Source organism: Acinetobacter sp. 161(2023) (assembly GCF_037027805.1).
In the GTDB taxonomy this organism is placed as follows: domain Bacteria; phylum Pseudomonadota; class Gammaproteobacteria; order Pseudomonadales; family Moraxellaceae; genus Acinetobacter.
In genome coordinates this window covers 230,686-346,028 of record NZ_JAZEYD010000001.1, presented here as the reverse complement: position 1 = coordinate 346,028, position 115,343 = coordinate 230,686, and the positions used below count along the sequence as shown (strand labels likewise).

The following is a 115,343-nucleotide window of genomic DNA, read 5'->3' as shown; positions in this document are numbered from 1 at the left end:
AAGAACTGAAAGTTGAGGATGAGTCTTTTTGATCCAGAAAGTTAATACCGCATAAGTACCAGCCAAAACAGCAGCACCAATCGTTAACGCTTGAGTAGACTCATGTACTAAATAGGCGTGAAGTGTAAAACCTAATACAGGCACACTAAAAATAAGGCCAACATCTAAGAGTGGAGGCAAACGAATGCCTTCTTGTTGTTCACGTGCTGAAACTCGAGATATATTTTGGCTATAACGGACACTAAGCCAAATAAACAGGGCTATATGTAGCCATAAAATCCAGTCTAATGTGTCAAATTTTGCAGGTTCTGCATAAAAACCTATCGCGCTACCGCCAATAAACATCGTGGCAAAGAAAGCAATCTGATTTAAGATTTTCCAAGGCTGAATAAAATTAACAGCAGCAACAGCAAGATTAATGACTAAGTAGTAGCTAAATAGAAAGACTACATCTGGACGATATTGCGGAATAACTAAAGGTGCTGCGTAAGCCATCCCCAGTGCTAAAATAGCTAAATAAATTGCCTGTTGTTTTAAACTTAAAAATACGGTGATTGCTAATAAAACAGTAAACAGAATACTTGCTGTCGTGAGGTTGGCGATTACACCAAAATGATGTGAGAACACGAGTGTTAGGAATACAACAGCTAGTCCTACACCCTGCAATGCCACAGCAAAAAGCTGATTTTTCTTTTGCAAGCTATAACCAAATGCTGTTAATACGCCTCCGGCAATCGCAATGAAACCAAGTTTTATGCCTAAACTGAGCTGCCAGTGCTCACTTGCGAAACGCAATAACAACACTACCCCAACCATCAACACAGCGACGGCAACTCTTAAAATTGGATTGCCATGGACCATCCAGTCGACTGCTGGTTGCCACCATGCAGTCTTTACCTGAGCTGTTTGTTCTGTTTGATTTAAAGGTATCTTTTCAGCTGGGACTAACACATCTGTATTATGGAAGTTAGCTTGCTCTAGTACGGGAGGTATAGTTTCTGTTTGTATAGTCTCATTTACATGAACAGTTTGTTTTGCTGACTCGAGATACAACAATCGAGTATGAAACGCACTAATCGTTTGGACTAAACATAACAATAAAACCAGTAATGCACCGCCAGCAATCCCCATCCAGTGATTCATATAAGCAACTAATGCAACCAATGCGGCTGCATAAATCACTATTGTTTGCATATGAATAGAATAAAGTGGCTTTTTCTGCTGAGAAAACTGTTGTTCTAAATGAGTCAGACGCTGATGCAGATTTGATAATAACTGAACCAGTACTACCACGAGTGCAATAGATAAAGCAGCAACAGCACTCTGGAATTTAAAACCAATCGAAATGGCTAAAAACAAAGTCAAAGCGATCAAAACAATGATCATTCCCTGTTTGTCTTTTTTATACATGGGCTTAGCAATATGACACCTTCATTACATGTCATCTTACTTTAAGCCAATACAAGCGTATATTTATACATACAAAATACTGCAAAAATCATAATCCTGCATTCATAGCCGTTTTCACGTAAAATACCCGTAATTCAAATTAAGGAATTGTTCAATGCCACCATTTGTCTTGGTTGATGGGTCCTATTTTTTATTTCGTGCATATCATGCATTACCACCATTGACGACCTCTACAGGGTTACATACCAATGCAATACGTGGAGCAATTTCTGCGATTCAAAAACTTATGCGTCGTATGCAACCGACGCATATGGCCGTAATTTTTGACACTCCCGAACCAACCTTCCGTCATAAGCTTTCACCAATCTATAAAGGTGACCGCCCTAGTATGCCAGAAGAGTTAGCTCAACAAATTCCATATTTACATGCATTGATTAAAGCTCAAGGGATTCCTTTATATAGTCTTCCGGGTGCAGAAGCAGATGACATTATCGGTACACTTGCTAAACGTGCTGTGCTCGAAGGCCATCATGTGCTTATCTCAACAGGAGATAAAGACATGGCTCAGTTAGTGAATGATCATGTAAAACTAGAAGATAGCTTTAAAGATCGCGTAATGGACACCGACGGTGTATTTGAAAAATTTGGCGTTTGGCCAAATCAGATTATCGATTACTTAACCCTGATGGGCGATGCATCTGACGGTATTATGGGTGTTCCAGGTATAGGTGCAAAAACAGCAGCTAAGTTACTGACTGAATATGGCACTTTAGACAATATCATTGCCAATGCAGACCAACTTAAAGGCAAAATTAGTCAAAATATCAAAGATAATTTAGAGAATATTAAGCTTGATCACCAGTTAGCTAGCATTGTATGTGATCTTCCTTTAGAGCTCGACTGGCACGAATTAAAGCTTATCGACCCAAATGTTGACGCTTTACGCAACTTATATACTGAGCTTGAGTTTAGAAATCAGTTGCAGTCGCTTGATCATCCAAATAATCCAAACAGCTCTGCTTATAAACAACAAGTTTCACAAGTAGTCGTTCAAGATGAAGTTAAACCGGCTGACGCTATAGAAACCGAAGATCAGGCAAGCCTAACTAGTCAAGATGACCAGCTTGGAACTGCAAATTATCATACTGTTTTAACTCAAGAAGCATGGGATCAACTCTTGCAACGCATGCAAAATGCTGATCATTTTGCCATTGATACAGAAACTACAAGTCTTGATTACCGTATTGCCGAGATGGTCGGTTTTTCAATCGCATTTGATGCACAAGATGCATACTATGTGCCTTTAGCGCATAACTATGAAAATGCTCCAGACCAACTGGACCGTGAACAAATTCTGGCTCAAATTAAGCCCGTACTAGAAAATGAAGCGGTTAAAAAAATTGGTCATCACCTTAAATATGATGCCCACATTTTTGCAAACCACGGAATTGAGTTAAAAGGCTGGTATTTCGATAGCATGCTGGCATCTTATGTACTGAATGCAGCAGCTACTCGTCATGGAATGGATGATGTTGCCCGCGTCTACCTAAGCCACTTAACCACCACTTTTGAACAAATTGCGGGTAAGGGTGTAAAGCAGAAAACCTTTAATCAAATTGAGATTGAAGTGGCTGCCCACTATGCAGCAGAAGATGCACATGTGACCTATCGTTTATATGAAGTTCTTTCAAATAAACTTAAGCCATTTCCTGAGCTAGAAAATATTTTATATAACATCGAAATGCCAGTTGCCCGAATTTTGTCAGGCATGGAAGAAAATGGCATTCGTTTAGATCATGCATTCTTAGATAAATTAAGTGTTGAATTTGCAAAAACCATGGAAGGTCTTGAAAATCAGGCCATGGAAATTGCAGATGAAACTTTTAATATTGCTTCACCTAAACAAGTAGGCGAAATTCTATTTGATAAATTAGGAATCAAAGGCGGCAAAAAAACTGCAACTGGGCAATACAGCACCAGTGAAAGTGTTTTAGAAAAAATTGAACATCCTTTAGCAGAAATTATTCTAGAGCATCGCGGATTAGCAAAGCTAAAAAGTACCTATACAGATCGTCTAGTTGAGCAATCTCATAACGATACGCATCGTGTGCATACCAGCTATCACCAAGCACTCACAGCGACAGGCCGCCTCTCCTCATCCGATCCTAACTTACAAAATATTCCAATTCGTAGACAAATTGGCCGTCAGATTCGTAAAGCATTCATAGCTCCAGAAGGCCGAGTTCTATTGGCTGCCGATTACTCGCAAATTGAACTACGTCTAATGGCACATTTTTCTCAAGATGATGCTTTAGTACATGCATTCCAGCACGGACAAGACGTTCACCGCCGTACTGCAGCAGAAGTATTGGGTATTGCAATTGAAGATGTGACCAATGATCAACGTCGTCAAGCTAAAGCAGTAAACTTTGGTCTACTGTATGGTATGTCTGAGTTTGGTTTGATTCGTCAATTAGGTTTCACACGTCAAGAGTCGCAGAACTATATCAAACAGTACTTCCAGCGCTATCCTGGCATTTATGAGTATATGCAACGTACGCGTCAAGTTGCATCAGAGCAAGGCTTTGTTGAAACTATTTTAGGCCGTCGTCTATATACACCAGATATTGATGCACGAAATGTGATGGTGCGTAAGGCTGCCGAACGTGCTGCGATCAATGCACCTTTACAAGGTAGTGCGGCTGATATTATTAAAATTGCGATGATTGAAGTCGATAAAATCTTGCCAAAAGATCAAGCCAAGTTACTACTTCAAGTACACGATGAATTAGTTTTTGAAGTAGACCAAAACATTGCTGAAGAACTTTCCAAACAAATCGCAAAAGTCATGGAATCTGTTGTAGAAATTTCCGTGCCTTTAGTGGTTGAGGTAGGACAAGGTCTAAATTGGGATGATGCCCATTAATTAACAGAAATAAAAAAGGGCTGTAAAATACAGCCCTTTTTTATTGAGTCAGCTTAAAGTCCTGTTAATAGAACTTTTGCTACTTCATTCATTAAGATCTCGGCAATATAGAGTGCCAAAAATGCCAAAATTGGAGATAAATCAATCATTCCCATATTAGGCAATAAACGACGGAATGGCGCGAGTAATGGTTCAGCCAAATCTTGAATCACCTCAATATAAGGTGAACGCGATTGAGTAAACATGACCACCCAACTCAAAATGATTGTTGCGAAAATTAAATAACGGCAGAAACGAATCAAATCCTGAATCATGGTTACAAATGTCAGAATCAGTAAATGAATCGGACTATTTGGCATAGAGCCAGAAAGATACATCACACCGAAAATTTTCAGTAAATACAAAGTAATTAAAAGAACCAACGCAGCCAAATTAAATCGGCCTTTTGCGACCGTCGGAAAAATTCGGCCAAAAATATCAACAATCTTAGTCGCTTTTACGGTCGATAAAACCACAGGATTATAAGGACTTACTGCCGCTAATTGCATTAAAAAACGGAAAAAGACCAATAAAATCGCGACATTAATTAAAATTCCAAAAATTAGCGCAGAATTTGCACCCATAGTTGTCTTATCCTATTTAAGCTATTTCGCACTGTCACTCAATTCTTGAGCCAATTCTTGGCTACGCTTCTGAGCAGCAGCCAATGCAGATTGAATATTTTGGGAGATTTGTGCACGGTCAAAAACTTCAAGTGCAGCTTGTGTTGTACCATTCGGCGATGTCACATTCTTACGAAGTTCAGATGGAGTATTTGAACTGGTAATTGCCATTTGAGCCGCACCTAACGCCGTTTGAAGAGTCAACGCGGTTGCAACTTTTTCATCCAGTCCTAAATTCTTACCCGCACGGATCATACTTTCCATCAGATAGAAAAAATATGCAGGGCCTGAACCAGAAACTGCTGTTACCGCATCAATTTGAGCTTCGGAGTTTACCCAAATTGTTAAGCCTGTGGCTGCTAAAATCTGACTTGTTAATTCACGATCCGAAGCACCTACCACATCATTTGCATAGATACCATGCGCGCCTGTTTGAACTAGAGCTGGTGTATTCGGCATAACTCGAACAATTCGATCGCTATCAATTAAGTTTGATATTGTTTGAATTTCAGCACCAGCAATAATTGAAATGACCAATTTATCTGATAACAGACCTTTTAACGGACGTAAAACAGTCGCCAAAACTTGGGGTTTTACCGCCAATACGACAACATCAGCATTTTGAATTGCAGCCACGTTATCTTGTGCTACGTGGACTTCTTTCTCTTGTAATAATTGACGGATCTGCTCAACAGGATCTGAAACAGTAATACGTGTCGGTGGTAAACCTCTTGAAACCAGCCCGCCAATTAAAGCTTGGGCCATATTACCGCCACCAATAAAACAGATATTACAATTTACTGCACTTGCCATAACCATATTCGCCATTTACCAGATTACAAGAATGAGAAATTAAATCTGGTTGCCATCCTCCTTGCTCACAATACGGAGACTGAGCCAACCAAAATCCTTTCGGTGTAAAAACCCCAAGCATAACATTATCTATGACTAATATTTGAATTGTATGACGAAGCCAAGGCAAAATATGTGCTTCTTGAATTGCTTTTTTTAATGGCCATTGACCAACACGACCATATAAATGGACTTTTTCTCCACCTTGACGTCGAATTATTGTTAATTTTTTATTTAATAAAGATGGAGCCAAACCGATATTTTTTTGTGTAATCTGAAAGTTTGCTGAAGCGTAATGCACTATTTCCCCCATTTGGAAATGATGCTCTGATTCAGCTTCAACCGGACTTAATGTTTCAGCAAAAAAAACCTGCTTACTCAATCTATAAAGATGATGTTGATAACGGGCATAGTAAAACTGGTTCCAGTGTAACGCGGCTTGTGCATCAGACTTTGAATCAATCACTTCATTTTTCAAGCGCTCGACCATTTCAAATGCAGGTCGATATTGCCCATCACCTTTCATCCAAACCGAAAGTAATTGACGTTGACGAGCAGCCGATAAATCTAAAAGTTTAGTTAAGTCTAAACACTCAGCTGTACCACAATATTTTAAATCGACTTTCAAAACTTCTTCTAAAATTTCAGAAGCATCTTGCATCAAATAGCTGGTTCGGCTCAGTGCTTGCTGCATTTTAGGAAATCGGTTTTGTAAAAATGGCCAAAGTTCCTCACGTGACCACGCCCTATCATAATGAATATCATAATTTGTCGGGTCATTTATATACTCAATTTCAAGTTGAGTAGTCCAATCAGCAATTTGCTCACGAGATAAGTCTAAAAAAGGACGCCAAATCGTCATATCTACACGGTAATCCACAGACTGCATAGCAGCTAATCCATCAACACCTGCACCCGATAATAAACGGAGTATGACAGTTTCAGCCTGATCTTGCTGATGATGAGCGAGTACTAAAGTTTCATTTGTTTGCAAATACTGCCGATAAGCTTGATAACGTGCCTGACGTGCTTGAGCTTCCAAATTACCATCGGTAACCTGAACTTTTTGAATAATATAAGGAATATCTAAGCGAGTAGCTTGTTCAGCAACAAGCTTCCCCCATTCTGCACTTTGTGATTGCAGTTGATGGTCGATATAAATTACTCGGATCTTTTGAGGGAAAATTTGAGACATCAAATGTAGTAGCAGCATTGAATCCATGCCGCCACTACATCCAATAAGGAAAGAACTATTTTCTGAAAATAGTTGAGCCTGCTTTAAGACATTATGCCTAAATTTGCGCTGCCAAACTTCATTAAACGTTGATAACGTGCTTCGCATCGTTCATTTGCATCCAGTGGTAGCAATTCATCCAAAGCTTGCTTCAGAACTACTTTTAGGTTTTGCATGACTTGCTCAGGGTCTAAATGTGCCCCCTCGCCTTCATCTACTACATATTCAACAATACCTAGAGATTGTAATTTGTCTGCTGTCAAACCTAAAGCTTCGCTCGCTTGAGCCGCTTTTTCAGCAGTTTTCCATAAAATAGATGCGCAGCCTTCTGGCGAAATCACAGAATAAATACTGTGCGACAACATAATGACTCTGTCAGCCACACCAATACCTAAAGCACCACCAGAACCACCTTCACCCAGTACTGTTGCAACAACAGGAACTTTCAAACGTGAAAGTTGAGCAAGACTCGTTGCAATTGCTTCGGCTTGTCCACGCTCTTCAGCACCAACACCTGGGTAAGCACCCATAGTATCAATAAACGTGAAGACCGGAAGATTAAAACGCTCAGCCATATCTAATAGGCGTTGAGATTTACGGTAACCTTCAGGATTAGCCATACCGAAGTTATGCTTTAATTTTTCACGGGTACTACGACCACGGTGTTGTCCAATGACCATCACAGGTTGACCGTCAAAACGAGCAAGACCACCTACCATCGCACCATCGTCACCAAACAAACGATCACCATGCAAGGCGTCAAACTCTGTAAAGATTTCACCGACATAATCTAGAAACTGCGGACGTTCAGGATGACGTGCAATTTGAACCGTTGTCCAAGCTTTGGACTGAGTAGATTTTTTCATAGGTCGAATATTATCCCTTTAATCGATAAATTTTTCCGACTGAATATTCAATTCAATGTCCCAATGCTTAAACTGCTCTTGCTCATCGTGCAAGTCGGCAACTAACAATGGCCATTGTTTGGCATCACCAGAAACACTAAGCTGCCATTGTTGATCATTTATGATGGTCAGTTCAATGGCAGGAAGCATCTGATCACTTCGACTATGGTTGAGTAAAACTGCTAGGCGAAGCAATAAACTTAAGTAAAGTAATTTATGACCACCAGCCTTCAAAATTTCGTTTTTTACATCATTTCGCAATTTACGACGATGATGAGCAACTAAATGTGAAAGATGATTTTGATCAATTTGTGAGAAACCCGGAATATCTGAATGCTGTAATAAATAAGCACCATGGCGATGATATCCACCATGACTAATTGCTAAACCAATTTCATGCAAATAAGCTGATCGACGCAGTAAGTCACTGTCTTCACTCGTTAAATTAAGAGATTTCGCCACACCATCAAATAAGTGTTGTGCTGTCTTGACCACACGTTCTGCTTGTTTAGGGTCAGCATTATAACGGCCCATTAGGGCTTGTACACTGCGGTCGCGGATATCTTCATGTTTAAATCGACCTAAAAGGTCATACATGACACCTTCACGTAATGCACCATCAGAATATGCCAAACGATCAATTTCTAGAACTTCAAAAACTGCGTACAAAATTGCCAATCCGGCTGGCAAAACTGCTCGTCGATCTTCTCTTAACCCTTCAAAATCAATTTCAGAAACATTTTTAAACTTAAGTAGTTTATCTTTAAGTTTATATAACCCTTCCCGAGTAACATTTTCTTGTTCATCACTTAAGCCCATATTAACCATAATTTGGCGGCAGGCTTTAATCGTTCCACTCGAACCAACGACAGTATCCCATCCTTCCATTTTATAAGTCGTTGCAATAGCAGAAAGTTCTTTACGGGCAGCAACTACTGCTTTATCAAATGATTTCTGGGTAATTTCCCCATCAGAAAAGTAGGCTGTTGTATAGGCCACACAACCCATTTGTAATGACTCTGTGTAAATAGGTTCAAACTCTTCACCGATAATAAATTCGGTAGAACCACCACCAATATCGACGACTAAGCGACGTCCGCCATTGGCCATCGTATGCGATACGCCCAAATAGATCAGACGGGCTTCTTCTCGTCCTGCAATAATTTCAATAGGTTTAGGTAAAATTTCTGCAGCTTTTTGAATAAATTCATGACCATTTTTTGCCTGGCGCAAGGCATTTGTCGCCACAATTCGTAAACGATTAGCTTGAACTGAACTCAATCTTCCAACAAAACGGGCCAGACATGCCAAACCACGTTGCTGAGCGGCTTCCGTTAAATTTTTATTTTCATCTAAACCAGCTGCAAGCTGTACTTTTTCTGACATCGAAGCAACTTTTTTAACTTCGCCATGATCTACCCGTGCAATTGCAAGGTGAAAGCTGTTCGACCCCATATCTATGGCGGCAAGTAATTCTTCATCAATCAGAAAGTCAGACATTATTGAACTAAACCCATAACAATTCACGCCTAGAGTAATTCACACGAATGCAATTGAAAAGCCATTTTCATCAACAATTAACTGTCATTTATATTTTTCTATTTATAAGTTGATTGTATAAGTCGATGATGAATATCGTGAGCATCCATTAGACAAATTTAGTGAAGCCTTGAATAATAGCATCAAACCCTTACATTGGACTAAGTAGCTATGTAATACTGATAGAGATAATTTTCTCCTGTAGTAATAGCACTTTTTTCTAAAAATTGGAGCCGTACCATGTCTGCGACTATTGTAAATACAACTGATGATAACTTCCAAGCAGATGTTCTAGACGCTGAAACACCTGTACTTGTTGACTTCTGGGCAGGTTGGTGTGCACCTTGTAAAGCAATTGCACCTGTTCTTGAAGACTTATCAAGTGAATATGCTGGTAAAGTAAAAATTGTTAAAGTTGACGTGACTTCTTGCGAAGATATTGCGGTGAAATACAATATCCGTAATATTCCTGCTTTATTGCTTTTCAAAAATGGTGAAGTCGTAGCTCAACAAATTGGCGCTGTACCTCGCTCTAAACTTGTTAGCTTTATTGATGAAAATGTTTAAGTCAAAATGCTAAGAATGAAAATACGCTATACTTTTTTATAGCGTATTTTTTTCGGCTATAAATTGACAAATTAACTCAGCTGGCTTATATTACATGCTCAAGAGGCACTGAAGGGAATCATCTTCGTCCGGCTTCTTACAAGACACAAACATAAAGATCGCCACTCGGCAACAGAAATTGTTTTTTCACATTTTTCTTCGAAACAATCAATCAGACTTCTGAATTGTTATTGTGTAAATACAATTGCGATAATCTTTTTTGTATGCGAGCGATTTTTCTTCTTTTTAAACCACACTCTACTCTTTCCTAATTCTGACCCTTATGAATTTAACTGAACTCAAGAAAAAACCAATTGGTGAATTAATTAAAATTGCTGAATTTATGGGCCTGGAAGGTATGGCTCGTAACCGAAAGCAAGATATTATCTTTGCCATTTTGAAACGCCATGCAATGAATGGCGAAGAAATTTTTGGTGATGGCGTTCTTGAAATTCTCTCTGATGGTTTTGGTTTTTTGCGCTCTGCCGCAGGTTCGTATTTAGCAGGTCCGGATGATATTTATGTGAGTCCCTCACAAATCCGACGCTTTAACTTGCGTACAGGCGATACCATCACAGGTACTATTCGCCCTCCAAAAGAAGGTGAGCGTTATTTTGCGTTGCTCAAGGTTAACCAGATTAACTATGACACGCCAGAAAATTCTCGAAATAAAATTCTATTTGAAAACTTAACCCCCCTTTTCCCAACCGAACAATTGGTTATGGAACTCGGTAATGGTACGACAGAAGACTTAACTGCTCGTGTTGTTGACTTAGTTGCGCCAATTGGTAAAGGTCAACGCTCTATTATTGTTGCACCGCCCAAAGCGGGTAAAACAATGTTACTTCAAAATATTGCTCAATCTATTGTTAGAAATAATCCTGAAGTATTCCTGATGGTTTTATTAATTGACGAGCGTCCAGAAGAAGTAACCGAAATGGAACGTACTGTTCGCGGTGAAGTGATTGCTTCAACATTCGATGAAGCTCCTGCTCGCCACGTACAAGTTGCAGAAATGGTTATTGAAAAAGCAAAACGTCTTGTTGAACATAAAAAAGACGTTGTGATTCTGCTTGACTCGATTACCCGTTTAGCACGTGCATATAACACCGTCATTCCTTCATCAGGTAAAGTCTTAACTGGTGGTATAGATGCTCACGCATTAGAGCGCCCTAAACGCTTTTTCGGTGCTGCACGTAATATTGAAGAAGGTGGATCTCTTACGATCATCTCAACTGCTTTGATTGAAACAGGCAGTAAAATGGATGACGTCATTTATGAAGAATTCAAAGGTACAGGTAACCAAGAGATTACGCTTGATCGCCGTATCGCTGAAAAACGCGTCTTCCCTGCCATGAATATTAAGAAATCTGGCACCCGTCGTGAAGAGCGTTTAATGGATGATGACAACTTACGTAAAGTATGGATCCTCCGTAAACTTCTTCATCCGATGGATGAATTGGCAGCAATGGAATTCTTACTTGACCGTATGAAAGAAACGAAAACAAATGATGATTTCTTCGATCAAATGAAACGTAAAGCTTCAACTTAATCGATTAAGCTTCAATAAAAAGCCACTCTTTTGAGTGGCTTTTTATTTGGTTGACAAGCTTTACACAAAAATACATTTTGTGGTTTTTTATGTAAAATTATTTATAAGCTTTTGATAATAATTATTTTTGAATTAAAAAAAATAAGTTTTTTAGTAGCTTACCTCTACCTTTTCCAATACACTCGGGCTAATTGATTGTTTTTTTCTGTTAAAAAACAGACTGTTTTTCTCTTTTTCATACGTTTTTTTGACAGACGACAGTAGTATTTCAGCATTTGCAGTGATAGCATAGCGGCAGACCAGTTAGACTGCTCCATGCGTTGTTACCTAGCTACGTTTTAGGAATAATAAAAGCAAAACAGTCCAGCTTAGGTTTTTTTAATCTCAAATCTTTTTTGTGAGAGTGATGCCATGTTATTCAAAAAATTTGCTGTTGCTGCTGCTGTAGCTGCTACTTTAGCTTTCGTTGGTTGTTCTAAGAAAGAAGAAGCTCCTGCTGCTGCTTCTGAAGCTGTAGCTGCTGCTTCTGAAGCTACTGCTGCTGCTTCTGAAGCTGCTGTAGCTGTTGACGCTGCTGCTTCTGACGTTGCTGCTGCTGCTTCTGACGTTGCTGCTTCTGCTTCTGACGCTGCTGCTTCTGCTGACGCTGCTGCTTCTGCTGCACACTAATCTATAATCTAGATTAGATAAAAAGAGGACATTTTGTCCTCTTTTTTTACGCCCAAATTTTCAATTATTAATGCCAGCCTCTTCAATTTAGCCATCAAAAAAGACATAGCATCACTACTAAAATAGAATTAGATAAAAAACCATTTCAATAAAAGTAAAAAAAGCAGATCAATCGATCTGCTCATTCCCAACGCGTTGTCTAAACTTTTGACCTGCTCTAAAGGTCACTACCCTACGTGCTGAAATTGGAATTTCTTCACCTGTTTTAGGATTACGTCCCGGACGTTCGCGTTTATCCCTTAACTCGAAATTACCAAAACCAGAAAGCTTAACCTGCTCTCCTGCAATAAGTGCTTGACTAATTTCGTCGAAGAACAACTCGACCATTTGTTTTGCTTCACGGCGATTTAAGCTGGTTAACTCACTTAAATGATCAGCCATGTCTGCTTTAGTTAATGCTGTCATGAGGCCCTCAATGTCGCTTGATAAGTGTTTTCTAACACTTTGATAATATTGTCCATACCAGATTTAATTTCAGCATCTTCAAGCGTACGTGAAGGATGTTGCCATAACAATGCAAACGCTAATGAGCGCTTACCTTCTTCGACACCCTGCCCCGTATACACATCGAATAACCATGTAGAGTCTAAAAGCTCTCCACCAGTTTGTTCGATTAACTGCTGAATATCTCTAACATTTATATTATCAGAGATTAAAAGCGCAATATCACGTCTAACCGAAGGAAAACGTGATAATTCTGTAAAATTAGATACATAAGATTGCAAAACCGCAGCTTGATCAAGCTCAGCAACCCAAGTTGTGCTCAAATCTAGCTCATTCTCCAAAGATGGGTGCAAGCGGCCTAAGTAACCAATTGATTTACCATCAACTAAAATCTCAGCTGATTGTCCTGGATGTAACCAAGCACGCTCTGAACGAACATATTCAACTTTAACACGGCCAGCAGCTAAAACTTCTTCTACTTCACCTTTGAAGTCAAAGAAATCCATTGGTTGAGGCTTAATATGCCATGATTCTGGTTCTTGCGAGCCTACTGCAACTAGAGCCAAAGTAGGAGTCTGTTGTAAGTCTTCAATGTTCTTCGCATTTTGATAATCAAAACGCAGGCCAAACTCGAAGAAGCGCACACGACTTTGCTGACGGTTAAGATTATATTGTACGCAAGGAATTAAACTAGAAAGTAAAGTACTACGCATTGCAGCCAAATCACTTGAAATTGGATTTGCTAGCATCAGTGGCTTAACTTCTGGATTTAATTGCTTTTCAAGTTTCGCATCAGCAAAGCTAAAGCTAATTGCTTCTTGATAGCCTAAAGTCACAATCGTTTGACGTAACTCAGCGAGTTCAAAACGATCTTGATATTTAGCAAATTTAACATCCATGCTTGGTAAGCTAATCTGGATATTGTCATAGCCATCAATACGCGCAACTTCTTCAATTAAGTCTTGATAAATAGCCATATCGTAACGATGTGAGGGTGGTACTACACTCCATTCACCTTCAGCCTTAACTGTTACTTTACAGCCTAGTCGAGTTAAAGCATCTGCAATAAACTCACCCGCAACTTGATATCCCAATAATTGGTCTACCTGAGCTTGTTTAAGTTCAATGGCTTCACGCTTATTAGGCAGTAGATCAGTTTTTTCAGCTACAGTAATTGGACCAAATTCGCCGCCTGCTAACTGTTGAATAAGCTGAGAAGCACGATTCATCGCAATTAAAGGTAATTCGAAATCTACACCACGTTCATAACGCTGCGAAGAGTCTGTATGTAAACCAAAACGACGAGCACGACCAGCAATCGCGAGTGGCGCGAAGAAAGCACTTTCTAGGAAAATATCAGTTGTATCATCGGTTACACTTGATGCTAAACCACCCATAATTCCAGCAATTGCTAGAGCTTTTTGGTCATCAGCAATCACCATTATATCTTCTTGCAACTCAACTTCTTGATCATTTAAAAGTTGTAGCTTTTCTTGCTGTGTTGCTTGACGAACATGTACAGTCCCTTCGATTTTAGATAAATCGAATGCATGCATTGGTTGACCCAATTCCATTAAGACATAGTTGGTCACATCAACCAAAATACTATGAGTACGGATTCCTGAACGCGATAAAGCCTGTTCCATCCACTCAGGAGTAGCAGCTTTTACATTAACGTTTTTAACGACACGCCCTAAATAACGCGGAGCACCTTCCGTACTGATAACTACTTTTTTCTCATCAGCAACGGTGGCATCAACCGTGTTAATTACGGGCTCATTCATTTGCAGCTTATTAATAACTGCAATTTCACGAGCAATACCACGAATACTAAAACAGTCACCACGGTTTGGCGTAATACTGATATCAATGACATTGTCATCAAGTTTGAGGTATTCACGGATATTCACTCCTACCGGAGCATCAGCTGGTAGTTCAAGTAAACCATCGATTTTATCTTCAAGATCAATCTCAGAAGCACCACAAAGCATTCCTTGTGATTCAATTCCACGAAGCTTACCTTTTTTGATTTTAAAATCGCCAGGTAATACAGCCCCAATGGTTGCAACAGGAGCTTTCATTCCAGCGCGAACGTTCGGTGCACCACATACAATTTGTAAAGGCTCACCTGAACCAATATTCACTGTTGTAACACGTAGACGATCTGCATCAGGGTGCTGCTCAACAGTGAGCACTTCACCGATTACAACGCCGGTAAATGGTTTAGCAACAGGTGCCAATTCATCAACTTCAAGACCAAGCATCGTCAACTGATCAGATAATGTATCACTATCAATTGCCGGATTAACCCATGTACGTAGCCAATTTTCGCTAATCTTCATCTTTATAAACCTTTTTTAATCCTGAAAAACTGTTAGGCAAATTGGCGTAAGAAACGCACATCATTTTGATAGAACATACGCAAGTCATTAATGCCATAACGCAACATCGCAAAGCGCTCTACCCCTAAACCAAAAGCAAAGCCTTTGTATTTATCAGGATCAATACCCGCGGCACTTAATACATTTGGATGCACCATGCCACAGCCTAAAACTTCTAACCAACGGCCACGTTCATCCATAATATCTACTTCTGCACTTGGCTCAGTAAACGGGAAATATGATGGACGGAAACGTACCTTTAAATCTTTTTCAAAAAATTCATTCAACAGGTTAATTAGTAAACCTTTTAACTCAGCAAAGCTGGTGTTCTCAGCAACGTATAACCCTTCGATCTGATGGAACATTGGAGAATGCGTTTGATCCGAGTCACAACGATAAACACGCCCAGGACATACGATACGAATTGGTGGCTCACTTGTTTCCATTGTACGAATCTGTACACCAGATGTGTGCGTACGCAGTAAATGAGTGGCATCAAAATAGAAAGTATCGTGCATAGCACGCGCTGGATGGTGACCAGGAATATTTAATGCTTCAAAATTATGATAGTCATCTTCAACTTCTGGACCAGTCGCAACTGTAAAACCAGCTTTAGTGAAGAACTGACAAATTCTTTCTTGTACTTGAGTAACAGGGTGAACTGTACCAACGCGTTGACCGCGGCCCGGCAAAGTAACATCAATCGTTTCACTTGCTAGCTTTTGCTCAAGTGCTGCCTGCTGTAATCCCGCTTGACGTTCTGTTAAAGCAGTATTAATTGTTTCTCGAACAGCATGAATCGCAGCACCTTGTACTTTGCGTTCTTCAGGGTCCATTTTCCCTAATGCTTTCGATTGTTCTGCAAGCTGGCTTTTTTTCCCTGTAAATTGCACACGCACCTGATCAAGTGCAACAAGGTCTTGAGCTGCTGCAATGGCAGCAAGCGCTTCTGTGGTCAGGGCTTCCAGTGACATATTAACTCTCAAAGCAACAAATTAAAAAAAATATAATAAAACACTGCATTCTAACAGTTTTTCATCAGATTGATGAAGTTTATCCATCATGAAAAATGTATTAGGCAACAAAAAGATAAAACGTATAAGATAATAGCATCGTCAATGAGATCAACTATTATGGCGCTCAATCAAATTTGGAAACAACAACTTACGCTTGTGACGTATGGTAATGAATACCTCCGTCAGAATTTAAGCTTTACCCAATGGCGACAACATCATATTTTTGACCACCATAGTTTTCAGTTTCGTGACTTAGCTTCTCAGCATTTACTCGCTCAACATTTTCAAGTTTGGCTAGAAGCGCTAAAAAAACAAGGTACCACTCAACTCAGTTTACATTTATCAAGCCTTCTAAATGAAGAGCAAAATCCAAACAACAATGTTGAGCTTTTACCTTATACCCATTTTATCGTTAGCCATCAAAATGATAAGAAATTTGCATGGATTTTCGGCCATGAACTTGCTGAATGGTATAACAATGATAATGAGTTTGAAGCCCCTGCTTCACAAACCTGTGAGCTTCATTTAGAAACTTTCTGGCGTTTTGAACTCAATGAAAAATTATCAAAAAAAATTGAAGCTGATTTAAAAAATCCGCCATGGCAAGAAATAGCTGACTTTATGGATAGCGAATTATTTCGTAGTAAATATGCAGCAGGTTTTGAGGAACCAGAATTTCAAAAAGCTCATTTTGATGGTACAAGTATTACGAGCCGAGAACCAAGACTTGCTTTAATGCCAGAGAATTATCCTGCTGATTATGCTCATCAACTTTTATCTCGCACTCAAGCATTGGCCAATTATTTAGAGCAAAAAAAACGCCTTGCAAATGATCCGTTAGGAGAAGAGCTAGACCAAGAACAACTTATTAATTTAAGAAATTTTACGCAAAAAACTGATGATTTGTTTGCCAAACTTATTGTTAAAGCTGCTAATCACTACCAAACAGCTCAGATCGTACCTGTAGTTAAAGCCTCCCCATTCGAGCAATCAAATGAAAATCCACAACATTTGAAATCTCACCACCATAAAGGCACTGGTTCAGGCGTTATTAAGCTGATTATCCTAACGATTATTATTTGTGCTCTGGCTTATTATTTTGGGCTTTAATCAAAATTACAGTTCCCATTGATAAAGTAACTCTGTTATTTCGAAGCCGAACTCAGGTAGTTCGGTTTCGCCAATTATTTTGGCTCCCATTTTTTCATAGAAGAGCCGACTTGGATTTTTATTAAAAACCTCTAAACGAATAAAAGCATAACCTTGATTTAAAGCACATTGATGAAACTTTTGAAACAACTCTTGTCCTATACCTTGCCTTTGGATTTCTTCCAAAAGATAAAAAGCAAGAATTTCAGCAATATTATTCTCTGGATTTAAGTAACCATCGAGAAAGCCTTTCACTATTCCATTTTCAGTATAGATAAATAACTGATGATCAGGGCTTTTGGCGATTTCTTTCCATAACTGTTCTTTATCTAGTACTTTAAGCTCATCCAATATTTCCTGCTTAAGCATACCTGTATAGGTTTCTTTCCAACACTGCACATGTACTTCTGCAATAAATAATGCATCCTTAAAAGTAGCAATACGAATTTCTCTTTCATTTAGTGATTGCAATTCGTTTCCCTCATGTCACTACTTTTAAAGTAAAGCACCAATTTGTTGCATACAAACTTATTCAGCTAAAAGCCGCTCTCGAACATGCATTAAAGCAAAACCCAACAAATTTAAGCCTTGCCATTGAGATGGATCTTGAATATGTGGATGGTCTTGTGCCATACCAATTCCCCAAATTTTATCGACTGGAGAGGCTTCAACCAAAATACGATCTTTTGTGGCTAATAAGAATTCTTTCAATTTATGATGCTGAGAGAATTTAGCAAAGTTCGCCTGTACGACAATGTCAAACCGATTTTCTTGCCATACCTGTTCATCATAATTACGCACTTTACGACCTAGCTGTTTGGCTTCATTCGGATGTTTAACCTGCAAGATCTGTGCAAAGATCTCTTCATCATTAAATAATTTTGCTTTTTGCGCCATCATATAGTGCTCAGCAGTAAAGTATTCATCACCTTCCACTTTAAATTGCGCAGGAAACCACTGGCTAAAACAGCTTTTATCAACAAGATCAGCTTGTTTAGGAGTATGCCCCCAGAAACATAAGTATTTAAACTGGTGACCTTGCTGTACTTTTTGAATTAAGTCATTTAGAAGTTTTTCGTCTTTCATTATTTATCTCTGATTATTTTCTCTTTTTAAAATAGAACCACTAAAAATAAAAAAGACCGCTAAAAAGCGGCCTCTTTTTGAATCTCTAAGCTTATGCAGCTAATGCGCCTTTAGCTTTTTCAGCTAAAGCAGCAAATGCTACTGCATCATGCATAGCGATGTCAGCTAATACGCGACGGTCGATGATCACTTGAGCTTTTTTCAAGCCATCGATCATACGGCTGTAAGACAAACCGTTTTGACGAGCACCGGCATTGATACGCGCAATCCATAGAGCACGGAATTGACGTTTCTTTTGACGGCGGTCACGATAAGCGTATTGACCAGCTTTGATTACCGCTTGGAACGCTACGCGGTAAACGCGTGAACGAGCACCATAGTAACCTTTAGCGCGAGCAAGAATTTTTTTGTGACGACGATGAGCCACTACACCACGTTTTACACGAGCCATTTATAATCTCCTTAGATGTATGGGCACATACGACGAACTGAGTTCACGTCAGAAACATGAACCATTACACAGCCGCGTAATTGACGGATACGTTTAGCAGATTTTTTGGTCAGAATGTGGCGCTTAAATGCTTGTTTGCGCTTGAAACCGTGTGCAGTCGCTTTGAAGCGTTTAGCAGCACCGCGGCGAGTTTTCATCTTAGGCATAACAACCTCTTTTGAACACCTGTTCGGAACGCTTGCACCATTGCAAAAACGACCTGCAGGTAAGGGAGCTGATATTCTAAAGCATCCCAACCTAAAACAAAAGTAAAATGCTCATTTTTTGATAGTAAATTGTCTATTTTATATAAACGATATTTTCTATAATCAATTATCAAATTACGAGAAAATCCATAAAATCATCGCCTATAATGAGTGCAATCTCTTAAATTCAAAAGAATATGAATATACAAAATGATGCTTTCGCTGCATTGCGGTATCGAGATTTCTCTATCGTTACGATCAATCAGTTTTGCTTAACGCTCGCAATTTTGATTCAAGAAATTATTGTTGCCTATTCATTATATCAAATCACCAAAGACCCACTGACTTTAGGTTTAATCGGACTCGCAGAAGCAATTCCTTTTATTGCCCTTTCTCTTTGGGGAGGCTATTTTGCAGATAGGTTTAATAAACAGATTATTATGAAAATCTGTTTATTTTTCTCAGTTCCCCTTCCCTTGGTTTTATGGTTACTTTTCCACTTACATGGTTTAGGGCATATCAGTGTTAGTTTCCTTTCTTGGGGTATTTATGCTGTTATTTTTGGTTTAGGAACAATTCGCGGTTTCTACAATCCTTCTGCAACTTCGTTAAAACCTTTTTTAATTCCGCGTGAATTCTATGCAAATGGTGCGACATGGACAACCATCGGCTGGCAAAGTGGTGTAATTATTGGACCAATGCTGGGTGGTTTTATGCTTGCTTATTTAGGCAGGGAAACCAGTCTATTTAGTGTTGCTGCTTTACTCGCTATTTGCTTTAATTTAATTAATTTATTGCATAAACGTAATTTCCCTAAAATTGAAACTGACAATATTTTAGAAAGCTTAGGAGAAGGTTTCCGTTTTATCTGGAAAACCAAAATTGTTCTTTGGGCGATTTCTCTTGATTTAGCTTCTGTTTTATTTGGCGGCGTTATCGCCTTATTACCAATTTTCGCAGAAGATATATTAAAAGTCGGCCCAGAAGGGCTTGGATATTTACGAGCAGCTCCGTCTATTGGCGCACTAATCACTATGATTGCTTTGACTCGCTTTCCACCAACTCAGCATGCATGGCGTAACATGTTGCTTGCTGTAGCAGGTTTTGGAATATTTACTATTCTATTCGCCTTCTCAAACAATATGTGGTTATCTCTTTTTGCTCTTGCTATGACAGGCGCATGTGACAGTATTTCTGTTGTTGTAAGACAAACCATTTTACAAATTTTCCCACCAGAAAATATGCGAGGCCGCGTTGCTGCCGTAAACGGTATGTTTGTATCTTCGAGCAATGAATTAGGTGCTTTTGAATCAGGTTTAGCGGCTAAATATCTAGGCACAATTACGGCTACAATTTTTGGAGGCTGTATGACTCTGGTGGTTGTGACTTTCTGTTGGCTCAAAACGAACGATCTATTTAAGGTAGACATTACCAAAAGCTCAGAAGATTAATTTAAATAGTTATAAATCAAAGCATCTCCGGATGCTTTTTTATTTTAAATAAAGCCCATTACTACCCAGTAAATAAACAAATAGCGCCCTGCTTTGGCAATAAGGACTATACCAAGGAAGCGCCAAAAATTTTCTTTGAATAGCCCAGCAACCAAAGTAATAGGATCACCAATGATAGGCATCCAACTTAACAGTAAGGAGTAAAAGCCATATTTATGGTAAAAGTTCTGCGCTTGTTCTAAACGCTTTTCAGAAACTGGAAACCACTTACGATGTTTAAATTGTTCTATCTTTAGGCCTAGCCACCAATTAACGCAAGAACCCAATACATTACCCAAAGTAGCGATGCCAATTAAAAGCAAAGCTGAATATTGCCCCTTCCACAATAAGGTTACCAATACCGCTTCAGACTGTAGAGGTAGTAATGTCGCAGCGCCAAAAGCACTAATAAAAAGCAAAAAGTAACTCAGCATAATTAATTACACCAAATGACTTTTTGCTTTAAGCATTTACTAAATCTAGGCAAGAAATTAAGCCACTTTAATTGATAGTGCTTTCTGAACTGCTGGGCGCGCTGTTAAGCGGACAATATATTCTTGTACATATGGATAATCTTCAAGCTGAATACCTTGCCATTCATAACGCAATATCCAAGGTAAAATTGCCATGTCAGCAATCGAGTACTCACCAGCAACAAACTTCTGACCAATGAGTTGTTTATTAAGTACACCATATAAGCGTTTAGTTTCATTTACATAGCGCTCTATCGCATAGGGGATTTTTTCTGGGGCAAAACGATTAAAATGATGATTTTGCCCAAGCATCGGTCCTAAACCACCCATTTGCCACATGAGCCATTGCTCAACCTCAACTCGCTCTTGTTCATCATCTGGATAAAACAATCCAGTTTTTCTACCTAAATATTGCAAGATAGCGCCTGACTCAAATATAGAAATTGGCTCACCACGGGGTCCATCTTGATCAACAATCGCAGGAATTTTATTATTCGGAGAAATTCTCAGGAAGTCTGGTTGAAATTGATCATTTTCTAAAATATTGATTGGATAAAGAGTGTAATCAAGTCCCATTTCTTCTAAGGCAATTGTGATTTTATGTCCATTGGGAGTTCCCCAATAATATAGATCAATCATTCTATTTTCCTACTCATCGTTATCATGACTGCGTCTTGGTTTATATCATGTTTTAAGAGAGACGATTAGATTTGCAACACCAAAAAACACATAAAATTCGTGAATTGAATTTCTTAAAAAAATATACCAATTGTCTTAAATAAAACTGAATAGAGAAAAGTTAAATGATCTTTTTTTATTATTATGAGGATATAAAAAAGCACTGCTTTTGCAGTGCTTTTTTTGAGTATTACTTTTTCTTTTTCGGTCCAAGTAACATACCCATTTGACGGCCTTCCATTTTTGGTGCTTGTTCCACAACCCCAAACTCAGCCACATCTGCTTCAATTTTTTGCAATTGAGCTAAGCCAAGCTGTTGGTGAGCCATTTCACGACCACGGAAACGTAAAGTGATCTTCACTTTGTTTCCTTCTTCAAGGAATTTCAAAATAGCACGAAGCTTAACTTGATAATCACCAACATCAGTTGCAGGGCGCAGTTTGATTTCCTTCACTTGCACTTGATGCTGTTTTTTCTTCGCATCTTTTTGCTTCTGCTTCAGGTCAAACAAGTGCTTGTTGTAATCCATAATTTTACAAACAGGCGGCTCGGCGTTTGCAACGATCTCAACAAGATCAAGTTCAACCTCTTCAGCAGCACGCAGTGCTTCACTTAATGAAACAATTCCTTTTTGCTCACCCTCAGCACCGACGAGGCGTACTTCTTTTGCACGGATCTCATCATTAATTGCTGGACGGTTGCTTTTTGCACCTTGTTGTTGGTTACGGTCAGGCTGTTTAATCTTTCTTACTCCACAATATACCGGCCGCGATCGGCGACGGCAGACTTCACTAAGTCAATGAATGCATCTACTGACATAGTACCTAAATTTTTTCCTGAGCGCGTACGTACATTCACAGTACCTTCTTCAACTTCTCGATCACCAAGAACTAACAAGTAAGGAATACGCTCTAGAGTACGCTCACGAATCTTAAATCCGATTTTTTCGTTTCTCAAGTCAGAAATAGCACGAAGACCATTTTCTTTGAGTTTTGCTACGACTTTCTCACAAGCTTCAGCTTGAGAGTCAGTAATATTCATAACACATGCTTGTAACGGCGACAACCAAGGTGGCATGAAACCAGCGTAGTGTTCAATTAGTATACCAATAAAACGTTCAAAACTGCCAAGAATTGCACGATGCAACATAACAGGTTGATCACGATCATTGTCTTCAGTTACGTAAGACGCATCTAAACGCTCTGGTAAGTTGAAGTCACACTGAATAGTACCACATTGCCATACACGTCCGAGACAGTCTTTCAATGAGAATTCAATTTTCGGACCGTAGAACGCGCCTTCACCTGGTTGTAATTCCCACTCAAGACCCGCTGCATCTAAAGCATCTGCTAAAGATTTCTCAGCCATATCCCAAAGTGCGTCATCACCCACACGTTTTTCTGGACGTGTAGAAAGTTTCATTTGCACTTCTTCAAAGCCAAAATCTTTATAAACATCTAAAGTGAGTTTAATAAAGTCTGCAACTTCTTGACCAATTTGTTCTTTAGTACAGAAGATATGAGCATCATCTTGTGTAAAGCCGCGTACACGCATAATGCCGTGTAAAGAACCAGATGGTTCGTTACGATGGCAAGAACCGAACTCAGCTAAACGAATTGGCAAATCACGGTATGATTTCAAACCTTGGTTGAAAACTTGCACGTGACATGGGCAGTTCATCGGCTTAACCGCATAATTACGACTTTCAGAATGAGTCGTAAACATGTTGTCAGCATAGTTCGCCGCATGACCAGATTTTTCCCAAAGCGTAAAGTCTACGATTTGTGGTGTTTTAATCTCGAGGTAACCATTGTCTTGCTGAACTTTACGCATGTATTGTTCAAGAACTTGGTAAATCGTCCAACCGTTTGGATGCCAGAACACCATACCCGGTGCTTCTTCTTGCATATGGAACAAGTCTAAGGCTTTACCAATTTTACGGTGGTCGCGCTTTTCAGCTTCTTCAATACGCTTAATGTATGCAGCAAGCTGTTTCTTATCAGCCCATGCTGTACCATAAATACGTTGAAGCTGTTCATTCTTCGCATCGCCACGCCAATAAGCGCCAGAGATTTTTGTCAGTTTAAACGATTTTAAGAATTTGGTGTTTGGCACGTGTGGACCACGACACATGTCCAAATAGTCTTGATGGTAATACAAGCCCATTTGTGTTTCTTCAGGCATGTCTGCAATCAAGCGCAATTTGTATTCTTCGCCACGTGCAGTAAATTCAGCAATTACTTCATCACGCGGTGTCATTTTTTTAACGACATCATAATCTTGGTCGATGAGCTTTTTCATGCGCTCTTCGACAGCTGCCATATCGTCTAATGTAAAAGGACGAGGCATCCAGATGTCGTAGTAAAAACCTTCCTCAATGACTGGACCAATCACCATCTTAGCTTCAGGGAATAGCTGTTTAACAGCATGTCCTACAAGGTGTGCACAAGAATGGCGAATGATTTCAAGACCTTCTTCATCTTTTGGAGTGATGATTTGTAAGGTCGAATCTTCGGTAATTAAGTCACATGCATCAACTAAGCGATCATTTACTCGTCCGGCAACAGTATTTTTTGCTAGACCAGGCCCAATACTTTGGGCAACTTCCATAACAGATACGGCGTGATCAAAACTCTTTTGATCGCCATTTGGCAATGTGATAATTGGCATAAAAAAATCCTTAAGGAGTGATGCCCTATACGAAGGAGCATTTCACCGCGAGATTATGATCGAGGCGAACCTCAAAATATAAAAACGGTGTAAAGCAAAATTAAAAATCCTGAAAGATTTTACACTTGTTCAAGCAAAGTGAAAACCTTTGAGCCCACAAAATCATAAATACATTTTGCTTATCAGGTAAACAGCAATAAATGACTTAAAAAATATATGGGGAAGATTTTTTAAACACACTGAGCACAAGTGGTTTAAGATGAAGAAAATAGCATTTTTGCTCATTTTCTGACTGAAGGGTATTTCTCTTTAAGACTAAAGCATAGATGCGTTGATGAGTGTTAAGTCATATTTTCAAAGAATGAATTAAAAATAGAACACGGAGTTGTTTACCATGGTTAGTGCTTATGATGAATTACCACGCACACCCGCAAACTTTGTTGCATTATCACCTCTACGCTACTTAGAACGTGCAGCTTATATTTATCCAAATCAGGCTTCGATTATTCATGGTAAGCGCCAAATTTCATGGAAAGAAACTTACCAACGTTGTTGCCAATTTGCTTCTCAGCTCAAACAACTGGGAATTAAAAAAAATGATACGGTGTCCGTGTTATTGCCAAATATTCCAGCCATGGTTGAAGCACATTTTGCCGTTCCAATGGCTGGCGCTGTACTCAATACGCTCAATACACGTTTAGATGCAAAAACAATAGCTTTCATGTTGGAACATGCTGAAAGCAAAGTGCTTTTGGTTGATCCTGAGTTTGTTAACTTGGCAAGAGAAGCCCTCTCTCTTATTCCTGACCAACACATTATTGTGATTGATGTAGCTGATGATGAGTATGAAGGTGAAAATCAGTTTATCGGCTCTTTTGAATATGAAGAGTGGATAGCCCAAGGCGATATTAACTTTGTATGGCATTTACCAGAAGATGAGTGGGATGCGATTAGCTTAAGTTACACATCTGGAACGACGGGCAATCCTAAAGGTGTTGTTTATCATCATCGTGGTGCTTATCTCAATGCTGCAAGTAATATCTTAGCTTGCGGAATGAAACCACGTGCTGTGTATTTATGGACATTACCCCTTTTCCATTGTAATGGTTGGTGTTTTGCATGGAGTATCGCAGCCAGCGGTGGAACCAATATTTGTTTGCGGAAAGTCGACCCAGAATTAGTCATGCAACTCATTGCAAAACATAAAGTTGATTATTTCTGTGGTGCACCTATTGTTCTTTCAATGATTATTAACTTACCTAAAGAAAAACAAACTAACTTTGATCACCATGTTGAAGTGATGGTTGCTGGCGCAGCTCCCCCAGTTGCTATTATTGAAGGTATGCGGAACATGGGGATTAACGTCAACCATGTTTATGGCTTAACAGAAACGTACGGTCCTTCTGCCTTATGTGCTTCGCAATCTGGATGGAATGAACTTTCAATTGCTGAACAAGCTCAACTTCATTCTCGTCAAGGTGTTCCCTATCCATTACAGGACAGTATGCGTGTGCTAGACCCCGAAACCATGCAGCCTGTACCGAATGATGGACAAACCATGGGAGAAATTATGTTTCGTGGCAATATTGTCATGAAAGGCTATTTAAAGAATCCCCAAGCAACCCAAGAAGCTTTCGCTGGTGGATGGTTCCACACGGGGGACTTAGCCGTTTGCCATCCAGATGGCTATGCAAAGATTACTGATCGCTCGAAAGACATTATTATTTCAGGTGGAGAAAATATTTCATCTCTAGAGGTAGAAGATGTGTTGTATAGGCATCCAGCTGTTTTAACTGCTGCGGTCGTCGCTAAACCCGATGCTCGTTGGCAAGAAGTACCCTGCGCATTTATTGAGTTAAAAATGGGCGCTACAGCAACACCTGAAGAAATTATTGAACATTGCCAAAAAGAGTTAGCACGCTTTAAAGTTCCTAAAGATGTGGTCATTACAGAAATTCCAAAAACATCGACCGGCAAATTACAGAAGTTTATTTTGCGTGAATGGGCAAAAGAACGTGCTGAGAATATATAAATAAAAAAGCGACACCTTGAGCGTCGCTTTTTTATTTAAGCACATTTAGCCTTGATCGGACAATAATGCGATTTGCTGTACATAGTTAACAAATTTAACTTTTGATGCCTCGATTTCCGCTTCACTCAACTGTTGAGTTTTATCACGATTGATTCTCAACACATGTTGACGCAAGGTATGACGTTCCGATGCATTATAAATTTTACTAAATTCATTAATTGCAGGATCACCCTGTTCAATCATGCGGTCAACCCAACGCATTAATTGAGCCTGTCTTTTTGCGCCTTGCTGCGGGGTTAAATAAGACAAAATAACGGTCTCATCTTCATTGCGCAACAATTTACCAATACGTTGAAATTGGCGACGACGTGCTTCAAAAGAACTAATATTCTGCACTTCCATTAAAGCATCAATTAAACGCTCATCAACTGGAAGTTTCTGAATTTGTTTAATAGAAAGTTGTGCGAGTTGCTCACCTAAAGCAGCCATGCGTTGCACTGCTTTTTTCTGTTCGGTTTTACTTGCACGTCCTTCTAAAGAACCAAAATCTTCTTCACTATAACGTTGGGAACCACGTGCCACGATTAATCTGCCTCATAAAATTTTGCTGCGAATAACGCCAGTACTTCATTTAATGCCTGTTCTTCGTCGGTACCATCAATGACCAATCGCAAAGTGGTCCCTTTACCTGCACCTAACATCAGCAAAGACATAATATTTTTTGCATCTACCAAATGATCGCCTTTTCCAATCTGGATCGACGAACGAAACTTTGTAGTGACCTCTATCAGTTTCCCTGATGCACGAGCATGTAAACCGAGTTTATTAATTACATCAACAGTTGTGTCTATCATGACCAGTGCTTCATTTCTCTGTGTAAGACCTGAACAGACCATTCTGCCTCAAGTGCTTGTTTTAGTCTATCTACGATATAAACCGAACGATGTTGACCTCCAGTGCAACCAATAGAAATCGTCATATAGTGACGATGCCCTTCAGCAAATGCGGGAAGCCATTTTTTTAAGAAGTGAAGAATATCATCAAACATTTCGTTTGCTTGTGGACTCGCTTCTAAAAATTGTCTTACTGGCTCATCCAAACCAGAAAAACGTCTTAATTCTAAATCCCAATGCGGATTTGGTAAATGCCGTACATCAAAAACATAATCGGCATCTAAAGGAATGCCATGTTTATATCCAAAGGACTGCAATATGACAATAAGCTTATCTGACTGCCCCAGTTTAGACAGTAAAATATGCTTTAAGTCATGAACACTTTTATCCGTTGTATCAATATGAACCGTAGCGCGGAACTGAATTGGAAGCAGTAACTGCTTTTCTTCATGAATACATTGCAACAGACTTTTGAAACGGTTAGCTAATGGATGTGGACGACGGGATGCACTAAAACGCGCAATCAAATCCTGATCTTGCGTAGTCAGATAAATAACGTCAACAGTTCCATGTCGTTGTAATTGCTCAAAAACCTGATCGAACTCTTGCATATCTGCCCGAGTACTTCTTACATCTACACCTAAAGCTAATTGCTCCAGATTATTTTCATGATCTAGCTTTGCCACAATTTCAGGCAGCAATGCCAAAGGCAAATTATCAATACAGTAATAGCCCAAATCTTCTAATACTTGAAGGGCGGAAGATTTTCCTGAACCAGACTGTCCTGTCACGATAAGTATACGCTTCATGGCATGGCTGTCCTTTGATCTCTTTTATTGGGGTGTAAAGGCGACTTCTAAATTATCAATCAAACGGGTTGCACCCAGTTTTGCCGCGACAAATAACACAATATCGCGATCAAATTGAGTAACAGGTAACAGATTTGTCTGACGAGCTTCGACATAATCCACAACAAAACCATTATCTGTCAACTGAGTTTTGATATCTTCTATAACTTGTTGCAAACCTTTGCCTTGATGTAACTGTTGCTCGGCCTGCTTCAAACTTTGATAAATAACTGGAGCAATCTGACGGTGCTCAGCGCTTAAATAACCATTTCTTGAGCTAAGCGCTAAACCATCTGCTGCACGAACAATCGGCACACCAATCACTTCTAAAGGAATATTTAAATCTTGTACAAACTGGCGAATCACTGCTAACTGTTGGTAATCCTTTTGTCCAAAGAAAGCGTAGTTCGGTTGTACAATATTAAAGAGCTTCGTTACAACCAAAGCGACACCATCAAAGTGTCCTGGACGTGAACTACCGCATAAAGCATCTGTAATCTGATTTACACTGATGTTCGTTAAACGCGGTTGTGTACCGTACATTTGCTCAACTGATGGCGCAAAAATAATGTCACAGCCAACATCAGCAAGTAAGCGACTATCTTGCTCTAAAGTACGCGGGTAGTTATCAAAATCTTCACCCGGACCAAATTGAGTTGGATTTACGAAGATGCTTACAACCACAACATCACATAACTTTTTCGCTTCACGAACAAGTGTGAGATGTCCTTCATGTAAATTTCCCATTGTTGGGACAAAACCAATAATTTTACGTGCAGCTCTAGCAGGATTTAAAGAAGCTGCAAGACCTTGTATGGTGGTTTCTGTTTTCATGAATTACAGCTCAACGTGGAAAGTATGTTCTTTGGCTGGAAACGACTGATCTTGCACAGCAGCATGAAAAGCTTTAAAAGCATCTAAAATGGCAGTTTCACCTGATTGTTCTTTCATAAAGTTACGAACAAAACGCGCAACTCGACCAAAAGTTAAACCCAACATATCTTGCACAACCAATACTTGACCATCGGTTGCATTACCCGCACCAATACCAATTACAGGTGTATTCGGGAATAATTCAGCAATTTCTTGCCCCAACTGAGCAGGAACACATTCAAGTAATAACACTGACGCGCCCGCCTCAACCACTGCTGTACAATCAGCAATGAGCTGATCTGCCGCTTCACGCGTTCTAGCTTGTAATTTATAGCCACCGAATACATGTACAGATTGAGGTGTTAAACCTAAATGTACACAAACAGGCACACCATTACGGGTTAAAACCTGCACGATTTCACTTAACCATGCGCCGCCTTCGATTTTCACCATTTGAGCGCCAGCTTGCATGACTGTTCTTGCATTTTGCAAAGCATCATTCAAGGTCGCATAACTCATAAATGGCAAGTCTGTCATAATCAAGGCATGCTGGTTACCACGACGAACCGCTGCCGTATGGTAAGCCATATCTTCAACGGTTACTGGCAAAGTTGAATCTCGCCCTTGAATTGCCATTCCAAGAGAATCACCAATTAAGATTGTATCAATTTCAGCAAGTTCCATTGCTTTTGCCATGCTTGCATCGTAACAAGTTAGACAAGAGAACTTACGTCCTTCGGCTTTAAATTTTCTTAAGTCACTTAGACTAATCATGATGATATCCTCTACAGGAGTTTGCAGAACATAATGAATCGAGAGCTTAAGCCCAAGACTCATCCGCAAGTACAGTCAGTGTCGGCTGCTGTATCAGTTCTAAATTTTTAAGTGGTTGATCATTAATCTGTAAATCAGCATCTAAATCTAATAAAGGAATCACAACGAAATCTCGCTCTAGAATTCCTATGTGCGGCACAGTTAAGCGCTCATTGTGAATTTTTTCATTGCCATATATAAGCAAATCTAGATCTAAGGTTCGCTCACCCCAACGACGAAGTCGTACACGACCAGCTTCTTGCTCAAAACGTTGTAAATGATCCAGCAAATCTAAAGGTGCAAGATCCGTATTTAATTCTGCAACTGCATTTAAATAATTTGGCTGATCTTGAGGGCCCATAGGTGGACTTTGATAAAGTCTAGAAACTTTAACCATTCCTAACGTCTTAAGCTTAGCAATGGCTTCAGATAAAATTTGACGTGAATCGCCTAAATTACTTCCTAAACCAATATAAGTGGTTATTGTCATTGCGTTGGCCCAAAAACAACTTGGCTTAAATCGCGTTGTACCCGCTTACGTTTTAAAATTGGATGATCGCCCGTCACGCCTGCTTGTGAGGCAGTCGCTTTTTCAACAAACCGGCCTACAGCCTGATCTTGTCTGGTACGTTCTTTTTTCCCACGACGAGTGCGTGGTTCCGGAATATCAACCAAAGGTTCAATTTCCGTCTCAACTTTATTATTTTCAATAGGCTCAGCAGCAGCTTTACGACGGTTTCTAGCTTTCTGGCGATTATATTGGCTAATAGCAGCTTCTTTTTCGTCATTTGACATTTCTTGGTAAGCATCCCACCAGCTTCCCATTCCTTGTGTTGTGTCATCACCTGACTTTTCACGAAGTAAAAGGAAGTCAAAACCTGCGCGGAAGCGAGCATGCCCTGCCAATGCTTCTATTTGCTGGGGTTTTGGATTGAGCAAACGGGTTTGCATTTCCCAAACTTCACGAATAAAAGTTTCTGCAAAACGAGGAATAACTGTGCGTGTTGCTTGGCGTTTTAAGACGTCTAAACCAGCCTGTGCACGAGCTTCAGCTGGCACAATACCTTTAGATAAATAAAATTCACAACGCTCTAAAAACGGCTGCCACAATAAAACTGCATAGAAAAATGCAGGGTTAATGGTTTTACCCACTTGTATACGTTGATCTGTATTCTTTGCTGCTCTTTGAATAAATGGAGTGATATTAGGCTGAACATCGGCAAAAAGCTGCTTCCAAACACCAAACTCAATCAACATTGGCAAAACACGCGCCAAATGTCCCATTGTGAAAAGCTTCTGAGATTCATCATATAAACGATGCGGAGAGACATCACGCAATAATTGCGTCATTTCAGCATTAAAGATATCGAGAATATTTGAATCAATTTTGAAATTTAACTTGGCTGCAAAACGTAGAGTTCGCAGCATACGCACTGGGTCTTCTTCAAAACGCTGTGCTGGATCACCCAATAAACGCAAAGTTTTATTTTTAACATCATCAATCGCTTTGCAGAAATCGAGCACAATACTCTTGCGCGGTTGGTAATATAGCGTATTGATAGAAAAGTCACGTCGAGCAAAGTCTTGTTCGATGGTACCCCAGTTATTGTCACGTAAAATCATGCCCGAGGCACTCGTAACAGCTTTTTTAGGCGGGGCACGGAATGTTGCAACTTCAATAAGCTCACGCCCTGAATAGACATGTGCTAATTCAAATCGACGACCAATAATTCGGCAACGTCGGCCAAAAACTTCTTTAATTTGAGCAGGTGTCGCATTGGTGACTGCATCGAAATCTTTAGGATTAAGCCCTAGCATTAAATCACGGACACCACCCCCAACAATATAAGCTTCATAGCCAGCTTTATTTAGGCTATCGATCACATCTAAAATCGAAGAAGGAAGTTGGGCTGTGGACAAACCACATTTTGACGCTCGCAAGGTTTGCAAAAGACGCTGTCTCCTACGTCAGTACGTAAATAACAAGTTGTCGCTAATCATAGCTCTAACGCACACAAAGGGCAATTTGATTCTCTGTAGTTTGCACATGAAATGACAATTGACAAACACATGATTTATAAACTCAACCGCGTTTTATTCTTTTCAAAAATGGCTGGACCTATGCCCTTTACGTTTTTAAATTCATCAATATTTTTAAAGCCACCATTCTTTTGACGGTATTCTACAATCGCCTGAGCCTTTTTCTCACCAATCCCTTTTAGCTTTTGAAGCTCCTCAATATTGGCTTGATTCAAATGAACTTGTCCTGAAGAATCAATCATGGCTGGGCTTTTTGGAACATTAGAATGAGAGGCATTTTTCATACTCAACTTCTGATCATACATCTGCTGCTTAGCCTTCCACTCCTTAAAATTTTGATCGAAAGATTGAGCCTGAATGAAGGTTGATGAAATCAGGCTCCAAAATAAAACAATAAAAATATAAGACTTACTCTTCCAAAGACTCATGTTGAGCTGCATGTGTTTTTTCCCCTACCCTTAACTGCCGCTTTGCCTGATTCCACAATTCATCCATTTCAGACAAGGTCATATCCTCTAATGTTCTTTGCTGTTTTTGAGCTTGATCTTCAATAAAAGCAAAACGGCTTCTAAATTTATGTATTGTTGATAAAAGTGATGTTTCACTTGAAATCGCGAGTTTACGTCCTACATTGACTAATGAAAACAGACAATCTCCAAATTCATCTTGAATTTCATCCATATTCTGATTTTTTAGGGCCTGCTTGAACTCATCCAATTCTTCTTCTAGTTTTCCATAAGCATCCTCTACGGTTTCAAAGTCGAACCCAACTTTTGCGACATTTTCTTGAATTTCTTGTGCCTGTAATAGGGCTGGCCCATGCTTTATTTCATCTAATCTTGATTGCGGCTTACCTTGTTTTTCTTGTTGTTTAATTTGTTTCCATAACTCACTTACTTGTTCTGGCGTTAAGTTATTAAATTGATCTGCCTGAAAAACATGTGGATGACGGCGGATTAACTTTTCACTTATTGCCTCAACAACATCTTGAAAGTTAAAAGCACCTTGCTCACTAAACATTTGTGATTGAAACACGACTTGTAATAACAAATCGCCTAGCTCATTTTTGATTTCATCGATATTACCCTGACGAACAGCAGCCTCGGCTTCATATGCTTCTTCAATCGCATATTTAGTCAGTGACATTGGGGTTTGTTCTTGATCCCACGGACATTTTTCTCGTAACTCTTGCATGATTTTAAGCAATTTATCCATGGTAACCCTCAAGTTTAAAAAGTCGGTCAGTCAAACTAAGATTTTAATTTGTTATGATCAAAATCAAAGCGATTAAATCAGTCGCACTATTGTACTGACAAAGAGAAAAAAGATGAGATACAGTATTCTGATTAGTGGTGCCGCTCAAGGTATTGGGGCTGAAATTGCACGCGTATTCTACAAACAAGGATATAAAGTAGGCATTTATGATATTAATGAATCGCTTGCTCAAGAATTGGCAAACGACTTAGGGCCAAATGCCCGTGCTGGCTATCTAGATGTAAGTGATTACAATCAGTGGCAACTTATATTAAAAGAATTTACCGACTGGGCTGGGGAACTCAACATCTTAGTAAATAACGCTGGCATTTTATATTCTGGTGCATTTGAAACGACTGATATTAAAGCTCACCAAAGAACAATAAATATTAATGTAAACGGTGTCATCAATGGCTGTCATGCTGCTCTACCCTATTTAAAGCAAGCTACTTTTGCACGTGTCATCAATCTTTCATCAGCTTCTGCAATTTATGGGCAAGCTGATTTAATTTCTTATTCAGCCAGTAAATTTGCTGTTCGCGGAATTACCGAAGGTTTAGATGTGGAATGGAAGAAATATGATATTCGTGTTTTAGATGTGATGCCGCTATTTGTACAAACTGCAATGGTTAAGGACATGGATGCAGCTACTATTCAGAATATGGGGGTAGATTTAACACCAAATGATATTGCTCAACAGGTACTTACACTTGTAGAGAAAAAAGCTCATTTCTGGACACCTACTCATACACCTATTGGCATAAAAACCAAACTACTTTATCAACTCTCGACTTTAAGTCCTCAGTTTCTAAATCGGCTCACTAACATTTATTTATCAAGAAAATAATCCATAATAAAAAAGGCTGTCATTTGACAGCCTTTTTACTCAATTTAGTTAAACACCTTGAATCATGCGTCTTGCGCTAATGATTCCAGGTTGCTGCTCTAAGCGAGCCAATAAACGAGATAGCTGCGCTAATCCTTTCACTTCAATTAACAACTTCATATTGGCAATACCATCTGCCTCAGAAATCGTATTGACCTGACGAATATTGATTTGGTCAGAGAAAATCACTTGAGTTAAGTCTTTAAGCAGACCACGACGATCATATGCTTCAACCACAATTTGAACACTTTGACCACGTGTTGGCTGCATTTCCCAATCGGCTTCAACAGCACGCTCTGGTTCTTGCTTAATCATACGCTGATAGTCTGAACAAATGACTTTGTGGATACTGACACCACGATTCAAAGTAATATATCCAGCGATTGACTCACCATGTACGGGCTGACAGCACTGCGCGATATGCAGCTCTACATTGTCTAAACCATCAATTAAAATTCCATGAGCCGACAACGTATGGCTAGCACGTGGATTTAATGCGGGTTTAAGCACTAGTTCAGGTTCATCCTGATCTAGATGCATTTGACGGTTCACCTGATTAATCAAGGCATGTAAGCTAATATCACCACTTACTAGACTCACCAAAATGTCATCACCCGTTTTCACGTTAAAATGTGATGAATAATCATTTAGGTCGATACTTTTTGGGTGAATCGCTAGACGAGCTAACTCTTTATTAAGAAGTTCACGGCCAACTTCAAGATTTTTACTACGATCTTGCTGTCTAAACCAATGACGCAGCTTGTCACGGGCACGAGAGGTTTTAATATAACCTAAAGAGTTCACCAACCAATCTCTGTTTGGATCACGATCTTTTTTAGTTAAAATCTCAACCTGCTCACCCGTTTTTAAAGTATAGGTTAATGGCACATAGCGCTGGTTAACTCGCGCTGCGTAACACTTATTCCCTACTTCCGTATGCACATGATAAGCAAAATCTAAAACTGTTGAGCCACGTGGCAATTCCTTAATATCACCATCACGACTGAAAACATAAATCTTCTCAAAGCCTTCAAAATCTTGTAGTTGATCAAAGCCTTCCGTTTCATCTTCGTTTTGATGTACTGTCGTGTCATTGCGTTCTTGGTAGTGTTCTAGAACGGCACGCAATGAATGCAAACGATGGTTAAAGGAATGGTCTGTATTCTTTGAACCTTCTTTATAGTTAAAGTGCGAACATACGCCTAATTCTGCTTCGTCATGCATCTCATGAGTACGAATTTGTACTTCAAGCGATTTATTCTCAGCAATTACAGCCGTATGCAATGAGCGATAACCATTTGCTTTCGGGTTGGTAATATAGTCATCAAACTGATGCGGAATATGACGCCAGATTTGATGAACGATACCCAAAGAGTGGTAACACTCAGGAACACTATTGACCAATACACGCAAGGCACGAATATCGTAAAGCTGATCAAAACTCAGGTTTTTGCTTTTCATTTTTCGATAAATCGAATAAATGTGCTTTGCTCGACCTGTGATTTCTGACTCGATTCCGTAAGATGCTAACTCATTTTTTAAACGGTCGATCACGAACTGAATATAGTGTTCACGCTCTAAACGTTTTTCATTCAGTAATGATGCAATTTCTTTATAACGATCTGGAGCCAAATAGCGAAAAGCGAGATCTTCAAGTTCCCATTTAAGCTGAGCAATACCGAGTCGATGTGCCAATGGCGAATAAATAGTAAGAATTTCACGTGCTACGCGTTCTTGACGTTCACGAGATGAATTTGCAAGCTCTCGTAAAGAATAGGTACGTTCAGCAAGTTTAATTAAAACAACACGAACATCTTCGGTAACCGAAATCAGCATTTTATAAATGCCACTTAAATGTTCTCGTTGATTGTTATTAAAGTGGTCTTCTAACCGTTTATTTTTCTCAATGAGTTCCGAGAGCTTACCCATTGCCAAAGCGCCTTTGACAAGGTTATAGACTTGATCTCCAAATTTCTTTTTTACTTCTTCTATATCAGTAATGTCTTCACGCACACTACGATAGAGCATGGCTGCCGATAGAGTATCTTCGTCTACATGGAGATGTGCCAAAATATCGGCCATTCCAACGCCAGTAGCGAAAGTATTGGACCGATGATTAACCGTTGAGTCTAACTCTTTTTGCAGGGTTAAATGAGCAACCTGCTCAAGCTGTTCAAGCTTCGCCCCATCTAATATTTCACGCACCCGATCCAACCATGAGGCTAAACCGATTTGCGTTTCGGCGGCATGCTCTACAGTCGTTTCCTCGGACAACTCTGTTAGTTGTTCAGGTAACTGTTCACGTACTGTGACCATACCATTCTCCTCAATATGTAACTCATGTTTTTAATCGTTTATCTCTTGAATTTTTTCAAATAGTGCAATGGATTCAACATGTTCTGTGTGCGTAAACATGTCCATCACAGCTGCTTTTTTTAACTGGTAACCATGTTGGACCAAAACACCCGCATCCCTTGCCAGTGTAGCTGGATTACATGATACATAAACGATTCTTTTTGCTCCAAAATTTGATACATACTGCATAATTTCATATGCACCAGCACGAGGAGGATCAATCAATAATGCATCAAATCCTTGATTTGCCCAAGAATGATGCGAAAAATCTTTTGTTAAATCTTGTGAAAAGAAGGTTGCCTGCACCAAACTATTGCTTTTTGCATTAGCTGTTGCGCGCTGAACCATATCTTCACTCCCTTCCACACCAACAACCTGACCACTCTCTCCAACACATCGTGCTAACGGGAGCGAAAAGTTGCCTAAACCACTAAATAGATCAAGTACTTTTTCACCTGGTTGCAATTGAAGCAATTCACATGCCAATTGAACCATTTGTTCATTTACTGTGGCATTGACCTGAGTAAAATCCAATGGCGAAAAAGCAAAATTTACATCAAATCGCTCTAAGGCATAGTGTAAACGTAAAGCACCTTTTTCATCATCAATACGATGAATACTTTCAGGTCCCTTAGGCTGTAAATACAACTGCCACCCTTTGTCTAACGCAAATTGCTTTAATTGGTTGACATCAGAATTGTTTAATTTTTCTACATGACGAACCAATAAAGAAATTTCTTGATCACCTTTTGCTAATTCTACATGACCTATATGCGCTTTGCCTTTTAGACTTTGGAGTAAAATACGCAGCTCAGGCAAGCTATCTGATAGTTTTTTATCCAAAACACTACAAGTGTGGATAGAAGTTAGTCGATTACTATGATGTTCACGAAACCCCATAATTAAGCGATCTGGCTTTGGCAGATAGCGCACCCCTATTCGAGCACGACGACGATAATCTGTTTGTAAAGATCGAATTGGCTCAAGCCACTGTTCAGGTTGAATGCCTGCAAAGTGCTGTAGATGCGATTGGAGCACACTTTGCTTTAAGCGGATTTGTTCATCAGGATGGATATGCTGCATGCTACAGCCACCGCAAATTCCATAATGAGGGCAAATTGCATCTATACGATGAGTTGACGGCTCTCCTAACAACTGCACCATCTCGGCTTCTTCAAGACGCTTCGCTTGATGGGTAATCTGAGCCTTTACAGTTTCTCCGGGCAATGCATAACGAATAAACACTTTTTTGCCATGCTTATCTGCTGGATGATCAGGATGAGAACCATAATGCGCAATTCCTCGCCCCTCATGAGAAAGTGTTTCAACTTGAAAAATGTATTCAGGTTGTTGAGGCTTGCGAGATTTGGCTTGTTGTTTCAAAGGATGAACCTAAAAATCTGAAGAATTAAAATAGTGTGAAGTAAATTCACTATGTTTTGAGGTACGTTCCCATACTTCAAGAAAATCTGCTTGCTGAGGAATATTTCTCAAATAATCAATACTAGAATTTACCCAATCATTATGCTCATCTACTGTTAATTGTCCTTTTAATAACAACCAACGTACATAGACAAACCATGTATTGAGTACATCCCCTTCGCAATAGCTAGTCAATTTTAACCACTGCTGATTACGAACATATTCTGGTACATGATAACCCGATTCACCGCGTTTGCCCGGCAAACCTAAAATGCAGGCAATATCATCCAGCTTTTGAAAATTACGCCCATTAAACATTGCCATCACGTCCATTAAATCAATGTGGCGATGGTGATAACGGTTTTGGTAATTATTAAAACGCTTCTGGCTATCAATCTCACCTTGATCAAACAAACCCGGAGCAGAAAGCCCATGATACATCGCGCGAAACAGAATAACGGGTAAATCAAATTGTGAGCCGTTCCAACTCACTAAATTCGGATGACGCTTATCAAAAATTGACAAGAACTTTTGCAAAATCTCAGCTTCAGAATATTGTTCACGACTAAAAGAAAACAATCTGAAACCAGACTCATCAATCCATAGACCAGAAATACAAACAATTTCATGCAACGGTAAGCGCTGAAAATCCATGCCTGATTCTTGACGACGGAGTTTAGTCAATGCTTGTTCTACATCAGCCTCTGGCAAATCAAGATGATATAAATGCGCTCCCGCTTTTAAATCAGTTAAAGTTTCAATATCAAAAACTAAGGTTGGGAAACGCATTATTTCTCTCAATTATGAGTTGTCGTCCTGTACTGAAAACAATCCTGTAGACAAGTAGCGGTCGCCACGGTCACAGATAATGCAAACAATAACAGCATCTGGATTTTCTTCTGCAATCTTGATGGATGCCCATACCGCACCGCCTGAAGATGTCCCCGCACTAATACCTTCCATGCGTGCTAATTTACGCATGGTTTTTTCAGCATCAATTTGTGGAATATCAATAGTACGATCCACACGGCTACTATCAAAAATAGTAGGTAAATATTCTTTTGGCCAACGGCGAATACCAGCAATGCTTGATCCATCTGCTGGTTGCAAACCAATAATTTGAATATCTGGGTTTTGTTCTTTTAAATATTTAGAAACACCCATGATGGTACCAGTCGTACCCATTGAGCTTACAAAATGGGTGATTTTCCCACCTGTTTGTTTCCAAATTTCAGGACCAGTTGTTAAGTAATGGGCTTCAACATTATCAGGATTACCAAACTGATTTAAAACGTGCCCTTTGCCTTCTTTTTCCATTTGCAAAGCTAAATCACGTGCACCTTCCATACCTTGCTGCGGTGTTACTTCAATCAGCTCTGCGCCATAAGCCAGCATCGCATCTTTACGTTCCTGACTCATGTTGTTCGGCATAATAAGTTTCATTTTATAGCCACGCATTGCAGCAACCATTGCCAAAGCAATACCTGTGTTCCCACTGGTTGCCTCAATCAAGGTGTCGCCTGGCTTAATTTGACCACGTTTTTCTGCCTGCATAATCATGTTATATGCAGGACGGTCTTTTACAGAACCTGCCGGATTATTACCTTCTAATTTTGCTAAAACCGTCGCTTGCGTATGAGAAGCTAATCGCTGCAAACGAACTAGAGGTGTCTTACCTACATAGTGATCTAACAAAAATTCGTCGGCTAAAAAGTCAGGTTGTGTATTACTCATGATCAATACCTATATCGAGGTGCGCCTATTGTATGAAAAAATGCTCGGTACTGCACCCATTTCAATATGCTTTTTCATGAAAGCGATTAAAGCTCGGTCATTTATAAAATGCCGTCTGTTTTAAAATAAAGCGTGATAAGATGCCGTACAGAGAGATAAATCTGATGTAGCCATGTCTAATTTCAATAAAACCATATCGAAACGCTTACGTCTGAATCATGCATATGGGCAATTGATTGCTCTAATTTTTGTGCCGATTATGATTTTAACAGGAGTCGGTGCTTTTCTGGTTTTAACTGAAACATCACATTCGGTAAAACAACAACAGCTACATCACGCCTCAGCGATTCTAGCTCGCTACAATCAAATTTCGAAAGATCTATATACGCTAGTCGAACTACAGCCCGATGAATACGATCATGCCCAGCACATCATGCAAAGCATGTTTAGCGAAAAAAATCTTAAGCGCGCGGTACTTATCGATAACAACGGACAGACTTATTTAAGTATTGGTTATCGTGATAATCGTTATTGGCCGAGCTTTCCCAATAGTAATAATTTTTTTGGTCCAATCTCTTATAACCACAACAATATTTATGGACTACAGATTAGTAATAAAGCTGGAAAAGCGCCTGTCTGGTTAGTGATTGAAATGGATAACCAGCCTTTAGAGTTGGCACGTTATCGTATTATGATTGCTCTCGTCATTACTGGATTAATGACCCTACTATTACTTTTACTTTGCTTAAATTTTTATTCTCGTCGCTGGATTGCGCCGATGTATGAAATTCGCATGCAGTTACAACGTCTAAATGCAGATACTCTAGATCAGCACCTCGTCATTAACAGTACTGGAGAGCTACGCTTACTACAACGCGATATTGCAAATGTTGTTAAGCGATTGCACTTTAGCTTTCTAGAATTAAAAGAACACACTGAACAAACAGAAGAAGACTTACGCAGAACACTAGATACCCTAGAAGTCCAAAACATTACCTATCGTCAAGCACGTGACCAAGCGATTTCATCAAACCAAGCAAAGTCAGTTTTCCTTGCCAATATTAGTCATGAGCTTCGAACACCTCTCAACAGTATTGATGGCTTTATTCATTTATTGCTTCGTCAACAAAATTTAAATAACGAACAAAATCTTTATTTACAAACCATTCGCAAGTCATCTGCCCATCTATTGGCATTAATTAACGATGTATTAGATTTCTCGAAAATTGATGCGGGTAAGCTAGAACTAGAAACAGCACCTTTTGATTTAGAAGAAGCCATTTTTGATGTCATGGATATGCTATCTCCACTAGCCGCTCAAAAACATATCGCCATGGCTTTTTACTATGCGGACAACATTCCACAGCAAGTGATTGGTGATGCTTTACGCTTCAAACAAATTCTGACCAACTTAATTTCTAATGCAATCAAGTTCACTCCAGATGGTGAAATTATTGTTCGTGTTCGTATGGAACATGATGATATTGGGCAATGTCTGCTTCATTTCAGTGTTCAAGATAGTGGTATTGGTTTAAGTGGCACAGACCGTAAAAAACTATTTGAATCATTCTCGCAAGGCGATGCTTCAGTTACACGTCAATTTGGTGGTACAGGTTTAGGTTTAGCTATTTCTAAACAGCTTGTTCATCTCATGCATGGTCAAATTGGCTTTGAAGATAACCAAGAACGTGCTCCAACAGAAAAAGGCTCAACCTTCTGGTTTACCGCACAATTTGTGGTAGATGAAGATTACGAAATCGAACACCCGCACTTTGAACATTTACAAGTGGTGTCTTATCTTGCACACCCTGCTACAGCAAGTGTTTTACGTTACTATCTTGAAAACTACCATGTTCCTCATATCGAAACACAATCGATTCTGGACTTATTTAGTCGCTTAAAACATCTTGATCAGAAAGATAATACATGGCTCATTGTTGATCATAGCGGTGATACAGAAGCATTATTAAAAGAAATCCGTAGCCGTTATCAAGGCAATTTAGCCGTCTATGGCTATCAAATGACGCTTGAGCCAAACATGCTCAATGAATACCGTGCTCGCCCTCTCTATCAACCATTAAGTCGAAGCGGACTCATTCAATTATTAAATGATCAACCTATTTTTGAAGAGGAACAACAAGACTTTAATGGTCAGGGTCTACACATTCTCGCAGTGGATGACCACCTCCCTAACTTGATTGTTTTAGAAGCCTTACTCGGTGAACTCAATGTTAAAACAACTAAAGCACTCAGTGGCCAAGAAGCTCTTAACCTAATCCAAGAGCGAATTGATCAGAAGCTTAAACCTTTTGATTTAGTGTTTATGGATATTCAAATGCCTGTCATGTCAGGCATTGATACCACTCGTGCTATTCGTTCTTTAGAGTCAACGTTAGACGGAGAAATGCAATTACCAATTATTGCGCTAACCGCCCATGCACTAGCTGATGAAAAACAAAAACTCCTTAAAGTAGGCATGAATGATTATGTCACTAAGCCAATTCAAATGGAGCAAATCATCCAGATCTTAACGCAATGGACTAAAAACAACTTTACAGCAAAAGCCTTAGATAAAGATCACCATGTCGTTGCAGAAGCTTTAGACCCACAAATTTTAAACTGGCAACAAAGTTTGCAACTTGCAGCAAATAAAGAAGACTTAGCGCAAGATCTACTTAAAATGTTAGTTGATAGTTTTCCAACTGAGTTAGACGAAATGCGTCAGCTCATTGAGCTTGAAGACTTCCCTCAACTTGAGCATGTTTTACATCGCCTCTATGGTGCTACTCGCTATGTAGGCGCCCCAAAACTACAACAAGTGACTGGGGACTTTGAGCAATTTATTTCAACACTACGCAAAGAACGCCGTATAGCAGATGAAGGATTCATTGCAGAAGTTATGCAACGCTTTGATGAGTTAGGCCTTGTGGTTAAAGAAGTAGAAAGTGCCGCTCTCCAGATCTTGGTAATCCCTGACTAACATATCTATCAAAGAGGTATGACTGGGCTGTCATGTTTCCAAATTACAGCCATGTTATGCTCCGTTCATCTATAAAAAAAGAAGCGGGAATCTCATGGCACTCTTACGTATTGAAAAAAATAATGGCATTGCAACGGTATATTTAAACCGTCCAGACAAACGCAATGCGATGAGTTTTGCCTTATTAAAAGAGTTAGTTTCAACTGCAAAAGCAATTAAAAAGGATAGAGATATTCGCTGCGTTATTTTGACAGGCGAAGGAAATGTGTTTAGTGCCGGAATTGACTTATCCGACCTAAACAATCCGAAAAACTCTGCTTTTGCCATTTGGGAACTTGTAAAACCCGGACAAAGCCTTTTTCAAAAAGCATTTCTGACTTGGCAGAATTTACCTGTACCAGTTATTGCAGCATTAGAAGGATATTGTTTCGGCGCGGGTATGCAACTCGCCTTGGCTTCCGATATTCGAATCTCACATCCAGAAACAAAAATGTCGATTATGGAAAGCCGTTGGGGTTTAGTCCCAGATATGGGACTTACGCGCTCATTAAAAGGTTTAATTAGCGTTGACCTTGCAAAAGAGCTCACCTTAACTGCCCGTGTTTTTGATGGGAATTATGCAAAAGAAATTGGTCTTGTAACTCATTTAAGTGACTCTCCTTTAGAGAAAGCACATGAGATTGCATCTGAAATGTTGCAGCGCTCACCTGATGCCCTCACTGCGGCAAAACGTGTACTTGACGCAATGGAACATCAACCAGAAAAATCATTACGTCTAGAAAAAATCTGGCAACTTAAATTATTACTTGGTAAAAATAGCAAACTTGCTCGTAAAAAAGACAAACATCCGGAAGTTAATTTTTTACCACGCCAATATAAATAAGAGCTTAGATTATGAATTTTGATCGCAACACCCCTATTGCTTTTTTAGGTATGGGGCTTATGGGAAGTCGGATGGCAACCCGCCTTATTCAAGCTGGCTTTCAAGTTGCGGTTTGGAATCGAACCTTCTCTGCATGTGAAGGACTGATTGATATGGGTGCACAAGCTTTAGAACTTTCAAATATTGGTGAGTATCCCGTTATTTTAACCTGTCTAGCAGATGACAAAGCTGTAGAGGCCGTATTTGAACAAATTCAGCCTCACTTAAAAGCTGAGCAGGTTATTGTTGATTTCTCGAGCTTATCTGTTGCTGCAACGAAAATACTTGCCCAAGTAGCTGCCACACATCAAATAACATGGATTGATTCACCCGTATCCGGTGGAACAGCTGGAGCAGAGCAAGGCACACTTGTCATTTTTGCAGGCGGTAATGCTCAAACGATTACAGAACTAACGCCTGTTTATAATGTTTTATCTCAACGTGTGACTCGAATGGGAGATACAGGAACAGGCCAAGCTACCAAAATTTGCAACCAACTGATTGTTGCAGCCAACAGTGCCCTGATTGCAGAAGCTGTTGCACTTGCAGACCGAGCTGGTGTAGATACGACTTTACTCGCTCCAGCATTAGCGGGTGGATTTGCAGACTCGAAACCCTTTCAAATTCTAACTCCACGTATGGCAACTCATACCTTTGAACCAATTCAGTGGAAAGTTCAAACATTATCTAAGGATCTTAACAACGCAGTAACATTGGCTCACAATGTTAATTTAGACATCCCAGTTGCACAAAAAGCTCTATTACAGCTACAAACTCACCAAAAAAATGGCTTTGCTGAGAAAGATTTAGCTACTATGATTCAATTAATAGAGCAAAAATAAACGGAGTTTGAGTATGGGTCGTCTTGCAGTCAATTTATCCATGATTTTTACCGAAGTTCCTTTAATCGAACGCTTTGCTCTGGCCCATGCACAGGGCTTTGAATATGTAGAAATTCAATTTCCTTATGAATTGACTATTTCAGATATTCAAACTCAACTCGAACACTACAACCTTAGCCTCTGCCTAATCAATGTGCCTGCGGGTGATCTTATGCAAGGCGGAAATGGTTTAGCTGGCATACCCGGTCAAGAAATAGCTTTCCGTGAAGCGTTAGAGTTAGCCATTAGCTACGCTACCGCTTTAAAAGTTCCTCGTGTTAATATTTTAGCTGGCAAACAACCGCTCGATGCTGACTTACTTCCTTGTTTAAAAACCTTAGCCGCTAATTTAAAACTTGCCTGCAACTTACTCAGTGAACACGATATAGAACCCGTTTTTGAAATGATTAACGGTACCGATATGCCCCGCTTTTTAGTACAAAATATTGCGCAAGCACAAGAAATGCTAGAAGCAGTCAACGACCCTATTCTAAAAATGCAATATGATTGCTATCACATGGCAATGATGGGCGAAGATATACTTGAGGGGTTGCAAGAAAATATTAATTCAATTGGACACATTCAATTTGCGGATTGTCCGGGCCGTCATGAGCCAGATACAGCTCAAATTCCTTATGAACAAATTTTTTCTTGGCTCAAGCAAAGTTCTTATCAAAACTATATTGCAGCAGAATATAAACCTGAAAATACTTCAAATCAGTCATTTACTTGGAAGAAAAAGTATTTTTCCGATGATGTAAATATATAAACTGTTACGAGTTCTGTTTGAAATTTAGTGCGAAAACGACTATATTAGATAGTGAGTAATTGTCAGGAAAATATACCCTATATGAATTTAGAACCATCGCCCAGCGTGTCTAATTCTCACGATTTCGCAATGAATGCCTCAAATAAAGACGTACAAACTTGTCTCGAAGTCGTTCATGACGCTTTAGTTGATGTAAAAGCAAAAGATATTCTCCAGTTAGATGTTAGCTCAATTAGCAATGTCGCTGATGCTATCGTAATTGCGAGCGGCACCTCTACTCGTCATGTGAAAGCACTCGCAGACAATGTTGCAGAAGAAGCTCGAAAAGCCGGTTTCCGCCCGATTGGCGTTGAAGGTGAACGAGATGCAGAATGGATCTTGATTGATCTCGGCTTTGTTGTAGTACATGTGATGCTACCAACAGCTCGTAAATTCTACGATTTAGAAAGCTTATGGCGTACCGCTCCAGAGTCGGTTGCTTAAAATTTTGCTTTTAAAAAAAGCGGCTCTTTTGAGCCGCTTTTTTATTTATCTGTTAACCATATTAACAGCTCTCAAATAACACCCTCAAATACCTCAATACCTACTGCAAACAGTCAGTCATCAGCCACTTCTAAATTTGACATGACAAATTGTCAGATTTACAGCAATATACAAACTCTTGAAGTCCCCCACCAATAAATAGCATAACTGGAGTACAGAAAGTGAAGGTATTAATTACAGGCGCCAACACAGGTATTGGTTTTGCCACAGCAGAACAACTCGTTAAACAAGGGCAACATGTCATTTTAGCGTGCCGAAATCCAGGAAAAGCCCAAGATGCACAAAACAAACTACGTTCACTCAACCAAGGCCAAGTCGATTTAGTTTCCCTTGATTTAAACAGCCTTGAGTTAACCCAGAAAGCAGCAGATGAAATTGCCGATCGCTATGGCAGCCTTGATGTACTCATTAACAATGCAGGGTTATTTGCCAAAACCAAACAAATAACTGTTGATGGTTTCGAGCAGCAATTTGGCGTTAATTATTTAGGGCATTTTTTACTAACTCAAAAATTACTTCCAGTTTTACAACAATCTCCGCAAGCACGGATTATTCATCTCGCATCCATCGCACACTGGGTGGGCTCCATTAAACCCAACAAGTTTCGAGCAGAAGGTTTTTACAATCCCCTGTTCTATTATGGGCAATCGAAGCTTGCGAATTTACTGTTCAGCAACGCCTTAGCAGAACAGCTAGCAAGCAGTTCTATTACCAACAATGCATTGCATCCGGGTGGTGTCGCTTCTGATATTTATCGTGACTTACCAAAACCAGTTTATGCTGCCATGAAATTAGGATTAGTTCCCACTTCAGTTCCAGCAAAACTCATTACAGAAATGGCAACTGGCGATGCATGGCAAAACCGTAATGGTGAATATGTCAGTGCACACATGCCAGACTGGAAATCTTCACATGCCAAAAACCCGCAACTGGCACGCGACCTCTATCAACAATCACTAAACCTTGTAGAAAAATTTCTTTAAACAAATAAGCCAAATAAAAAAAGCCACCCGAGGGTGGCTTTTGCAATCCTGATTGAGGTCAGATTAGTGACCACCACCATTGATTGCTTTTGTCATATCTTCCACAACTTTCTTCGCATCACCAAAGATCATCATGGTTTTTTCGTTATAGAACAAATCATTGTCTAGACCTGCGTAACCTGTAGCCATAGAACGCTTAATCACCATGATTGTACGCGCTTTATGTGCTTCAAGAATCGGCATGCCATAAATCGGTGAAGTTGGATCATCTTTTGCAGCAGGGTTTACTACGTCATTTGCACCAATTACAAGCACCACATCAGTTGCAGGGAAGTCTGAGTTAATCTCATCCATTTCCAAGATATCTTCATATGCTACGTCTGCTTCAGCGAGTAATACGTTCATATGACCTGGCATACGACCAGCAACTGGATGGATCGCAAAACGAACCCGAACACCTTGCTCTTTTAGAATTTCACACAATTCTTTTACAGCATTTTGTGCACGACCTTGCGCCATACCATAACCAGGTACAATCACAACGCTATCTGCATTTGACATCAAGAAACCAGCATCATCAGCAGAACCAGAACGATGGTTACGCTGAACTTGCTCACCTTTGGCAGCAGTAGCAACCGCTGCACCACCCATTGCACCACCAAACAATACATTGATGATTGAACGGTTCATTGCTTTACACATGATGTACGACAGAATCGCACCAGATGAACCCACGAGAGAACCCGCAACGATCAACATGTTGTTTTCAAGTGTAAAACCAATACCTGCCGCAGCCCAACCCGAGAATGAGTTAAGAAGCGAAACTACTACAGGCATATCACCACCACCGACTGGTGCAATCCACACCCAGCCAAATGCAAGTGCAAGAGCTGTCATTGCCCAGAAAGCAGTCATGTTGCCAGTCGTGAAGAAGTAAAAACCACAAGCCAACATCGCAATAAAGATAAGCGCTTGAACAGGTTTAACCCATGCACCAGAAATTGTTTTCGCCCATTTTTTCGCAGCCAATTTACCGTACGCAAACACAGACGCAGTAAAGGTAATCGCACCAACGAAACAACCAACAAACAATTCAAATAAGTGAACTTTGCTCATGTGCACATGTTGTACACCAGCTGCCGTTAAAGCCGCCTCATTTTGAGCGAACAATTCAGTAAGTTGGTTGTTATGTAAAATTGCAGCAATTGCAATTAAAACAGCAGCCAAACCAACTAACGAGTGCATAAGCGCAACAGTTTCTGGCATTTGCGTCATTGGTACAGTACGAGCACGTGCAATACCTACGATTGCACCAAGCACCATTGCCCCAACAATCATCCAGATCACTGGATTATTCGCAACAAAGAAAGTCGTTACAACTGCAATCGCCATCGCGATCATACCGTAACGGTTACCTTGAATTGCTGTTTTAGGGCCAGACAAACCACGAAGCGTCAAGATAAAGAGGATTGCGCCAACAAGGTACAACCAATTTGCGTTTGCTTGAATAAATTCCATGTCAAAGCCCTCTTATTTCTTTTGCTTAGGCTTGAACATTTCCAACATGCGTGCAGTTACTGCAAAGCCGCCGAAAATATTAATGCTTGCCAAAAATACCGCAATCGCACCCAGTACGCTCACCACATTCACACTTTGAAATGCAACGTTAGCATCTACACCCAAAATAGGTAGACCCACAGTTTGCAACATCGCACCCACCACAATAATAGATGACAATGCATTGGTTACAGCCATAAGTGGCGTATGTAAAGCTGGTGTAACACCCCAAACTACGTAATAACCTACGAAGATGGCAAGGACGAAAATTGTAATAGTTTCAACCATGAGAAATCTCCTTAACCACGCTTAAGCAGTACTTGACCGCCATGAGTGACCAATAGGGCTTTTTGGATTTCGTCTTCCTGATTAATCGCAAAGTTTTTCTCTTTGTCGAATAAAGTCTCTACGAAATTGAAAACGTTACGTGCATATAGTGCAGAAGCTTCTGTCGCTACAGTGGCTGGAATATTTGGAACACCCAAAATTTTCACGCCATTTTCTGTAAACACAGTCTCGCCCACTTTAGAGCCTTCAACGTTACCACCAGTTTCAACAGCCATATCTAAAATGACAGAGCCGGGTTTCATCTTGGCAACAGTTTCAGCCTTAATCAGACGTGGTGCATCACGACCTGGCAATAACGCAGTAGTAATCACGATGTCAGCGTTAGAAACAGCCTTGTCAACAATCGCCGCTTGGTCTTTGATGTATTGCTCACCTGGCATCCATCCATAACCATTTTTAGCGGCATCTGCTGCACGTTGTTGCTCTTCTTCAGACATTGGTACGTCTAACCACTTACCACCTAAAGATTCAACCTGATCTTTTGCTGTAGGACGTAAATCGGTCGCCTCAACAATTGCGCCTAAACGCTTTGCTGTTGCAATTGCCTGAAGACCTGCAACGCCCACCCCCATAATCACAACACGAGCAGGTTTTACCGTACCAGCAGCAGTCATAAGCATTGGGAACATGCGCTGATATTCAGCAGCAGCAAGCAACACTGATTTATAACCAGAAAGGTTTGCCTGAGAAGACAATACGTCCATGTTCTGCGCACGAGAAAGCGTACGAGGAAGCAATTCCAGAGCAAAAGCAGAAACTTGCTGATTCGCAAACTGATCTAGCTCGGTATTACGATAAGGATCAAACATTGCTACAACAGCAGTATTTGCTGGAAGTTTTTGAATTTCCCCGCCTTGTGGAGCGCGAACTTTCAAAATAATTTGACTACCCGTATAGGCATCATCCGTAATGGTTGCACCGACCTGTTCATAAGCACTGTCAATGTACGCGGCCTTTACACCAGCACCACGTTCAATTACAACGCTATGACCAGCGCTAATCAACTTCTTTACTGTCTCTGGCGTAGCAGCTACACGATTTTCACCGACGACAGTTTCGGTTGGGATTCCGATCTGCATGAGCGTTCCTCAAGCTAATTTCTCATTGTCAAAAACATTGCTAAGCTGCAATGTTTCCCCCATGTGTATTCTTTGTACAGAATTTGGATTCTAATTGAACTTTTTTAAAATACCACCCAATATTTATTTAATAAATACCCATATTTTGAACTGATGATTCACGATATTTGATTTGAGGTGTAATATAGGAAGATTTTTCTTTTTTTGCAGACAATAGTCTCTCTTATACAGTCTTGTATATGAAAATTTCGTTTTCTTCGTTTCAAATCGGGTCTTTTTTTGCTCTTTGCTCTGCTTTTCTATTCAGTACAAAAGCAATCTTTATTAAACAGACTTATGCCCTTTCTCCATTAGTAGACGCTACAGTCCTGATGGCTTTACGCATGTTAAGCGCTTTACCGTTCTTTCTACTTATTTGTTGGTTTAACAGGCATCATAATAAGGGCATAAAAAAGAAGGATTGGCTAATTTTAATTTTTGCCGGTCTATTAGGCTACTACTTTGCAAGTTGGCTCGATTTTATGGGTCTCATGTTTATTAGTGCCTCTCTAGAACGAATTATTCTATTTTTATATCCCACGCTTACCGTCATCGTCTCAAGTCTGCTATACAAACAAAAATTAGATGCAAAAAGTTTATTTGCCATTTTTCTTAGTTATGGTGGAACCGTGTTGGTCATGCTGCAAGAGCACAACAACGCACCAATTCAGGGCAACTTCTGGCTAGGTACAAGTTTAGTATTTGCAGGTGCAGTGGCTTTTGCGGGCTATTTATTATTAACCCCACCACTCATTAAGAAATTTGGTTCTTGGAATTTCACAGGTTTAGCCTTAACTGTAGCTTGTATCGGTACATTAACGCACTATGTATTAAGCACCCCTCAGCCTATTCAACTTCTATTACAACTCCCCTCTAATGTAATTTGGTACGGCGTCGGACTTGGCTTTTTGGTCACTGTTTTACCTACCGTTATGCTCATGCAAAGTATTGAGCGACTTGGCGCCTCTCAATCTGCCATGATTGCTTCAATCGGACCTGTTTTAACGATTTTGCTCGCGGTTACTTTTTTAAATGAACATCTCAATATGTGGCAATGGCTAGGCTGTATTTTAAATATTGCAGGTGTCATGATAATTACCCTCAGAAAGAAAAGATTAAAATACTAATTTCTCTTGACCTCAACTTAAGTTGAGGTTGGATACTCATCTAAATTTTAATGAACGGTTGAGTTCCATGAACAAAGAAACTTTTAAAATAATAAATCCATCAACTTTATATGACCCTACCCCAAATGCTTATAGTCATGTGGCTGTAGTAGAAAATTTTAAAAAGATTATTCATATTGCAGGTCAAGGAGGCGAAAACTCAAAAGGTGAATTAAGCCCAAATTTTGAAGAACAAGCAGCCCAAACTTTTGATAACATTCAACATGCTTTAAAAGCTGCTAATGCAGAGCTTAGTAACATTGCGGTATTAAGAGTTTTAGTTGTTGATCATTCGGTCGAAAAACATCAAATTTTGATTAAAATTATGCAAAATTTATGGAAAAATCATCCTTTTCCAGCCTGTACACTCATTCCTGTACCACGCCTTGCATTAGAGCAGATGCTCATTGAAGTCGAAGCAACCGCGTACACCTAATAAAATCGAGAGAACATCATGTCTACCCCTGAAGATATCAGTCAGAATAAACCATTGCTTTGGTTGATGGCAGCAGCATGTGGTTTGTGTGCAGGTGTGAACTATTATTGTCAGCCCCTGATTCACTCGATTCAACAAGACTTTGCCGTAACTCAGGCACAAGCAGCATTGACCGTTACATTTGCTCAGGTGTCTTATGCCCTCGGTCTGCTCTTTATTGTTCCGATGGGCGATATCGTCAATAAAGCCAAGGCTATTCCATTTTTAATGGTGCTTTGTGCAATTGGCCTATTTACTTCTGCTTTTGCTGTGAACTTGCCTATGCTATGGATTGGTACAATTTTAGCGGGCTTGTTTTCGGTTGCTGCTCAAGTGCTTATTCCACTTGCCACAATGACTGTAAAACCTGAAAAAACTGGCGAGATCATTGGTTTTTTAATGAGCGGCTTATTGGTCGGGATTTTACTCTCTACCAGTCTAGCGGGTTTATTCTCTAACCTATTCCACTGGAAAGTCGTTTATGTGGTAAGTGGCATATTAATGTTATTACTGGCGTACACCTTAAAAAGTCGCTTGCCTTATGTCTTGCGTATGAAAATGAACTATGGACAGATCTTTAGTTCTATGGCTCAGCTTCTAAAAGAGGAAAAGCGTTTATTAATAAGAGCGCTTACAGGTGGCTTTGCATTTGCATCTGTGAGTATTTTATATTCCACCATCGCATTACTCCTTACTTCAGCACATCATTTACCTGATCTCTTTATTGGACTAGTGCCTTTAGTGGGCATCTTCGGTGCCTTATCAACACGTTACATTGGTAAATATGCAGATCAAGGCTATACTGGCTTACTGACATGGATGGGATGTGGATTATTCTTATTGAGTTGGATTTGTTTCTATTATGGGCAGACTTTACTCTCTAGCTATATTATTGGTTTTGCTTTAATTCAATTAGCACTCGCGCTCGTACACACCAGTAACCAAAGTATTATTTTCCGTTTACGACCAGATGCAAAGTCTCGTATTAATGCCATCTATATGACCACTTACTTTATTGGTGGTGCTGGTGGTTCAGCATTAGGAATTTTTGCGTGGAACCGTGGTGGATGGACCATGACTTGCCTTGCTGGTATTGGGTTAGTTGTTCTTTGTATTTTATTTAGTATGTTCGATACGATCTTACAAAAAAAGAAAATGGCTTCCCAATAAGGTAACTTGTTATAAATCATCTTCCTATATTTAACATAAGGGTGGCTATAAATTAATCGGTCAAATGCCGCTGTCGATTCAAGCATAAACCTCGTATAATGCTGCCCTTTCATTAATTTAGCGACTTTTGGGCTATTGGTTATGCAATCACTTCAATCGTTACAACCTCGTATTTCTGTCGCCCCCATGATGGACTGGACTACAAAGGATTATCGATTCTTTGCACGCTTGTTTAACCCAAATGTTGTGCTCTACACAGAAATGGTGACTACAGGTGCGATTCTTTTTGGCGATGCAAAACGTCATTTGGACTACAGCGCACAAGAACACCCTATCGTATTACAACTTGGCGGTTCAAATCCCCAAGAGCTTGCAACCTGCACAAAAATGGCCGAAGACTGGGGCTACGATGAAGTCAACCTCAATGTAGGCTGCCCAAGTGACCGTGTACAGAACAATAAAATTGGTGCTTGCTTAATGGCAGAGCCAGAGTTGGTTGCTGAATGCATTCACAGCATGCAAAAAGCAGTAACTATTCCTGTAACAGTCAAACACCGTATTGGTATTGATGATATGCACTCTTACGAAGAGATGCTGCATTTCGTAGATACTGTGGCTGCAACAGGTTGCACTCATTTTGTAGTGCATGCCCGTATTGCTCTATTGAAAGGCCTATCACCGAAAGAGAATCGTGAAGTTCCACCTTTACGCTATGAAGATGTTTATCGTTTAAAACAAGAGCGCCCACATCTCACCATTGAAATTAACGGCGGAATTAAAACGTTTGCTGAAACTCAAGCACATTTACAGCACGTTGACGGCGTTATGATTGGCCGCGAAGCCTATCATAATCCGTACTTACTCGCAGAAATGGGTCAGCTTTGGAATTTAGACGCTCCAGACCGATTCGAGATTATGGAACAAATGCTACCTTATATTGAACAACGTATGGCTGAAGGTGCTCCACTTTCAATTATTACCCGTCATATTTTGGGTTTATTCCAGAATTTACCGGGTGCGCGTAAATGGCGTCAGGCGCTAAGTGGCGGAAATGCAAAAACTTTAGGTGATGTAGAACAGGCTATTGGCAACATGCAAGCAGCTTTAATTCGTACCGAGGAATATTTAAAAGAGCATCAAGCTTAAGCTTGTGATGGCCTCTTAAATTGTAAGAAAATGTGGCATTTTAAATCAGAGACTTAGAATTTGAGTATATTCGCAAATACTGAATTAAAATATTCAAATTTAAGCTCTGATTAATTATTTATAACAAATAATATCAACAACTTAAGTTAATTTTTTTTTATGAGTGATTTTAATAAATATTTTTTTAGCACCAGCTTGTAATTTTGGTTAAAAAGATACGTTATTACATAACATAAACAAAACTTTTAAGGTACGCCTATTAGTATCTCTGAACGCCACAGGTAGGTGGTGATTTTTTAAATATGGATATAGATAGTACGGTAGAGATTTCACGATGATTATTTATGACGGACAAGTAGCTGATAATTATATGTATCAGGATTCAAATCAGGCAGCTATTGTTGTATCCCACAGCACCCCAAGCCTTCCTTATCCTTTCACCATGAAACCCAATAGTCATCAGACAGAAACCTCCAGTACTCCCGCTATAGATGTTGATAGATTCGTAGCTAAATTAGAAAGTATTACCTCTAGACGCAGTAAAGCGCGTTGCGCACGTAGTATCCGCCTTGCACTAGAATCTGCTGGTGCCAATGTCGAAAATCACCCAATCGCAGCTTCAGATTGGGGTGATACCCTAAAAAAGATTGGCTATAAAGAAATTAATCCGGCCTTTGATGAGCCACAAGAAGGCGACATCTATATCATTCACAGAACCCGCAACCATGTTTATGGACACATTGCTGGATATACAGGAAGTGAGTGGGTCTCTGATTTCAAACAAAATAGCTATGATGTCTATAAAGATGATAGCGTTACTTACACCTACTATAGATTAGCCGCTTAATCGATTTTCTAAGATTGAAATGCTTGATGAATGAGTTCGGCACAATGCTGAATAATTTCATCCTTCTCTTTTCTATAGACTAAAACGACCTCTGAAAAAAATAGATGATCTGCCAAAGGTAACAACTTTACATTGGCAGGCAAAATCTGCTGAAACTCTTCAGGCACAATACTTACCCCTAAATTTGCAGCCACAAGCTGTATTTGTGAAATCTTGCGTGACTGAATCGCAGCTTTCTGAGGCGTAAACCCAGCAGCCAAGCATAGGTTTGAAACAAAATAGCTTAAACCACCTCGTTTAGAATGTGGGGTAGAAACGAAATACTCATCCTTTAAGTCTCTAACTTGAATCTCTTGTTGATTTGCAAACTTAGCATGGTCAATATGCACAGCCACCATTAAAGGTTCTTCATATAGCTTAAGAATATTCAGATCATCTAAAGTGTGATGAACTGGGGGTCTAATCAAACCAATATCAATTTCCCCATTCATTAAAGCCAAAATCTGTTGTTCCGATGACAAGGTATTCAGTTCAAAACTCAGCTGCTGCGTTAAACTAATTTCTTTTAATATTTGAACCTTTTTATGGTCCATAACAATACTGCTTGAATGAGCAATTTTAATCTGGCGGTTTTTCCCTTCTGCAATATTTTTAGAAAGTCCAATAATTTCATTTAAGTAGTGCAGATTATCTTTTATTTTCTTATAGAAGACCTCTCCCGCCGTTGTGAGTTTTACTTTTTTGTCAGTACGGTCAAATAATTGAAAATCAATCTCTTCTTCTAATAGTTTAATTTGCCGACTTAAAGCAGACTGAGCAATAAAAAGCTTTTCTGAAGCAGCAGTAAAGCTCCCTTCTTCAACAATTTTTATGAAATATTGGAATTGTTTTAATGTGAGCATTTCCATCTCAAAATTAGATCATGAGGTCTATTTTCTATATTAGATTAGATAGATTAGCTTCGCTAGAATTTTATTAAGGCCATTCACTTGATTGAATTCTTCATGAAGTATTTAAAAGGTTTCACAATATGCACTATCGTTATTTTAATTTTATGGTGCTTTAACTTTTATGATCAACAACTCCCCATGCAGCCCAAGCAAGACAACATAGAGTTATATGATTAAATCGTTTTCTCAAAAACAAAAGGCATGCCCTCCAACATAAGAACATGCCTTTTTATGTTTAAATCAGGCTTTCTTCAAATCGAGTTTCTTTAAAACTTCAGCTACAGCAATCATGGCAAAGCTTGAAGTCACGACGACTGCGGAACCATAGCCACCACAGCGTAGACCAGCCGATGGACAGACATCAGCACTTGAAAATGGATTATCGCTTGAGTAAACACAAGTAATGCCAAATTTCTCTTTTGGCTTTTTACAGATGCCCCGAGTACGAAGTTGACTACGTAGCTTCGCTAACATTGGATCTTGTTCTGTTTTTGATAAATCAGCCACACGAATTTTAAGCGGGTCAAGCTTACCACCTGCTCCACCTGACACAATCAACGGAATCTTATTAAAACGACAATGAAGCATCAAAGCCAATTTTGCTTTAACGTCATCAATACAGTCCAAAATAATATCGGGTACAGGATTTAAAAGCTCTGTGACATTCTCAGGTGTAAGGAAGTCATCAATAATATTTACTTTAATACGCGGGTTAATTTGGCGACAGCGCTCCGCCATAATCTCAACTTTTTCACAGCCTAATGTAGAGGTCATCGCTGGTAGCTGACGGTTCACATTTGATGCCGCGACAACATCCATATCCACTAATGTGATTTCACCAATTCCAGTACGAGCCAAAGCCTCTACAGCCCAACTGCCGACACCACCAATCCCAATCACCATTACATGACTTTGCTCGTAATGTTGAAACGATGAATCACCATAAACTTTGGCTACACCTGCAAAACGGCGGTCATATTCATCTTGTTGGAGATCGGTCATTGTTACTCTTAGGGGATATAAAACACGGTGGCTATTTTACTGCTTTTCAGAAGAAAGTGTATTTCAGATCAAAGAAAACTTGGGATTGGGATATTTAAACTCACGACAAGTCTTATCATTATAAATCAAATTATATTATTTAAGATTTAAGCCATTATTTACTAGCGTGACAGGCGGCACGGATGCCGCCCAGTTGGGCTGCGGTATAAGGACATACCGTCAGCCCGACAAAGGATTTTTGTTACTTTTTATCCTATTAAAAAGTAAAGATACGCCTATAAATTCAATATTGGCTCATGCACATTCATTATAGGGCCGTGCTAAGTTTATAGACTTATGAAGCAATCAAATTCCGCAGTACATAATGCAAAATACCACCTGCCTTAAAGTACTCAACCTCATTTAAGGTATCAATTCGACATAACACATTAAAGTGGCTGGCTACGCCATTTGGCCCTTTGACATCGACTTCAAGAATTTGATGAGGTTGAATTCCGTCCAGTAAACCTCGAATTGATATCACTTCATGACCCGTTAAGTTAAGAGATTGACGAGTTTGCCCATCAACAAACTGTAATGGCAACACTCCCATTCCCACCAAGTTTGAACGATGAATACGCTCAAAGCTCTCGGCAATCACTGCTTTCACGCCTAATAAATTTGTTCCTTTTGCAGCCCAGTCACGCGAAGAACCTGTTCCGTATTCTTTACCAGCAATAATCACAAGTGGTGTGTTTTCTTGTTGATAAAGCATCGCTGCATCATAAATAGCAAGCTTTTCACCACTTGGCACATGAATAGTATTACCTCCCTCTTCGCCACCAAGCATCTCGTTTTTAATACGAATGTTGGCAAAGGTACCTCGCATCATGACTTCGTGATTACCACGTCGAGAACCATAAGAGTTAAAGTCTTTTGGCTCAACACCTTGCTCTTGTAAATATCGACCTGCTGGACTGTCTTTTTTGATATTCCCTGCTGGTGAAATATGATCAGTCGTTACCGAGTCGCCCAGCACTGCCAAAATACGTGCTTGTTCAATATTTTTAATTGGTTTTGGTGGCTCTCCAATTCCTTCAAAGAATGGTGGATGACGAATATAAGTCGAGTCATCTGCCCACTCGTAAGTTTTAGTTTTTGGAATTTGAATCGCTTGCCATGTTGCATCACCATCAAATACAGCTGCATATTCTTTGTGGAACATGTCTGTATTCACTTTTTGCAAGACTTCATCAATTTCTGCCTGACTTGGCCAGATATCTTTTAAATAGACAGGTTGTCCATCTTTACCTTGCCCAAGAGGTTGTGTGGTCAAGTCGGTACGAATATTACCAACCAAACCATAAGCAACAACGAGAGGTGGAGAAGCAAGCCAGTTCGTTTTAACTAATGGATGTACTCGTCCTTCAAAGTTACGGTTACCCGAGAGTACAGATGCTACGTTTAAATCATGACATTGAATTGCATCTTCGACTGGTTCAGGTAGTGGACCTGAGTTACCGATACAGGTTGTACAACCATAACCCACTAGGTTATAGCCCAATTCATCTAAATACGGTGTAAGCCCAGCAGCCAGCAAATAGTCAGTCACGACTTTAGAACCCGGTGCTAACGAGCTTTTCACCCACGGTTTACGCTGCAAACCTTTTTCAATGGCTTTTTTAGCAAGTAATCCTGCCGCAAGCATTACGCTCGGGTTAGAAGTATTTGTACAAGAGGTAATTGCTGAAATAACAACATCACCGTGGTTTAATGGGTAAGTTTGCCCATCAATAGTACAAGATGGAATTTCATGTTGGATATTCGATTTTTTTGCCTCTACCGCAGTACCACCACCGCCTTCATTCTCTAAACGCTCTTTGGCCTCTTTAGCAGGTTTTAAAGTTAACTCCATGAGTGCATTAAAGGTTTTAGGTACTTCTGATAACAGCACTCGGTCTTGCGGGCGTTTTGGTCCAGCCAAACTTGCTTGCACCGTGGTCATATCTAAACTTAAAGTATCTGTAAAAACAGGCTCATCACCTGCATTTCGCCATAAGCCTTGTGCCTTGCTATAAGCTTCAACCAGTTCAATACGATCACTTTGACGACCAGTTAATTTCAAATAACCTAATGTCACTTCATCAATCGGGAAAAAACCACACGTCGCGCCATATTCTGGTGCCATATTGGCAATAGTAGCGCGGTCAGCAAGAGGCAAATCGGCTAAGCCGTCTCCATAGAACTCTACAAATTTACCCACCACACCTTTTTGGCGAAGCATTTGAGTAATGGTGAGTACCAAGTCAGTTGCAGTGATACCTTCTGGTAATTTTCCTGTAAGTTTAAAACCGATGACTTCAGGAATAAGCATAGAAATAGGTTGGCCCAACATTGCTGCTTCAGCCTCAATACCGCCAACGCCCCAACCTAAAACACCCAAGCCATTAATCATGGTCGTATGTGAATCTGTTCCCACTAAGGTGTCAGGAAAAGCAAAAGTTTTGCCTTCATCTTCTCCCAACCATACTGCTTGGGCCAAATATTCTAAATTGACCTGATGACAAATCCCCGTACCCGGCGGCACTACACTAAAATTATTAAATGCCGATTGTCCCCAACGAAGAAATTGATATCGTTCGCCATTACGCTGCATTTCAATATGTACGTTTTCTTCAAAAGCCTGATCATCAGCAAAATAGTCGACCATCACCGAGTGATCGATCACCAAATCAACAGGAGATAAAGGGTTAATCTTCTCTGGATCTCCACCAGCTTGAGCCATGGCTGCTCGCATTGCTGCCAAATCGACTACAGCGGGCACCCCTGTAAAATCCTGCATTAAAACTCGAGCAGGTCGATATTGAATTTCCTGTTCAGAACCTTTGGTTTTTAACCATTCTGCTAAGGCATAGATGTGTTCAGTTTTAACACTAAGTTGGTCTTCAAACCGTAATAAGTTTTCCAATAATACTTTTAAAGATTTCGGTAGTTTGGCAATATCCCCTAGCGTTTTCTCGGCTTGGGCTAAACTAAAAATCTGATAATTGCTGGAACCTACTGTTAGCGTCTGTAAAGCATTAAAACTATTGATCTTGCTATACTTAGCCATTGGGTTATCCTCCCATGTCTGGCAATGTTATTTTTCACGTTTTTACATGTTGTTTTCTTACTTTAAGCTTCTTTTCTAATCGCTGTGTTTTGTTTTAGTTACTATTTCTAATCTTTGATTTTTATTACGATAATTTTAACGCCGAGAGCGAGTTTTCCCAAAGCTGTACGGCCAAATCTGACGCTGATATGTTTAAGTTTTCTGCCAAACTTTGCAAAACATAAGGCAAATTAACTGGGGTATTACGGGTACGCTCTCCAGTTGAGGTTTGGCAACAAAGTGGGGTCATATCGGGACAATCCGTTTCAATCACCAAGTGCTCTACACCTATAGCCTGCACAACCGCATGAAGTTTTTTTGCATTCGGATTGGTAATTTGTCCGGTCACACCAATTTTAAACCCAAGTTTAATAAGACCTTTGGCTTCTTCTACACCGCCACTAAAAGCATGGGCAATTCCACCCAGTTTAAATTTTTGAGCTTTTAATATTGCAAGTACATCGCCATGGGCTTTTCTAATATGAAGTAGCACTGGTTTTTCATATTGGGTTGCTAGTTCTAACTGATCGGCAAAATATTGTTTTTGCTTCGCATAGATATCAGGATGTTTATGCTCTTTTAAGAAAGTATCTAAACCAATTTCACCTACTGCCACACAGTCCTGTTGCTGCAAGATGTGTTCAAGATATGAAAGATGTTCTGGCTGATGTTGCTCAATATAAAATGGATGTAAGCCTGGCGCTAAATATGAAGTGGGTACATTTTGCCAACTCTTTAACTGATGATGGGTTTGCACCAATTCGTCAAAGCGTGACTGCACAAAACCAATTAAGACTAATGCATCTACGCCCACTTTTTTGGCATTAAGCGCTAACTGCTGCCGATCTTCATCAAAATCGGCAACATCAAAATGGGTATGGGTATCAAACAAATGCATTAGCCAGCACTTTTTGCAACGGGTGCCGAAGCTGGTTTAGCTTTAGGCTGTGGCAAATACTCTTTTTTCAACACTTTCTGTAATTGATCATACGGAATCACTAATCGAGGTAGCCCAACCACATAAGGTCCAATTTCATATTCACCATATTGAAGAATTAAACCTTGCTCACCTAACAAGAAATTATCAGATAATTTAAATGGCCAAGCTTGTTCATAATCACCGACATTATCAGCCAGTTTAGAGTCCGTAATCCAAGTCTTAAAGGCTTCATGCGCCAACTTTTCTAACGCTGCTTTTTGCTGTGGACGTAACAAATCTTCAAGCTTGATCTGCTTTTGTTCTTTTAAATCAAAATTATAGTAATGCTGTGCAGCCGAACCATGAGCACCACCCAAATAGCTACTGCTATTTAGTACAACAGTGACCACTTTACCTTGAGCCTGCAAAATCTTAGGTTTAACTAAAAGATTAATTTGATGATTACTACTTAAAGCTTTTAATTCATTGTCCAGACCAATAAATGAATTTGCATAACGTTGCACCTGTGCATCAAAGCTATTTTTTTGCTCTGCAACTGCTGAAGCTTCAGTTTTCTGATCTGCTTGCTTCACTTTAGCATTGGGTTCAGCAATCCCTAAAATTTGATCTAGCGCCTTTAAGATTTGCTGATCTATAATTTTGTCAATAAATGAGAAATTACTCTGTAAACGCTCTACTGTAAATTCCGGACAATTTTTACCATCACAATCAGGTAAAGCAACCTTGCTAGGAACTGTTTCGCCCTTCAAAGTCAGCTCTACTGGCTTTTGTTCCTCAACTGCTGGTTTCTGCTGCTCTTGAGAATCCTTAGGATCGGCTTTAGGTTGGCATGCCACCAAAAATATAGCCGAAGCAAGCAAAGTTAATCGCAGTGAAACTTTAGAAGATAACATCATATTTTGCCTTTTATTCTAAGGAGATTAAGCAGTGCCTTTTCTAAGAAATTAGCGCATATAAATAGAGGTTGCAAATTCTGCTACCATCTTAAAACATTTGTTCATAAACCTCGGGTTGTAATATTTTTTTGGTTTGTTCTTTAGATAAATAAATATCGAGCTGTGGAGCCTCTTTAGTAATCTGGTTGGCCTGATAATGAAGTCCAACGCCTTCACCATCAAAGAACCAATCCGCTTGTCCCCAATATAAAGTTTTTGGTGCTTCTTTCTTTATGTCAGCGGTCTGCTTTTTTAACCAGTCTTGATACGCTACCTGCACCATTTGATGCACAGTAGTTTGCTGATCCTTTTGTAAGACATCTAATAAAGCTAAGCTTTTATGCAATTTTCGGTCCGCTACGAAAAAATAATAACGATCCTTTATAGTAATCTCTTCTTGTTTACTGTCTAAAGCCAATTGCAGTAGCACATATTGATTGCGCTGTGACGCAATGCGCGTATGAAGATGCAATTCATAAGCACGGTTTTTAGAATATTTATCTTGCCATTCATCAGACTTTTTAACATAGGCATTAATGGCTTGCTGCAAGCTTAAGTCTTTTTTCAAATCAATTTGAGTCTGAATCACCTTAGCCTGACTTTTGGCGATCCAATCATTTAGCCATGTGTCTTGAGTCTTTATCGTTTGAATATCAACATCAATACAATTTTTCTTCTCACAAAATGGCAAAGCATAATCGGCTTTTACTTGTTGCAAGTTAAGAAATGGCAGCACTTCAGCTTTTTCTATATGTTGAGTTTGGCTAGATGCTGTTTTGGTTTGAGAAGATGATGAAGGCTGAGAGCTTTTCCAGACAAAAATAGAAATAGCAGAAATTAATGTTATGGCTGCAACCACAAGCGCAATAATTGCCTTTTTATTCAAGTTCATTTCATCATCCTTTCTTATTTTTCAAAACAAAACAGCTTCTATTCGAAGCTGTTTGTCACATTAAAATGATCAGTGTTCACGTGTGTTACGGAACTGAATATCAGGCCAACGCTCTTGCATAATCTGCAAGTTCACTCGGCTTGGCGCAAGATAGGTTAAGTGTCCGCCACCATCGATAGAAAGTTGATCATGTGCTTTCTTCTTAAACTCATTTAGAGTTTTTTCGTCATCACAGTGAATCCAGCGAACGGTATTAACACTTACAGGCTCATAAACACAGTCAACTTTATATTCTTCTTTCAAACGATAAGCAACCACGTCAAACTGAAGCACACCTACCGCCCCCACAATCAAGTCATTGCTAATTTGTGGCATAAATACCTGAGTCGCCCCTTCTTCAGACAACTCTTTCAAACCTTTTTGCAATTGTTTTGACTTTAATGGATCTCTTAAACGCACACGACGGAACATCTCTGGCGCAAAGTGAGGAATGCCCGTGAAGTGTAAATTTTCGCCACTGGTAAAAGTATCACCAATTTGAATCGTGCCATGGTTATGTAAACCAATAATATCGCCCGGCCATGCTTCTTCTAAATGTTCACGCTCACCCGCAAGGAATGTCAAAGCATCGCTAATGCGGACATCTTTACCAAGACGCACGTGGTTCATTTTTAAACCTTTTTCATATTTACCAGAGCAAATACGCATGAAGGCAATACGGTCACGGTGTTTCGGGTCCATATTGGCTTGAATTTTAAATACAAAACCAGAAAAACCTTCTTCTTTCGCGTCAACTACACGCTCTTGTGTAGGGTGCGCTTTAGGTTCAGGTGCCCAGCCCATGAAAGCATCAAGTACATGGTCAACACCAAAGTTACCTAATGCCGTACCAAATAGAACAGGCGTTTGTTTACCTTGTAAAAATAATTCGCGGTCTAATGGCTCATTCGCCATTTGCACAAGCTCAAGCGACTCTTCAAAAGATGCCCAAGCCAAATCACCTACTTTTTCACGAATATCTGCATAGTCATATCCATCACGTACCTCAATATCGGTAATGGTTGAGCCAAAGCCTGCTTTATATACATACAATTTATTTTCAATAATGTTGTATACACCAGCAAAATCACGTCCCATTCCTAATGGCCATGTAATTGGCACACAGCGAATATTGAGGACATTTTCAATTTCATCAAGTAACTCAAGTGGTTCACGAATTTCACGGTCCATCTTGTTTACAAATGAAATGATGGGAGTGTCACGCATACGACACACTTCCATCAATTTAATGGTACGTTCTTCGACACCCTTTGCACCATCAATCACCATTAACGCAGAGTCAACTGCGGTTAGGGTACGATAAGTATCTTCCGAGAAATCTTCATGCCCCGGTGTATCGAGTAAATTAATCGTATGACCTTTATAAGGGAACTGCATAACAGAGGTGGTAATCGAAATTCCACGCTCTTTTTCCATTTCCATCCAGTCAGATGTAGCTGCGCGGTCAGATTTACGGCTTTTTACCATCCCTGCAACCTGAATTGCTTTACCCCATAACAGCAATTTTTCTGTCATAGTGGTTTTACCGGCATCGGGGTGGGAAATGATGGCAAATGTGCGGCGTTGAGCAACCTGTGCCGCTAACTCATCTTTAAAACTCATGAAATACACCTACTGCGGAGATTGCAGTGCCAAAGACCTAAAGTCGATCAAAATAAAAATTGGCGTAATTGTAGCAGATTTATAGAACTGTTTAATGATTGTTGATATGCCATCAGTCACTCATAAGATTTTTGAACATTTTTTGAGAATACAACTTCTCTCATTAGAGATTTTACAATCAAAAAAGCCCATCCGATTGTGGATGGGCTTTCTTAGGACTTAGCAGAATATCTTATGCGAGTTTCTTTTCTTCAATAAATTGGACATCGGCAATTTGTACGTCCCAGAACTCATTCCATAAAGCACAATAATCAATACATAGCTTAGTTAAGCCTTCATAGTCATCTTTGGTAATTGCTTGTGCTAACGCAAACCAAAGATCATCCTGATGATCATCATCAGCCGCCTCAGACGTTTCATCAGTAGATACACCATGCACATGGTAATATCCACCACCTTCAACATCGATATTCACAAATTTAGTCGCTTGGCGTAATGGAGGGCTAAAAAGAATAACCTCTTCCTCTGCAACAGCTAATAATGCTACTACATTGATATAACTGTCATAAGACGATTCTAAAAAGGATCTCACCTGATCGGCAGCTTTTGAGGGTTTATAATTACGACGATCAAGCTCAGTTAAGCCATAATCATTAAGTAAATCTTCATACAATGGATAATGAGCATATTCGGGATTCCCCAAATAATAATCATCTTTACCTAATCCTGGTCTAAAACCGAATTCATCAAGTATATTTAAACTTAATAATACCCGTGGAAACATTTTAGCTCCAGAATGGAGTTTTGGTTCCAGTTGTTTCGTTTGAAACTGCGCTTGTAATAAAGCATCAGTAAAAATCTGCACAATCGCATGACGATATTCTAAATGAATATGAGTTAAAGTATTCTTATCTAGATATCCATGATTTAACATTTCAATTGCTGGATGTTTACAAACTGGTAAGTCTGCGATTTTATTTCTTAACTGCTTGAGAAAATTTAAATTTTCTTCCCATTGTTGTGCAGGAATACTATTTCTCATCCCCTGCAACGCTTTTTCTCTTGGATTATTAAAGTCTTCAAATTTTTTTGACATAATCATTCTCAATAAAAAGTTTTTTCTTATAGTTAAGTTGGGGATTCCCTTTATTTCAATTTGCATTCAATTGCTAAAATAAAATCCATATACCCATCCTTAACAAGCTGATATTATGTCTATTAACTCAACAAATCAATGGATTAATTAATAATATTTAAAAAAGTAAATTATTGCCAACTAAACACATAAAATATTATTTTTAAGATTAACCAAACTATTGAATAAATATAGTTTTTTTTATATTATAAAATAAGTTTTATTTAAGCTTTAAAACATACAATAGCAAAGTTAATCAAAAATATTCGCGACGGTGCACCCGATGACAAAAAGAGAAAATATTATAACAACAGCAACAACCCTTTTTAACCAAAAAAGCTATACATCTGTTGGTGTTGATAAGATTATTGCTGAGTCCAATGTTGCAAAAATGACTTTTTATAAGTACTTTTCTTCTAAAGAGAGTTTAATTGAAGTCTGTCTGCATGAAAGAAATTTAGAAATCCAATCTTCGATATTTAAGAAAATTAATAATATTAACAATCCGTTAATTAAACTTAAAAACATTTTCAATTGGTATATAGACTGGATTAATACAGATGATTTCAATGGTTGTTTATTTAAAAAAGCGACCATTGAGGTTCTACAATTGTATCCGTCTGTTAAAGCTCAAGTTAATGAATATCGAGAGTGGGTTTACAAATTGGTTTTCTCAACATTTCTAGAATTAGAAATCAAAGATGCCCATACGCTTACCAGTCTTTTTCTTAATATTATTGATGGCATCATTATTGATGGCACAATAAATAAAACAAAAATTAATTCTGAACAAACATGGTCTTATATAAACAAACTTATTAATTTTGAAGCAACCCAAGCGTATGCAGCCGCTTAACATATCAATTTAATAATTTTTAGGTGTTTTGTAGAAGAATTAAAATATTATTAAAAAATGAGTAGAGCATGAATTACAGCTCTACTGATAAAATTTATTTAACTTATTTCTACAACCCTATAAAAGTAAAGCCCTTGCTAGCTTAAACGCATGAGCTGCTCTCAGCTTTTTCCATTTTAATTTTAGAGCTTATATATATTTGAGTAGTTTCAATAAGAGATTTATTAAGAACAACTATATTTTCACTGCGTATAACCATAAACTTTATATATTATTAATGCATAGCAATATTCTTTAAAATATACTCCAATAACACATCTCTATCATCCACACTATTTTCACCTAAAAGCTGAACCATAGCCCCATCCACCACAAATAAAAACATGTGTGCATCTTCTTTTGGGGCCTCTGAGTTCTTTGTTAAAAGAAGTCTATAAATCTCGCTAATGAGCCAGTTTCTGTACTCAACCACTACTTGATAGGCCTTTGGGTAAAGCTTTTCAATTTCAAAAATAGCTTTAAATAGCAGATGATAAAGGCCTTCTAAATCTGCATGTAAGAAGTAAATTTTGCGGAGTTTTTCAATTACGGTTAATTCTTTCTGAACATAGATGATTGAAAGCACCTCTTGTTTTAAACCATCCTTTTGAAAGGTTAAGCTCATTTCAATGAGTCTTTCTTTTGAGTGAAAGTAATTATAAAAGGTAGCTTTGGGGAGTTTTGCTGCTTCAATAATTCGGTCCACCCCGACTTTGTGAAAACCATAATTATTAAAGAGATATCTTGCAGAATGAAGCACGCTTAAAGCACGAAATGGGAGATCTAAATGTTGCATAGTTTTACCGTTATAAAAATAAGTTCTTGTTATGTCTCAATGAGATAAAACTGCCTAGGCTCTTGTTTTAAGCAAAAAAAGGCATGCAAAGGCCCTCGAAAGACTTACTCAGCGCATCTCAAGTTTTATTGTTGATATGATTTTTTTGGTCGTGACGAGCTAATGCTTGAAAACCCAAAGGTCATCAAACCACGCTATAGACTAGTCTGGAGGTATAAAAATAGAATGCATAGCCAACTCCTTTATATGGGGAGTTCTGCCAAAGCATTAATCAAGAATTATGGTGGCAGAACGAAAGAGGGTTGACAGACTGGTACGACGCCAGCACACCCGAGGGTGTCCCTCTCCCGTCCTACCGCTACGGGAGGGAACGAGGAGCTTACACACAGAACTATCCCTCAGACGGAATAACTCTGATGCGGTCGTATGTGGTCTGTCAAAACCACCTGGCAATGTAGGCCAGCTTGCAAAGGATAATCTGAGAGTTTACAGGTGTCAATGTAGCTTTTATGACAATATTTTAAATTTCTTATTGTTTTTCAATTGAATAACTAAAATATTATTTTAGTTATTATATAAATTGGTATTTTTATAATTTAACTTAATTTTTAGTTTAAGCAAAATGAGCGCCTTGAGACTCAATGAGTTGATCAACCTGAACAGGCATTCCCAATAAATAACCCTGAAATTGCTGACATCCTAAACGGGTTAAAATCTCAACTTGCTGCTGAGTTTCTACCCCTTCTGCCGTTACGGTTAAACCTAACTTTTTAGCTAAATGAATAATACTTTCTAGTATAACTTCTTCTTTTGAGCCCGGTTTTAAATCAACTATAAAACCACGGTCAATTTTCAATTCATCTACAGGCAAATCTTTTAAATATAAGAAGCTCGAATGCCCTGTTCCGAAATCATCAATGGCAACACGAATTCCCATGTCACGTAACCGCTCACAAGCTCGGATACTCAAGTCTATATGCCGCATTGCAGTTGATTCAGTAATCTCAACAATTAAGTGGTGAGGTTGAATTTGATATTTTTTTAATAATGCTTCGAGCGTACTAAATAACTTTTTATTTTCAAATTGTAGTGCCGATAAGTTCACAGCGACTGGATAAAATGGTGTGTTACTGCGCTCCCACTCCTGAATTTGCAGGCAAGCTTGCTCAAGCGCCCAATATCCCATTGGAATGATCAAACCTGTTTTTTCTGCACCTTCAATGAACATATGCGGAGTAAGTATGCCTAACGCTGGATGCTTCCAACGGATTAAGGCTTCAACTCCACAAACTTCAAGATTCGTATTAAATTTAGGTTGGTAATATAAGATGAACTGTTTTTCTTCTACAGCTTTATAAAGATCATTGATCAGTTTTGACTGACTTCTCGTTTCTTGTTGATGGGTTGAATAACTAAAAATGGTATATGTATTTCTACCTTGTTCTTTGGACATGAGCATGGCGGCATCAGCGTTCATGAGTAAGTCCTGAACATTCTGCCCATGCTCAGGAAAGAGTGCCACGCCCAAACTTGCAGAAATATTAATTTCCTTGCCAGAAATTTGATAACTTTCCTGAATCAGTTGTAAAACCTTCTCAGCCAAAACAACTGCTTCTTCAGTATTTGTATTTTCTGCAATAAGTAAAAACTCATCACCACCGATTCTAAGCAGTTTACATTTTTCATTGAGTTGCCAATGTAAACGGTTCGCCATTTGAATGAGTAATTGATCACCGACATGATGCCCGAACGCGTCATTCACCGATTTAAATCGGTCTAAATCAATATATAAAAAAGCAATTTTCTGGTCTTTATATCGATGATCTGAAATTAATACCTCAGCATAATCAACTAAGTAAAGGCGGTTTGGCAATTTAGTTAAATTGTCTTGTATAGAGAGATTAGCTAATTCTTTATTTGCCTTACGTAACTCTAAGTTTTGTTGAGTGAGCCGCTGCTCCAACATCGCAACAATAAAACTTGCGACCAGTACCAGACACGTGACTAAAATAATCGTAAATAATAATAAGTCATGCTCTGCCTGATATTGGCTAATAAATTTATCAGTAATATTTGTCGCAATCAGCGCCGTATAATGCATTCCCATAATACTTAAGGTCATCATAACCGAAAATGCGATTTTTAAAGTTAGACGATGACGTTCGGTATCTTTTAATTTATAGGCCAATAAAAATGCCAACCCTGAACCGCTCATCGCAATTAATATAGAAAATAGTAACAAGAAAGAGGTGTAGTCTTTTTTATAGACATTAATATTCCAGCCCAACATACTAATGTAATATGAAGCTGAAATTCCAATTCCCATAATAATAGAGCTTAAAATAAGCCGGAATAAAGGTAGGGTAAAACGTGAAGTCAACCACATGGCGACGCACGATAACAGAGCACTAATAGCAAAAGAAACAGTAATCAAAGGAATATTCGAGTTGACTGTTTCAAACAGATGATAAGCTTGTATCCCGGCAATATGAATAACACTAATTGCAGTCGCTAAAAATAAACCATTGATAAATAAAATAAAAAACTCAAATTTCTTATAGGCTTTTTTGAATATTAATTGCTCCATGGAAATCACGAGATAACAAATGAAGCCAGCTGCAAAAAAAGAGCCGACGATCAATGTGCTATCGTAATCAACATGACCCATAGTGGACTTCCATGATTATTCAATACTTTTTTTTATTTTGTTCAACTCATTGCCCAAAATACAATTAAAAATTAAACACGTTAAAAAAATTTTAGTAAATTTGACTTTTTAGCCAGTTATAAACAATAACACTATCTATCTTTTGGTCAAGTATTTTTTACTTTATAAATCAATAGAGTAACTAAAAATTAAGCAGCCAATTATATGAAAAATATAGAATTTATTTAATCTAGTCAAGTTCACTGACTCGCTCTTTTCATATTCAAATAAAAACAGTATAAAAAAGAACCCTGCTTAGTAGCAGGGTTCTTTTGAAGCTTTAGAAAAAGAAAATTAGTTCTTTTCTTTGTCTACGATTTTGTTCGCTTGAATCCAAGGCATCATCGCACGCAACTTATTACCAGTTACTTCAATACCATGCGCAGCATTTTGACGACGACGAGCAGTCATAGATGGGTAGTTTAATGCACCCTCTTGAATGAACATCTTCGCGTATTCGCCAGATTGAATACGTTTCAACGCATTACGCATTGCTTCACGAGACTGTTCGTTAATTACTTCAGTACCAGTTACATATTCACCATACTCAGCATTGTTAGATACTGAGTAGTTCATGTCAGCGATACCGCCTTCGAACATCAAGTCAACGATCAATTTAAGTTCGTGTAAACATTCGAAGTAAGCCATTTCTGGTGCATAACCAGCTTCAACTAAAGTTTCGAAGCCCATTTTCACGAGTTCAACTGCACCACCACAAAGAACTGCTTGCTCACCGAATAAGTCAGTTTCAGTTTCTTCACGGAATGAAGTTTCGATAATACCAGTACGGCCACCACCTACGCCTGAAGCATAAGAAAGAGCAACGTTACGTGCATTACCAGAAGCATCTTGGTGAATTGCGATAAGGTCAGGAACACCTGAACCACGTTGGTATTCAGAACGAACTGTGTGACCAGGTGCTTTAGGAGCAACCATGATTACATCTAAGTCTTTACGTGGAACAACTTGGTTATAAAGAATTGAGAAACCATGAGCAAATGCAAGAGTTGCACCTTCTTTGATGTTCGGCTCAATCACGTCACGGTAAAGTTGTGATTGGAATTCATCTGGAGTCAAAATCATTACGAGGTCAGCTTGCTTAACAGCAGCAGGTACTTCTGCAACTTTAAGACCAGCATTTTCAGCTTTCTTCCAAGAAGCTGAACCTGCACGTAAACCTACAGTTACGTCTACGCCTGAGTCTTTAAGGTTAAGTGCATGAGCATGACCTTGAGAGCCGTAACCAACAATCGCTACTTTTTTGCCTTGGATGATTGATAAGTCACAGTCTTTATCGTAAAAAATTTGCATTTGTGTTCTCCGCTAAAATACTTTTAAAAAATTAAATGGCTAATACTTTTTCGCCACGGGCGATACCAGATACACCTGAACGAACGACTTCTAGAATAGTGTTTTCTGCAAGCGCATCGATAAAACCATCTAATTTTTCAGTTGTCCCTGCTATTTGAATGGTATAGGTAGTTGGTGTCACGTCTACAATTTGCGCACGGAAAATATCCGCTGTTCGCTTAATTTCAGCACGTGAAGCACCTAACGCTTTTACTTTAATCAACATCAGTTCACGCTCAATGTGCGAACCTTCTGATAAATCTACTACTTTTACAACTTCAACAAGTTTGTTGAGCTGCTTTGTAATCTGTTCAATCTTATGGTCATCGCCATAAGTGGTTAACGTCAAACGTGATAACGTTGGGTCTTCGGTTGGAGCTACATTCAACGTCTCAATGTTATAGTTACGTTGACTGAATAAACCCACCAAACGAGAAAGCGCACCAGCTTCGTTTTCAACGAGTACAGAAATAATATGTCTCATTATGTACGCTCCCCTTTACCTAACCACATATCCTTCATGGACTGACCTGCGATCAGCATTGGATAAACATGTTCTGTACGATCAACCATGACATTAATGAATACACATTTATCATTAATCGCCATTGCTTCAGCAAGCTTCGACTCTAGTTCATCAGCATGATCAATTTGAATGCCAACATGACCATAAGCTTCCATTAACTTGCCAAAGTCAGGTAATGATTCAACATATGAGCTTGAGTGACGACCTTCATAGTTCATATCTTGCCACTGCTTAACCATACCTAAAGCACGGTTATTCAAGCACAAGATCTTCACATTCATACCGTATTGCTTACAAGTTGAAAGCTCCTGAATACACATCTGAATGGAAGCTTCACCGGTAATACAAACGACTTGTTGATCTGGGAAAGCTAACTTGGCTGCCATTGCATAAGGTAAACCTACGCCCATGGTGCCTAATCCACCTGAGTTAATCCATTGACGTGGACGTTTGTACTTGTAATACAACGCACCAAACATTTGGTGTTGCCCCACATCCGAAGTAATGATGGCATCACCATTAGTCGCTTTATATAAAGCTTCAACAACTTGCTGTGGCTTCATTGTGCCATCAGCTAGTGTTTCATACTTCAAGCCATGAACTTTACGCCATTCATTAATCTGATCCCACCATGCAGCAATTGCTTCAGGGTTAGGCTTAGACACATTCAATTGTTTCAATTGCGTCAACATTTCCTGAAGTACAGGCTCAACCGCCCCTACAATTGGAATGTGCGCCATGATCGTTTTTGAAATGCTCGCCGGATCAATATCAACATGAATAACTTTTGCATTCACACAGAATTTTGCAGGATTATTGGTTACTCGGTCATCAAAACGAGCACCAATTGCAAGAATGACGTCAGCATTATGCATCGCCATGTTTGCTTCATAAGTACCGTGCATTCCCAACATGCCCACGAACTGTGGATCATCGCCAGGGAAGCCTCCAAGGCCCATAAGTGTATTTGTCACTGGGTAGCCCAACAAATGAGCGAGTTCAGTCAATAATGCTGATGCATTACCTTGAACAACACCACCACCTGTATAAATTACAGGGCGTTTTGCACTTAAAAGCTCATCAATCGCTTTGCGAATTTGACCAGAATGACCGCGTGAAGGTGGTTGATAAGAACGCATCTTCACTTTTTCAGGATATTCGTACGCAAATTTTTCTGCAGGATTTGTCGCATCTTTCGGAATATCGACTACAACTGGGCCAGGACGACCACTTGATGCGATATAAAATGCTTTTTTGATAATTGCAGGAATTTCACTTGCGTGACGAACTTGGAAGCTGTGTTTCACGATAGGGCGTGAAATACCCACCATATCAGTTTCTTGGAAAGCGTCTTCACCAATAAGATGTGATGCAACTTGGCCAGACAAAATCACCATTGGGATTGAGTCCATATAAGCTGTTGCAATTGGAGTCACAGTATTAGTTGCGCCAGGTCCAGAAGTGACCAGTACTACGCCAGTCTTACCTGTAGCACGCGAGTAAGCATCTGCCATATGACCAGCAGCTTGTTCATGACGTACGAGGTAATGATTAATTTTGTCTTGTTGAAATAGCGCATCATAAATATGTAATACAGCGCCGCCTGGATAACCAAAAACATGTTCAACGCCTTCGTCCGCAAGAGCACGAACGAGCATTTCACCACCAGATAAAAGTTCCAACGTGATTCACCCTAAAATCTTTATCACTATTTATGGAAGGCACAAATAGTGTTTCATTCATTGAATTGTCTGCACTGTTATAGCACACATATTGTCTAGTTTTCGTTGCAATAGAAAAATTTCTGTTTTTCAGCCGTATAAGCTTTTTTAACATTAATAAAGCATGTCTGGATATACATACTTTAAGTAAAATCAATCTCTCGGCTAGAGAGAATGTCTATTACAAAACATGACGGTTATTCGAAGGGTGATCAAATAATCGCATATAAAACTAAAGGAGCATTTTTGTTGTTTAATTCACTAAAGTCAAGATTAAAGAAAAGGTTTTTCCATAAAAAAAATTAGCTGCTTCTTTTTTAATCTAAAATTAAATCGTAAATTTGGTAGCTCTCCCCCCTATTTATTAAAAATAATTATTCTTTTTTATATAAAACCATGCATTGTAAATTGCTTATTTATGAACTTTATTTAAATATAGTCAGCTTTCTTTGGGGAAGATCTAATATGAATTTATCTTATTTAAAAACAAGCTTATATATAGCAGTTACAACAGCGACTCTAGTTTGCTCAAGCCAAAGTCAGGCACAGCAATATTATAAATGGATGGATAAAAGTGGCTCTACACATTACACCACGACTCCCCCACCTAAGAGTGCAAAACATTTGAACAAAGTTTCAACTTACGGCAGCCAGTCATCCGTAAAAAATTCGACACCCGCCCCAGAACAACAACCTCAAGATAAAAAAGATCAAGTAGTGCAAGAGGCAACTAACATCGCACAGGAAAAAAATGCACCCACAGTAGCAGTTCCACCTGCTACATCTGCCCCATCCGCTACAACACCGCGATAAGTAAAATGAGAGTGATGAATATTTTCATCACTCTTCTACTATTTAAAATAAAGAAGAATAGATTGAGAAATATTTATTGCTCATATTAAAAGATAAAATCCTGATCTAAAAACTGACATTTCCCCTTATTTTGCGCTATGCTGTGCAGCAATCTTTCATTTCAATTTTCGTTGTATAGCTTACGTCTATGACTATTTCTCACATTGACCCCGAATATCAAGCAAACACGATTGAACCATCAGTTCAACAAGATTGGGAAAATCGTAAAGTCTTTAAAGTTGCCGACACTGTCGAAGGTAAACATCGCTACATCCTGTCAATGTTTCCTTACCCAAGCGGCAAGCTGCATATGGGGCATGTGCGTAACTATACAATTGGCGATGTAATTAGCCGTTTTTACCGTTTGAAAGGTGAAACAGTGCTACAACCTATGGGTTGGGATGCATTCGGTTTACCTGCGGAAAACGCAGCAATTGCCCATAAAGTTGCTCCGGCAAAATGGACATTTGAAAACATCGCTTACATGCGTGACCAATTAAAAAAATTAGGTCTGTCTGTAGACTGGGATCGTGAATTCGCAACTTGTACACCAGAGTACTATCACTGGGAACAATGGTTATTTGTTCAGCTTTATAAAAAAGGCCTGATCTACCGTAAACTCTCAACAGTAAACTGGGATCCAGTTGACCAAACAGTTTTGGCAAACGAACAAGTTGAAAATGGTCGTGGTTGGCGCTCAGGTGCATTGGTAGAAAAACGCGATATTCCAATGTACTACTTCCGTATTACGGACTATGCACAAGAATTATTAGACGACCTAGACACCTTACAAGATGGCTGGCCTCAACAAGTATTGACCATGCAACGTAACTGGATTGGTCGCTCTACAGGTATGGAAATTACTTTCCCGTCGAGCAATACTGAAGTCTATGCAGATGCATTAACAGTTTATACAACTCGTGCTGACACTCTAATGGGTGTGACATACGTTGCTGTTGCAGCAGAACACCCTCTTGCGCTTAAAGCTGCTGAAAATAACCCTGAATTGGCTGCATTTATCGAAGAATGCCGTATGGGTTCAGTTGCAGAAGCTGACTTGGCGACAGCTGAGAAAAAAGGTATGGCAACAGGCTTGTTTGTAAAACATCCTGTAACTGGTGAAGAACTTCCTGTCTGGATCGCAAACTACGTATTAATGTCTTATGGTTCTGGCGCAGTAATGGCGGTACCAGCACATGACGAACGTGATTTTGAATTTGCTAACAAGTTCAATTTGCCAATTAAGCAAGTGATTGATGCCAAAGGTGCTGACGATGCAGACTACTCTGCAACAGAGTGGCAAGAATGGTACGGTTCTAAAGAAGGTAAACTTGTTAATTCTGGTGAGTTTGACGGCTTAGAATTTCAAGCGGCTTTTGATGCTTTCCTTACAAAATTAGAACCACACAATTTAGCAAATTCTAAAGTTCAATTCCGTTTACGTGACTGGGGTGTTTCTCGTCAACGTTACTGGGGTTGTCCAATTCCAATGATCAATTGTGATACTTGTGGTCAAGTCACAGTTCCAGAAGACCAGCTTCCAGTTGTATTACCAACAGATGTTGTACCAGATGGCTCAGGCAATCCACTTAACAAAATGCCTGAATTCTATGAAACTAAATGTCCTTGTTGTGGCGGCGATGCACGTCGTGAAACAGATACTTTAGATACTTTCGTAGAGTCATCTTGGTACTACGCACGCTATGCTTCTCCAGACTTTACTGGTGGCTTGGTTAAACCTGAAGCTGCTCAAAACTGGCTTCCTGTGAACCAATACATTGGTGGTGTTGAGCACGCAATTCTTCACTTACTTTATGCACGTTTCTTCCACAAATTAATGCGTGACGAAGGCGTTGTACAAGGTAATGAGCCATTTACCAACTTGTTAACGCAAGGCATGGTGCTTGCAGATACGTTCTACCGTGAAGCAGAAAATGGTAAGAAAACTTGGTTTAACCCAGCTGATATTGAGCTAGAGCGTGATGAAAAAGGTCGTATTCTTTCTGCAAAATATTCAGGTGACGGCCAAGAAGTTGTAATCGGCGGACAAGAGAAAATGTCTAAGTCGAAAAACAACGGTATCGATCCACAAGCGATTATTGATCAATACGGTGCAGATACTGCTCGTGTATTCATGATGTTCGCTGCACCACCAGATCAATCTTTAGAATGGTCTGATGCAGGTGTTGAAGGAGCAAACCGTTTCTTGAAACGTGTATGGCGCCTTGTAGCTGGCTTCCTTGAAAAAGGCAACTCAGCTTCTACGATCGATGCAGCTAATTTGTCTAAAGATGCTCAAGATTTACGTCGCAAAACACACGAAACCATTCAAAAAGTAAGTGATGATATTGAACGTCGTCATGCATTCAATACTGCGATTGCTGCTTTAATGGAGTTGTTAAATGCGAGCAACAAGTTTGAAGCAAAAGATGACAATGATATTGCTGTAGAACGTGAAGCGATCACAACACTTTTAACTTTGCTCGAACCTTTTGCACCGCATTTAAGCCAAACTTTATTGGCTCAATTTGGCACAGATGTTACGGCAGCAACTTTCCCTGAAGTGGATGCTTCTGCGTTAACACGTAATACGCAAACGATTGTTGTACAGGTTAACGGTAAACTTCGCGGTAAACTTGAAGTTTCTGTTGATATTTCAAAGGAAGATCTATTAGCTCAAGCTAAAGCTCTACCAGAAGTTCAACAATTCTTAACCGGACCAACAAAAAAAGAAATTGTGGTTCCAAATAAACTCGTTAACCTCGTGGTTTAATTAAAGTTATTAATGAGAGGATCAAGCATGCACTTAGCCAAACGTTTAGCCGCTGTTGTTTTAACCTTAGGCCTTAGTGCAGGCTTAGTCGGGTGTGGATTTCACTTAAAAGGAACCAACCCGACTGCGACTCCGCTTGTTTATAAAAAGTTAAGCCTTGAGTTACCAGCTAAAACTGATGATTTGGAAACGCAGTTAAAAGTTTATTTGGCTGCTAATGGTGTTCAATTCAGTAATGATAATGATGCCTATGTACTCCGTGTTTTAGAGTACACGCCACGTCGTCAGCTTTTAAATGGAAAACTAACAGAAGTATTATTACGCTTAACTGTAACCTTCCAGATTGAAGATCGTCAGGGTAATAAAATTACTGAACCACGTTCGTTAACTGCATCTCGTAGTTATCAATATGACTTGGCAACAGTCAACACTGAAAATCAGCAAGAAAGTTACTTACAACGTATTGTAATTGATGATATTGCACAACAGATTACTCGTCAGATTTCAGCAAATCGTTTACCAAAAGCTCAGCCTTAATCTGTATTTTTGCCAGCAATGAAAATTGACTATTTACAAGCCTTAAAACGTACTCCAGAAGCTCGGGGTGCGTGGATTTTGCATGGGCAAGAGCCTTTATTAGAACAAAATTTATTAGATGCTTTTCGCAAAAGCTGGCAACAACAAGAAGTTGAAAGACAGCGTTATGACATTAGTAGCGTAAGCGACTGGAAAAATGTCTTTAATGCACTTAATAGCTTATCTTTATTTTCTCAGCAGCTTGCTATTGAAGTACACGGCAATATAAAACCTGATGCGAATGGCTTAAAACAACTTAAAAGTTATATACAACATAATGAACATAACCTGCTCTTAATTGTTTTACCCAAACAAGATAGTAGCAGCTTAAAATCTGCTTTTTTTCAAGTTGTTGAGGCAAATGGGGTTGTAGTTGCCCTAACAGCAAATTACCCACAAGACCGTCAACGTATTTTAAATGTAGAAGCAGAAAAGCTTGAGATCCAGCTCGACAATGATGCTTGGCAATGGTTAATGCAACACCATGAGCACAATTTGCTTGCAGCTAAAAATAGCTTGATGCGTGTAAGAGATACCTTCCCAGACCAAAAACTGATTCAAATTGAACAATTATATGCGTGCCTACAAGATCAATCACGCTATACCACTTATGATTTAAGTGATGCGTTATTAGAAGGTAACCTTGGACAATCTATTAAGATTTTTCAATATTTAATCGCAGCAGGCGAACCAGATAGTCTGATTTTATGGACTTTAAGTAAAGAAATGCGCTTGTTGATGCAATTGTTTGAACAGCCTCATAATGCCTTGCAACTTGGCATCTGGAAAACAAAGGTGGGTTTATATCAACAAGCTTTGAGAAGATTAAATCCACAACAGTTTTTAGGCTGGTCTACCCTTCTATTGCAAATTGATGCAGCAATTAAAGGAATGTCGAACGAAAATGCAGAACATTTAATGCAGCAAGCGATTGCTGAATTATGTGGGAAAACATTATTTATACAGTAATTCGGCTGAATCATTTTTCTTCATTCCTGAAATATCATAAAAATTCACGTTTTATCCTCATTTCGCTTTTATACTAAATTAAATTTTAAACTTTTCGACCTCTCGCCATGCCAAAAATAAAGCCAGTCAAACTTGTTATTATCATCGTCTGTATAGTAATTATCGCTCTATTAGCCTGGAAGTTTTTCAAGCCAAAACAGCAGCAGCCACAATATATTACCGCAGAGGTAACGCGCGGGGATATTGAAAATAATGTACTTGCAACGGGTACACTTGATGCAACCAAACTCATTAGTGTGGGAGCACAGGTATCCGGTCAGGTTAAAAAGATGTATGTACAACTTGGCGACCAGGTTAAGCAAGGTCAACTGATTGCTCAAATTGATTCAACTACCCAAGAAAATAGTTTAAAAACTTCTGATGCGAATATTAAAAATTTAGAAGCACAGCGACTTCAACAGGTTGCTTCTTTGAATGAAAAACAACTCGAATACCGTCGTCAGCAACAGATGTATGCACAAGATGCAACACCACGTGCAGATTTAGAGTCAGCTGAAGCAAGCTATAAAACAGCTCAAGCACAAGTCAAAGCATTAGACGCACAAATTGAGTCTGCGAAAGTCACTCGTTCAACAGCACAAACAAACATTGGCTATACACGTATTCTTGCTCCAACAGATGGTACGGTTGTCGCAATTGTGACGGAAGAAGGACAAACCGTAAACGCGAATCAAAGTGCTCCAACTATCGTTAAAATTGCAAAACTACAAAATATGACGATCAAGGCGCAGGTCAGTGAAGCCGATATCATGAGAGTAGAAAAAGGCCAACAAGTCTACTTTACGACCCTAGGTGATGATAGTAAGCGTTATGCGACGTTACGTCAGATTGAACCTGCTCCAGATTCAATTTCTAGTGAATCAAACAATACAACGAGTTCAACCAGTAGTTCAGCTGTGTACTACAACGCTTTATTTGACGTTCCAAATACGGATGGCAAATTGCGTATTGATATGACTGCACAAGTTTATATCGTATTAGATTCAGCAAAAAATGCCTTACTGGTTCCTTCATCTGCTTTAAGTAGCAAACAATTTTCTGGTCAAAGAAAACCGGGGCAATCAGCAGACAAAGCAGCTTCGACTCCAAGTGCGGAACGAAAGCATCAAGGCAATGGTGCTCGTTTAGAACGCTTAAATTTAACTGCTGAACAAAAACAACTTATTGAACAAGGCAAAGCAACGCTTGGTGTAGTTCGTATTTTACAAGCGGATGGTACGAGTAAACCAACTCAGATCTTGGTGGGTATTAACAACCGTGTAAACGCACAAGTTCTTGCTGGATTAAAACAAGGCGACCAAGTCGTGATCGCTGATAGTTCAGAAAACTCTGCTGCTTCTGCAAATAGTGGTAATAATCGTCGCCGTAGTGGCCCAATGGGAATGTAAGCATGACAAAACAAGCTTTGCTTGAAGTCAGCAATCTGGTCCGGGAATTCCCTGCTGGCGAAAGCACAATACAAATTTTAAAAGGAATTGACCTTACCATTTATGAAGGTGAACTGGTTGCCATTGTCGGTCAGTCTGGTTCGGGTAAGTCAACACTCATGAATATTTTGGGCTGTTTAGACCGCCCTACAAGTGGTAGTTATAAGGTTAGTGGACAAGAGACCGGTAAACTCGAACCAGATCAGCTCGCTCGACTACGCCGTGAATATTTTGGTTTTATTTTCCAGCGCTACCATTTACTGGGTGACTTATCTGCCGAAGGTAACGTTGAGGTCCCAGCTGTTTATGCCGGTGTTACCCCTTCTGAGCGTAAACAACGTGCAACAGCTCTACTGACCGAATTAGGTTTAGGCACTAAAACACTTAATAGACCAAGCCAACTTTCTGGTGGTCAACAGCAACGTGTTTCTATTGCTCGTGCCTTAATGAATGGCGGTGATGTGATCTTAGCCGATGAACCAACAGGTGCACTCGACTCACATAGTGGCGTTGAGGTAATGCGGATTTTGCGTGAACTCAATGCAGCTGGTCACACCATTATTCTGGTTACCCATGATATGCAGGTCGCAAAAAATGCGACTCGTATTATCGAAATTAGTGATGGAGAAATTATTAGTGACCGTCCTAATGTTCCTGATCAAGCAGCAGAACCAGTCAAGTCTGATCCAGATGCTGCTCCAGCATTACAAGGTAAACAGAAAAAAGGCAAAAGTATTTCTGCATGGCGTTCAACTTTAGACCGCCTGTCAGAAGCTTTCCAAATGGCTTTACTGTCTATGAATGCTCATCGCATGCGTACTTTTTTAACCATGCTTGGGATCATTATTGGTATCGCATCTGTTGTTACAGTGGTCGCTCTAGGTAAAGGTTCTCAACAACAAATTTTAAGCAATATTAGCGGCCTCGGCACCAATACGATTACGGTGTTTCAGGGGAAAGGATTTGGTGATAACTCTAAAACAGCCAATTTTAAAACATTGGTGCCTGCTGATGCAGATGCATTAATGACGCAGCCTTATGTGAGTGCGGTCAGTCCAATGGTCAGCACATCCAAAACCATTCGTTATCAACAAAATGAAGCAAACGCGACCATTAACGGTGTGAGTAACGATTATTTCGATGTAAAAGGTCTAGTCTTTAAAGATGGCCAAACTTTTGACCAACGCAGTGTTCGCGATCGTTCACAAGATGTGGTTATTGATACCAATACACAAAAACAATTCTTTAGTGATGGCACTAACCCAATTGGACAAGTGGTGTTACTTGGTAGTGTACCTGCTCGAATTATCGGAATTGTAGAACCGCAAACCAGTGGTATGGGTTCAGATGACACGCTCAATGTATATATGCCTTATACAACCGTAATGAGCCGTATGTTAGGTCAAGCCCATGTCCGCAATATTGTGGTTCGTATTAATGATAAATATTCAACTACAGCCGCAGAAAATGCGATTGTAAACTTATTAACCCAGCGCCATGGTGCACAAGATATTTTCACTATGAACAGTGACAGTATCCGTCAAACCATTGAGAAAACAACCAGTACGATGACTCTTCTGGTTTCAGCAATTGCCGTAATTTCATTGGTCGTTGGCGGTATCGGGGTAATGAATATTATGTTGGTTTCTGTGACTGAACGTACTCAGGAAATTGGTGTGCGTATGGCTGTGGGCGCGAGACAAAGTGATATTTTGCAGCAATTCCTTATTGAGGCAATTTTAGTGTGTTTAATTGGTGGTGTGCTTGGCGTCTTGCTGTCGCTCGGCCTTGGACAACTCATTAATAAATTTGCCGGCGGAAACTTTAGCGTGGCTTATTCAAGCACATCGATTGTTGCAGCCTTTGTGTGTTCAACACTTATTGGTGTGATTTTTGGATTCTTACCAGCCAAGAATGCCGCAAAACTCGACCCTGTGGCAGCACTATCACGAGAATAAGGAAAATTGCATGTCTTTCTCTATGACTAAACTCAGCACAGCACTTCTTCTCACGGGTTCTCTTGTAGGATGTGCAGCTGTAGTAAAAACCCCTTATGAAACACCTTCGGTACAAGTTCCGGGTAGTTTTCAGTATGACACTGCCAAAGCAAAAACAGCATCTGCCGAACAATATGCAGACCGCTGGTGGACACTTTTTGGCGACGCACAGCTTAATCAGCTCGTAAGCAATGTATTAGAACGTAACAGCGATTTAGCAGTTGCCGGCATTGCCTTAAAACAAGCTCGTCTACAAGCTGATCTAACCGCAAATAAACAAGGCTTACGTACCAACTCTAGTGTTTCTACAGGACATTCTTTCGATTTAAATTCGGGAGATGACAGTTCTAAAGGCCTATCAATGAGTGCGGGTGTAAGCTATGAGCTTGACTTGTTTGGTAAGCTTGCACGCCAAACTGAAGCAAGTAAATGGGAAGCTTTAGCGACTGAACAAGATCTACAAGCCACTGGGCAAAGTTTAATTGCAACCACTGCAAAACTCTATTGGCAACTCGGTTATTTAAATGAGCGTTATACAACTGCACAGCAAAGTCTAGCAACATCACAAAAGCTTTATGACTTGGTACAGATTCAATATAAAGCTGGCGCAGTTTCAGGTGTAGATCTGACTCAAGCAGAACAGTCGGTACAAAGCCAAAAAGCAAGCTTAAGTCAAATTGAGCAACAACTGGTTGAAACACGTACTGCTATTGCAGTGCTATTACATGAACCATTGCAACAGTTAAATATTCAAGAGCCTAAACGTTTACCACGCAATGCACTGCCGGCAATTGGTGCGGGCTTACCCGCTGATATTTTATCGCGTCGTCCCGATTTACAAGCCTCTGAGCTTCGTTTAAAAAAGGCACTCGCGACTAAAGATGCAACTAAGGCAAGCTACTATCCATCAATTAGCTTAACCAGTAGTTTGGGTTCAAGCAGCACATCGTTAACGGAGCTATTGCGTAACCCTGCCCTCACGCTTGGGGCAAGTTTGAGCTTACCGTTTTTGCAATATAACGATATGAAGAAAGACATCGCGATTAGCAATCTGGATTATGAAAAAGCGATTATTCAATATCGCCAAACGCTTTATCAGGCTTTTGCTGATGTCGAAAACGCTTTATCGAGTCGAACGGAGTTAGATAAACAAGTAGCGTTACAAGAACGCAATGTTCAGCTTGCAGAAAAAACCGAACGTTTAACCGAAGTCCGTTACCGTTATGGTGCTGTCGCATTAAAAACACTTCTTGATGCCCAGCAAACGACACGTACTGCACGCTTAAGCCTTGTTGAAACTAAACAAAGCCAATACAACGCGTATGTCACCCTCATGCAAGCTTTAGGTGGTTCACCTGTAAAAGAACTTCCTCAATAAGTTGCACCAATTAAAAAAGCCGTAGTCCTTCAACTACGGCTTTTTTTATGGCTAAATAAGTTTTAAAACTTATTCATCATCCATCATAGATTGGCTCATACCTACAGTATTGAAACCAGCATCTACATATAGAATTTCACCAGTAATACCTGAAGCCCATGGCGAGCAAAGGAATAATGCTGCATTACCCACTTCGTCAATAGTCACATTGCGTTTTAACGGAGCAACTTTTTCATTCGCATCTAACATTTTACGGAAAGATTTAATACCAGAAGCAGCTAATGTACGGATTGGACCCGCAGAAATCGCGTTTACACGAATACCGTCAACACCTAAGCTTGATGCCAAGTAACGAACACCCGCTTCTAAAGAAGCTTTTGCCATGCCCATAACGTTATAGTTAGGCATTACACGCTCAGAACCTTGGTAAGTCAAAGTCAATAAACAGCCTTGGCGAGCTTGTAATAATGGTTTTGCAGCACGAGCCATCGCAATAAAGCTGTATGCACTGATGTCATGAGCAACTTTAAAACCGTCACGGTCAGTCACGTCAGTAAAATCACCATCAAGTGTATGTGCAGGAGCAAAGCCAATAGAGTGAACTACGCCATCAAGACCGTCCCAATGTTTTGCAAGTTCTGCAAATGCATTGTCAATTTCACTATCAACTGCTACATCACATGGAAACACAAGCTTAGAACCGAATTGCTCAGCAAATTCATCCACACGTTTTTTTAATTTTTCGTTTGGATAAGTAAACGCAAGCTCTGCACCTTCGCGGTGTAATGCTTGGGCAATACCAAAAGCAATTGATAATTTACTAGCAACGCCTGCAATCAAAAAGCGCTTACCTGCTAAAAGTCCTTGTGTCATGCCGATCTCACTCAAAACAATTTAAAGCATAATGCCAATATTCAGCGGTTTTCGAAATTGCATAATGCATCTTTTTTCAAAAATCGCACGAAAAAAAAGTCGCTCCTCATGAGGAGCGACTTCTAGATGAATATAATCTTAGTCGTCAGATAACAAACCAATCAAACGTAAAAAAGAGATATACATCCAAACTAAGGTTGAGAGTAATGCAATTCCACATAACCACTCCATAAACTTTGGAGCGCGGTAAGCTGCATTTGTTTCAATTAAATCGAAATCTAAAATCAGGTTAAGTGACGCAATCACAGCAATAAATGCAGCAAAGCCAATGCCTAACCAGTTACTTTCAAAAATATAAGGAATGCTTGAACCAAATGCTAAACGCATGATCATCTGCACAATAAATACAAGAAAAATAGCCAAAGACGCAGATATCACAACTGACTTGAATTTTTCAGTTGCACGTACAATCTTGAATTTATATAGACCAAACATGACCAATGTTGTCACAAAAGTTGCAAGTAATGCTTGTAAAGGCACACCTGGGTATTTCATTTGAAAAGTAAAAGAAATACCACCTAAAAATGCACCTTCAAATAGTGCATAAGGAATTGCCAAGGTTGGTGCAGTCGTCGGTTTAAATGTGGCAATTAAAGCTAAAACCAAGCCACCAATTGCGCCAACAATAGCACCTGCATAGGCAATACCAACATTTGCAGTAAAGGCTGCATATAAAAATAAAGCGACACCCACCGCAGCTGCAATGATGGTCAACATAACAGATTTTTGAATCGCACCTTGCACAGTCATCGGTTGACTATAGTCACTGACCGTTTCAACACGCGTCAGTATCGGGTTATTACTTTGCATAAATGCTCTCTTTTTATAATAAAAATTTAAAACATCATTTTAAGCAAAATGAATATGAAAGCCAAATCAAGCGATCGGCATTATTGTAACAATCCCCTTTAAACAATAAAAAAGGAGGCAATAGCCTCCCTTTCATATCACTCGGGCAAAATTATTAATCTTTACCGTCAGTGTTCATGATAAAGAAATATTCACGGTAGTATTTCAACTCAGAAATCGAGTCACGAATATCATCCATTGCCAAATGCGATGCATTCTTTTTCAGACCGCTCATAATTTCAGGGCGCCAGCGTTTTGAGAGTTCTTTTACCGTAGATACATCAAGATTACGATAGTGGAAATACTGCTCTAGTTCAGGCATAAGACGATGTAAGAAACGGCGATCCTGACAGATCGAGTTACCGCACATCGGTGAAACTTTTGGATTAACCCATTTTTTTAGGAATTCTAAAGTCTGTAACTCAGCATCACGAGCGGTTAATTTACTGCGACGAACTCGTTCAACCAACCCAGATTGCCCATGTTGGCGAGTATTCCACTCATCCATTGCATTTAAAATACGGTCAGGCTGATGAACGGCTAAAACCGGACCTTCGGCAAGTACATTTAAATGATCATCTGTAATAATTGTTGCGATTTCAATAATTTGGTCATTATCGGTATCTAAACCGGTCATTTCCAGATCAATCCAAATTAATCGTGTATTTAAAGTACTGCTCATGTATGTACGTTCTAAATGCCGTAAAAACATCAATAGTAGCAAATTTCTTGCATCTGCGCTGTAATTCTATAGCCGCTTCATGCTATTTTTGCCATCTTCAAACAGTGGTTTTTTTGGGATATGAATGGCTTTAATTCGTAAGCGTCGTTTAACTGAACAACAGCAACGTCGTATTGAAAAACAGCACAAAACTCGCCAAGAAGAGGCAGATACTTCACAAGATCTGGACGGACTCGTTGTACAACATTATGGCCGCCAACTCGAAGTACAGGCACTCTCCGTACCTGAGCATCACCCAGAAAAACCTCAAGTTGCCGAAGGAGAGCCAGAACCTTTCTGGAAACCTATCGAGCTCAAAAGCGTATGGCGCTGTCATACTCGCACAAACCTTGAGTTACTTGTGACTGGTGACCGAGTTAAATGGCAGGCTGACCCAAACACGGGTTTAGGCATTATTACTGCTATTCATCCACGTAACTCGTTGCTTACCCGTCCAGACCGTTATCACAAAGTTAAACCAGTTGCAGCAAATATCAGTTTGATTGTAATTGTATTTTCTCCCCTTCCTGAGCCAGCCCCAACATTAATCGATCGTTATTTAGTCGCTTGTGCAGACGCTAACATTCCCGCACTTTTAGTTTTAAATAAATCGGATTTGCTCACTGAAAATGACCCAATTCTTACCCTATTAGAAGAATATAAAACTTTGGGTTATGAGGTGATAATTTGTCAGTCTAAAAAGGGTGATATCTCTGCTTTATCTGAACGTTTAGATGGCGAAACTGTGGCTTTCGTTGGTCAATCGGGTGTAGGAAAAAGCTCTTTAATTAATGTGCTTATTCCAGATGCAGAGCAGAAAACAAATATTATTTCTGAAAACTCTGCACTCGGTCAGCACACAACAACCTCTACACGTTTAATGAATTTCGGTAAAAATGGTGCGTTAATCGATTCACCGGGAATTCGTGAGTTTGGACTTTGGCATCTTGATTTAGAAAAAATTCGTATGGGCTTTCCAGAAATTGAAGCACATTTGGGTTCTTGCCAATTCCGTAATTGCACCCATACTCATGAAAAGAACTGTGGGTTAAAACACGCTGTAGAATCTGGTGAAATTTTACCACGGCGCCTAGATAGCTTTTTGCGTTTAAATGATGAGATTCAAGAAGCACAGCAAAAAAACTAATTTTCTGTCTGCTTTGCCCTTGAAGTGGTGATTTTGATCACCATCTATATACGCTATACTCTAGGTCAATTTTGTTTTTAATTTTTTTTAGGTGACTTGTGGAACGCTGGTTAGAGTTTATGGGGAATCACCCCATTTTGTTTGGTACGCTCGGAGTCTTGGTCGTGTTGTTCTTCATTTTTGAAGGTCAACGTAACGGTCGTAAAATTTCACCACAGTCGCTTGGTATTTTAGTGAAAGCGAAAAATGCCATACTGATCGACTTGCGCGATAGTAAAGACTTCCGTGAAGGTCATATTAGTGGCAGCCGCAATATTCCTTTCAGCCAAATTGCAAGTCATGCTGATGAATTAAAAGCAAGTGAGCGTCCATTAGTATTTATTTGCAACCTCGGACAAGTTGCTGGTAGTGCTTTGCAAAAAGTTGCTCACCACGACAGCTATCGTCTTGATGGTGGTATTAGTAACTGGAAAGCACAAGGCTTACCTCTTGTTAAAAGCAAACCAAAAGCTTAAGGAGAATTATTATGACTGCAAATGTCATTGTTTACTCAACTTCTGTATGTCCGTATTGCGTTCGTGCTAAACAGTTACTTGAGCGTAAAGGTGTTGCTTACAAAGAAGTAAATCTTTCTGTTGAAGCACCAGAAGTACGTGTTGAATTAATGCAACGTACTAATCATCGTACTGTCCCACAAATTTTTATTAACGATCAGTTTATTGGCGGTTTTGACCAACTTTATGCTTTAGAGCGTGAAGGTAAACTTGACGAATTATTGGCTTAATCTCGCATCCATATTAAGGAAAAAACAATGAGCGAAGAACAACAAGTTCAACCACAATTAGCTTTAGAGCGTATTTATACAAAAGATATTTCTTTTGAGGTTCCTGGGGCGCAGGTTTTTACTAAACAATGGCAACCTGAACTCAATATCAATCTTTCTTCTGCTGCAGAAAAAATTGATCCAACTCATTTTGAAGTTTCTTTAAAAGTTGTGGTACAAGCCGATAACGACAACGAAACAGCGTTCATTGTAGATATCACTCAATCAGGTATTTTCTTGATTGATAACGTTGAAGAAGATCGTTTACCTTATATTTTAGGCGCTTATTGCCCAAATATTTTGTTCCCGTTCTTACGTGAAGCGGTAAATGATTTAGTGACTAAAGGTAGCTTCCCACAGTTACTTCTTACACCAATCAACTTTGATGCAGAGTTCGAAGCGAATATGCAACGTGCTCAAGCTGTTGAAGGTCAAGCTTAATTTTATAGCTTGCTCTAAACTAAAAAACCGCGTAATTCGCGGTTTTTTTATGTGTGCTATTTGGTGAATTCACCATCCAGTGAATGAAGCTGAATTGTAGGAAACTGAAAACCACGGCAAGATAATTCTGAACGCCATGCTAACGTTAGAATCATATTGCCTACAACGAAGTTTTGATAAGCAAATGTCCCAATAAGTTCATGCGAGCATATTCCGCCACAGTCTGTAGGATGTGCTTGAGTATTTAAAGTATTTAAATCTAAACGTATACCAAGGCCTGAAGCTTTTAGAACAGCCTCTTTAGTCGTCCAGACTTTAAACCAATATTCTCTATCTTGTTCTAGACTTTGCCATGTTGCATATTCATCAGGATGAAATGCATGCTGGGCTAAAGCTTCCAAACGAACTTTACGGTCTAATTCTTCAACGTCTACGCCTATATCTTTAACCTGTTGACTCATCGCCAAAGCATAATATTGTTGGCTATGAGAATGATTAAAATCTAAATCGTGACTCAATAAATATGGCTTGCCATGCTCATGCTTTGCAAACTCCAAATCCGTTATTGTAATTTGTAATTTCTGTGCTATTAGCTCGTTTCTAATATTATGTATTTGCTGTTTTTTATAATGATTAAATGTACGAAAGTCTGGAAAATCTTGTTTAGATTTTAAAAGAAGCTGAGATAATGCCTGTGTGTAGACTTCAATATTACGTTTAGACATTATCCCGACCTTATTTAAAATTAATTAGAATTTAACCACGTCGCCTTTTAAGGTAACACCCGCCATCATGGCACCTTTATAGCAATCGTAAGTTGTCATACTCGTAGTTTCATTGGCTTTAAAATAGCTCACAATATTGGTAACTGCATTTGCACCTTGTGCTTTCGCATTATTTTGCATTTGGATCAGTGCTGAACGTAAAACCCAGTCACAAGACGTTGCTGCGGACTTACCAAAACCATTGGTCTTTTTATTGGTTACCGCATCTTTTTGAATGATTTTACCGCCAGACTTTGTACCCTTTAAATAAAACTTTACTGAACCATCTAAAGTACCATCTGCAACTGCACGGTCTACAGCTTCTTTAAAATTTAACTGATGTACTTCATCTCCAGCCTGAACAGTGGCAGTAAAACCCGCACTTAGCATTGCTATAAATAAAAGTTTTTTATTTAACATTGTTGTGTTCCTTATTGTTTAACACGTTTAAAAATAAGCGAAGTATTTATTCCGCCAAAAGCAAAGTTATTGCTCATAATAATGTCAGCATCCAAAGTTCTCGGCTGCTGAACGATATAATCCAAATCACCGCACAGTGGATCAATTTCATCTAAATTTAAAGTGGGAATAAAGCGGTCGCGATTCATCATTTCAATGCTCAACCAAGCTTCAATAGCTCCACACGCCCCTAGCGTATGTCCAAAATAACTCTTTAAAGAGCTAATCGGTTTACGTCCTAAAACTGTTGCTGTCGCCTGACTCTCCGCCACATCACCCTGATCAGTTGAGGTACCGTGCGCATTCACATAAGCAATGTCTTTAGCTTCTACAGATGCATCTCTAAGTGCCAATTGCATACAGCGCCCCATCATTTCTGCATCAGGGCGAGTTACATGTTGACCATCGGTATTGCTACCGTAGCCAATCAACTCTGCATAGATATGAGCACCACGGGCTTTGGCATGTTCGTATTCTTCTAAAATTAAACAGCCTGCCCCTTCACCAATCACTAATCCATCTCGCTTAGCATCAAATGGACGCGGTGTTTTTTCTGGTTGATCATTCATGCCACTGGTCGCGAACAATACATCAAAAACCGCTGCACCTGCCGCACTGAGTTCCTCAGCACCACCTGCAATCATGATCTGTTGTTTGCCATATTTAATGGCTTCATAGGCTTGCCCAATGGCCATAGAACCAGAGGTACATGCACTTGAGGTCGGTAAAGTTAAGCCTTTTAGACCAAAATATACGGTCATGTTCACCGCACTTGTATGCGACATCATACGAATATAAGTCGTTGCATTCATCTTACTCATGCTCTGATGAAGCAGCATGCTGGCAAACTCACCCACGGCCTCTACGCTCCCCGCAGAAGAACCAAAAGCAACCCCTGCTTCGCCACTAGACAAAATTTCATGCCCAAGCAAACCAGCATTTTGTAAGGCAGTTTCGGCACAAACCACGGACATGAGCGCAACGCGTCCCATCCCGCGAGTAACCTTACGGTTAAAATGTTTTGGAACATGAAATGTTTCAACAGGCCCAGCAAGCTTGGTCCGAAGGTCAACATATTGCTCCCACTCCGGCATGTAACGTATACCACTTTTGGCAGCGTCAAATCGAGCAAAGATCTCATCGGAGGTTTCACCTAAAGAGGTAATTCCAGCCATTCCCGTCACAACAACACGTTTCATTAGATGAGTCCTCCATTAACGGAGATAACCTGCCGAGTTACATAAGAGGCTTCATCTGAACACAAGAATTTCACCACGCTCGCCACTTCATCGACCTGTCCCATGCGTTGCAACGGAATCATTTTAAGCGCATGTTCTTTAACTTCATCGGTGACCATTTCAGTTTCAATCAGGCCGGGCGCTACACAGTTCACGGTAATTTTTCGCTTCGCCAATTCGAGTGCCAAAGCCTTGGTCGCACCAATCAATCCTGCTTTTGCAGCACTATAGTTAACCTGACCACGGTTACCCATAATCCCAGAAACCGAAGATAAGGTGACAATACGACCACCTTTACGCAAATGAATCATTGGCATAACTAATGGTTTTAATACGTTATAAAAACCGTCTAGAGAAGTCGAAATAACTTCATCCCAATCTTGATCAGTTAATGCTGGAAAAGCACCATCATGAGTAAGGCCTGCATTCAATACAACGCCATAGAATCCGCCGTGCTTCTCTACATCTTGTTCTAAAATTTGTTGAACGTTTTGGCGTTCAGTGACATCAAACATTAGATAATGGCTATTTTGTCCTAACGCTTGAATCTCTTGTACGACTTGCTCGGCATCTGCCTGACGCGAACGTGCATGCACTGTTACATCAAAACCCGCCTTTGCAAGTTGTAATGCAATCGCTTTCCCAATTCCTCGACTTGAACCCGTTACTAAAATTCGTCTTGTCACAATGTATTCCTAATTATTTGTGGTTATTTAAATGGTGTTTCTGTTGGCTCAAATACACTTAACGTTGCCTGAATGCAGTGCTCAGCATATTGAATTTCACAGGAAAATTGCCCAAGTCCTTCATGAAAATATTGTTGTTCTATTTGAATGATCAATCGTGAACCCAAAGCGAAATAAGGGATCGGTAAATTTAACTTACGTGTTCCCAATAAAAAACCGACTTTTGGTGCTTGTTTTGACTGCTCGCCTTGCCAGCCTGAATAAGCACTAATCGTTTGCGCCATAATTTCAATGCTTGCCCATGTCGGCAAGCCTTCTGCTTCACAAAACATCAGCTCTGGGGTAATCGTGAGTTCTGCTTGTGCGCGCCCTTCTGCAACCCCTGTTAAATGGTCAATAAATACCATCGGTTGCTCATGAGGAATATATTGAATTGCATCGAGTTTCATCAGGGCTTTACTCCAAAAACAAGACTAATATTACTTCCGCCAAAAGCGAAAGAATTACTCATGACATAGCGAATAGGCTGTTTTAACTCAGCATCTTGCACATAGTTTTGGTCAGCTAAATCTGGATCAAGCTCAACATTTTGATGTAATGGCAACCAGCTTTGATCTTTTAGAACTTGTTCACAAATAAAAGCTTCTATAGCGCCAGCAGCACCGAGGCAATGTCCAGTTTTATGTTTGGTACTACTTAACGCAACTGGATGATCACCAAAAACTTGTCGTACAGCCTTAATTTCCATCGCATCATTTTGTGGAGTTGCAGTGCCGTGCAAGTTGATATAACCCACCTCTTGAGCTGAAATATGAGCCATCTCTAATGCACGTTGCATAGCTAAAGCCGCACCTTTACCTTCTGGATGTGGAGCAGAAATGTGCCATGCATCCATAGATTCACCAGCCCCCATTAACATGACAGGTGCTGCTGCTTTACTTAAAACAAAGAATGCAGCAGCTTCACCAATATTAATACCATCACGCTTTACACCGCAGGGTTGGCAAACATGTTCAGATAAACTTTCTAGGCTATTAAATCCATTTAGGGTCAACTTGCACAAGGTATCGACCCCACCGACTAGTACAACATCAGCTAAATCTGCGTGAAGTAATCTCTGCCCAGCGGCTAATGCTTTAGCGCTTGAAGAGCAAGCTGTCGAAATAGTGTAGGCTGGCCCTTCCCATCCTAAGTACTGTTGTAATGCTTTCGCTAAACAACTCATTTCTTGAGGATAATGAGATATCGATAGATCGGTTTGCCCTTGAAAATATTGCTTAAGTAACAATTCATTATCTGCAATACCCGAAGTCGATGTGCCAACGACAATGGCTAAACGTTTATTTTCAAAGGATGCAGTATAGGCTTTTAGCTCTGTTTCAATTTCGGATAATGCGGTTAATGCAAAACGTAAATTACGTGAATCTACAGACTGTAAAGCATCGGATACTTGCGAACATAATGGATGCGTATATTGCCCCACCCAAACATCACGATCAGCAATTAAATCATCTCGCAAACTTAAGGTTTGCTGCGGCTGTTGTAATGCTTGTTTAATTTGATTAAGTTCGCAGCCTAATGCAGATAAACCAACACTAAATTGTATGCCTACTGCCATTGGAGCTGCATTTTCTGAAGGTAGATGTTTCATGGCGTAGGACTTTCTTCTGTCTGCAAGGTGTTCTCAATCGAACTCAGCGTCATGGCATAAGGGACTTGTTCATTAATCAATTCAATGCTTCCTTGTCCCTGTTTCAGCTGCAATACAGGCTGCTTTTCAATATAAACAATTTGCTTGTCTGCTTGTTGTTTCATCTCTACAGCTTGCTGCCCTAAATGCGAAAACTGAGGGTATGTCGCAAACAAAAGGTCACGCACTAGAAACTCAAAAGGCAATAAACGCATTTGATCAATACGTTGTTCAACATGAACCCGATGCCCATCAAACTGTAACTTAAATAATTGCTGGCCTGTCAGGCTTAAAGCCACCATATCCAATACAGCCCCCTTTTGCTGTTGATATAACAAGAAGCTAAAACTTTGCTGCTTCCACTGAACCTCAACCTGATCTTGTCTTTGATAAGTCTGAGCCTGCCATAGAGGACTTTGCAGCCCTTTGGCATGTGGCATGACCTGACAACCATTTAAAAATATAAAGCTACTGAGTAATATCGTTGCCCATTTGCGTTGCATGGTTATCCCTCAAGTACCTGTTCTTGCGCCAATCCTTCACGACAATATTCTGCCAAAGTGGTGAGTCTACGTTTGGCATTTTTATGGATCGGATTTTTTTCATCCCATGCATAACCAGCCAATAATGAAGAAATCATACGGCGAATGCCTTCGTTTTGATTTTGCGAGAACACTACATCTTGAAACTCGCCTTCATACCATGATTCAACATAGGCACGAAACACCTGAATACCACGGCGTAATGGTTTTTCATATTCTTGTAACCAGTCGACTTGCTCACCTTGTAAAACTCGTTCAACCAAAGGAACCGCCAAACTTGAAGATTTAAGCGCAATCGTCACACCGGATGAAAAGACTGGATCAAGGAACTCGCCTGCATTACCTAATAGCGCATAATTGCGGTCTGCCAAATGTTTTACATTCGCTGAGTAGCCTACCAAAGTACGCACTGGTGTATCAAACTTTGCACGGCACAGGACATGTGACAAACTTGGTTCATCAGCTAAAATGCGTTTAAACATTGCATCTGGTTCATTATCTTCAGCATTTTCAACTGTGTATTTATCAAAGAAATTTTGTTCTGCAACGATACCAAAAGAAGCCCGTCCATCTGCAAATGGAATCAACCAATACCATGCACGGTGATCTTTTTCATGCACCGTAATTAGAATTTTATTGCGATCAAACTCTGGGTCATCTGTAATTCCATCTTCAATATGGGTAAACAGCGCACGTCGTACCGGAAAGTTTGATGGACTCTCTAGATCTAATAATTTTGGTAAAATACGCCCAAAGCCACTCGCATCTAATAAAAACTTAGCTTGAATCTGATAACGCTGTTGTTCTTCATCAATTACAGTAAGTACAGGCTCTTCAGATGTAATATCAACATCTAAAACCTCATGTCCGAAACGTATATCGGCACCATAAACTTGAGCCTGCTTTGCTAGCAAATTGTCAAAATCGGCACGGCGAACCTGCCAAGTAGTTCCCGGACCATCGGTAAATTTTTCAGTAAAGTTATAAAAACTGCGTTGTTTACCACGTAAAAAGGCCGCTCCATTTTTAAATTGAAAAGCATATTGTTCAACATGCTCACGGACTGTTTCTAATAAACCAGCTTCTTCTAAAAATGCCATAGATTGTGGTAGCAATGACTCACCAATCGAAAAACGAGGGAAATGCTGCTTTTCAATGACCGTAACGGTATAGCCTTTTTTTCGAAGAAGTGCCGCAGCAGAACTACCTGATGGCCCAGCCCCAATAATCACGATATCAATTTTTTCTAAAGTGCTCATAGCACGACTTCCTTTTTAATTTATTCAAATTATGAATGATCTTGTAAATTCACTATATGTTCTTCATCTGCCGGGGTTAACAACGTCGCATAGATGAATGAGAAAACAACCCCAAATAAAACCGTCAAACCAAAACAGTGAATTGCATAAGTATGGCTAAATGAAAGTAACCCAAAGCCAAGTAAGGTCGACATCATACATAAAAACAATGCCATTCCAACTACTTGTGGATGGTCATGTCCATGTCGGTAGAAAATTGCATAATCAACGCCAATCCCAATAATCAGGAAAGTCGCCATAATACTAAACAAGTTAATTTCTACACCTAACCACGCCTGAACAGCAAAAGTGCTCAATAACGCCAAACTCACAGGCAGAACTAAAGGCACAATCGAACTTAGACCATAAATAACAGCTAAGCCTATTGTTAATCCTATTAATGCATAAATGAGAAGATGTTGAGCCTGAACTCGATGTTCGGCAAACATTTGCGACATGGTTGTAATCGGTTGCTGAAAATGCACGTATTGAGTTTGTAGTGCTTTTAAAGCTTCTGGATGTTTTATTCCTGTCACCATCACTAATCGTTCATTGGCTTGAGGCTGCAAGAAAGCTAAAGGATGATCTTTAAATACCGCAAAATCTAATAGTGGTTGTGTTGCCAGTTGCTGTTGCCACTGTAAAACATCTGCCAGATTTAGCCCCATACTTTGAGCATATTGTTCTAAGGTCGAGCGCGGAATACTTTGTAATAACTGTACATTCTGCTTTTGCTCTACCAATGGTGGAATCCACTGTCCCAGAGCTTGAAAGGCACTAATTTCACCTTGAGTCTGTAACCTTTGCAACTGCCCGATGAGTTGTTGTTCTTGTTGCTGCATTTCATTTACAGAAGCTGCTTTTACCACAAAATAATCACTACTCTGTTGCTGACCAAATTGTTCGCGTACTGCTTGATCTTGCTGCTTTAAACTCGCGTCCATACCTTGCAAATTACGAATATCATCGTTTGTCTTAAGGTAGAAAAGACTAACTGTACCCGCAACTAAAATAGTCGCAATCAAACCATAGCGTATTTTTGCACGTTGCTGAAACCACAGCCGTGTTTGCCCAATCCATGACAAGGTGCGTATAGCTGGTTGGGCATTGAGTGCAGGTAGTCTTGGCAATAAAAGCACACTACTAATCCAAGCTGCAATTAATCCAACAATTGAAAAGACTGCAATCTGTCTAAACCCTGGAAATGGTGTAAAACTCAAAAAGACATAAGCAACCAACGTAGTCATTAAGCCCATAAATAGACTAGGTAATAGAGGTCGTAGAATCTGGAAACCACCTAGCTTGCGATGCTGTGATTGCATGGCCATAAAGTAAAAAGAAAAATCGACACAAACACCAATCAGACTGGCGCCAAATACCAAAGTGATGAGATGAATTTCTCCAAACATCCAATGAGTCACTGCAAATGCCACAAAACTGCCAGTAGAAACAGCAATAAATTCTGTCGCCATAGGGCGTAATGAGCGGAAGCCGAACCACACCAGAAAAATTAAACCTAATGTAGAGCCAACCCCAATGGTTGAGATTTCCTCTTTAGCTGATTGGGTTCCAAAATTTGTAAATAAGATCGTCCCCGTCCAATGAGAATTTAGTCCCATTCCTGCTAGTTTTTGCTTAGTCTGCTCAATCCAGTTCGATACTTGTTCTTGATAGTCAATATTGTATGGGCTTTGGGTCAACTGCAATACGAAAAGCCGAGAAAGACCTTGCTCATGATGAATGGTGGCAAAACCCTGCTCCATTTCAATATTTTGCTGTGATGGCTTTGCCAACTGCATAGCATAGCGAGGGAATAATAATAGCGGATCTTGCTTGAGTAATTCGGCAGTGACAGGCATACCTGGGCTCATCATCTGCATTAAGCTTTGTTCACTCAATACCTCGTAATCTTGCTTTTTCAATAAAGATTGATCTTGCGCACTCAATAAACCTGCTCGATGTTGATAAAGTTGCTTTGCAAACTGATCAAAATCAAGTTGTGGTTTGAGTGGTTGCCATAATGCACTTTGCTTAGCTTGTGTGGTTAAAAACTCGGTCGCATTTTGTATCGCAGTCTCATCTTTAGCATCTACAACGACAAATACTTTATTGTTGAGTTGCTCATTCATGTACTGCTGAGTACGTGCAAGTTCTGGGTCTTGTTGAACTTTAGGCAATAACGCAAAAATGTTGGTCTGAATATGAATGTCTTTTTTCAGCCAAGTCACACCCAACCCCACCGCAATAAGCAGGAGAGCAATTAACCAAAGTACAGTGAACTTATTTTGCCAGTTGGAAAATCGCATGCTCGGCAGCCGTTAGAATCGTCGGTTGAGAAGTCTGGTGACTAAATCGAATGGTCGTCAAATTATTCGCTTTCTCGGTAATCACGATTTGGTTGACATACTGTTGGCCTTGAGCATCAATTCGTACAAATAGCTTTTTAAACAGGCTACTTTTGGGGGTTAAGCTCATGCTCCAACCCGCTGGACCATAGTTCGCACTCACCACATTAAAGTTCTTTGCCAAAGCTTGTTCATTACCTGACATGAGCTGCAAAAATAAAGTCGCGACCGAACTATATGGCGATTGATCAACTTGTATTTGGCTAAATGTACGCTGGGTCTTTTGTACCAGTTTGGTTGGGGTAACAATCAAATCTGCCTGTACTGGGCGTTTGATTTGCCATGCTACACCATAAGATTTTGCAAATAGCAAAGACCCGTTCGATACAAAAGTTTTATTCAACGATGGTAATTTTTTCTGCTGTTCGAAATCAGCACGAACCGTTGGAGACTGTGACAATTGCTGAAAAATTTGCGTGATCTGTGTTGGCGCTGCATAGACCGCACTTAAACTACTCACCCAAACAGCAGCACCTAAACCTAAAGTTTTGATGAATCTAGTCATCACACATTCCTCTTCGGTTGAAACTCAGACCATGCATTTAAGCGATCAAACAAAACTTGAGGAGACTGGAAACACATTTCACGAGCTTCAATATTCACCGCTACTTGTGTGGTATAACCCTTGGTTAAACGCTTCCCAGACTCAGCATCAAAAATCAGATAATCAATTTTTAAGCGGTTTTCCCATTCTTTTAAAATGGCCCGAACCCGAATCTTTTGTTCGAACTCAATACCGTATGCATAGCGAACATGGCTTTCAATCACAGGCCATGCATAGCCTGATTCTTTCATCTGCATATAGTTGTAATGAAATTGATCGAGCAATTTACAGCGCGCAATCTCAAAATACTTTAAATAATGACCGTGCCAAACCACATTCATGGTATCGACATCATGAAATGGAATTTCAATGATTACATCTGCATGCATTGGCTCACCTTATCCCATAAATTCTGGTTGATTAAACAATTCAAGTTGGTCTAAACGATCAACAATCTGTTGTAATTCGGTTTGTAATGGTCGGTCTTCTTCGACAAATGCAAAGCTTTGTAAGGTCCATTGCATAAACGCCTGCAATGTTGGACTTAACTGTGTGGTTAAACCTTTCAAATGAATCGCCTGCACACTCGCGCAGCAAAGTGCTGCAATGACTTGCTGTGTTAAGGTAATTACGCGGCTCGCATCACGGGCAGCAATGGTTCCCATACTGACTTTGTCTTGGTTATGACATTCGGTTGAGCGTGAAAAAATTGAAGCTGCCAAAGTATTTTTCAAGGCTTCAGCCGTCCACGCCGACACCCCAATTTGTACCGCTTTAAAACCATGATTCAGTGGTAAACGTTCAGCTGTCGCACCTGTTAAATTACGTGGCAAACCATGATTCATTTTGTGATCAACCAACTGTGCAATCTGTCTATCCATCAAGTCAGCAATATTGGCAATCATAATTTTTAAGCTATCCATTGCTTGTGCAATATGTCCACCGTAAAAATGACCACCATGCAACACACGCATACCTACTGGATCAATCAAGGGATTGTCATTACTTGAGTTCAGTTCATTTTCAATAAACTGACGCAACCATACTTTTGAGTCTTCAAACACACCAATAATATGCGGCGCACAGCGTAACGAATAACGATCTTGCAAGCGTGGACTTTGATGTGCTGTTTGTACTTCACTGCCCAGCCATTCACGTAATTGCTTGGCAATCTGTTGCTGCCCCGGATGGGGCTTTTGTGCAAACAGTACTTCATCAAAATGACTAGGATTACCTTCTAATGCCAATACATTTAGAGCGGTAATTAAAGTACTCGCAAGTGCAATCTGCTCTGCTTTTTTATAGTTTAAACAAGCAATAGCCGTCATCACCGCCGTACCGTTCATGAGCGCCAAACCTTCTTTAGGTCTGAGCGTTAAAGGCAGCATGTTCTTTTCAGCATAAACTTGAGCAACTGGAACAATTTGTCCATCGACATAGACATCACGCTCGCCGACTAAAGTTCCCGCAATGTAAGATAACGGCGTTAAGTCCCCACTTGCTCCAACTGAACCTTCAGATGGAATGACTGGAATTACATTTTCATTCAGCAACCAAACCAAGCGCTCAAGTAGTGCTATCGACACACCTGAATAACCGCGAGCCAATGAACATAAACGTGTCACCACTACTGCACGTGCAGTGATCACATCTAAATTTTCACCTAAACCACAACCATGAAAACGTGAAAGATGCAGTGGTAGTTCATTGACCTGATGTAATGGCACTTCAACCAAACATGAGTCACCATAACCTGTGGTCACACCATAGATAACCCCTTCTTCTTCAAGTAACTGATCGAGAAAATCAGCCCCTTTTTGAATCAGTTCACGCCACGAAGATGATTCAGGTAAAGTAACCTGACATTCGCCTCTTGCTACAGAAACGACATCTTCAATACTCAGTGGCTGTTCACCTACGGTTAACACACGCATGTTATTTCGTCCAAAAATTATAAAAATTAAACCATTGATAAGGAGCACGTAGACAATGCTGTTCTAGTACGGCAACGTACGTTTTAGTGATGGTTTGCATACTTTCAATACGGTTAGCACGAGGTAAACTCACCTGCTCAGCAATTGAATGAATATGCACTTGAAACTGCTGTTGCACCCGATAGCAAAACACCGCAATAACAGGCACTTTGAGTAAATTTGCTAAAATCCATGCACCCTGAGGGAAGGATGCTGGCTCTCCTAAAAACTCAATCTGCTGTACACGATCTGACTGCACAGGCACTCGGTCTGCCGCAACAATGACCCACTCACCTTGCTGCATTTTGTCTTGCAACAACATGGCCGTTTCAATACCCAGCTCATCGACAGATAAGAGACACACATCTGCCTTATCATTTAGTTTTTTCAAAAACTCATTAAATTTTGTTGCGTGCTTTTGGTAAACCAGCACATTAATTTTCTGTGGATGCTCAGACTTAATGGCACGAAGTAATTCAATATTGCCAAAGTGAGAGACAATAATCAGAGCACCTTTTTGATAATGCTGCGAGAAGTTTTCATGTCCAAAAACTTCTAGATTTTGCTCGGAGATATGCCCTAGCCAACCCTCAATCTTATCTAAAATACATTCGCCAAATTGCATAAAATGCGCATAGCTATTTGCCCATGTTGGCTGATGGGTGAAAGGTGACTGTGTTCCAGCGAAATGATGCAATTTATTTAAATAAAGTAAGGAAGCCTGTCTTGCTGTAGCTGCAAATAGCCAATACCACATAATGACAAAGTACATCATCACCTTGCATAACCAACGTCCACCAAAACGGTAAAACCACAATACGAGCATGAGGGGCAACATACCGCCTCGCTCTTTAATGTCGTTCCATTTTGGAGAAGCTGAATCTGTCATAATTAACCTTGCAGCTTTTGCTTTAACAGCTTCGGTAAGCGAATTAGCATGCCCATAAACAAAGTTGCGTGTGCTTTACTCAGTCCTAAGTTATCTTGCCAAACATGAAAATGGGAGATGCCCTGCTCTGGATAAACCACAGGTGTCGGGACATTAATAAAAGGGATATTTTCCCATTTTAAACGCACTAAAATTTCACTATCAAAGCCCATACGTGGCTGGAATTTAGCACTATTCAATACATTTATCGTGCTCTCGAGCGGATACACTCGAAACCCACACATACTGTCTTTAATTTCAAAAGACAAACTATTCAGCCATACCCAAAAATGGGTAATGTAACGACCATATAAGCGCTTTTTAGGAATAGATTCATCGAAGTATGGCTGACCAATTACCATCGCATCTGGATGTTGCCGAGATTGCTCAATAAATTTAGGAATGTCATCCCAGCAATGTTGCCCATCGGCATCAAGTTGTAGTGCATGGCTTAAACCAAGCTGATGAGCCGCACGTAATCCAGTCATCACGGCTTGGCCTTTGCCCTTATTCACTTCATGTTCAATTAAATGAATTTGGGAATATTGTTCTGCCAATGCTCTTAAAATTTGGCTACAAGCATCCTCACTTCCATCATTTACCAACACAATCGGTAGATGGAAACTGTCCAGATAAGCAATTAAGTCTGCTAAATAATGTGGATGATTATAAACCGGGATAACAAAGCCATAGTTGGTCTGCATTTTTAACCCTCTACTTCCGTTTGCAAAGCGAATAATAAACGCCCAGAAGCCAAAATCTGTTCTGAATCGCGTAGCTCAAAACTTACTTTATGCTCTTTTCGAGAAAGCTTAAGTTGTACTATTGCATAAGGACTGATCAGGTTTTGAAATTTTAGCTGCTCATAACCCTGACACCAATTTAAGTCCGACCAAATTAATTTAGCAAAATGTTGTAAAAAACCTATTTGGCCGACCCCAGGATAAATCGGTTGTGTTGGGAAATGCCCTTTAAAACACGCTAACTCTGGTGGAAACTCAAGGCTAAAAATATGGTCATCTGAACTTTGAGACTGCGACAACACCACAGGTTGTAACATAGGCTTAAATAGAGTCTGCAAATAGCTTTTATTGAGTTTAGACTGCGAGTTTTGCGGTAGCTGACTTAAGAACCGCCACTGACGTGGAATTGCTATCGTTTCCAAGTGATCTTTCAACTGTTGTTTTAAATGGCCACCAAAAGCTGACTTACCCTGCTGTTGTAACTGTTCCCGAGCGAGCTCTGTTAAAACAACAATACATCCTAATATTTGACGCTGCTCATGTTCAAGTACCAGTAAATGACATTGTTGAACCGCATCCAAAGCTCGAATGCTTTGCTCGATCGCATCTAGACTCAAACGCTTTTCTTCAAGTTTTACAATTCGATCTGTACGTCCCATCAGCTTAAAGGTCTGACACGTTTCATCTGACCATGCTGCGCCATCACCTGTGGTAATCCAGTCATCCTCATAGGCATGATTACTCTTCACCATGAGCTGTTGATCTTCAATACGAATAGCCACATTACTAAAAGCAGTCCAAGCATCCTCATCTTTAAAGCGATGGGCAATACCACCAGTTTCAGAACTTCCTAAAACTTCAATAATTGGACGATTTAATAAAGGACGAACACCACTTTCCAGTTTGCCACCAGAACTAAAAACCATCTGGCAGTTTTGTAAAATAACATCGGTTGTCCAGCGTTTTAATAATGCAGGACTTGAGATCAAATAATTTCTTAAACCTAGTGTCTGTAGTTGTTTTTGAGCTTGCACAACATCTTCAGGAAATGCCATTTGAGGCACATAAAAACTTCGACCTGTAGCAAGTGGTAGCAGTAATTTAAACAGTAATCCATAAATATGTTGATGACTGACCGTTGCAATCGCAATTGCATGTTCATCAAAACTAAAGCTTTGGCTTAACCCTTGAACTTCGTTGAGTAATTGTTTTAATGTTCTTGGGATTTTTTTAGGTTCACCAGTTGAACCCGACGTATAAAAATAGAGTTGAGCCTTCTCTAAAAAAGCATCGTCTAACATTAAAGATAAAGGAACAACTTTTTCAGTATTTTGGCGCTTTAAAAAATAAATCTGCTGTGCTGCAAAATCTTGTTCTAGTTCACGTACTCGATTTGGTGGTAAAAGTACTTGTTTTTTCGCTAGCAAAGCAGCAAAGAATAAAACCAGAAATTCATAGCTATCTGCTTCCCATAATGCCCAAGTTAAATTTTCCATTTGAGCAATTGCAGCAGCTTGTAAAGCAACGTCCTGCCAAAATTGAGTAAAACTGGTCGAATGCAAAGCACTATCTATACAAAGTGGCTGAGCTGAATCAATGAACTTCTGAAAATGACAATACATAGTGTTTAATTAATGATTTGAAGAATGTAAACGCTGATGTCGCTTACGCAAAATAAATTCACCAAGGAACAAAATGCCCATCAGCACATAAGAAATGAAGCCATTATAAATGACCCACACCTGAGTTGAGGTAAAAAGTACAGTGGTCAACGCAATCAATGCATTACACAAAAAGAAAATACACCAGACCTTAGTGACCTGCCTGGTCCACTGCACGCCAGATGCAGGTAAATCAGGCTCAACGATTCGGGCAAAGCGCTCAATCATAGAAGGCGGTTTGATGAGTGTCAGCGAAAAAATAATTAATGCACCTAAACTCATACCGACTGGATATAACTTTAACCAAGCATGATTATGTGACAGCACACTCAGACTGCCACAAACAATGGCAAAACCAGTTAAAGGCCATAATAGTGAATTGCCTTTACCAAAAAGTCTGACTACACCCAATCCGATAAGTAATAGGCTCACCCAAACAAATTGACCATGTGTCAAACTCCAGCCCACAATAAAGGGATACAGCACAAAAAGTGCTGCAATTATCCCTTTAAGAATAAACTTCATTCAGCAGTCATATTCCGGATTACTGTCACAACATCAAGCACGGTTCTCACATTTTTAAAGTCTTCAGGTTTTACTTGTTTCCCTGTTAACTCTTTAATTTTTACAACCAAATCAATTGCATCAATACTGTCGACATCAAGGTCTGAATAAAGGTTCGAATCAAGTTGAACAGACTCCGGTTCAATTTCAAACAAATCTTCCATCCATTCACGGAGTTTAGTTAATACTTGTTCTTGAGATAACATCATCACGCTCCTTATGACTTCTGTTGAGCTTCAACTAAAGCAACTAAACTCTGGATTGATTTAAAATGCTGTTTGGTTTCATCCGACTCTGCATTTAAATGAATGTTGTAACGCTTTTTCAAAGCTAGTCCCAACTCAAGGGCATCAATCGAGTCTAATCCTAAACCTTCTCCAAATAATGGAGCTTCTGTATCAATATCGGCAATAGTGATATCTTCTAGTGCCAAAACATCAATAATCATTTGCTTTAGTTCATCAGCAAGATTGCTCATTTCAAGATAACTCTTCATCAAAAATTTTGTAAAAACTACGACTTAACTGACGAACTTGTTTAGGTCCTACTGTTAAATCATCTAACAGATCTGATACCTGTACGGCATCGAGTACTTTCACTTCAATATGAAATGGTTGAGATGGCACGTGGTACCATTTTTCATTCTTGGTTAATGTCGATGGTGTACAGGTAATAATTACTGGGCGAATTGGTACATTTGCACGAATGGCAATGTTAGCTGCGCCGCGCTGAAATTCGTTTAGGGTCATCCCTTTTTCAGTGCGCGTTCCTTCCGGAAAAATTAAAAGAGAAGCTGCATTATTTTCTTTCAAACGTGTCACACAGTCTTCAACAAACTGCTGAGAACCCGCATTTAAAATATAACCTGCGCTTTGTACCGGTCCTTTGGTAAATGGGTTCGACCAAAGAGACTGCTTCACGACACAATTAGCCTGCTGCATCATACCAATTAGTACTACAACATCAATCAAACTCGGATGATTGGCAATGACTAGCTCTTGGCGACTATTCTGTAGCTTTTCCAAACCATCTACCGAATAAGTCATAATGCCAAGTTTAACCATCATTTCAGTAAAGCCTTTAAAGCTATACTTAATCACATTCTGTGCACGCTGCTGACGCTTTTCAGAATCAGAGGTTGTGGCATTCAGTACTGGTGCAATGACGGTGGCAATTGCCATACCACCCAGGCCAAAACTGGCAAAACTAAAACCAGTTGCAGCTACACGCCAGCAATAATTACCTTTTTGTTTCAGATTTTTAAGATTTAGCATTTGTTCCACCCAAATGCAGATATTAACTGGTCAGTATCCTGCCAAAAATGAGCAAAAGTAGGACCATCTGCTTCATCTGTATGCATCCACGCAGTAATTTGTAAATTAGGTTGCTCTAGAGTAACGACCGCAGCCATAGCATAAGCAGGGAAATCGACTGCTTCAGCATAAATTGAGGGTAAAGGCTCATCATAGGCAACGACTAATACTCGCTGGATATCTTTCATTGACTTTAAAAGAGCATAGGCTTCAATCAAGCTCTCAGTCCATGAACAGCTTAAGCTGGTAGATGGGGTATCATCCTGACATAAAATAGAATAAAGCCCAGAAATTGCATTATGAACAGATGTTGAAAATTGTGTGGGTGATGGAGTTTGCTCACTTAAAACGTCTTTCAATATATTCAACGTTTTAGACTCGTCACCATATCGTGACACCCAAACAATATAATCGACTTTACTACCATTTAATGCACCAAGCGCGCTGTTCAAAGCAAGTTTAGCTAATGGCGATAACCGTCTACGCTGCATAGCTGGAATACAGTCAAGGGCTGTATATGAGGGCTGAGCATGTGCAAATGTAAGCTGAGCAAGATGTAATGTTACCATGCTAAAAGTGAACCCTAAGCAGCATTATTCTGTCGGAATATAAATTATTTTATAAAGATGCTGATTATAGCATTCGTTATGAAATTTACAAAAAATTACGTTTATCATTCACATTTTTTCATAACTCTTGGCACATGCTCATTTATTTGCAATAAAAAACCCAAAGAAAACTTTGGGTTTTTGAACTTTAAAAAGCTTAACGTTTAAACTTTTTCTCAGCTTTTTTGAATTTCTGTACATAACGACGTTTACGTGCTGCAACGCGTTCGTCCACTTGTGACTTACGTCCTTCAAATGGGTTTTCCGACGTTTTAAAATCAACACGTACTGGCGTTCCTTCCAGTTTGTAAACTTTACGGAACACATTCTCAAGGTAACGACGATAATCCGCTGGGGTTTTGTCGACCTTATTACCGTGAATTACGATCGTTGGTGGATTTTGTCCACCCATATGCGCATAACGCATTTTAATACGTTTACCACCCACCATTGGTGGCTGATGTGCATCTGTAGCATCATTCAAAATTTGAGTTAATTTTGCAGGTGAAACTTTTAAATGTGATGAATCATAAGCACGATGGATGGTTGGGTACATTTCACCTACGCCAGTGCCATGCAATGCCGAGATTAAATGGACTTTCGCCCAAGGAATAAAGTCAAAACGACGATCAACATCCAACTTACACTGTTTACGATCGTATTCAGTCATGTTATCCCATTTGTTAATGGCGATCACCATGGCACGACCAGCTTCAAGCGCGTAACCAATCAAATGTAGATCTTGTTCAACTACGCCTTCACGGGCATCCAACACCACTACAATCACATGTGCATCTTTAATTGCTTGTAGTGTTTTCACGATTGAGAATTTCTCAATCATTTCATCAACTTTACCTTTACGACGCACACCCGCTGTATCAATGAGGGTATATTGACGACCATCACGTTCAAATGGAATGTAAATCGAGTCACGCGTTGTGCCTGGTTGGTCAAATGCAACTACACGGTCTTCGCCCAGTAAACGATTGACCAAAGTCGATTTACCCACATTCGGACGACCAATAATCGCTAAACGTAAGCCTGTTGCTTTGTCATGTTCTTCTGGATTTTCATCTTCAGGTACGTCTACTAAGACATCCTCAAGCATTTGCTGTACACCACGACCATGGCTGGCAGCAACTTGTAAGGGTTCACCCATACCAAGTTTGTAGAACTCAACCAACGCAGCTTCTGCATGAACACCATCAACTTTATTGGCAACCAAGTAAACTTTTTTACCCAAAGTACGTAGTTCACGTGCAATTTGTTCATCTGAAGCCAATAAGCCAGCACGCGCATCAACTACAAAAATGATGATATCCGCTTCATTGATCGCCGTTTTTGACTGCTCGGCCATGTAGTTATCAATACCGCCTTCATTTTCACCAATACCACCAGTATCAACAACAATGAAAGACTTATTCTGATAAGTCGCATCACCATATTTACGGTCACGAGTCAGGCCCGCAAAGTCGGCTACAAGTGCATCACGACTCTTGGTAATCTGGTTAAATAACGTTGATTTTCCGACATTCGGACGACCAATGAGCGCAATAACGGGTTTCATACAATAACCTTAATTCAAGACCTGCCATATCTCATGGCATGAGCATTAAAAACAGTACAGGAGATATATTTTAAGGTCAGAGATGACCATAATAAAAGACGGGGCTTTGAACTGATTTAATTCAAACACCCCGATATTTTAACAGCATAATTTGTTAAGCGCTTATTTTAGCACAAGCGAACGAAATTAACGATTCTGCCAAATACTTAAATCGCCTTTTCTGGTCGAAACATAAAGTTGATTCTCGATAACACGCAATGTATTAACTTCACCACTTGTTTTTGAACGACCAATTAATTTACCTGTTGCTGGTTCAACAAGATGTAATACGCCATCTAAATCACCTACAACAAGATCTTGTCCTAGCACAACCGGATTACTTAAATGACGGTTTAACAAACTATCATTTTCCCAGATTTTTTCACCCGACGCTAAATTATAAGCTGTTAACTTACCATCTGCTGAAGAGACAAATACTTTATTGTCATAAACTTCTGGACGTTTGGTACTGCTCGAATCTTCACTCCAAACGACACGTTGAGAAGCAAGATCGGTAACAGTCACTTGACCTTGGAAACTGGTCGTTACCATAAACTGTCCAGCGACAACTGGATCACCATCGATATCAACTAAACGTTGAATATCAGAACGGCCTTCGCTGACTGCAACACGACGTTGGAAACGTGGAATACCACTAATCGTATCAATTGCATAAACATATGCATTCGCAGATGCAATTAATACAGTACGAGGATCAAGACTGACTGGTGATGCCTGACCACGCAAACTAAACTGGACATTTGGTAATTTATAAGTCCAGACTTGTTGCCCCGAAGTAGCATCATGTGCAAATACAGTACCATCATTCGCAATGGTAATAACACGTCCAGATTGAACTAATGACGGGCTTAACAACGCGCCCGATAACTGTGCAGTCCACTTCTGTTCGCCTGTTGCCTGATCTAGCGCAAAGAGTTGACCTTTACTGTTACCAACAACAACAATTCCTTCAGCAGCTTCAACACCAGAGGTTAAGCCTAATTTGCTGACTTTTTTCTCCCAAATGCGTTGTTTACCACGATATGCAGCGACTTCGCCTTTTGGATCAAGAGTGAAAACTACACCGTCGTTTGCATCAAGTTGCAAACGTAATGGATCAGCCTTATCAGTAGAAGAAACACTACGCGAAAACACTGGCGTTAAGGTCTTTTTCGACTCGGTCAATTTCGGTAGTGGATTAGGTTTTACTTCTTTTACTTTATTACTCGAACATCCCACCAGTACAGCCGATGCGATTGCAATTGCCAAAGGCAGTTTGAATTTCTGATTCATTAAGACTCTTCCACCTGTGTTTCCAAAATTGGGCGCTCAATCTGTGGATCTTCAACTAAAACGCCAACACTTTCGAGTTTAATTTGTAAAATTTGTCGCTCTTGTTTACGTTCTAGTAACGAATTCCAAGCTGCCTGATACGCTTTTTTAGCAGAATCAACATCTTTCTTAGCAACAAAGATATCGCCACGTAACTCTTCTACCGTTGCTTTAAATGCAGGATCGACGTTACCAGACAAGGTTTTTAATGCTTCATCATATTTGTTTTGTGCCAATTGTGCATCTGCTAAACGCAATTTCACAACCTGAATCAAACCTTCATCTTTTACTTTTGAATTTTCAACTTTCTTTAATGCTTTTTCAGCAGCAGCATAATCCTGTTTTTCATAGGCTAATTTTGCTAATACAAACTGAGTCTGTATGGCCTGAACAGAATCGATATCATCTTTTACAATTTTATCTGCTGATGCAGTTACTGAACTTAAGGCATTCGGATTATCAGCACTCGCATTCGCCTCATCCATTAACTGCTGTACTTTTGCAGTTTCTACCTGACTAGTTGCCAGATTCTTTTTTTGCCAATATGTCCACCCAAAAAAGGCAATCAACGCAATGAGAATTCCGCTAATCATGGCAGAACCATATTTTTTGGCGAACGACTTTAAGCTGTCGAATTGTTCTTCATCACTTACGCTCATGTGATTGTCCTTTTCCAGATGTTCAGTTTATTTTGTAAATTTTTGGATTAAAAATGGTACGAGGTCAGCAATTGCGACTTGTGACTGTTCAGCTGTTGCTAGCTCTTTTATTGCAAGCTGCTGTGCATCCCACTCTCGTTCCCCTAAAATCAAAGCAAAGATTGCTCCAGCCTGATCAGCTTTTTTCATCTGGCTTTTCATGCTGCCTTGCGAACCTGTTTTGATTCGAATGCTGCTATTTGCAGCTTCTAACTGGTCACGTAATTGTTCCGCTAAAATCAAAGCATTCGTTTGATAAGCAGGTTCTGCAACCAAGAAGACTTCACAATCGCGAATAACTTCAGCTTTTTCAACTTGCTCAACTAAAAGCAATAAGCGCTCCATTCCCATACCAAAGCCAACAGCAGGTACAGATTGATCTGGCTTACCTTTTAACTGGCCAACTAAACCATCGTAGCGTCCACCCCCACACACAGTACCTTGCGAACCAAGTGCAGTTGTTGTCCATTCAAAAACGGTCTTGTTGTAATAGTCCAGACCACGTACCAATTTTTGATTAATGACAAATTTAACGCCCGCAGCAGTCAAATAATCTTGCAATTGTTGGAAGTGACTTAAACTATCTTCTTTTAAAAAGTCATATAACTTCGGCGCATTTTCCAGAATTTTCTGAGTCGATTCAATTTTAGAATCTAAAATACGTAACGGGTTAGTCGTTAAACGGCGCTGTGAATCTTCATCCAAAGCTTCTTTATGTTCATTTAAGAACGCAACTAAAGCATTACGGTATTCTGTACGCTCATCAGCCTCACCTAAAGTATTCAACTCAAGTTGAACCATGTGATCAACGCCCATACGCTTCCATAACCGAGCTGTCATCAAGATAACTTCAGCTTCAATATCAGGAGTGGCAACACCAAAAGTTTCCACGCCAAACTGGTGGAACTGACGGTAACGGCCTTTTTGTGGCTTTTCATAACGGAACATAGGTCCCATATACCACACACGTGGCGTAGCACCGCGCAACAAATTATGTTCAACCAACGCGCGGACACAACCCGCTGTTCCTTCCGGACGTAAGGTTAATGACTCTGGTGGATTACCTTTGTCAAAAAAGGTATACATTTCTTTTTCAACAATATCGGTTGCATCACCAATAGCACGTTTAAATAAGCCCGTTTGTTCAACGATCGGTAAACGAATTTGTTGATAACCATAAGCATCCATTAAAGATGCTAAATGTTGCTCAAGACGTCTCCACGCTACTGTTTGCGTTGGCAAGACGTCATTAAAACCTTTGATTGCGACAATTGAACTCATGATGAACTACGAATAATTTCTTTAGATTTAGCTTCTTCAAGCTCTTGGACACGTTGACGAACCATTGTTTCGATTTCATCAACCAATTGATCGGTATCGATTAAATGGCTTTTTTCACCATTACGATAAACCAATGAGCGAGGCGCTGCCCCGACCACCCCGATATCTGCTTCTTTCGCTTCACCTGGGCCATTTACTTTACAGCCAATCACTGACACATCCATTGGAGTACGAATATCTTCTAAACGTTTTTCCAAGGATTGCATCACCTGAATAACGTTAAACTCTTGGCGTGAACAGCTTGGGCATGCAATGAAGTTAATACCATTAGAACGCAAACCAAGTGATTTCAAAATATCAAAACCAATCTTGATTTCATCTTCTGGTTCGGCAGCAAGCGAAATACGCATCGTATCGCCAATACCTTCCATCAGTAATCCGCCAAGGGCGATCGCTGATTTCACAGTACCCGTACGATAAATACCCGCTTCGGTTACGCCAAGATGTAATGGATTGTCAATTTGTTGAGAGAGTAACCGATAAGCGTCCATTGTTAAAAACACATTAGATGCTTTTACGCTTACTTTAAATTCATGAAAATCAAGACGGTCTAAAATATCAATATGGCGTAACGCTGATTCAAGTAATGCCTGACCTGTAGGCTCACCATATTTTTTTTGTAAATCTTTTTCTAAAGAACCCGCATTAACACCAATACGTATAGAAATGCCGTGATGACGTGCCGCCGCAACGACTTCGCGAACTTTCTGGTCTGAACCGATATTACCCGGATTAATACGTAAACAGTCTGCACCATAATCTGCAACTGCCAAGGCAATTCTATGGTCAAAATGAATATCGGCAACTAATGGTACTGAAACGCGCTTACGAATTGCGCCAAATGCCTCAGCAGCTTCCATAGATGGGACCGAAACACGCATAATATCAGCACCTGCATCAACGCAACGCTCAATCTGAGCAACGGTTGCATCAACATCGCAAGTTTCAGTGTTTGTCATACTTTGCACACTAATAGGTGCATCGCCACCGACATACACCGACCCAACACGAATTTTACGTGTTGGTCGACGTTTAATTGGGTTCTCTATCATTGTATCGCTCAACTCATGGTATTAGCGGGATAAACGGAATTCAGCTTTACCGTTTACCGTATATGGAGACAATGAAATCTGTTCTTGGTTTAAACTTAATGACACAGCAGTTGCATCATCAAGACGAATCTGAAATGGAGACTCACCATTTAAGTTTAAAGTTGATGACTGACGACCTGTCGCCAAAACTTTACCGGTTGCATCAACAATATGAACAGAAGTTGGTCGGTTAAAGTTTAGCACCAATTGATCACCCACTGTTGAGGTGGCATTTCCTTTCATAGGTAAAACTTCAACATTAGATTGATTTACTTTAGGTAAATCAGCACCCTCTTTCTTTGAAGTCCACTTTTGAATACCCATAACAATCAATGACACAACAGCAATAACTACAATTGCAAGAAGTGCACGCTTCAACCATTTTTTATTACGGTCACTATTAGAACCAGGGAGTTTACCCATAATTTTAATCGGCGAGTTATTTAAGGCATGGTTTGGTAAAAGCCCAGTATCGTTTGCATAAATTTCATCAAAGCGCTGAATAATTGCAGTCGCATCTGTATTTAGATATTTTGCATACGAACGGTAATAACCCTTGATAAAAGTCGCTTGTGGCAATGATTTATAATCATCTTGCTCTAAAGCAGTTAGAGTCTTAACCGGCATGTTTAAATCTGAAGAAACTTGCCCTAACTCTTTATTCTGAGCAACTCGAATTTGACGTAAATACTCACCAGGACGTTGAATATTTCCTAAAGCAGAAGTCGGTAAGCTTGAGCCAGTTGGCTGCTGTGAATTAGGATTTATTTCCATACGGCCTCAGTACTATACTGTAATTGCAAATAACGTTGATATTCTGGACTTTCCGGGAACAAAGCACGTAACTGGTTTACTAAGACTTGCATTCCCATTTTATCCGCATTGGCTCGAGCCACTCTTACACCAATCCAAAGTGCTCTTGCACCCTGATTTTTCTGCCCCACTGTATGAACATATTGCTCATACATTTGTGTAGCAGCCGGAATCTGCTGCTGCAAATAAAAAATTTCCGCTAACTCTAACATTGAAATATAAGAGTCGCGGTTAGCAAGGAGTGCTTGTTTGAATGTTTTTTCAGCATTCGTAACATCACCCAATTTTAAATAAATACGCCCCAGATTTTCTAATGCCTGATAGCGTTGGTCATAACCTAATGTTGTGCCAGCAATTCGAAATTGCTCGATCGCATCATTATAGCGTTCCATTTGATACAAATACGTACCATAATTATTATGTGCTTGAGCATTATCTGGTTCAGATGAAATTGCCCGTTTAAAATAATGTTCTGCTTTTTCTAAGTTCGGCTTACTACCTTCTTGCTGTAGTAAAATACCCATCATCATATTTGCCGTTGCATCACGGCTATCTACACTTAAAGCTTGATCAAGAGCTCGCTTTGCCGAATCCAAGTCACCCGAACGGATATGTTCAGCAGCAAGTTGTGTACGCACCTTTACCGCTTTTTCTGGGTCTTTTTTTTGCACATTCGTTGTCTGGCAACCACTTACCAGCAGTGCAACTACAACCCCTGTACATAATACCGTTTTTAACTTTGGAGTACTCAAAGCCTGTCCTCAATTTATCCTTGTGTACGCAAAATCTCTTGGCGCTGTGTGACTTTTTTCTGCCACTGTTCAGCACGACGAGTTCTATCAGCCACTTGGCCAACTAACTGTCCACATGCAGCATCAATATCATCACCACGTGTTTGACGAATCGTACACACAAATCCAGCATCAGACAAAGTTTTTTGGAACGAGATAATTCGATTTCGGCTTGAGCGACCATATGGTGCATGCGGGAACGGATTAAATGGAATCAAATTAATTTTACTTGGTAAGTTTTTTAATAATTTAATCATTTGCTGTGCATGTTCAGGATGATCATTTACACCCTCTAACATCACATATTCAATAGTCACATGTTTACGCGAACTTTCATTACCATCTTTGGCAATATAACGCTGACATGCAGCAATTAACTGAGCCAATGGATATTTCTTATTAATTGGCACTAATTCGTTACGTAATTCATCGTTTGGCGCATGTAAAGAAATTGCTAAAGCAACATCAATGTCTTTTGCAAGTTGATCAATTTTTGGCACAACACCTGATGTTGATAAAGTCACACGGCGCTTAGACATGCCATAGGCGAAGTCATCAAGCATAATCTGCATTGAGCTTAATACGGCATCATAGTTGAGCAATGGTTCGCCCATACCCATCATCACGACATTGGTCACGGAACGCTCACGCTCGGCAACTGGCACTTCTTCCATATAAGAATAGTTTGCCATCCAAAGTTGTCCAATGATTTCATCTGGCGTTAAATCACGTTGGAAACCTTGCTTACCTGTTGAACAAAATGAACAGTCCAATGCACAACCGACTTGTGAAGAAATACACAAAGTTTTGCGCAAGCCTGTTTTATCTTCAGCAGGAATTAATACAGTTTCAACCAAAGAACCTGCACCATCGCCCACACGAAAAACCCACTTACGTGTACCGTCTTTTGAATAGTGACGGTGAACAACTTCAGGAGCCTTAACTTCACAAATCTGTTCAAGCTTCGCACGTAATTTGCCTGAAATATTGGTCATTTCAGCAAAATCAGTAATAAAGTATTGATGTATCCATTTCATGACCTGACCAGCACGAAACTTTTTCTCGCCAATATCTTCAAAGAATTTTTCTAATTCAGTACGAGACATGCCGAGTAAATTCACTTTATTTTCGGCAGCAGGCATGACCAGCGTGGACGAAGATTGCTGCTGTCCATCAAGATTTTCAGATGAAACGACCTCTGCAGAACTCATGTGTATTTACCTAAACCATGTCAAAAAACTGAAGATATTGTTCAAGAATCAAACAACATTCTCTTGAGAGAATAAAAAAACCAGATAAGTAGTATACCACTTATCTGGTTTGAATGCTTTCGATTAACGAGTGCGTGGGCAGATCTCGTTGTCAGCAAAGAAGTAAGCAATTTCACGCTCTGCAGAAGCAACTGAGTCAGAACCGTGAGCAGCGTTTTCATCGATGCTTACAGCGAAGTCAGCACGGATAGTGCCAGGAGCCGCTTCTTTAGGGTTTGTAGCGCCTAAGATTTCACGGTGTGCAAGAACTGCATTTTCGCCTTCAAGAACAGATACTACAACTGGACCAGAAGTCATGAATGCAACTAAGTCACCAAAGAAACCACGTTCTTTATGCTCAGCATAGAAACCTTCAGCATCAGCTTGAGAAAGGTGTTTCATTTTAGTCGCAACAATTTTTAAACCCGCTTTTTCAAAACGAGCAAAAATATCACCGATGTGGTTTTTAGACACTGCATCAGGTTTTACGATAGACAAAGTACGTTCAATAGCCATGAGTGGCTCCTTTATTTTAAGATTTAAACTTTAAAAAATTTGCCGCATTATACCGATGTCATAGGCAATAATCAGCTTTGAATGTGTAAAAGTTGCGATTTTTTCTACTGTTTTTAGCGAACTTCGTCTATCCAGGCCATTTGAATCCCTTCTAGCAATCCTTCTGTCGATTTATTTGGGTCATCATTGAAGTCTGGTAAAGCACATACCCATGCATGCAAATCAGTAAAACGAATCCATTGCGGATCAACTTCGGGATGTGCTTCTGACAATTCAATCGCAATATCAATCGTATCTGTCCAACGTAAGCCCATAGCGGCTCCTATCTGTTTAATCTGCTAAATCACGA

At 39.7% G+C, this 115,343-nt stretch carries 112 protein-coding genes (1 of these 112 running past the window's edge); 32 read left to right on the top strand and 80 right to left on the bottom strand.

Going from position 1 to position 115,343, the window contains the following annotated elements:
• On the bottom strand, positions 1-1,410 hold the 5' portion of the coding sequence (locus WA249_RS01640; protein WP_336166111.1) for a DUF2339 domain-containing protein. Its footprint begins 1,395 nt before the window's first position; 1,410 of the gene's 2,805 nt are visible here — the first part of the coding sequence; the start codon lies at positions 1,408-1,410; its stop codon lies off the left edge, out of view.
• Positions 1,411-1,564: 154 nt separating this feature from the next.
• On the opposite strand from WA249_RS01640, the gene polA reads away from it, so the two are divergent.
• Complete coding sequence (gene polA / locus WA249_RS01635; RefSeq protein ID WP_336166110.1) at positions 1,565-4,336, top strand: DNA polymerase I; 2,772 nt, start codon at positions 1,565-1,567, stop codon at positions 4,334-4,336.
• Between the two features lie 53 nt (positions 4,337-4,389).
• On the opposite strand, the gene WA249_RS01630 is transcribed toward polA, so the two are convergent.
• The 5 genes from WA249_RS01630 to ppx are packed head-to-tail and all read right to left on the bottom strand — an operon-like array spanning position 4,390 to position 9,489.
• A complete protein-coding gene (locus WA249_RS01630) occupies positions 4,390-4,959 on the bottom strand; it encodes a YggT family protein (RefSeq protein WP_003655065.1) in 570 nt (189 codons plus the stop codon).
• Positions 4,960-4,980: 21 nt separating this feature from the next.
• Positions 4,981-5,817 carry a pyrroline-5-carboxylate reductase gene (gene proC / locus WA249_RS01625; protein WP_336166128.1) on the bottom strand — a complete coding sequence of 279 codons (837 nt, stop codon included), beginning with the start codon at positions 5,815-5,817 and terminating at the stop codon, positions 4,981-4,983.
• The gene (tilS, locus tag WA249_RS01620) at positions 5,789-7,192 is read right to left on the bottom strand and encodes a tRNA lysidine(34) synthetase TilS (RefSeq protein WP_336166109.1); all 1,404 of its coding nucleotides are present in this window, start codon (positions 7,190-7,192) and stop codon (positions 5,789-5,791) included. Before tilS ends, proC begins: the two co-directional genes overlap by 29 nt.
• Positions 7,129-7,950, bottom strand: coding sequence for an acetyl-CoA carboxylase carboxyltransferase subunit alpha (locus WA249_RS01615; RefSeq protein WP_003655062.1), 822 nt, complete (start codon positions 7,948-7,950; stop codon positions 7,129-7,131). Before WA249_RS01615 ends, tilS begins: the two co-directional genes overlap by 64 nt.
• A gap of 18 nt (positions 7,951-7,968) precedes the next feature.
• Complete coding sequence (ppx, locus tag WA249_RS01610; RefSeq protein WP_336166108.1) at positions 7,969-9,489, bottom strand: exopolyphosphatase; 1,521 nt, start codon at positions 9,487-9,489, stop codon at positions 7,969-7,971.
• 279 nt (positions 9,490-9,768) lie between these two features.
• Between ppx and trxA the strand changes: the two genes are divergently transcribed.
• Entirely contained in the window at positions 9,769-10,095 is a 327-nt protein-coding gene (gene trxA / locus WA249_RS01605; RefSeq protein WP_003655060.1) for a thioredoxin, read from the top strand.
• 322 nt (positions 10,096-10,417) lie between these two features.
• A complete protein-coding gene (gene rho, locus WA249_RS01600; protein WP_016139209.1) occupies positions 10,418-11,686 on the top strand; it encodes a transcription termination factor Rho in 1,269 nt (422 codons plus the stop codon).
• Positions 11,687-11,850: 164 nt separating this feature from the next.
• On the opposite strand, the gene WA249_RS01595 is transcribed toward rho, so the two are convergent.
• Positions 11,851-12,003, bottom strand: coding sequence for a hypothetical protein (locus WA249_RS01595; RefSeq protein ID WP_336166107.1), 153 nt, complete (start codon positions 12,001-12,003; stop codon positions 11,851-11,853).
• A gap of 94 nt (positions 12,004-12,097) precedes the next feature.
• On the opposite strand from WA249_RS01595, the gene WA249_RS01590 reads away from it, so the two are divergent.
• Positions 12,098-12,355: a hypothetical protein gene (locus tag WA249_RS01590; RefSeq protein ID WP_151822288.1), complete on the top strand. Its 258-nt coding sequence runs from the start codon at positions 12,098-12,100 to the stop codon at positions 12,353-12,355.
• A gap of 168 nt (positions 12,356-12,523) precedes the next feature.
• On the opposite strand, the gene WA249_RS01585 is transcribed toward WA249_RS01590, so the two are convergent.
• From WA249_RS01585 to pheS, 3 genes are read right to left on the bottom strand one after another with little or no spacing between them, the layout of a single operon-like run.
• The gene (locus WA249_RS01585; protein ID WP_000126166.1) at positions 12,524-12,820 is read right to left on the bottom strand and encodes an integration host factor subunit alpha; all 297 of its coding nucleotides are present in this window, start codon (positions 12,818-12,820) and stop codon (positions 12,524-12,526) included.
• Positions 12,817-15,201, bottom strand: coding sequence for a phenylalanine--tRNA ligase subunit beta (gene pheT / locus WA249_RS01580; RefSeq protein ID WP_336166106.1), 2,385 nt, complete (start codon positions 15,199-15,201; stop codon positions 12,817-12,819). The genes WA249_RS01585 and pheT overlap by 4 nt, the downstream gene beginning before the upstream one ends.
• A 32-nt stretch (positions 15,202-15,233) precedes the next feature.
• Positions 15,234-16,214, bottom strand: a complete 981-nt coding sequence (gene pheS, locus WA249_RS01575; protein WP_016139213.1) for a phenylalanine--tRNA ligase subunit alpha — start codon at positions 16,212-16,214, stop codon at positions 15,234-15,236.
• 159 nt (positions 16,215-16,373) lie between these two features.
• On the opposite strand from pheS, the gene WA249_RS01570 reads away from it, so the two are divergent.
• Positions 16,374-17,366 (top strand): hypothetical protein, encoded by a 993-nt coding sequence (locus WA249_RS01570; RefSeq protein WP_336166127.1) that lies wholly within the window; start codon positions 16,374-16,376, stop codon positions 17,364-17,366.
• Positions 17,367-17,372: 6 nt separating this feature from the next.
• On the opposite strand, the gene WA249_RS01565 is transcribed toward WA249_RS01570, so the two are convergent.
• From WA249_RS01565 to rpmI, 4 genes are all read right to left on the bottom strand, one after another.
• A complete protein-coding gene (locus tag WA249_RS01565) occupies positions 17,373-17,876 on the bottom strand; it encodes a GNAT family N-acetyltransferase (RefSeq protein ID WP_336166105.1) in 504 nt (167 codons plus the stop codon).
• 57 nt (positions 17,877-17,933) lie between these two features.
• Positions 17,934-18,491 (bottom strand): NADAR family protein, encoded by a 558-nt coding sequence (locus WA249_RS01560; RefSeq protein WP_336166104.1) that lies wholly within the window; start codon positions 18,489-18,491, stop codon positions 17,934-17,936.
• 91 nt (positions 18,492-18,582) lie between these two features.
• Positions 18,583-18,942, bottom strand: coding sequence for a 50S ribosomal protein L20 (gene rplT / locus WA249_RS01555; RefSeq protein ID WP_000124858.1), 360 nt, complete (start codon positions 18,940-18,942; stop codon positions 18,583-18,585).
• A gap of 11 nt (positions 18,943-18,953) precedes the next feature.
• A complete protein-coding gene (gene rpmI / locus WA249_RS01550) occupies positions 18,954-19,148 on the bottom strand; it encodes a 50S ribosomal protein L35 (protein WP_003655048.1) in 195 nt (64 codons plus the stop codon).
• A gap of 236 nt (positions 19,149-19,384) precedes the next feature.
• On the opposite strand from rpmI, the gene nreB reads away from it, so the two are divergent.
• The gene (gene nreB, locus WA249_RS01545; protein WP_336166103.1) at positions 19,385-20,638 is read left to right on the top strand and encodes a nickel resistance MFS transporter NreB; all 1,254 of its coding nucleotides are present in this window, start codon (positions 19,385-19,387) and stop codon (positions 20,636-20,638) included.
• A gap of 44 nt (positions 20,639-20,682) precedes the next feature.
• On the opposite strand, the gene WA249_RS01540 is transcribed toward nreB, so the two are convergent.
• The 4 genes from WA249_RS01540 to thrS form a co-directional block, all read right to left on the bottom strand.
• A complete protein-coding gene (locus WA249_RS01540) occupies positions 20,683-21,111 on the bottom strand; it encodes a YqaA family protein (protein WP_336166102.1) in 429 nt (142 codons plus the stop codon).
• Positions 21,112-21,168: 57 nt separating this feature from the next.
• The gene (locus tag WA249_RS01535; protein WP_336166101.1) at positions 21,169-21,789 is read right to left on the bottom strand and encodes a glutathione S-transferase N-terminal domain-containing protein; all 621 of its coding nucleotides are present in this window, start codon (positions 21,787-21,789) and stop codon (positions 21,169-21,171) included.
• 229 nt (positions 21,790-22,018) lie between these two features.
• The gene (gene infC, locus WA249_RS01530) at positions 22,019-22,570 is read right to left on the bottom strand and encodes a translation initiation factor IF-3 (protein WP_080592984.1); all 552 of its coding nucleotides are present in this window, start codon (positions 22,568-22,570) and stop codon (positions 22,019-22,021) included.
• Between the two features lie 5 nt (positions 22,571-22,575).
• Positions 22,576-24,498 carry a threonine--tRNA ligase gene (gene thrS, locus WA249_RS01525; RefSeq protein ID WP_016139221.1) on the bottom strand — a complete coding sequence of 641 codons (1,923 nt, stop codon included), beginning with the start codon at positions 24,496-24,498 and terminating at the stop codon, positions 22,576-22,578.
• A gap of 394 nt (positions 24,499-24,892) precedes the next feature.
• Between thrS and WA249_RS01520 the strand changes: the two genes are divergently transcribed.
• Positions 24,893-26,530 carry an acyl-CoA synthetase gene (locus WA249_RS01520; RefSeq protein ID WP_336166100.1) on the top strand — a complete coding sequence of 546 codons (1,638 nt, stop codon included), beginning with the start codon at positions 24,893-24,895 and terminating at the stop codon, positions 26,528-26,530.
• A 45-nt stretch (positions 26,531-26,575) separates the two neighbouring features.
• On the opposite strand, the gene yjgA is transcribed toward WA249_RS01520, so the two are convergent.
• From yjgA to mazG, 9 genes are all read right to left on the bottom strand, one after another.
• Positions 26,576-27,112: a ribosome biogenesis factor YjgA gene (gene yjgA, locus WA249_RS01515; protein ID WP_016139223.1), complete on the bottom strand. Its 537-nt coding sequence runs from the start codon at positions 27,110-27,112 to the stop codon at positions 26,576-26,578.
• Between the two features lie 2 nt (positions 27,113-27,114).
• Complete coding sequence (locus tag WA249_RS01510) at positions 27,115-27,384, bottom strand: HPr family phosphocarrier protein (protein ID WP_013198928.1); 270 nt, start codon at positions 27,382-27,384, stop codon at positions 27,115-27,117.
• Complete coding sequence (gene rapZ / locus WA249_RS01505; RefSeq protein WP_336166098.1) at positions 27,381-28,232, bottom strand: RNase adapter RapZ; 852 nt, start codon at positions 28,230-28,232, stop codon at positions 27,381-27,383. The genes WA249_RS01510 and rapZ overlap by 4 nt, the downstream gene beginning before the upstream one ends.
• A 24-nt stretch (positions 28,233-28,256) precedes the next feature.
• A complete protein-coding gene (gene panC / locus WA249_RS01500) occupies positions 28,257-29,105 on the bottom strand; it encodes a pantoate--beta-alanine ligase (protein ID WP_336166097.1) in 849 nt (282 codons plus the stop codon).
• 3 nt (positions 29,106-29,108) lie between these two features.
• A complete protein-coding gene (gene panB / locus WA249_RS01495; RefSeq protein WP_151744297.1) occupies positions 29,109-29,918 on the bottom strand; it encodes a 3-methyl-2-oxobutanoate hydroxymethyltransferase in 810 nt (269 codons plus the stop codon).
• A 46-nt stretch (positions 29,919-29,964) separates the two neighbouring features.
• Positions 29,965-30,447 carry a 2-amino-4-hydroxy-6-hydroxymethyldihydropteridine diphosphokinase gene (gene folK, locus WA249_RS01490; protein ID WP_336166096.1) on the bottom strand — a complete coding sequence of 161 codons (483 nt, stop codon included), beginning with the start codon at positions 30,445-30,447 and terminating at the stop codon, positions 29,965-29,967.
• Positions 30,444-31,907, bottom strand: a complete 1,464-nt coding sequence (pcnB, locus tag WA249_RS01485) for a polynucleotide adenylyltransferase PcnB (protein ID WP_336166094.1) — start codon at positions 31,905-31,907, stop codon at positions 30,444-30,446. Before pcnB ends, folK begins: the two co-directional genes overlap by 4 nt.
• 125 nt (positions 31,908-32,032) lie before the next feature.
• Positions 32,033-32,437 carry a ComEA family DNA-binding protein gene (locus WA249_RS01480; protein ID WP_336166093.1) on the bottom strand — a complete coding sequence of 135 codons (405 nt, stop codon included), beginning with the start codon at positions 32,435-32,437 and terminating at the stop codon, positions 32,033-32,035.
• Complete coding sequence (gene mazG / locus WA249_RS01475; protein ID WP_336166091.1) at positions 32,406-33,212, bottom strand: nucleoside triphosphate pyrophosphohydrolase; 807 nt, start codon at positions 33,210-33,212, stop codon at positions 32,406-32,408. The genes WA249_RS01480 and mazG overlap by 32 nt, the downstream gene beginning before the upstream one ends.
• Before the next feature lie 112 nt (positions 33,213-33,324).
• On the opposite strand from mazG, the gene WA249_RS01470 reads away from it, so the two are divergent.
• A complete protein-coding gene (locus tag WA249_RS01470) occupies positions 33,325-34,098 on the top strand; it encodes an SDR family oxidoreductase (protein ID WP_336166090.1) in 774 nt (257 codons plus the stop codon).
• Between the two features lie 48 nt (positions 34,099-34,146).
• Here the strand turns inward: WA249_RS01470 and WA249_RS01465 are convergent, their stop codons facing one another.
• The 4 genes from WA249_RS01465 to cysM are packed head-to-tail and all read right to left on the bottom strand — an operon-like array spanning position 34,147 to position 39,648.
• The gene (locus WA249_RS01465; protein ID WP_016139235.1) at positions 34,147-36,453 is read right to left on the bottom strand and encodes a RelA/SpoT family protein; all 2,307 of its coding nucleotides are present in this window, start codon (positions 36,451-36,453) and stop codon (positions 34,147-34,149) included.
• Between the two features lie 30 nt (positions 36,454-36,483).
• A complete protein-coding gene (rlmD, locus tag WA249_RS01460; RefSeq protein WP_336166088.1) occupies positions 36,484-37,875 on the bottom strand; it encodes a 23S rRNA (uracil(1939)-C(5))-methyltransferase RlmD in 1,392 nt (463 codons plus the stop codon).
• A gap of 9 nt (positions 37,876-37,884) precedes the next feature.
• Positions 37,885-38,703 (bottom strand): 3'-5' exonuclease, encoded by an 819-nt coding sequence (locus WA249_RS01455; protein WP_336166086.1) that lies wholly within the window; start codon positions 38,701-38,703, stop codon positions 37,885-37,887.
• Between the two features lie 12 nt (positions 38,704-38,715).
• Positions 38,716-39,648, bottom strand: a complete 933-nt coding sequence (gene cysM / locus WA249_RS01450; RefSeq protein WP_005302386.1) for a cysteine synthase CysM — start codon at positions 39,646-39,648, stop codon at positions 38,716-38,718.
• A gap of 172 nt (positions 39,649-39,820) precedes the next feature.
• On the opposite strand from cysM, the gene WA249_RS01445 reads away from it, so the two are divergent.
• The 6 genes from WA249_RS01445 to WA249_RS01420 all read left to right on the top strand — a co-directional run bounded on the left by WA249_RS01445 (position 39,821) and on the right by WA249_RS01420 (position 46,726).
• Positions 39,821-42,628, top strand: coding sequence for a GacS-like sensor histidine kinase (locus WA249_RS01445; protein ID WP_336166083.1), 2,808 nt, complete (start codon positions 39,821-39,823; stop codon positions 42,626-42,628).
• A 94-nt stretch (positions 42,629-42,722) separates the two neighbouring features.
• Positions 42,723-43,511: a crotonase/enoyl-CoA hydratase family protein gene (locus WA249_RS01440; RefSeq protein WP_336166082.1), complete on the top strand. Its 789-nt coding sequence runs from the start codon at positions 42,723-42,725 to the stop codon at positions 43,509-43,511.
• Between the two features lie 11 nt (positions 43,512-43,522).
• Positions 43,523-44,392, top strand: coding sequence for an NAD(P)-dependent oxidoreductase (locus WA249_RS01435; RefSeq protein ID WP_336166081.1), 870 nt, complete (start codon positions 43,523-43,525; stop codon positions 44,390-44,392).
• A gap of 13 nt (positions 44,393-44,405) precedes the next feature.
• Entirely contained in the window at positions 44,406-45,200 is a 795-nt protein-coding gene (locus tag WA249_RS01430; protein ID WP_336166078.1) for a hydroxypyruvate isomerase family protein, read from the top strand.
• Positions 45,201-45,281: 81 nt separating this feature from the next.
• The gene (rsfS, locus tag WA249_RS01425) at positions 45,282-45,683 is read left to right on the top strand and encodes a ribosome silencing factor (protein ID WP_336166077.1); all 402 of its coding nucleotides are present in this window, start codon (positions 45,282-45,284) and stop codon (positions 45,681-45,683) included.
• Positions 45,684-45,904: 221 nt separating this feature from the next.
• Positions 45,905-46,726, top strand: a complete 822-nt coding sequence (locus tag WA249_RS01420; RefSeq protein WP_336166076.1) for an SDR family NAD(P)-dependent oxidoreductase — start codon at positions 45,905-45,907, stop codon at positions 46,724-46,726.
• Between the two features lie 63 nt (positions 46,727-46,789).
• Here the strand turns inward: WA249_RS01420 and WA249_RS01415 are convergent, their stop codons facing one another.
• Genes WA249_RS01415 through WA249_RS01405 form a run of 3 tightly spaced genes read right to left on the bottom strand, consistent with a single transcriptional unit; the run spans position 46,790 to position 49,710 of the window.
• Entirely contained in the window at positions 46,790-48,244 is a 1,455-nt protein-coding gene (locus WA249_RS01415; RefSeq protein ID WP_336166075.1) for an NAD(P)(+) transhydrogenase (Re/Si-specific) subunit beta, read from the bottom strand.
• A 12-nt stretch (positions 48,245-48,256) separates the two neighbouring features.
• Complete coding sequence (locus WA249_RS01410) at positions 48,257-48,571, bottom strand: proton-translocating transhydrogenase family protein (RefSeq protein ID WP_003654992.1); 315 nt, start codon at positions 48,569-48,571, stop codon at positions 48,257-48,259.
• 11 nt (positions 48,572-48,582) lie between these two features.
• Complete coding sequence (locus WA249_RS01405; RefSeq protein WP_004641209.1) at positions 48,583-49,710, bottom strand: Re/Si-specific NAD(P)(+) transhydrogenase subunit alpha; 1,128 nt, start codon at positions 49,708-49,710, stop codon at positions 48,583-48,585.
• A 239-nt stretch (positions 49,711-49,949) separates the two neighbouring features.
• On the opposite strand from WA249_RS01405, the gene WA249_RS01400 reads away from it, so the two are divergent.
• The 5 genes from WA249_RS01400 to WA249_RS01380 all read left to right on the top strand — a co-directional run bounded on the left by WA249_RS01400 (position 49,950) and on the right by WA249_RS01380 (position 54,553).
• Positions 49,950-50,876, top strand: a complete 927-nt coding sequence (locus WA249_RS01400) for a DMT family transporter (protein WP_336166074.1) — start codon at positions 49,950-49,952, stop codon at positions 50,874-50,876.
• Between the two features lie 67 nt (positions 50,877-50,943).
• Positions 50,944-51,351 (top strand): RidA family protein, encoded by a 408-nt coding sequence (locus WA249_RS01395; protein WP_336166073.1) that lies wholly within the window; start codon positions 50,944-50,946, stop codon positions 51,349-51,351.
• Between the two features lie 18 nt (positions 51,352-51,369).
• Entirely contained in the window at positions 51,370-52,560 is a 1,191-nt protein-coding gene (locus WA249_RS01390) for an MFS transporter (protein ID WP_336166072.1), read from the top strand.
• A 141-nt stretch (positions 52,561-52,701) separates the two neighbouring features.
• The gene (dusA, locus tag WA249_RS01385; RefSeq protein ID WP_336166071.1) at positions 52,702-53,706 is read left to right on the top strand and encodes a tRNA dihydrouridine(20/20a) synthase DusA; all 1,005 of its coding nucleotides are present in this window, start codon (positions 52,702-52,704) and stop codon (positions 53,704-53,706) included.
• Between the two features lie 334 nt (positions 53,707-54,040).
• Positions 54,041-54,553, top strand: coding sequence for a hypothetical protein (locus tag WA249_RS01380; RefSeq protein ID WP_336166069.1), 513 nt, complete (start codon positions 54,041-54,043; stop codon positions 54,551-54,553).
• Positions 54,554-54,561: 8 nt separating this feature from the next.
• Here the strand turns inward: WA249_RS01380 and WA249_RS01375 are convergent, their stop codons facing one another.
• Positions 54,562-55,461: a LysR family transcriptional regulator gene (locus WA249_RS01375; RefSeq protein ID WP_336166067.1), complete on the bottom strand. Its 900-nt coding sequence runs from the start codon at positions 55,459-55,461 to the stop codon at positions 54,562-54,564.
• Positions 55,462-55,557: 96 nt separating this feature from the next.
• On the opposite strand from WA249_RS01375, the gene WA249_RS01370 reads away from it, so the two are divergent.
• On the top strand, positions 55,558-55,680 hold the full coding sequence (locus WA249_RS01370; protein WP_336166065.1) for a hypothetical protein: 123 nt from the start codon (positions 55,558-55,560) through the stop codon (positions 55,678-55,680).
• Positions 55,681-55,743: 63 nt separating this feature from the next.
• Here the strand turns inward: WA249_RS01370 and WA249_RS01365 are convergent, their stop codons facing one another.
• From WA249_RS01365 to WA249_RS01335, 7 genes are all read right to left on the bottom strand, one after another.
• A complete protein-coding gene (locus tag WA249_RS01365; protein ID WP_336166064.1) occupies positions 55,744-56,505 on the bottom strand; it encodes a tRNA threonylcarbamoyladenosine dehydratase in 762 nt (253 codons plus the stop codon).
• 334 nt (positions 56,506-56,839) lie between these two features.
• Positions 56,840-59,596 (bottom strand): aconitate hydratase AcnA, encoded by a 2,757-nt coding sequence (acnA, locus tag WA249_RS01360; RefSeq protein ID WP_336166062.1) that lies wholly within the window; start codon positions 59,594-59,596, stop codon positions 56,840-56,842.
• A 124-nt stretch (positions 59,597-59,720) separates the two neighbouring features.
• Positions 59,721-60,533, bottom strand: coding sequence for a TatD family hydrolase (locus tag WA249_RS01355; RefSeq protein ID WP_336166061.1), 813 nt, complete (start codon positions 60,531-60,533; stop codon positions 59,721-59,723).
• Entirely contained in the window at positions 60,533-61,468 is a 936-nt protein-coding gene (locus WA249_RS01350; protein ID WP_336166126.1) for an RsiV family protein, read from the bottom strand. Before WA249_RS01350 ends, WA249_RS01355 begins: the two co-directional genes overlap by 1 nt.
• A 91-nt stretch (positions 61,469-61,559) precedes the next feature.
• The gene (locus tag WA249_RS01345) at positions 61,560-62,402 is read right to left on the bottom strand and encodes a hypothetical protein (protein ID WP_336166059.1); all 843 of its coding nucleotides are present in this window, start codon (positions 62,400-62,402) and stop codon (positions 61,560-61,562) included.
• A 69-nt stretch (positions 62,403-62,471) separates the two neighbouring features.
• Complete coding sequence (locus WA249_RS01340) at positions 62,472-64,064, bottom strand: peptide chain release factor 3 (protein ID WP_336166057.1); 1,593 nt, start codon at positions 64,062-64,064, stop codon at positions 62,472-62,474.
• Positions 64,065-64,296: 232 nt separating this feature from the next.
• Positions 64,297-65,160: a hypothetical protein gene (locus WA249_RS01335; RefSeq protein WP_336166055.1), complete on the bottom strand. Its 864-nt coding sequence runs from the start codon at positions 65,158-65,160 to the stop codon at positions 64,297-64,299.
• A 322-nt stretch (positions 65,161-65,482) separates the two neighbouring features.
• On the opposite strand from WA249_RS01335, the gene WA249_RS01330 reads away from it, so the two are divergent.
• Complete coding sequence (locus tag WA249_RS01330; RefSeq protein ID WP_336166054.1) at positions 65,483-66,055, top strand: TetR/AcrR family transcriptional regulator; 573 nt, start codon at positions 65,483-65,485, stop codon at positions 66,053-66,055.
• 274 nt (positions 66,056-66,329) lie between these two features.
• On the opposite strand, the gene WA249_RS01325 is transcribed toward WA249_RS01330, so the two are convergent.
• The 5 genes from WA249_RS01325 to WA249_RS01305 form a co-directional block, all read right to left on the bottom strand.
• Positions 66,330-66,890 (bottom strand): TetR/AcrR family transcriptional regulator, encoded by a 561-nt coding sequence (locus WA249_RS01325; protein WP_336166053.1) that lies wholly within the window; start codon positions 66,888-66,890, stop codon positions 66,330-66,332.
• Between the two features lie 613 nt (positions 66,891-67,503).
• On the bottom strand, positions 67,504-69,558 hold the full coding sequence (locus WA249_RS01320) for a bifunctional diguanylate cyclase/phosphodiesterase (protein ID WP_336166052.1): 2,055 nt from the start codon (positions 69,556-69,558) through the stop codon (positions 67,504-67,506).
• A gap of 333 nt (positions 69,559-69,891) precedes the next feature.
• Positions 69,892-70,908 carry a ketol-acid reductoisomerase gene (gene ilvC, locus WA249_RS01315; protein ID WP_004794656.1) on the bottom strand — a complete coding sequence of 339 codons (1,017 nt, stop codon included), beginning with the start codon at positions 70,906-70,908 and terminating at the stop codon, positions 69,892-69,894.
• 31 nt (positions 70,909-70,939) lie between these two features.
• Positions 70,940-71,431: an acetolactate synthase small subunit gene (gene ilvN, locus WA249_RS01310; protein ID WP_001215920.1), complete on the bottom strand. Its 492-nt coding sequence runs from the start codon at positions 71,429-71,431 to the stop codon at positions 70,940-70,942.
• Positions 71,431-73,155 (bottom strand): acetolactate synthase 3 large subunit, encoded by a 1,725-nt coding sequence (locus tag WA249_RS01305; protein WP_336166051.1) that lies wholly within the window; start codon positions 73,153-73,155, stop codon positions 71,431-71,433. The genes ilvN and WA249_RS01305 overlap by 1 nt, the downstream gene beginning before the upstream one ends.
• A gap of 504 nt (positions 73,156-73,659) precedes the next feature.
• Between WA249_RS01305 and WA249_RS01300 the strand changes: the two genes are divergently transcribed.
• The 7 genes from WA249_RS01300 to WA249_RS01270 all read left to right on the top strand — a co-directional run bounded on the left by WA249_RS01300 (position 73,660) and on the right by WA249_RS01270 (position 83,226).
• The gene (locus WA249_RS01300) at positions 73,660-74,007 is read left to right on the top strand and encodes a DUF4124 domain-containing protein (protein WP_336166050.1); all 348 of its coding nucleotides are present in this window, start codon (positions 73,660-73,662) and stop codon (positions 74,005-74,007) included.
• A gap of 187 nt (positions 74,008-74,194) precedes the next feature.
• The gene (gene leuS / locus WA249_RS01295) at positions 74,195-76,819 is read left to right on the top strand and encodes a leucine--tRNA ligase (RefSeq protein WP_336166048.1); all 2,625 of its coding nucleotides are present in this window, start codon (positions 74,195-74,197) and stop codon (positions 76,817-76,819) included.
• A gap of 27 nt (positions 76,820-76,846) precedes the next feature.
• Positions 76,847-77,356 carry an LPS-assembly lipoprotein LptE gene (locus tag WA249_RS01290; protein WP_003654946.1) on the top strand — a complete coding sequence of 170 codons (510 nt, stop codon included), beginning with the start codon at positions 76,847-76,849 and terminating at the stop codon, positions 77,354-77,356.
• A gap of 18 nt (positions 77,357-77,374) precedes the next feature.
• Positions 77,375-78,364 carry a DNA polymerase III subunit delta gene (gene holA, locus WA249_RS01285; RefSeq protein WP_133747638.1) on the top strand — a complete coding sequence of 330 codons (990 nt, stop codon included), beginning with the start codon at positions 77,375-77,377 and terminating at the stop codon, positions 78,362-78,364.
• A 107-nt stretch (positions 78,365-78,471) separates the two neighbouring features.
• Positions 78,472-79,812, top strand: coding sequence for a MacA family efflux pump subunit (locus WA249_RS01280; protein WP_336166047.1), 1,341 nt, complete (start codon positions 78,472-78,474; stop codon positions 79,810-79,812).
• 2 nt (positions 79,813-79,814) lie between these two features.
• Positions 79,815-81,809, top strand: a complete 1,995-nt coding sequence (locus WA249_RS01275; RefSeq protein WP_336166046.1) for a MacB family efflux pump subunit — start codon at positions 79,815-79,817, stop codon at positions 81,807-81,809.
• 22 nt (positions 81,810-81,831) lie between these two features.
• Positions 81,832-83,226 (top strand): efflux transporter outer membrane subunit, encoded by a 1,395-nt coding sequence (locus WA249_RS01270; protein WP_336166125.1) that lies wholly within the window; start codon positions 81,832-81,834, stop codon positions 83,224-83,226.
• Positions 83,227-83,295: 69 nt separating this feature from the next.
• Here WA249_RS01270 and WA249_RS01265 read toward each other — a convergent pair whose 3' ends face one another.
• The 3 genes from WA249_RS01265 to orn all read right to left on the bottom strand — a co-directional run bounded on the left by WA249_RS01265 (position 83,296) and on the right by orn (position 85,690).
• On the bottom strand, positions 83,296-84,099 hold the full coding sequence (locus WA249_RS01265; RefSeq protein WP_003654938.1) for an enoyl-ACP reductase FabI: 804 nt from the start codon (positions 84,097-84,099) through the stop codon (positions 83,296-83,298).
• Positions 84,100-84,237: 138 nt separating this feature from the next.
• Entirely contained in the window at positions 84,238-84,969 is a 732-nt protein-coding gene (locus tag WA249_RS01260; protein WP_336166045.1) for a Bax inhibitor-1/YccA family protein, read from the bottom strand.
• A 154-nt stretch (positions 84,970-85,123) separates the two neighbouring features.
• On the bottom strand, positions 85,124-85,690 hold the full coding sequence (gene orn / locus WA249_RS01255; protein WP_004794671.1) for an oligoribonuclease: 567 nt from the start codon (positions 85,688-85,690) through the stop codon (positions 85,124-85,126).
• A 124-nt stretch (positions 85,691-85,814) separates the two neighbouring features.
• Between orn and rsgA the strand changes: the two genes are divergently transcribed.
• The 4 genes from rsgA to secB all read left to right on the top strand — a co-directional run bounded on the left by rsgA (position 85,815) and on the right by secB (position 88,140).
• Positions 85,815-86,876 (top strand): ribosome small subunit-dependent GTPase A, encoded by a 1,062-nt coding sequence (gene rsgA / locus WA249_RS01250; RefSeq protein ID WP_336166044.1) that lies wholly within the window; start codon positions 85,815-85,817, stop codon positions 86,874-86,876.
• A 98-nt stretch (positions 86,877-86,974) separates the two neighbouring features.
• Complete coding sequence (locus tag WA249_RS01245; protein WP_003654928.1) at positions 86,975-87,391, top strand: rhodanese-like domain-containing protein; 417 nt, start codon at positions 86,975-86,977, stop codon at positions 87,389-87,391.
• Positions 87,392-87,402: 11 nt separating this feature from the next.
• Positions 87,403-87,660 (top strand): glutaredoxin 3, encoded by a 258-nt coding sequence (gene grxC, locus WA249_RS01240; protein ID WP_016139274.1) that lies wholly within the window; start codon positions 87,403-87,405, stop codon positions 87,658-87,660.
• Positions 87,661-87,687: 27 nt separating this feature from the next.
• Entirely contained in the window at positions 87,688-88,140 is a 453-nt protein-coding gene (gene secB / locus WA249_RS01235) for a protein-export chaperone SecB (protein WP_016139275.1), read from the top strand.
• A gap of 56 nt (positions 88,141-88,196) precedes the next feature.
• On the opposite strand, the gene WA249_RS01230 is transcribed toward secB, so the two are convergent.
• From WA249_RS01230 to iscX, 30 genes are all read right to left on the bottom strand, one after another.
• Positions 88,197-88,865: a 4'-phosphopantetheinyl transferase family protein gene (locus WA249_RS01230; RefSeq protein ID WP_336166043.1), complete on the bottom strand. Its 669-nt coding sequence runs from the start codon at positions 88,863-88,865 to the stop codon at positions 88,197-88,199.
• Positions 88,866-88,889: 24 nt separating this feature from the next.
• Positions 88,890-89,324: an excinuclease gene (locus WA249_RS01225; RefSeq protein ID WP_336166042.1), complete on the bottom strand. Its 435-nt coding sequence runs from the start codon at positions 89,322-89,324 to the stop codon at positions 88,890-88,892.
• Positions 89,325-89,335: 11 nt separating this feature from the next.
• A complete protein-coding gene (locus WA249_RS01220; RefSeq protein WP_336166041.1) occupies positions 89,336-90,562 on the bottom strand; it encodes a beta-ketoacyl-ACP synthase in 1,227 nt (408 codons plus the stop codon).
• Positions 90,562-91,287, bottom strand: a complete 726-nt coding sequence (locus tag WA249_RS01215; RefSeq protein ID WP_336166040.1) for a 3-ketoacyl-ACP reductase FabG2 — start codon at positions 91,285-91,287, stop codon at positions 90,562-90,564. Before WA249_RS01215 ends, WA249_RS01220 begins: the two co-directional genes overlap by 1 nt.
• Positions 91,288-91,310: 23 nt before the next feature.
• The gene (locus tag WA249_RS01210; RefSeq protein ID WP_336166039.1) at positions 91,311-91,736 is read right to left on the bottom strand and encodes an ApeP family dehydratase; all 426 of its coding nucleotides are present in this window, start codon (positions 91,734-91,736) and stop codon (positions 91,311-91,313) included.
• Positions 91,736-92,938, bottom strand: coding sequence for a beta-ketoacyl-[acyl-carrier-protein] synthase family protein (locus WA249_RS01205; protein ID WP_336166037.1), 1,203 nt, complete (start codon positions 92,936-92,938; stop codon positions 91,736-91,738). The genes WA249_RS01210 and WA249_RS01205 overlap by 1 nt, the downstream gene beginning before the upstream one ends.
• Positions 92,935-93,480 (bottom strand): DUF3261 domain-containing protein, encoded by a 546-nt coding sequence (locus WA249_RS01200; protein ID WP_336166036.1) that lies wholly within the window; start codon positions 93,478-93,480, stop codon positions 92,935-92,937. The genes WA249_RS01205 and WA249_RS01200 overlap by 4 nt, the downstream gene beginning before the upstream one ends.
• 2 nt (positions 93,481-93,482) lie before the next feature.
• On the bottom strand, positions 93,483-94,778 hold the full coding sequence (locus WA249_RS01195; protein WP_336166034.1) for an NAD(P)/FAD-dependent oxidoreductase: 1,296 nt from the start codon (positions 94,776-94,778) through the stop codon (positions 93,483-93,485).
• Between the two features lie 29 nt (positions 94,779-94,807).
• Positions 94,808-97,123, bottom strand: a complete 2,316-nt coding sequence (locus WA249_RS01190) for an MMPL family transporter (protein WP_336166033.1) — start codon at positions 97,121-97,123, stop codon at positions 94,808-94,810.
• A complete protein-coding gene (locus WA249_RS01185; RefSeq protein WP_336166032.1) occupies positions 97,098-97,727 on the bottom strand; it encodes a LolA family protein in 630 nt (209 codons plus the stop codon). The genes WA249_RS01190 and WA249_RS01185 overlap by 26 nt, the downstream gene beginning before the upstream one ends.
• Positions 97,727-98,155 (bottom strand): acyl-CoA thioesterase, encoded by a 429-nt coding sequence (locus WA249_RS01180; RefSeq protein ID WP_101664115.1) that lies wholly within the window; start codon positions 98,153-98,155, stop codon positions 97,727-97,729. Before WA249_RS01180 ends, WA249_RS01185 begins: the two co-directional genes overlap by 1 nt.
• Before the next feature lie 9 nt (positions 98,156-98,164).
• Positions 98,165-99,700, bottom strand: coding sequence for an HAL/PAL/TAL family ammonia-lyase (locus WA249_RS01175; protein ID WP_336166029.1), 1,536 nt, complete (start codon positions 99,698-99,700; stop codon positions 98,165-98,167).
• 1 nt (position 99,701) lies between these two features.
• Positions 99,702-100,628 carry an LpxL/LpxP family acyltransferase gene (locus WA249_RS01170; protein ID WP_336166028.1) on the bottom strand — a complete coding sequence of 309 codons (927 nt, stop codon included), beginning with the start codon at positions 100,626-100,628 and terminating at the stop codon, positions 99,702-99,704.
• 2 nt (positions 100,629-100,630) lie between these two features.
• Positions 100,631-101,371 carry a glycosyltransferase family 2 protein gene (locus tag WA249_RS01165; RefSeq protein ID WP_336166026.1) on the bottom strand — a complete coding sequence of 247 codons (741 nt, stop codon included), beginning with the start codon at positions 101,369-101,371 and terminating at the stop codon, positions 100,631-100,633.
• A gap of 2 nt (positions 101,372-101,373) precedes the next feature.
• Positions 101,374-103,032 (bottom strand): AMP-binding protein, encoded by a 1,659-nt coding sequence (locus tag WA249_RS01160; protein WP_336166025.1) that lies wholly within the window; start codon positions 103,030-103,032, stop codon positions 101,374-101,376.
• Between the two features lie 9 nt (positions 103,033-103,041).
• Positions 103,042-103,596 carry a septation protein IspZ gene (locus WA249_RS01155; protein WP_336166023.1) on the bottom strand — a complete coding sequence of 185 codons (555 nt, stop codon included), beginning with the start codon at positions 103,594-103,596 and terminating at the stop codon, positions 103,042-103,044.
• Positions 103,593-103,847, bottom strand: a complete 255-nt coding sequence (locus WA249_RS01150; RefSeq protein ID WP_336166021.1) for an acyl carrier protein — start codon at positions 103,845-103,847, stop codon at positions 103,593-103,595. Before WA249_RS01150 ends, WA249_RS01155 begins: the two co-directional genes overlap by 4 nt.
• 5 nt (positions 103,848-103,852) lie before the next feature.
• Positions 103,853-104,113 carry a phosphopantetheine-binding protein gene (locus WA249_RS01145; RefSeq protein ID WP_000067033.1) on the bottom strand — a complete coding sequence of 87 codons (261 nt, stop codon included), beginning with the start codon at positions 104,111-104,113 and terminating at the stop codon, positions 103,853-103,855.
• Position 104,114: 1 nt separating this feature from the next.
• Positions 104,115-104,918, bottom strand: a complete 804-nt coding sequence (locus WA249_RS01140; RefSeq protein ID WP_336166019.1) for a lysophospholipid acyltransferase family protein — start codon at positions 104,916-104,918, stop codon at positions 104,115-104,117.
• Positions 104,903-105,517 (bottom strand): beta-ketoacyl synthase chain length factor, encoded by a 615-nt coding sequence (locus WA249_RS01135; RefSeq protein ID WP_336166017.1) that lies wholly within the window; start codon positions 105,515-105,517, stop codon positions 104,903-104,905. Before WA249_RS01135 ends, WA249_RS01140 begins: the two co-directional genes overlap by 16 nt.
• A gap of 196 nt (positions 105,518-105,713) precedes the next feature.
• On the bottom strand, positions 105,714-107,123 hold the full coding sequence (gene der, locus WA249_RS01130; RefSeq protein WP_003654885.1) for a ribosome biogenesis GTPase Der: 1,410 nt from the start codon (positions 107,121-107,123) through the stop codon (positions 105,714-105,716).
• A gap of 186 nt (positions 107,124-107,309) precedes the next feature.
• On the bottom strand, positions 107,310-108,455 hold the full coding sequence (bamB, locus tag WA249_RS01125; RefSeq protein ID WP_336166015.1) for an outer membrane protein assembly factor BamB: 1,146 nt from the start codon (positions 108,453-108,455) through the stop codon (positions 107,310-107,312).
• Positions 108,455-109,153, bottom strand: coding sequence for a YfgM family protein (locus WA249_RS01120; protein ID WP_004641116.1), 699 nt, complete (start codon positions 109,151-109,153; stop codon positions 108,455-108,457). Before WA249_RS01120 ends, bamB begins: the two co-directional genes overlap by 1 nt.
• 27 nt (positions 109,154-109,180) lie before the next feature.
• Complete coding sequence (hisS, locus tag WA249_RS01115; protein WP_336166013.1) at positions 109,181-110,473, bottom strand: histidine--tRNA ligase; 1,293 nt, start codon at positions 110,471-110,473, stop codon at positions 109,181-109,183.
• The gene (ispG, locus tag WA249_RS01110) at positions 110,470-111,585 is read right to left on the bottom strand and encodes a flavodoxin-dependent (E)-4-hydroxy-3-methylbut-2-enyl-diphosphate synthase (protein ID WP_042894817.1); all 1,116 of its coding nucleotides are present in this window, start codon (positions 111,583-111,585) and stop codon (positions 110,470-110,472) included. The genes hisS and ispG overlap by 4 nt, the downstream gene beginning before the upstream one ends.
• A 21-nt stretch (positions 111,586-111,606) precedes the next feature.
• Entirely contained in the window at positions 111,607-112,398 is a 792-nt protein-coding gene (locus WA249_RS01105; protein ID WP_336166012.1) for a helix-turn-helix domain-containing protein, read from the bottom strand.
• Entirely contained in the window at positions 112,389-113,189 is an 801-nt protein-coding gene (pilW, locus tag WA249_RS01100) for a type IV pilus biogenesis/stability protein PilW (RefSeq protein WP_336166011.1), read from the bottom strand. The genes WA249_RS01105 and pilW overlap by 10 nt, the downstream gene beginning before the upstream one ends.
• A gap of 14 nt (positions 113,190-113,203) precedes the next feature.
• Complete coding sequence (gene rlmN / locus WA249_RS01095; RefSeq protein ID WP_336166010.1) at positions 113,204-114,439, bottom strand: 23S rRNA (adenine(2503)-C(2))-methyltransferase RlmN; 1,236 nt, start codon at positions 114,437-114,439, stop codon at positions 113,204-113,206.
• Between the two features lie 123 nt (positions 114,440-114,562).
• Positions 114,563-114,994, bottom strand: a complete 432-nt coding sequence (ndk, locus tag WA249_RS01090) for a nucleoside-diphosphate kinase (RefSeq protein WP_003654870.1) — start codon at positions 114,992-114,994, stop codon at positions 114,563-114,565.
• A 113-nt stretch (positions 114,995-115,107) separates the two neighbouring features.
• Complete coding sequence (gene iscX, locus WA249_RS01085; protein ID WP_003654869.1) at positions 115,108-115,308, bottom strand: Fe-S cluster assembly protein IscX; 201 nt, start codon at positions 115,306-115,308, stop codon at positions 115,108-115,110.
• Positions 115,309-115,343: the final 35 nt, after the last annotated feature.

Excerpts from the sequence above, each read along its gene's own strand:
- trxA (WP_003655060.1), top strand. The coding sequence starts at position 9,769 with ATGTCTGCGACTATTGTAAATACAACTGATGATAACTTCCAAGCAGAT.
- WA249_RS01120 (WP_004641116.1), bottom strand. The coding sequence starts at position 109,153 with ATGAGCGTAAGTGATGAAGAACAATTCGACAGCTTAAAGTCGTTCGCC.
- WA249_RS01180 (WP_101664115.1), bottom strand. The coding sequence starts at position 98,155 with ATGCATGCAGATGTAATCATTGAAATTCCATTTCATGATGTCGATACC.
- WA249_RS01455 (WP_336166086.1), bottom strand. The coding sequence starts at position 38,703 with ATGCGTTTCCCAACCTTAGTTTTTGATATTGAAACTTTAACTGATTTA.
- WA249_RS01510 (WP_013198928.1), bottom strand. The coding sequence starts at position 27,384 with ATGATAGACACAACTGTTGATGTAATTAATAAACTCGGTTTACATGCT.
- hisS (WP_336166013.1), bottom strand. The coding sequence starts at position 110,473 with ATGAGTTCAATTGTCGCAATCAAAGGTTTTAATGACGTCTTGCCAACG.
- ndk (WP_003654870.1), bottom strand. The coding sequence starts at position 114,994 with ATGGCTATTGAACGTACTTTGTCTATCGTAAAACCTGATGCAGTGTCT.
- WA249_RS01335 (WP_336166055.1), bottom strand. The coding sequence starts at position 65,160 with ATGTCAAAAAAATTTGAAGACTTTAATAATCCAAGAGAAAAAGCGTTG.
- WA249_RS01160 (WP_336166025.1), bottom strand. The coding sequence starts at position 103,032 with ATGTATTGTCATTTTCAGAAGTTCATTGATTCAGCTCAGCCACTTTGT.
- WA249_RS01590 (WP_151822288.1), top strand. The coding sequence starts at position 12,098 with ATGTTATTCAAAAAATTTGCTGTTGCTGCTGCTGTAGCTGCTACTTTA.
- ppx (WP_336166108.1), bottom strand. The coding sequence starts at position 9,489 with ATGTCTGACTTTCTGATTGATGAAGAATTACTTGCCGCCATAGATATG.
- holA (WP_133747638.1), top strand. The coding sequence starts at position 77,375 with ATGAAAATTGACTATTTACAAGCCTTAAAACGTACTCCAGAAGCTCGG.
- WA249_RS01340 (WP_336166057.1), bottom strand. The coding sequence starts at position 64,064 with ATGAGTTTTAAAGATGAGTTAGCGGCACAGGTTGCTCAACGCCGCACA.
- WA249_RS01175 (WP_336166029.1), bottom strand. The coding sequence starts at position 99,700 with ATGCGTGTGTTAACCGTAGGTGAACAGCCACTGAGTATTGAAGATGTC.
- WA249_RS01350 (WP_336166126.1), bottom strand. The coding sequence starts at position 61,468 with ATGTTATCTTCTAAAGTTTCACTGCGATTAACTTTGCTTGCTTCGGCT.
- proC (WP_336166128.1), bottom strand. The coding sequence starts at position 5,817 with ATGGTTATGGCAAGTGCAGTAAATTGTAATATCTGTTTTATTGGTGGC.
- WA249_RS01205 (WP_336166037.1), bottom strand. The coding sequence starts at position 92,938 with ATGAAACATCTACCTTCAGAAAATGCAGCTCCAATGGCAGTAGGCATA.
- WA249_RS01105 (WP_336166012.1), bottom strand. The coding sequence starts at position 112,398 with ATGGAAATAAATCCTAATTCACAGCAGCCAACTGGCTCAAGCTTACCG.
- tilS (WP_336166109.1), bottom strand. The coding sequence starts at position 7,192 with ATGCGAAGCACGTTATCAACGTTTAATGAAGTTTGGCAGCGCAAATTT.
- WA249_RS01345 (WP_336166059.1), bottom strand. The coding sequence starts at position 62,402 with ATGAACTTGAATAAAAAGGCAATTATTGCGCTTGTGGTTGCAGCCATA.
- WA249_RS01630 (WP_003655065.1), bottom strand. The coding sequence starts at position 4,959 with ATGGGTGCAAATTCTGCGCTAATTTTTGGAATTTTAATTAATGTCGCG.
- acnA (WP_336166062.1), bottom strand. The coding sequence starts at position 59,596 with ATGGCTAAGTATAGCAAGATCAATAGTTTTAATGCTTTACAGACGCTA.
- nreB (WP_336166103.1), top strand. The coding sequence starts at position 19,385 with ATGAATATACAAAATGATGCTTTCGCTGCATTGCGGTATCGAGATTTC.
- WA249_RS01470 (WP_336166090.1), top strand. The coding sequence starts at position 33,325 with ATGAGATACAGTATTCTGATTAGTGGTGCCGCTCAAGGTATTGGGGCT.
- ispG (WP_042894817.1), bottom strand. The coding sequence starts at position 111,585 with ATGATAGAGAACCCAATTAAACGTCGACCAACACGTAAAATTCGTGTT.
- WA249_RS01200 (WP_336166036.1), bottom strand. The coding sequence starts at position 93,480 with ATGCAACGCAAATGGGCAACGATATTACTCAGTAGCTTTATATTTTTA.
- WA249_RS01440 (WP_336166082.1), top strand. The coding sequence starts at position 42,723 with ATGGCACTCTTACGTATTGAAAAAAATAATGGCATTGCAACGGTATAT.
- WA249_RS01465 (WP_016139235.1), bottom strand. The coding sequence starts at position 36,453 with ATGGTCACAGTACGTGAACAGTTACCTGAACAACTAACAGAGTTGTCC.
- rsfS (WP_336166077.1), top strand. The coding sequence starts at position 45,282 with ATGAATTTAGAACCATCGCCCAGCGTGTCTAATTCTCACGATTTCGCA.
- WA249_RS01435 (WP_336166081.1), top strand. The coding sequence starts at position 43,523 with ATGAATTTTGATCGCAACACCCCTATTGCTTTTTTAGGTATGGGGCTT.
- WA249_RS01280 (WP_336166047.1), top strand. The coding sequence starts at position 78,472 with ATGCCAAAAATAAAGCCAGTCAAACTTGTTATTATCATCGTCTGTATA.
- dusA (WP_336166071.1), top strand. The coding sequence starts at position 52,702 with ATGCAATCACTTCAATCGTTACAACCTCGTATTTCTGTCGCCCCCATG.
- WA249_RS01595 (WP_336166107.1), bottom strand. The coding sequence starts at position 12,003 with ATGGAGCAGTCTAACTGGTCTGCCGCTATGCTATCACTGCAAATGCTG.
- pheS (WP_016139213.1), bottom strand. The coding sequence starts at position 16,214 with ATGTCACTGGAAGCCCTGACCACAGAAGCGCTTGCTGCCATTGCAGCA.
- rapZ (WP_336166098.1), bottom strand. The coding sequence starts at position 28,232 with ATGAAGCGTATACTTATCGTGACAGGACAGTCTGGTTCAGGAAAATCT.
- secB (WP_016139275.1), top strand. The coding sequence starts at position 87,688 with ATGAGCGAAGAACAACAAGTTCAACCACAATTAGCTTTAGAGCGTATT.
- bamB (WP_336166015.1), bottom strand. The coding sequence starts at position 108,455 with ATGAATCAGAAATTCAAACTGCCTTTGGCAATTGCAATCGCATCGGCT.
- panC (WP_336166097.1), bottom strand. The coding sequence starts at position 29,105 with ATGAAAACAGAAACCACCATACAAGGTCTTGCAGCTTCTTTAAATCCT.
- iscX (WP_003654869.1), bottom strand. The coding sequence starts at position 115,308 with ATGGGCTTACGTTGGACAGATACGATTGATATTGCGATTGAATTGTCA.
- rpmI (WP_003655048.1), bottom strand. The coding sequence starts at position 19,148 with ATGCCTAAGATGAAAACTCGCCGCGGTGCTGCTAAACGCTTCAAAGCG.
- WA249_RS01145 (WP_000067033.1), bottom strand. The coding sequence starts at position 104,113 with ATGAGCAATCTTGCTGATGAACTAAAGCAAATGATTATTGATGTTTTG.
- WA249_RS01330 (WP_336166054.1), top strand. The coding sequence starts at position 65,483 with ATGACAAAAAGAGAAAATATTATAACAACAGCAACAACCCTTTTTAAC.
- ilvN (WP_001215920.1), bottom strand. The coding sequence starts at position 71,431 with ATGAGACATATTATTTCTGTACTCGTTGAAAACGAAGCTGGTGCGCTT.
- WA249_RS01445 (WP_336166083.1), top strand. The coding sequence starts at position 39,821 with ATGTCTAATTTCAATAAAACCATATCGAAACGCTTACGTCTGAATCAT.
- WA249_RS01195 (WP_336166034.1), bottom strand. The coding sequence starts at position 94,778 with ATGAGCACTTTAGAAAAAATTGATATCGTGATTATTGGGGCTGGGCCA.
- WA249_RS01275 (WP_336166046.1), top strand. The coding sequence starts at position 79,815 with ATGACAAAACAAGCTTTGCTTGAAGTCAGCAATCTGGTCCGGGAATTC.
- WA249_RS01615 (WP_003655062.1), bottom strand. The coding sequence starts at position 7,950 with ATGAAAAAATCTACTCAGTCCAAAGCTTGGACAACGGTTCAAATTGCA.
- grxC (WP_016139274.1), top strand. The coding sequence starts at position 87,403 with ATGACTGCAAATGTCATTGTTTACTCAACTTCTGTATGTCCGTATTGC.
- WA249_RS01325 (WP_336166053.1), bottom strand. The coding sequence starts at position 66,890 with ATGCAACATTTAGATCTCCCATTTCGTGCTTTAAGCGTGCTTCATTCT.
- WA249_RS01375 (WP_336166067.1), bottom strand. The coding sequence starts at position 55,461 with ATGGAAATGCTCACATTAAAACAATTCCAATATTTCATAAAAATTGTT.
- polA (WP_336166110.1), top strand. The coding sequence starts at position 1,565 with ATGCCACCATTTGTCTTGGTTGATGGGTCCTATTTTTTATTTCGTGCA.
- WA249_RS01415 (WP_336166075.1), bottom strand. The coding sequence starts at position 48,244 with ATGGAATTTATTCAAGCAAACGCAAATTGGTTGTACCTTGTTGGCGCA.
- orn (WP_004794671.1), bottom strand. The coding sequence starts at position 85,690 with ATGAGCAGTACTTTAAATACACGATTAATTTGGATTGATCTGGAAATG.
- WA249_RS01170 (WP_336166028.1), bottom strand. The coding sequence starts at position 100,628 with ATGACAGATTCAGCTTCTCCAAAATGGAACGACATTAAAGAGCGAGGC.
- WA249_RS01370 (WP_336166065.1), top strand. The coding sequence starts at position 55,558 with ATGAAGTATTTAAAAGGTTTCACAATATGCACTATCGTTATTTTAATT.
- WA249_RS01480 (WP_336166093.1), bottom strand. The coding sequence starts at position 32,437 with ATGCAGCTCAACATGAGTCTTTGGAAGAGTAAGTCTTATATTTTTATT.
- WA249_RS01380 (WP_336166069.1), top strand. The coding sequence starts at position 54,041 with ATGATTATTTATGACGGACAAGTAGCTGATAATTATATGTATCAGGAT.
- folK (WP_336166096.1), bottom strand. The coding sequence starts at position 30,447 with ATGACAATAACCACTTATATTGGTTTAGGAAGTAATTTAGGCGATTCA.
- WA249_RS01225 (WP_336166042.1), bottom strand. The coding sequence starts at position 89,324 with ATGTTAAATAAAAAACTTTTATTTATAGCAATGCTAAGTGCGGGTTTT.
- ilvC (WP_004794656.1), bottom strand. The coding sequence starts at position 70,908 with ATGCAAATTTTTTACGATAAAGACTGTGACTTATCAATCATCCAAGGC.
- der (WP_003654885.1), bottom strand. The coding sequence starts at position 107,123 with ATGAAACCCGTTATTGCGCTCATTGGTCGTCCGAATGTCGGAAAATCA.
- WA249_RS01430 (WP_336166078.1), top strand. The coding sequence starts at position 44,406 with ATGGGTCGTCTTGCAGTCAATTTATCCATGATTTTTACCGAAGTTCCT.
- WA249_RS01365 (WP_336166064.1), bottom strand. The coding sequence starts at position 56,505 with ATGACCGATCTCCAACAAGATGAATATGACCGCCGTTTTGCAGGTGTA.
- WA249_RS01135 (WP_336166017.1), bottom strand. The coding sequence starts at position 105,517 with ATGGTAACATTACATCTTGCTCAGCTTACATTTGCACATGCTCAGCCC.
- rlmN (WP_336166010.1), bottom strand. The coding sequence starts at position 114,439 with ATGAGTTCTGCAGAGGTCGTTTCATCTGAAAATCTTGATGGACAGCAG.
- WA249_RS01185 (WP_336166032.1), bottom strand. The coding sequence starts at position 97,727 with ATGACTAGATTCATCAAAACTTTAGGTTTAGGTGCTGCTGTTTGGGTG.
- WA249_RS01560 (WP_336166104.1), bottom strand. The coding sequence starts at position 18,491 with ATGAAAGACGAAAAACTTCTAAATGACTTAATTCAAAAAGTACAGCAA.
- WA249_RS01395 (WP_336166073.1), top strand. The coding sequence starts at position 50,944 with ATGAACAAAGAAACTTTTAAAATAATAAATCCATCAACTTTATATGAC.
- mazG (WP_336166091.1), bottom strand. The coding sequence starts at position 33,212 with ATGGATAAATTGCTTAAAATCATGCAAGAGTTACGAGAAAAATGTCCG.
- WA249_RS01520 (WP_336166100.1), top strand. The coding sequence starts at position 24,893 with ATGGTTAGTGCTTATGATGAATTACCACGCACACCCGCAAACTTTGTT.
- rplT (WP_000124858.1), bottom strand. The coding sequence starts at position 18,942 with ATGGCTCGTGTAAAACGTGGTGTAGTGGCTCATCGTCGTCACAAAAAA.
- WA249_RS01535 (WP_336166101.1), bottom strand. The coding sequence starts at position 21,789 with ATGATTGATCTATATTATTGGGGAACTCCCAATGGACATAAAATCACA.
- WA249_RS01355 (WP_336166061.1), bottom strand. The coding sequence starts at position 60,533 with ATGCATTTGTTTGATACCCATACCCATTTTGATGTTGCCGATTTTGAT.
- WA249_RS01230 (WP_336166043.1), bottom strand. The coding sequence starts at position 88,865 with ATGTCTAAACGTAATATTGAAGTCTACACACAGGCATTATCTCAGCTT.
- WA249_RS01540 (WP_336166102.1), bottom strand. The coding sequence starts at position 21,111 with ATGCTGAGTTACTTTTTGCTTTTTATTAGTGCTTTTGGCGCTGCGACA.
- WA249_RS01400 (WP_336166074.1), top strand. The coding sequence starts at position 49,950 with ATGAAAATTTCGTTTTCTTCGTTTCAAATCGGGTCTTTTTTTGCTCTT.
- WA249_RS01585 (WP_000126166.1), bottom strand. The coding sequence starts at position 12,820 with ATGACAGCATTAACTAAAGCAGACATGGCTGATCATTTAAGTGAGTTA.
- WA249_RS01165 (WP_336166026.1), bottom strand. The coding sequence starts at position 101,371 with ATGCAGACCAACTATGGCTTTGTTATCCCGGTTTATAATCATCCACAT.
- WA249_RS01290 (WP_003654946.1), top strand. The coding sequence starts at position 76,847 with ATGCACTTAGCCAAACGTTTAGCCGCTGTTGTTTTAACCTTAGGCCTT.
- rsgA (WP_336166044.1), top strand. The coding sequence starts at position 85,815 with ATGGCTTTAATTCGTAAGCGTCGTTTAACTGAACAACAGCAACGTCGT.
- WA249_RS01220 (WP_336166041.1), bottom strand. The coding sequence starts at position 90,562 with ATGAAACGTGTTGTTGTGACGGGAATGGCTGGAATTACCTCTTTAGGT.
- WA249_RS01210 (WP_336166039.1), bottom strand. The coding sequence starts at position 91,736 with ATGAAACTCGATGCAATTCAATATATTCCTCATGAGCAACCGATGGTA.
- WA249_RS01300 (WP_336166050.1), top strand. The coding sequence starts at position 73,660 with ATGAATTTATCTTATTTAAAAACAAGCTTATATATAGCAGTTACAACA.
- WA249_RS01405 (WP_004641209.1), bottom strand. The coding sequence starts at position 49,710 with ATGCAGATCGGAATCCCAACCGAAACTGTCGTCGGTGAAAATCGTGTA.
- WA249_RS01270 (WP_336166125.1), top strand. The coding sequence starts at position 81,832 with ATGACTAAACTCAGCACAGCACTTCTTCTCACGGGTTCTCTTGTAGGA.
- WA249_RS01390 (WP_336166072.1), top strand. The coding sequence starts at position 51,370 with ATGTCTACCCCTGAAGATATCAGTCAGAATAAACCATTGCTTTGGTTG.
- WA249_RS01190 (WP_336166033.1), bottom strand. The coding sequence starts at position 97,123 with ATGCGATTTTCCAACTGGCAAAATAAGTTCACTGTACTTTGGTTAATT.
- WA249_RS01155 (WP_336166023.1), bottom strand. The coding sequence starts at position 103,596 with ATGAAGTTTATTCTTAAAGGGATAATTGCAGCACTTTTTGTGCTGTAT.
- leuS (WP_336166048.1), top strand. The coding sequence starts at position 74,195 with ATGACTATTTCTCACATTGACCCCGAATATCAAGCAAACACGATTGAA.
- pheT (WP_336166106.1), bottom strand. The coding sequence starts at position 15,201 with ATGAAGATTAGCGAAAATTGGCTACGTACATGGGTTAATCCGGCAATT.
- WA249_RS01570 (WP_336166127.1), top strand. The coding sequence starts at position 16,374 with ATGGCGCTCAATCAAATTTGGAAACAACAACTTACGCTTGTGACGTAT.
- thrS (WP_016139221.1), bottom strand. The coding sequence starts at position 24,498 with ATGCCAATTATCACATTGCCAAATGGCGATCAAAAGAGTTTTGATCAC.
- cysM (WP_005302386.1), bottom strand. The coding sequence starts at position 39,648 with ATGAGTAATACACAACCTGACTTTTTAGCCGACGAATTTTTGTTAGAT.
- WA249_RS01320 (WP_336166052.1), bottom strand. The coding sequence starts at position 69,558 with ATGGGTCATGTTGATTACGATAGCACATTGATCGTCGGCTCTTTTTTT.
- panB (WP_151744297.1), bottom strand. The coding sequence starts at position 29,918 with ATGATTAGTCTAAGTGACTTAAGAAAATTTAAAGCCGAAGGACGTAAG.
- rho (WP_016139209.1), top strand. The coding sequence starts at position 10,418 with ATGAATTTAACTGAACTCAAGAAAAAACCAATTGGTGAATTAATTAAA.
- WA249_RS01410 (WP_003654992.1), bottom strand. The coding sequence starts at position 48,571 with ATGGTTGAAACTATTACAATTTTCGTCCTTGCCATCTTCGTAGGTTAT.
- WA249_RS01265 (WP_003654938.1), bottom strand. The coding sequence starts at position 84,099 with ATGACACAAGGACTTTTAGCAGGTAAGCGCTTTTTGATTGCAGGCGTT.
- WA249_RS01260 (WP_336166045.1), bottom strand. The coding sequence starts at position 84,969 with ATGCAAAGTAATAACCCGATACTGACGCGTGTTGAAACGGTCAGTGAC.